Here is a 115,343-nt window from a genome sequence, read left to right as displayed (position 1 = left end):
CTGGCTGAAATCGGCGACCTTGATGCCGCCTTCGAACAGGCCGAACGAGCTCAGCCAGTCGAGCCCACGCTGCAATTGGGCTTCGACCACGGTGCGAAAGGTTTCGGCCTGTGCGGCAATCTGCATGCCCGCCATGGCGAAGGTGCCGAACAGGAAGGCCAATGAAGCGACGACGACGATCAAGAGCCGCCAGCCGCGGCCGATCGGCAACACCCGGCCGAGCAGGCGGGCGCCGCCGTCCAGCATCGATGCGAAGACAAGGCCCGCGACGATCAGCAGCAAAGGCTGGGCGAGGAAGATGACGAGCGCGATGGCGAGCGCGAGGGTGAACCACACGCCCGCTTTCTTGAGCTCGTCGCGGATCAGGGGATCGCGCAGCTCGGCGGGGCCGGGCTTCTCGACATGCAGGCCCTGCGCTTCGCTCATCTTAATTCCCTTCTGGCCGCTCCGGATGCAGGCTATCGCCGGCACGGCCGCCCCGCAAGGCGGTGAACCAGCTGATCGGGTTCAGGATCTGCGACGTGCCGTCCAGCGAGAAAGTGATGAACTCGGCGCGCCCGCCGATATTTTCCCACGGCACCGGCCCGCCGAGCCCGCCCATGCTGGTTGGAAAGCGGCTGTCGGAACTGTTGTCGCGATTGTCGCCCATCAGGAACAGATGGTTGGCCGGCACGGTCAGCGCCGCGAAATCGTCGGCCTCGGTATAGCCGCGGTCGATCGTGTCGTAGGTCGCGCCGCCCGGCAAAGTCTCGCGCACCACGGGCATGCGGCAGTAAAGCTGCCCGTCCGGTCCCGGCGCGCGCGCGTCGGCGAAGCGGTCGGGGAGGCAGGGGACATTGGCGTCGACCGGAATCAGCGTGTCGGGGCGCCGCTCCCGCTTCACCGGCTCGCCGTTGATGAAGAGCTGGCCCTGGATCATTTCCAGCGTGTCGCCGGGCAGACCGATAACGCGCTTGATATAATCCACCTTGGCGCCGGGCGGAGTCACGATCACCACGTCGCCGCGCTGGGGCAGCGACCCGAAGATGCGCCCCTGCGTCGGCGGAAAAACGTGGAAGGACGGCGACACCCAGGACCAGCCGTAAGGATATTTGCTGACCACCAGACGGTCGCCCTTCAGCAGCCCCGGCATCATCGATTCGGACGGAATGTAGAAAGGCTTGGCGACGAAGCTGTGGAAGCCGAGCACGGCGAGGACGAGCCAGAAGATGCCCTTCGCCTCGTCACGCCAATTGGTCTTCTTCTTCGCTTCGGTTTCGCCGTCCGTCGTTTCGGCGGGCTGGCTCGTTTCGCTCACCCTTCGCTCCTCGCTAATGGGACCGCTTCGATGATCACGAACGCCTGGGCGAACGGATGGTCGTCGGTCATCGTCAAATGCACTTCCGCCGCGTGGCCGTCCGGGATCATGGCGTCAAGTCTTGCCTTCGCCCCCCCGGTCAACGCCAGCGTCGGCGCGCCGGAGGCTTTATTGACGACGCCTATATCCTTCATGAACACGCCGCGCTTGAAGCCGGTGCCGACGGCCTTCGAAAAGGCCTCCTTGGCCGCGAAGCGCTTCGCATATGTTCCGGCGCGCGTGAACGACCGGCTTTCGGCCTTGGCCCGCTCGACATCGGTGAAGACCCGATTGGCGAACCTGTCGCCGAACCGTTCGAGAGACCTTTCGATCCGCTCGATATTGCAGAGGTCCGAACCGATGCCGATGATCATAAGATCCTCCCCGGTACGGGGAGGGGGACCGCCGGAACGGCGGTGGAGGGGTTGGCGAGGTCTGAACAACCCCTCCACCAGCCTGCGGCTGGTCCCCCTCCCCGTACCGGGGAGGATTTAGAAGGACCGCTCAACCCCGCGCCTCGTCCATCAAGGCGCGCATGCGGCGGATGCTGGGATCGATGCCCGTGAAGATCGCCTCGCCGATCAGGAAGTGGCCGATATTGAGTTCCGCAACCTGCGGGATGGCGGCGACCGGCACGACATTGTCGTAGGTAAGGCCGTGCCCGGCATGCGGTTCGATGCCGTTCTTCCAGGCGAGTGCCGCGGCATCGGCGAGGCGGCGCAATTCCGTGGCGCGCGCTTCGCCCGAAAGATGGGCGTAGCGGCCGGTATGGAATTCGATCACAGGCGCCTTGAGGCGGATCGCGGCGTCGATCTGCTTTGCCTCGGGCTCGATGAACAGGCTGACGCGGATGCCCGCTTCGGCGAGTTTCGCGACGAAGGGCGCCAGATGATCGAACTGTCCGGCGGCGTCGAGGCCGCCCTCGGTCGTCCGCTCTTCGCGCTTCTCGGGCACGATGCAGGCGGCGTGCGGGCGATGGCGCAGCGCGATGCCCAGCATCTCCTCCGTGGCCGCCATTTCCAGATTGAGCGGAATTTCAAGCCGGTCCTTCAGCCGGGCGATATCCTCGTCGGTGATATGCCGCCGATCCTCGCGCAGGTGCGCGGTGATGCCGTCCGCTCCTGCCGCCGCCGCTGCGAAGGCGGCGCGCACCGGATCGGGATGCGGCCCGCCCCGCGCATTTCGAATCGTCGCGACATGATCGATGTTGACGCCGAGGCGGAGCGGAGCGGTCACGCCTTGCGGCTGCCCGGCTTTTCGGCGGGAAGCGCGGCCAGTTCCGGCGGCAGCGCGTCCGCCTCGTAGGTCGGGACGGTGAGACGGATGAGCGGATAAAAGGGCACGCCGAGGTCCGCCGTGCCGTTGGACCTGTCGACGAGAGAGGCAGCCGCGATGACGTCGCCGCCCGCGTCCTCGATCGCCTTGATCGCCTCGCGCGAGGAAAGGCCGGTCGTCACCACGTCCTCGACCATCAGCACCTTTTGGCCCGGGGACAGGCGGAAACCGCGGCGCAGCTCGAACGTGCCGGCCGGGCGCTCGACGAACAGCGCCTCGACCCCAAGCGCGCGCGCGACTTCGTGCCCCGCGATGATTCCGCCCATGGCCGGCGACACGACGATTTCGATCGCGCTGCGCAGGTCGCGCGGCATGGTCGCGACGAGGGCGGAGGCGAGGCGGGCGCCGCGCATGGGGTCCATCAGCACGCGCGCGCATTGCAGGTAGCGCGGGCTGTGGAGGCCGGAGGACAGGATGAAATGGCCTTCGAGAAGAGCGTCGGCGGCGCGGAATTCTGCCAATATGTCGTCTTCGGTCATGCGGTCGGCCAGGCCTTTTGAAAGGTTCGATGCTCGCTCGCAGATAGGCCGTGGGACGAAAGCCATCAAGCCGGTGCGGCCCCGGAACGGGCGTTTCGCGGCATATGATCGAAGCCGCTTGAGACGCGCGCGGTCGCTGCTATAAGGCGCCGCAACGCCAGAAGGCCGAAGTCGCCCCCGCTCCGCCTGGGAGGGGTTGCCAAGGGAAACAGATGAACGCTCTTTTCAAGATCGTCGCCATTGCCGCCGCATTCGGACTCGCGCCGACGGCCGCCATGGCGCAGGACAATGCGACCGCACCCGCCGCCACGGCCCCCGACGCCAATGCGGCGCTCCCGGCTCAGCCCCAGGAGGCTTCGACGCCCCCGCTCGCCAGCGGCGGCGCGGCCCCGTCGGATGCGACGGTCGCCAAGACCGCCGGCGCCTACAAGCCGGGCGCCCCGGCGCCGGGCGTCGGCCAGCCGGACGGCCGCATGGGCCTACAGGATCAGTTCACGCCGATCGGCGAGGAAGCGGCCTGGTTCCACAACCAGCTGCTGCTGCCCGTCATCACCGCGATCTCGATCTTCGTCCTGGCGCTGCTCCTTTACGTGATCGTCCGCTTCCGCCGCACCGCCAATCCGGTGCCGTCGCGCACGACGCACAATACGGCGATCGAAGTGATCTGGACGCTCGTCCCGGTCCTTATTCTCGTCGTCCTCGCCGTGCCGTCGATCAAGCTGCTGGCCCGCCAATATTCGCCGCCCGCCGCCGACCTCACCGTCAAGGTGACCGGCAATCAATGGTATTGGACCTATTCCTACCCCGACAATGGCGATTTCGAGCTGGTGTCGAACATGCTGCCCGACGAAGAAGCCGCCAAACGCGGCGAACCGCGCCTGCTCGCGGTCGACGAGCGCATGGTGGTGCCCGCTGGCGCTACGGTGAAGCTGATCGTCACCTCCGCCGACGTCATCCACGCCTTCGCGATGCCCGCCTTCTGGACGAAGATGGACGCCGTCCCCGGCCGCCTCAACGAAACCTGGTTCAAGGTCGACAAGCCCGGCGTCTATTACGGCCAATGTTCCGAACTGTGCGGCGCGCGTCACGCTTATATGCCGATCGTGGTCGAGGTCGTCCCGCCGGCGCAATTCGCCGCCTGGGTCGCGTCGAAGGGCGGCACCATGCCGGGCGCCGCGAAGCCGGCTTCGCCCGATGCGACCGCGAACAGCCCGATCGCCAATCCGGCCCCGGCCGCGCCGACCGTCGGCGCGGGTGAAGCCGATGCCACGACTCCGGCGCCGACCAATGTCGTCGAAGCCACCACCACCCCGCCGGTTTCCCGGCAGGGTGAAGCCGAATCCAAGCGCGGAAACTAAGACATGACCGACACCACCGCCAACGCCAGCATGTTTCAGGCCGATCACGGCCATGACGCGCATCACGACGCGGACCACAAGCCGGGCTTCTTCGCCCGCTGGTTCATGTCGACCAACCACAAGGATATCGGGACGCTCTACCTGATCTTCGCGATCGTCGCAGGAATCATCGGCGGCGCGATTTCCGGTCTGATGCGCGCCGAATTGGCCGAGCCCGGCATCCAGTATCTCCAGGGCTGGGCGTCGATGGTCGCGGGCAAGGAAGCGACCTTCGACGAAGGCCTCCATATGTGGAACGTGCTCATCACCGCCCACGGCCTCATCATGGTCTTCTTCATGGTGATGCCCGCGATGATCGGCGGCTTCGGCAACTGGTTCGTGCCGATCATGATCGGCGCGCCGGACATGGCCTTCCCGCGCATGAACAACGTGTCCTTCTGGCTGATCATCCCGGCCTTCCTGCTGCTGCTGGGCTCGGCCTTCGTGCCGGGCGGCACCGGCCTTGGCGCGGGCACCGGCTGGACCGTCTATGCGCCGCTGTCGACGGCCGGTTCGCCGGGCCCGTCGGTGGACATGGCGATCTTCGCGCTTCACGTCGCGGGCGCCTCGTCGATCCTCGGCGCGATCAATTTCATCACGACCATCTTCAACATGCGCGCGCCGGGCATGACCCTGCACAAGATGCCGCTGTTCGTGTGGTCGGTTCTGGTCACGGCCTTCCTGCTCCTGCTCGCGCTTCCGGTCCTCGCCGGCGCGATCACGATGCTGCTCACCGACCGCAATTTCGGCACGCATTTCTTCGATGCGTCGGGCGGCGGCGACCCGGTCCTCTATCAGCACCTCTTCTGGTTCTTCGGCCACCCCGAAGTCTACATCATGATCCTGCCGGGTTTCGGCATCGTCAGCCAGATCGTCGCGACGTTCAGCCGCAAGCCGGTTTTCGGCTATCTCGGCATGGCTTATGCGATGGTCGCGATCGGCGCGGTCGGCTTCATCGTGTGGGCGCACCACATGTTCACCGTCGGCATGGACGTGAACACGAAGATGTACTTCACCGCCGCGACGATGGTGATCGCGGTGCCGACCGGCATCAAGATCTTTTCGTGGATCGCCACCATGTGGGGCGGATCGATCAGTTTTAAGACCCCGATGGTCTGGGCGCTGGGCTTCATCTTCATGTTCACCGTGGGCGGCGTGACGGGCGTGGTGCTCGCCAACGGCGGCGTCGACAATTACATGCACGACACTTATTATGTCGTCGCGCACTTCCATTATGTGCTGTCCTTGGGCGCCGTGTTCGGCCTGTTCGCGGGCTTCTATTACTGGTTCCCGAAAATGTCGGGGCGTATGTATAACGAAGTCCTCGGCCAGCTCCATTTCTGGGTCTTCTTCGCGGGCGTCAACATCCTGTTCTTCCCGATGCACTTCCTGGGGCTGGACGGCATGCCGCGCCGCTACCCGGATTATCCGGATGCCTTCGCCAAGTGGAACGAGGTGGCGAGCCACGGCTATGAGATCATGGCGATCGGCATGGCGATCTTCTTCGTGAACGTCATCTGGTCGCTGCTTGCGGGCAAGAAGGCACCCGGCAATCCGTGGGGCGAAGGCGCCACGACGCTGGAATGGACCCTGTCCAGCCCGCCGCCCTTCCACCAGTTCGAAACCCTGCCGAAGGTCGATTAAGGCAGCGTGAAATTGAACAGCCGTCATTCCCGCGAAGACGGGAATCCAGAGGATGCTGGTATCACCAAGATCGTCTGGACCCCCGCCTTCGCGGGGGTGACCTATGGTGTTAGATGATGACATCTATGGCACTGACGACTCCGGCAACCCTTCCCGCCGATTGGCGCGACTTCGTGGCGCTCACCAAACCGCGCGTGATGACGCTGGTGGTGTTCACGGGGCTCTGCGGCCTGCTCGCGGCGCCCGTGCCTCTCCACCCGGTGCTCGGCTTTACCGCCATTCTCTGCATCGCATTGGGCGCGGGCGCGGCGGCGGCGCTCAATCAATGGTATGAGGCCGATCTCGACGCCTTGATGAAGCGCACCGCGGCGCGGCCCCTTCCCGCCGGACGGATGGACAAGCAGTCGGCGCTTCATTTCGGCGTCGGCCTCGGCGCCTTTTCGGTGTTGCTGATGGGCCTGGCCGTCAACTGGCTGGCCGCCGCGATCCTCGCGGTTTCGATCCTCTATTACGTCATCATCTACACCGTCTGGCTGAAGCGCCGCACGCCCCAGAATATCGTGATCGGCGGCGGCGCGGGCTCCTTCCCGCCCCTGATCGGATGGGCGGCGGCGACGGGAGACGTCAGCCTGCTGCCCGCTCTCCTCTTCCTCCTCATCTTTCTTTGGACGCCCCCGCATTTCTGGGCGCTGTCCCTCTTCGTCCGTACCGATTATGCCGCCGCGGGCGTGCCGATGCTGCCCGTCGTCGCCGGACCGAAGGCCACGCGGGATCAGATCCTCCTTTACACCCTGCCGATGGGCATCGCCGCCGTCGCGCCCTGGCCGCTCGGCCTTGCCGGGCCGCTTTACGGCATCGCCGCCGCCGCGCTCAGCCTGGCCTTCCTGATCCTCGCGCTCCGCGTCCATCGCAACCGGGCGACGGAGGCGGCCGGCATGGCGCCCGAAAAGGCCCTGTTCGGTTTCTCCATCCTCTACCTTTTCGCCATTTTCGGCGTTCTCGTTCTCGACAGGTGGATCGCATGACCAATCCAGACGACAAGGAAATCCGCAAAAGGCAGAAGGGCCGGGCCATTGTGATGGCGCTCGCGCTGGGCGCCTTCGTCATCCTCCTTTATGCGATCAGCATCGCGAAGATGGCGGTGGCGCCATGACCGTCCTAGCGCAAAGGAACAACCGCACGGCCGGGATGGCGGCCCTCCTCGTCCTTGCGATGATCGGCCTCGCCTTCGCCAGCGTCCCGCTTTACCGCATGTTCTGCCAGGTGACCGGCTTTGGCGGTACGACGATGAAGGTGTCGGAAAGCGACGTGCCGAAACAGGCGACCGGCAAGATTCTGTCGATCCGGTTCGACACCAACACCTCGTCCGCTCTGCCCTGGTCCTTCCAGCCGGAAAAGACGACGGACAAGGCGGCGATCGGCGCGCGCAAGATGGCGTTCTTCGTCGCGAAGAATCTCTCGGACAAGCCGGTGACCGGCACCGCGACCTTCAACGTCACGCCCGCCCAGGCAGGGCAATATTTCAGCAAGGTGCAGTGTTTCTGCTTCACCGAACAGACGCTGCAGCCCGGCCAGGAAATCCGCATGCCGGTCGTCTATTTCGTCGATCCGAAGATATTGGACGATGCCGATGCGTCCAAAATCAGCGAGATCACCTTGAGCTACACATTTTACCCCGTGGACGAGGGCAAAACGCAAAGCTAGAGACGGTGCCGAATTTCCCGGTCAGCAACCGGGGCGATACGGGATTTTTGAAGGAACGCCACATGGCCGGAGCCAAGAACCACGATTTCCACATCCTGCCGCCGAGCGTCTGGCCGCTGCTGAGCTCGCTTTCGTCGCTCGCTTTGTTCGGAGGGGCGGTGATGTGGATGCATGAACATCCCTATGGCTCCTACACTTTCTTCGCCGGCCTGATCGCCGTCCTCTTCTGCATGGCGAGCTGGTGGGTCGATGTGATCCGCGAATCGCACGAAGGGCACCACACGCCGGTCGTGCAGCTTCACCTGCGCTACGGCATGATCCTGTTCATCGCGTCGGAAGTCATGTTCTTCGTCGCTTGGTTCTGGGCCTATTTCAACGCGGCGCTTTTCCCGTCCGCGGCGGAATCGATCGGCGGCGTCTGGCCGCCCGAGGGCATGGAGCTGATCGATCCGTTCGGCTTCCCGCTGCTCAATACCCTTATCCTGCTCTGCTCGGGCACCACGGTCACCTGGGCGCATCATGCGCTCATCCATGGCGACCGCGACGGCCTGAAGAAGGGCCTGTGGCTGACCATCGGCCTCGGCACTGTGTTCAGCGCTATCCAGGCTTATGAATATGCCCATGCGCCGTTCGGCTTCACCGACAATATCTACACCTCGGCCTTCTTCATGGCGACCGGCTTCCACGGTTTCCACGTGCTGGTCGGCACGATCTTCCTGATCGTCTGCCTGCTGCGCGCCTATAAGGGCGACTTCACGCCGAAGCAGCATTTCGGCTTCGAGGCGGCGGCCTGGTACTGGCACTTCGTCGACGTGGTCTGGCTGTTCCTCTTCATTGCCATCTACGTCTGGGGCGGCTGGGGCGCCGAATATCACGGCTGACGGTAAAAGGAGCGAAGGGATGTCTGATGCTCCCGCCGCTCCCGCCAGCGCCGCGGCAAAGGGGCTCTGCCCACGTTGCGGCGCGAAAACGTTGTTTCAGGGCCTCGCCGCCTTCGCGCCGCGTTGCCGCGCCTGTGGGCTGGATTTTGCCGGCTTCAATGTCGGCGACGGCCCGGCCGCCTTCCTGACCCTGCTCGTCGGCGCGCTGATCACCGCGCTCGCGCTCGGGCTGGAGCTCGCCGTCGGCCTGCCGCTCTGGCTGCACGCAATATTGTGGTTTCCGGTCACCATCGTCGCGGTCATCTTCTGCCTGCGCTTCGCCAAAGGCCTGCTCCTCGCGCTCGAATATCGGAACCAGGCGCGGGAAGGGCGCATTTCCGACGCATGAAGCGCCTGCCGCTCATTCCGACGGTCCTCGTCGCCGCCGCCGTGGCGACGATGATCGGCCTTGGCGTCTGGCAGCTTCAGCGCAGGGCATGGAAGGAAGACCTGATTGCCCGCTACCAGGCCGCTGCTGTCCTGCCGCCCGTCGCTTGGCCGAACCTTCCGCCCGCCGACGATAGCCTCCTCTATCGCCAGGCGCAGGGTTTCTGCACGGCGGTGACCGGTTGGCGCGCGGTCGCCGGCCGCAATGCGCGGGGCGAAAGCGGCTGGAGCCACATTGCCGCCTGCGGCTCCGGCGCCGAAGGGCCGGGAATGCAGGCCGACATGGGCTGGTCGAAGGATGCCGATCCCCCTTCCTGGACGGGCGGAACCGTCACCGGCGTCATCGCGCCCGACAGCCGCCACCGCATCCGCCTCGTCGCGACGCAGCCCGCACCCGGCCTCCAGCCGAGCGCGCGGCCCGATCCGTCCGCGACTCCGAACAACCACCTCTTCTACGCGATCCAATGGTTCTTCTTCGCCGCCGCTGCGGCGATCATCTACATGCTGGCACTGCGGCGGCGGCAGACGCCACCCCCTCCACCCTCGCAATCGTCACCCCGGATTTGATCCGGAGTCTATGAACGCGCCCCTATCCGGGAGTCGTGCAAACTTGCCCCTTTCGCCCGCTCCCCCTAAATCCGCGCCTCACATGATGCAGCTCACTCTCCTTCCCAACGGCCTCCGCGTTGCCACCCGCTCCATGCCCGGCGTCGAGACGGCGGCGGTCGGCCTCTATGCCGATACCGGATCGCGGCATGAAGAATCGCGGGTGAACGGCCTCGCCCACCTGTTCGAACATATGGTGTTCAAGGGCGCGGGAGGCCGATCCGCACGGGAGATCAGCGAGGCGATCGAGGATGTCGGCGGCGATCTCAACGCGATGACCGACCGCGATTCGACCATCTTCACCGCGACGGTGATGGCCGAACATATCCCGCTCGGCCTCGAACTGATCGCCGACATGATCCTCCGCCCGCACTTCACGCCCGAGGAGCTGGCGCGCGAAAAGGATGTCGTCCTCCAGGAATTGGGCGAGGCGCGGGATACGCCGAACGACATCATCTTCGACGACCTCCAGTCCGCCGCCTTCGCCGATCAGCCGCTCGGCCGCTCCGTGCTGGGCGAGGAGGAGAGCATCGCCGCCATCACGGTCGACGATCTCCACCATTGGCGCAGCGAACATTATCGCGCGGGCAGCCTCTCGCTCGTCGCGGCAGGCAAGGTCGATCACGACCGCTTCGTCAGCCTGGCCGAACATTATTTCGGCGCCCTCCCGCCCGGAACGCTCCTTCAGCCGCAGGGCGGCAGCTTCACCGGCGGCAGCCGGGTCGGCCGCACCGCATCCGATCAGGCGCACCTCGCGCTCGGCTTCGGCGGCCCGGCGCAGCTTGCGGATGATTATTACGCCGCCCGCTTCTTTTCCGACGTGGTCGGCGGCGGCATGTCCTCGCGCCTGTTCCAGCAGCTGCGCGAGGAAAGGGGCCTTGCCTACAGCGTCTACACGATGCTGCAATCCTGGCGCGACACGGGCCTCTTCTCCGTCTACGCCGCGACCGCCCGCGCCCAGTCCGCCGCGTCGGCACAATTGATCGAGGATGTGCTGGCGCAAGCGGCGGGAACGATCACCGAGCGCGAGGTGAACCGCGTCCGCACCCAGGCCAGAGCCGGTCTCCTCATGTCGCTCGAATCGAGCTGGGGCCAGGCGAGCTATGTCGCCCGCATGCTCGCCCTTCACGGCCGCCTCGTCGATCCGTCCGAAGTGCTGGCCGACCTCGAAGCCGTGAGCGTCGATCACGTCCGCGCGGCGGGCGCGAAGATGCTGGCCGGCCCCCGCGCCCGCGCCACGATCGGCTTCCCGTCGCTGAGGGCGGCGTGAAGCTCGACACGTTGATCGGCGAACCCTGGGGCGATTACGGCCTGATGGACTCCGGCGGTGGCCGGAAGCTCGAGCGTTACGGTCCCTACAGCTTCATTCGGCCCGAGCCGCAAGCCATGTGGGCGCCCGCTCTCGACGCTTGGGATGCGGACGGCGAGTTCGTGCCCGGCTCCGACGAGGAAGGCGGCGGCCGCTGGCAATTCAACCGCCCCGTCCCGCGCGAAGGCTGGGACATGAGGTGGGAAGAGGTGCGCTTCAAAAGCCACTGCACCCCCTTCCGCCACCTCGCCTTTTTCCCCGACATGGCTCCGCAATGGGCGTGGATGCGGGAACGGCTTGGGGAAGGGAGCGAAGCCCTCAACCTATTCGGCTATACCGGCGTCGGTACGCTCGCCATGTCGGCGGCGGGCGCGCGCCTGACGCATGTCGACGCATCCAAGAAATCGGTGGAGGCCGGGAAGGACAATGCCCGCCTGTCCGGAATGGAGGGCCGCCCGATCCGCTGGCTCGTCGACGACGCCGTCAAATTCACCGCCCGCGAAGTCCGCCGCGGCCGCCGCTATGACGGCATCATCCTCGATCCGCCCAAATATGGCCGAGGGCCCGAGGGCGAAGTGTGGCGGCTGGAAGACAATCTCCCCGCCCTCATCGCCGATTGCCGCAAGCTGCTCGACGACAAAAGCCGCTTCCTCGTCCTCACCGTCTACGCCGTCCGCATGTCCGCCCTGGCGATCGGCGAGCTCCTGAACCAGGCGCTGGGCGACCTTGGCGGCCGGATCGAGTGCGGCGACATGGCCGTGCGCGAAGAAGCGCGCGGTCTCCTCCTCCCCACCGCCATCTTCGCCCGCTGGTCGCGGGATTAATCCCGGGCCGCCCGGATCGCGGCGCCCGCGGCGAACGGCGCCGCCGCGACATAGAGCAGGCTGACGGCGCCGAGCAATTTCAGCGCTCCGCCGGTTTCGCCGGCAATCAGCCCCGCGCCGAAGATCAGCAACGGGATGGCAAGCGGCAGCAGCAGCAGGCCCGCCAGCGCGCCCGTCCCGCGCAGGCCGAGCGTCAAGGCGCCGACCGCAAGCGTCAGCGCGGCGAGGGCGGGCGTGCCGATCAGCAGGCCCAGCTCCAGTCGCCACAACACCGCGCCCGGCAATTTCATCAGCGCGGCGGCGGGCAGGGCGGCGATCATCAGCGGCGGGCCGAAGCTCAGCCAGTGACCGGCGAGCTTGGCAAGCGCGACATGTTCCTCGCTCATGCCGCGGAGCGCCAATTGGTCGAGGACGCCCGCCGCGCGGTCGGGTTCCAGCAGCCGTTCGACCGGCAGCAACGCGGCAAGGAGGGCGGCCATCCACAAGGCACCGCCGCCCGTCCGCGCGAGCAGCGGACCGTCGGGCCCGACCGCGAACGGAAAGAGCGTCGCGACCAGCAGGAAGAAAATCGGCGGCAGCCAGGCGCTCCCGCCGGTAAAGGCAAGGCGCAGCTCACGGACGACCAGCGCAGTCATCATGCCCCCAAATCCAAAAGGGACGCGCCGGTGAGCGGCAGCGGTTGGTGGGACGCGGCGAGAATCGTCCCGCCGTTCGCGGCATGCGCGACGATCGCCGCAGCGAGCCGCGCGGCACCGTCCTGATCCAGGCCATTCAACGGCTCGTCGAGCAGCCACACCGGCGCGCCGCTGGCGATCACCCGCGCCACACTTGCGCGCTTGCGCTGCCCGGTCGACAGCCAGGCCACCGGCACGCTGGCAAGATGGCCGATCCCCATCGCTGCCATCGCCGCGTCGGCATCGCCGCCATCCAGCCCCGCCCAGAAACCGAGCGCGCGGCCGAGCGGCTGGCGCATGTCCAGCGCGACGGCATCGTCCGCGAGCGCGACGGCGGCCCGCCGCTCGACGAGGCCGGCATAAGCGGGAAGCAGGCCCGCGACGATCCGCAACAGGCTCGATTTGCCGATGCCGTTCGGCCCCCGCAACTCGGTCACCGCGCCCTCGTAAAGGCGCAGGTTCAGCCCTTCGAACAGCAGCCGTCCGCCGCGCCGGCAGGCGACGTCCCAAAGGGTGATGAGCGGCAGGACGGTCACTCTCCGGCCTGCTCGATGGCGTGCATGTCCGCGTCGCTGAAGCCGAAATGATGGCCGACTTCATGGACGATGACATGGGTGATGAGGTCTTCGAGCCCGACGCCGGTTTCCACCCATTCGTCGAGCAGGGGGCGGCGATACAGGTGGATCATCGCGGGCGGCGTGCCGGAATCGAAGACCGATTGCTGACCGATCGGGCGGCCGCTGTAGAGGCCGGACAGCTCGAACGGATCTTCGATGCCCATTTCGGCGAGCACGTCGTCGTCGGCAAACTCCTCGATCCGCAGCACCACGTCGCGCAAATGGAGGCGAAACCTCTCGGGCAGGCGTGCGATGGCCGCGTCGGCCAGCCGCTCGATCGCCGCCGCGTCGGGGGCAAGGGTTTGACGCCGGGTCATCGCGCCCGACATAAAGGGGAAGGGAGGAGAGACGCAATGGCGGTGCTGACGGACGCGGAAAGGGAAGCGGCGCTCGAGGGACTGACCGGCTGACCTATGACGCTGAACGGCGCGGCCTCGCGCGCACTTTCCGCTTCCGCGATTTCGCCGCCGCCTTTGCCTTCATGAGCCGGGTCGCGCGGCATGCCGAACAGGCCGACCACCATCCCGATTGGGCGCAAAGCTGGAACCGCGTCGACATCCTTCTCACCACCCATGTCGCCGGCGGGGTGACGGCCCGCGACGTGGCGCTCGCCAAGGCAATCGATGCTCTGGCCTGCTGACCCTTCTGGTGCCCGCCCCGCCCAAAGCATGAAGCGCCACCCGCAACGGCTTGCCCTTCGCCGCGCACGCCTCTAGATGGCTTCACTTCCAGAGCATGCGGAGCGGTGGCCGAGTGGTCGAAGGCGCTCGCCTGGAAAGTGAGTATACGGCAAAACCGTATCGAGGGTTCGAATCCCTCCCGCTCCGCCACTTTCCTATTCGCTGAAATCCGCCGACATTCAGATTTTCCGGGCTTTCCCTCGTAGACGAGGCTGCTCCACGCTCGCCGGCCTACGTTGACGTTCGCCCAAATTCGCTTCATGCTGTGGGAACGAATGAGGGAACGATTATGGGCAAGCTTACAGCGCTCCAGGTCAAGAACGCCAAGCCGGGCCGGCATGCCGATGGAAAGGGCCTTTACCTTCTGGTGAAGCCGAGCGGCGCTAAATCGTGGGTACTGCGAGTCCAGCACGGCGGGAGGCGTCGGGATTTCGGCCTCGGCTCCTTAGATGTCGTCGGCCTGCAGGAAGCGCGAGAGAAAGCGCTTGAGACGAGGAAGCAGGCGAAGTCGGGGCTCGATCCCTCTCTTGAGCGGAAGAAGGCTCAACGCTCCATTCCCACCTTTGAGGAGGCTGCCGGCAAATATCACGAAGCTGTGAAGGGGAGCTGGCGCAACGAGAAGCATGCCGATCAGTGGCTGACCACGTTGGAGACTTATGCTTTCCCCATCATTGGCAACACTCGCGTCGATCATATCGACGCGCCCACCATCCAATCCGTGCTGTTGCCGATCTGGCTAACCCTGCCGGAGACCGCCCGGCGCGTCCGGCAGCGGGTCGGCTCGGTTCTGGACTATGCGCATGGCCAAGGTTGGCGTGAGACTGAGACGCCGCGCAATGCGATCAACACGCTGATGAAGCGGATCAAGCAGCCACGGCGCGGGCCTGGCTTTGCAGCCATACCTTATGCCGACCTCCCGAGCCTGATGAAGAAATTGAATGAAGGACAGGCGAGTGTCGGAAGGCTGGCGCTTCAGTTCCTTATCCTCACGGCAGGACGCTCCGGCGAAGTTCGGGGCGCTAAGTGGGAGGAGATCGATTTCGAGAAGGAGCGGTGGGATATCTCTGCCGAGCGGATGAAGGCCGGCGAGGCGCATAGCGTGCCGTTACCGAAGAAGGCTGTTGAGATCCTTCGCCGGACGAAAGAGCTGACTGGCGCTAAGAAGGATCAACCGATCTTTCCGGGCCTAAAAGGGCAGCCGCTCAGCGATGCCACGCTTGCGAAGGTTCTGCGCGTGGCCGGTGGAGGAGATTATACCGTCCACGGAATGCGGTCGGCCTTTCGGGATTGGGTGGCCGAGCAGACATCCTTTCCCGGCGATTGGGCCGAGGCAGCCCTTGCGCATACGCTGCCGAACAAGGTGGAAGCTGCTTATAAACGCACCAAATTCCTCGACCAGCGCAGGCAGATGATGACGGCTTGGGCGGACTATCTTCACGGCGCATCCAACGTTCTGAAGCTCGTAGGATAGATGCAAGAGTCTTTCAGGACTGCTGTGTGAGTGACGAAGGAAAGATGGCCAAGAGTGACTGAAGACTCTTCCAAGTATCATCGCACATAGCAGCAAGAGACTTGATATAAGTCTCTAATATTAAATACGAATCCGTGAAATTCGTCCTTGGCTATCCGGGGATGTTCTCGCATAGCTTCGGCATTCGGTGATTCGCCTGCCTCTTAATTGAGGCTCCAGTCATCGATTTGACGCGGAGAACTGTAATGGAACCGATCGCGGTCTCTATCGAAGAGACAGGCAAGGCCCTCAGCCTTGGCAGGACCAAGATCTACGAGCTGATCAATGAAGGGCGGCTTGCCACGTTCAAGGTGGGGCGCAGGACTTTGGTCAGGGTGGAGAGCATTCGCGCGCTCGGCGAGCGCTGCTCCGACACGAGCTAAGTACCACCCCAAGTGGTTCCGACCGGGCGGCTAAAAACACTGGCGGCGGATACCGAGAGCACGCCAGGGGGGTCCCGACGACGTAGCACATACCCTGAGTCCGAAGGCATAGCGGGGTAGTCGGGGAGGCGGAGGACAGCCTCGCATCAGATGCCTGTGACTGGAGACCTCTCGTCCAGTCACGCCCGTACTGCCCGTCCCGGCTCCGGAGCCATGATGAGGTGGAAAAGGCCGGACTGCCCTTGGCATCGAGCATTTCGCTCAGAGCCAGGGGTAGTTGTCCTTTGCCCTGCAACCACATCCACCCACCAAGATCATGATGTTGGTTCAGTGAGATATCTGAAAGATTCTAGATATAGGAAAGAATGTTAGAAGGTTCTTTCCTATATGGGGCTCAACTCCGCGAGCGTTTCAGCGTAGGCCATTTAGGGTTAATCGGGCTTCCCCTTTTGGATGATCTTGAGGTTCCGCAGCATCCTTTCAGCGCGACCCCGCAATTCCACCGGGAGCCTCGGGTCGTTCGATGCGACCTCAAGAGGGTAGATCAACCTCTCCCGAGCAACCCTGGGCAAAATCTCGCCATTCTGCTCACCAGCTGCGGTAAGCCTGGGATACCTCATTTGCGGTGGTTTTCCTGATGGTACTTCCAGAGCCAACCAACCGTAATCATCAAGCCGCCAAAGCCCATGAAAACCAGCGCAGCAGCCATCAGGTAAGGCTCTCGAACTTCTCCGCTCGTGGCCTGCCATACGCCATGTGCAGCCGCGCCGAGGTAAACGGTGAAGCTGAGTAGGATGACCCACAATCCCGCGGAGATGAGCTTTGCACCCATTATTGGCCGGTTACTGATGAGGGACAGGACTTCCACCCCACGTTCAGGACAGTGCCATCGGCGTAGCGGCACATCTTGTTGCCGTTCGCATACCATTCCGATTGCAACAGCTGAGGCGTAGACCACAAAGGACTCCCTGACGCAGGGCGTGGAACACCCTGCGCCATCACAGCGCCGACGGCTGCGGCGCCGGTGAGGTCATTCAATGCGCCGGCTCTCCGGGCTGCTTTGACGCTTTGCATACAAGCGCTGTGAGCTTCGGTTCCAGCCGCATGGCCAGCTTGGCTGCAAATATTGCTTGGTTTCCATGAGGCGCATCCGCTGAGGCTGATCCCAGCAACGGTCAGAAACCCGGTCAGAATTCTTGTCATTGGCTCTCTCCCCCAAGCTGAATAGCTCAGAAGAAATGGGTCGTAAATACCGTGGTCGAATAGACGCCCATTCTTGACTTAGAGGGCGTGGCACGGGTTTCAGGAAAAGCTGACTACGAGCGGCAGCTACTTAAGCTGGGCCAAGCCATTCGTGCCGAGCGGAAGGCTCAAGGCCTCTCTCAAGAAGCTCTCGCCGATGAGGCTGGTATCGATCGTTCCCATATGGGGAAGATTGAGAGAGGCGAGCGCAACGTTAGCCTTCTTAATGTAATCCGGATTGCTGAAGCCCTCCAAAGTAGGGCTTCACATCTCCTGGCTGCCGCTGACCTCTAATTAGTGAGAATGAGCTTCATGCCCCGCCTGATCTACGCCCCGCCGATCTAAAGCGCGCTCAAAAATCCTGACCAACTCTGCTCTGCGTTCTTCCGGGGTCAGATTGTACGGATAATAAAGCTCATGCGTATCCTTCCGAGAGTCGCTCGACGGGATCCGCTTAGTTTCCATTGCCGCCTGCCAAAGGATCTTGTTGGCTAGCACGAGGTTACCTGAATCTCTGGCCCGAAAGTAATTCCTTTGAAGCTCGTTCAGGCGAAATGCCGGTTGAGCGATCGGGATATCCTCAATGGCTTTAAGATAGGCGGAGCGGGCCTGTTCGAAGATAGGGCGCCACTTAGCTCCACCTTCATAGCGGCTGTTCGTCGGATCATAGGCGCGCACCTGAAAGCGATCAATCTCGATGCCGTAGTTGGCGCGCATATGAACCACCACATCAGCTGGCGAGCAAAACTGCGCCAATAGCGTTACAATTTCTTGCTTTTCTGCGTCTGTTAGCTTCGCCATATACCCGAATCCGTGGGGGTTATGTGGGGGGTAAACAGCGCATAGCACGTCCTGGAATGATGCCAACTATCTCCTTCCGTGGGGGTAGCTCATTGAGCCGCCGCTCTATGCGTGGAGGGAGGAGAGAACTGAGGGGAGGCGTGCCTTTAGGCATTCCTAGCTATCATCGTCTCACATTCATGGCACAGTCCGCTCAATGGAAGTCCCGTGTTCTCTGGCGGAGGACAGTTTCTGGGTCAGCGCCAGTGCGGAATGGCTTGTGAAATTGATCATTCGCTTTTGGCCAACCGCGCTCTCCCCTGTCCGGAGACCCGGGGTGGGTGGCGCCATCTCCTCGACCGGGCCGATAGACCAGCGGCATTTCCCCCACTGAACGGAGGAGCGGGGTATAATCCTCGATCGTGTCCGCAATAACGTGGATAACGCCCCCTTCGCGCTGCACCGTTCCCTTGATGGCGATCATCGAAGAAGAAAGGACGATGCGGCGGTGTGTTTCGAACTTATGCGGCCAGATGATAATATTGGCGATGCCGGTCTCATCCTCGATAGTGAGGAACAGCACGCCCTTGGCGCTGCCCGGCTTCTGACGGATGAGAATAATCCCAGAGATCGTGACCTTCCGCCCATCTTTCACGTGATCTAGAGCGCTACACGGCGTGAGACCCCGGCAGTCTAGCTCCGGACGCAGGAACTGCACCGGATGCGCCCGAAGCGAGAGCTGCACGGCGCGATAGTCCTCCACCACTTCCCGCCCTTCGGTCATTGGTGTCAGCTTGACGGCAGGCTCGATGATCTCCGCCTCCCTTTGATCTGCGGCTGCGAACAGCGGCAGGGGAGCTTCGCCAAGTCCCTTCACCTGCCACAGCGCCTGACGCCGATCGACGCCGAGGCATGCAAAGCCATCCGCTTCGGCAATGCGCTCCAAAGCCGTGATGGGCACGCCGGAGCGGCGCCACACGTCCTCGATCGAGCCAAAGGGCAGGTTTCCCCGTGCGCCGATGATCCGGGCGGCATGATCGTTGGCGAGACCGCGCACCATCCGCAGTCCCAAGCGAAGGGTCAGATACTCACCTGCCTGTTCTTCCAACGTACAGTCCCAGCGACTGGCGTTGACGCAGACGGGGCGAACCTCGACACCATGCTCCTGCGCATCCCGTACAATCTGGGCTGGCGCGTAGAAGCCCATAGGCTGGGAGTTAAGCAAGGCGGCGCAGAAGACGTCCGGATGGTGGCACTTCATCCAGCTTGAAGCGTAGGCGACCTTGGCGAAGCTCGCGGCGTGGCTTTCCGGGAAGCCGTAGCTGCCAAACCCCTCGATCTGCTTGAAGGTGCGCGTGGCGAAGTCTTCCGTATAGCCGTTGGCGATCATGCCCCCGATCAATTTGTCGCGATACTCGCCAACGCCGCCGGTGAACTTGAAGGTTGCCATGGAGCGGCGCAGGCCGTCGGCTTCAGCCGGGGTGAAGCCCGCGCCGACAATCGCCACCTTCATCGCCTGTTCCTGAAACAGCGGCACGCCCAGCGTCTTCTTGAGCACGGCCTCTAGCTCGGGCTTGGGATATTCCGGCTTCTCCTTGCCCTCACGGCGACGAAGGTAAGGATGGACCATGTCGCCCTGAATCGGTCCGGGCCGAACGATCGCGACCTCGATGACGAGATCATAAAATTTCTCGGGCTTCATGCGCGGAAGCATGCTCATCTGCGCGCGGCTCTCGATCTGGAATACGCCCAGCGTATCCGCGCGCTGGATCATCTCGAAAACCTTAGGATCATCATCCTGCAAGTCCTGAAGGCCGACCTTCAGACCCTTATATTCTTCCAGAAGATCGAAGGACCGGCGCATGCAGCCGAGCATGCCGACCCCAAGCACGTCAACCTTCATGAAGCCTAGTTCCTCAATGTCCTCCTTTTCCCACTCGATGACCCGGCGATCCGCCATGGCGGCCGGTTCAATGGGGACGAGATCGTCAAGCCGGTCGCGGACCAGGACGAACCCGCCCGGATGTTGGCTGAGATGCCGCGGTGTACCAATCAGCTGGCGGGCGAGCTCAAGAGTGAGGGCGAGACGCGGATTGGAAGCATCGAGATTGAGCTGCTCCACATGCGTCTGACCAACGCCCTCATTCGACCAGCCCCAAATCTGTCCGGCAAGTGCGCCCGTCATATCTTCCGGCAGGCCCAGCGCCTTGCCAACCTCGCGCACCGCGCCGCGCGCACGGTAGCGGCTGACGACTGCGGTCAGCGCGGCATGCTCATGGCCATAGGTTTCGTAAATCCACTGGATGACCTGCTCGCGGCGGTCATGCTCGAAATCGACATCGATATCCGGCGGCTCCTTGCGGGCATCGGAGATGAAGCGCTCAAACAGCAATTGGTGCTTCACCGGATCGATCGAGGTGATGCCAAGGATATAGCAGATCATCGAATTCGCCGCCGATCCGCGTCCTTGGCATAATATGCCCTGGCTCCGCGCATAGGCGACAATGGAATTTACAGTAAGGAAGTATGGGGCATATTCCATCTTGCCGACGAGCCGCAGTTCGTGCGCCAGGAGCTTGTCATATTCATCCGGAACACCGTCCGGAAACTTCGCGTGCATGGCTTTCCACGTCAGCCGCTCCAGCGCCTCCTGCGGGGTGCGGGCGGACATGACGATCTCGTCGGGATATTGGTAGCTCAGTTCCCGCAGCGAGAAGGTGCAGCGTTCGGCAATATCGGCGCTGGCCTGGATAGCGTCCGGATAGTCGGCGAAGCGCCGCTCCATTTCCGCCACGCTCTTCAAATGCCGGTCCGCGAAGCGCTCACGCCGGAAGCCGAGATCGTCGGTCGTGCATTTGTTGCGGATCGCCGTCACCACGTCCTGGAGCAGGCGCTTGTCGGGGGAGTCATAGAGCACGTCGCCGGTTGCGAGGCTACGGACGCCAAAGGTGCGAGCCATCTCATGCAGTTCGTGAAGCCGCAGCTTGTCTTTTGGTCGCCTACGATACGTCAGGGCACAATGGGCGCGGTCGCCGAAGATATCGGTCATGATGGCAAGGGCCGCTTCGGTCGAACCGTCAGCCTCGTCCGGCAGCAGTGCGGCGATCAGGCCGTCCGACCAGGCGGCGACATCCTCCCAATGGAGGAAGCATTGTCCTTTCTCACCCTCTTTCGGATCGGCGCGCTTTTTGCCCGTCGTCAGGAGGCGCGTCAGCCTGGACCAAGCGGCGCGGTCTTCGGGCCAAACCAGCAGCGAAGGGCCGTCCACCAGATCGAGGCGGCAACCAGCGACGAGGCGAACGACGGTCTTATCCGCCGCAACAAGGGCGCGAACCAGCCCGCCGACGCTGTTGCGATCGGTGACACCCAATGCCCGATAGCCGAGAAGCGCGGCGGCCGAGAACAGCTCCTCCGGGCTCGATACGCCGCGCAGGAAGCTGAAATGCGTGGTCGCCTGAAGCTCGACATAGGTCATCCGAATGCCCCGTGTAGCCACCAGCTATGGTCGCCGGTACGCGGATCAACACCATCGCCCCGGCGGAACAGCCAAAAGCGTGCGCCGTCTTCGTCCTCGATCTGAAAATAATCCCGAACGGCCTCGGCCTCGCCACGGCGCTTCCACCATTCGCCATGGATGCGCTCCGGACCATCGGCCTTGCGCACGACGTGCATCCTGCCGCGCCAGGAGAAACGGACGGGCGGCTGGTCGGGAAGCTCGGCCAACACCTTGTCGATCCGCTCCGGTGGCGAGAGCAGGCGCACGGGGCGGGGCCAGTTGCGCGGCCAATCCCGGCCTTCTTCCAGCGGGGCGATCCTCCGCACGCTGCGTTCCGGCACGTCGCTTTCGACAAAGCTCGACCGGAACAGCGCCCGAGAACCTAACCGCGTGGTAAGACGGTCGATCAAATGGCTGAGATCGGGAGAAGCCTCGCCGCCACTGAGGTCATGCGCTACCGGCTGCGGCTCCAGCTGCTCGCAACGCTCGGCGACAAGCCGCATCGCCTCGATGCCAAAGCCCGGCTCAATCTGTTCGATCTTCATGGCGAGAAGGCGATGGAGATGAGCGGCGTCGCGGGATGGCCGTGCGGTGCCGATGGCGATCCTTTGCTCCCCGCCATCGACGCGGGTGCACAAGAGGGCCAAGGTCCGGGCGGCGAGGCCTTTCTCCTCCAGGCTCGCCACGAGCATGGCAAGGAGATCGCGTAATACCTGATCAATGACTTCCGGCGTGGAAATCGGCTCCAGCAGGCGGAGCAGGGCTTCCGGAGGCTCTTCAGGAAGGATCGGGTCGATTGGCTCGCTCGCCCGCCCGAGTGCCTGATCAAGCCGGGTCAGCAGGGATTGGCCGAAACGCCGGGCGAGTGGCCCACGCGGCATGGCGACGAGTTCGCCGATCGTCTCGATCCCCATACGCCGTGCGGTGGCGAGCGCTCGTTCATCGATGCGCAGCGCCGCGATGGGCAAGGCGGCTATCGCCTGCGCCTCCTGCCCTGAGGCGCAAAGCGCGATCGGCTTGCCGCTGTAGCGGGCGAGCGCATGCGCGGCGCCAGTGGTCCCGGCTACGGCAATGCGGGCGGTAAAACCGAGGCGCTTGCAGAAACGGAGGATACGCTCGCACATCCGCAGCTCGCTGCCGAAAAGGTGCGAAACGCCGGTAAGGTCCAGCCAAAGCCCCGATGGATCGGAAATGGCCGCGCGCGGCGTCCAACGTTGTGCCGCGAAGACGCCAAGCCGCGCGAGAAAGGCGGCATCGGCTTCAGGGTCTGCTGGCTGGGTTTGCAGCCCAGCGACCAGTGCCTGCGCCTGGGTCAGCGCCATTCCGACGTGCAGGCCGAGGGCGCGAGCTTGTGGGCAGACGGCAGTGAGAACCATCCGTTGGCCGCTTCGCTCGATTGTCACGAGCGGTAGCTCTCCACCGGATGGCGGCAATGAAGCGGCTATGGATCGCTCTATCTTTTGGACGGAAGGTCCACGGCGGAACGGCACTTCCGCAGCTTCGCTACGACGTCCAAGCTCGCGGATCGGCGGACGCTGATGTGTCGGTAAGGCATCGATCTGCACCGCCACCTCTTCGCGCCGTGCCCAACGCGCGCCTGGGCGCCAGCCGCCACCACGCGGGCAGGAGCAATTTTCTATGCGCGTGCCGATCTCCGGAGGAGCTGCCGGATCGAACCGGGGGGCTAAGCCGGAAGGAACGGCATCATGCCGCCTGCCGACCCGCGCCCCGATCCGCCGCAGCCGATCGGTGGGAAGGTTCGGCAGGTAGAGCGAGGCGACCCTGCGCATCACATCCCTCCATGATCCATTGATGGGGCTCGCCGCCGCGCTGGCGGACAAGCTCGACGCTCCAGCGCGGTCGGCCAACGCCCTGCACAGGCAAGGGCGCTGACGGCACGCAGCCAATCTTCCAGCGCGTCACTGCCGCTGAAGGTTGCCCGAGCGGATCGACGCCGCTCTTCCGCCACTTTCGCAGCAGCAAGGCCATCGTGCCGCTTTCCTCAGCCGCGAGTTGCAGGCGCCGCGTAGCCGTCATGGAAACTGCGCTGACTTCCCCGACCACAGCTGCAAGCCCACCATACCGCAGTCCTTCCTCCATGGTGGCAAGCACATCTTCGTCCCGGCGGCATTCTGCATAGATGAGCCGCTGCGGGGGCAGTCCAGCCTGTGCGAGGCCAGGCGCGAACAGATCGGGCCAACGCACTGCCCAAAGCACTTGACCCTCCAGAGGCGTAATCCGAGCCGCAATGCCCGCCACAAACAAAACAGCAGCGGCATCGTCGCTCAATCTTGGAGCGCTTCCCGAGATTTCATGAAGCGCTCCATCCAAGAGTCCTCCCACTGCAAGGCGGTTGTCCATCGCGGCCACTTCAAATGGAAGGCCAAGCTTTCCCGTGATTTGCGATTGCTCCTCAATTGCGCGAATTTCCTCTAGGAGAGAATGAAGCGTAGCCAAGCGCTCTGACGGAATTGGAGACATAATAGAGACTCGAATGTTCTCTATATGTTCCCAGTGAAGGAGGTGAGAGTCAAGTAGCTCACCGTATCCTATAGCAAGGCTAACCGTCCCATGCTCACGTAATCCAACTTTCCCGTGCCCAACACAGGCAGGCTCTCCAGAACCCTTATGTCGCGCGGAAGCATCAGCTCGGTGACGCCGTTCGCCCGGCCCCATGCTTGTAGGGTCTGTGCCAAGGCGTCCTGGCGGGTGGTGAACAGGACCAGCTGTTCTCCCTTACGAAGATCGGGTCGGGTTACCACGGCATGCTCGGCATCGGGCCAGAGGGCAGCGGCATAGCCTTCGACCGCTGGGAGGGAGACCATCTCGCCTCCGATCTTCGCGAACCTCTTGGCCCGGCCTCGTATCGTGACGAAGCCTTCGTTATCAATGGTGACGATGTCGCCGGTATCGTGCCAGCCAAGGGCGGGCGGCTGCAACTGGCCCGGCGCATCGGCCTTCAGATAACCCGCCATGATATTGGGTCCGCGGATCGACATCCGTCCCCCTTCAGGAATGCCGGGTACCTCCTCCAGCTTTGCCTCAATGCCGGGGAGCAGTCGGCCCACAGATCCGGCGCGGAAATGCATCGGGGTGTTCACCGCGATAACCGGCCCGGCCTCGGTTGCTCCGTATCCTTCGAGGATTCGGAGCCCGAACTTATCGGCATAGATCTTCCGGGTTTCGTCCCGCACCCGCTCGGCTCCGGCGAAAATATAGCGGAGCGAATAGAAGTCGTACCCGTGCGCCATGCGCGCATAGCCGGACAGGAAGGTATCGGTTCCAAACAGGATAGTGGCATTGGCGTCATAGGCGAGCGCCGGGACGATCCGGTAATGGAGCGGGCTGGGGTAGAGCAAGGTTCTCACCCCATTCAGCAGCGGCAGCAGGGTGCCGCCCGTAAGTCCGAAGCTGTGGAAGACGGGCAAGGCGTTAAGGACCACATCCGACGCATTGAAGTCGATCCGCGCAGCCAATTGCTGGCAATTGGAGAGGAGGTTGCGGTGGGTCAGCACTACTCCCTTAGGAAGGCCTTCCGACCCGCTAGTGAACAGGATTACGGCTGGGGCTTCGGCTGATATGCCGTGAAATGCGTGGATGCGCCGCGCAAATCGAGCGCCAATCAGCGCCCGGAGCTTTGCAAGGGGCGAGATGGCGGCGCCAATGTCCTCAAGATAGCGGACGGTGATCCCCGCTGCTTCCAGGGTCGTCACGACGTCGTGGAGCTTCGCCTGATCGACAAAGGCGCGGGCTGTGATGATGGTCCTGATCTCCGCAGCCATGCAGGCCGCTTTGAGATTGGTGAGGCCCGCTGTGTAGTTCAGCATCGCCGGAACGCGCCCGATCAGTTGCAGCGCGAAGAAGGTCACCACGACGCCCGCCACATTGGGGAGCAGCACGCCAACGGCTTCGCCCTTCCCTGTGTCGCGGCTGAGCGGACGACCTAGCGCAAGGCTGCCGACAACAAGGCGGCTATAGGTCATTGGCTCGCGCTTGATGTCCTCGACGACCACCGCCTTGCCGCCATGAATGTGCCGTGCGTCCAGCAGCGCCTCGAACAAGGTCCGATCCGTCTCCGACGTCGCGAAGATCATATCGCTCATTTCATCGTAGAGGCGGCGGCCGGCTATGGCGCGGCGCTGGCGCGCGCTCATCTCGCCCTCAATCACGAAGCGACGAGGCGGAAGGACGGTGAGCCGGATCTTCGGGAAGGTCCTGAGCCGTACCTTGCCGCGCAGGCGCGAGAAAGGAGAGAATTGCGCACCATCGATCCGCACGGGCACGATCTGCGCATCAGCCTTATCGGCGACCATCCCAGGACCATCGAACACCTTCATCAGTGCACCGGTGACGGTAATGCGCCCTTCCGGAAAGATCACGAGCGTGCGGCCTTCGCGGACCGCGCGGACCATCGCTTTAGCCGACAGCGGGTTGGTGGGATCGACCGGAAAGGCGTCGAACAGCTGGAGGAACGGCCTCACCCACCAAGCCTTGGCGATGCGGGTATGCACGGCGAAGGTCGGCTTGCCCGGCAGGAATGCCGCAAGCAACAAGCCATCGAGAAAGGAAACGTGGTTCACGACCACCACGGCGCGTTCGCCCGGCTTCGGCATATTTTCCGCGCCCGAGACTTCGACGCGGTAGAAGAGCCTCAAAAGCCCCTTGGTGACGGACTTGATGACGGTCTCCGGTAAGAGCCAGCATGAGATCAGCGCCACGACCAAGGTAGCGAAGCCGAGTGTCCCAATGACAGCGGGAACGGTAACGCCCCTGCTCAGCAGCAGCGTCAGAATAGCGACCATGAGGACCGTCACTGCCGCGTTCACGATATTGTTGGCTGCGATCGTGCGGGAGCGCTCTTCAGGCGGACTATGAGTTTGCAGGATGGCGTAGAGCGGCACGATGAACATGCCGCCTGCCAGAGCGATGCCGGCAAGGTCGATCAGGATGTGCCAACTCCCGGCACTTTCAAGGAACTGCGTGATCGTCGCGGCGGCAGCGGGCGCGGAATATCCACGGGTTGCCAGCCAAAGGTCGATCATGAAGACCGACATGGCGAGCGCCGAAACGGGAACATAACGGGCGGACACCTCGCCGGCGAGCAGCTTGTTCACCAGCACCGATCCGATCGCGACGCTGACCGAGAAGATGAGCAGGAACAGGGTGGCGACTTCCTGCTGCGCACCCAGTACACCGTTCACCAGGGGCGCGAATTCGGACAGCAGCACCGCGCCGACCGAGAAGAACCAGCTGATCCCAAGGACAGACAGCCAGACGCCGCGGCCATGATGCGCGGCCTTCAGAATATGCCATGTGCCTCGGAACACATTGGCTTCGATCCGGAGGCCCGGTGCCGTCGGTGGGGCGGAAGGGACAGCAAGGCTCGCAAGGAAGCCGAGCACTGCCAAGCCCGTGGCGACGAGCCCCGCTTCCCACGGCGGAATTACACCGCCAAGCAACTGTCCGCCGAGGATGGCGAGGAATGTCCCGGCCTCGATCAGGCCAGTGCCGCCCATGATCTCGTTCTCGTGAAGATGCTGCGGCAGGATCGAATATTTGACCGGACCGAACAGGGTGGAATGCAGGCCCATCAGGAACAGGGAGGTAAGGAGCAGCGGAATTGACTCTGTCCAGAAGCCAGCGAGCCCAATCGTCATGATTATGATCTCCGCCGCCTTCACGATCCGCACGAGCTTCGCCTTGTCCCACGCGTCGGCGAGCTGCCCGGCCAGTGCAGAGAAGAGGAAATAGGGCAGGATGAAGAGGCCCGTCGCGACCGTCGCCAGCATCTCCGCCTTGTCGGGCTCGGCTGCGTAGAGGCCGAAATTGGCGAGGAAGAGGAGCGCGAACTTTAGCAGGTTGTCGTTGAAGGCCCCCAGGAACTGAACAACGAACAATGGCGCGAAGCGGCGCCTCGCAAGAAGAGACAGGTTTGGCGCAGACATATATTCCCCCTGCTTGCCGCTTTATGCGTGATTGGTTGCCAGCACGTTAGCGTCGCTCTTCCGGAAGGTAGCGACTGTAGAGCCAGCCGATCCCTATGAGGTTGAGGCCAAGCGCAACGAACGAGGCGATGCGGAGCAATCCATCAAGACCGGCGGCATCGAACAGGAATACCTTGCCAGCCGCGCCCAGCATCAGGGCCAAGGACGCCAGACGCCATTCCTTCTTCGATTGCCTGATGCCCCAGATGAGGAACCCGATCGCTAGCCCCACTGCCAGCAGGGAACGGGCGATATCCTCACCGGCGGAAAGGCCGGGCACCGACAAGATCGATCCCACGGCCACCTGCCGCAGGAGCGAAAAGCCAAGCAGGGTTATGAGCAGCATCTGCACGACCGATCGTGAGCGCCAGGCCGCGTCCGGCCATTCCGGCATCCAGCCCTTGGTCAGCCACAACCAGAGCAGCGGAAGACCATAAGCCGGAAGCAGGAGGTTGAGGATCGGCAGGTCTCCCACCGATTGGTCGGCCCACAGAGGATTGTGCAGGATCAGGGTGAACCATCCGAAATGCGCTAGCCCAGCAACGGACAGGGCAAGTCCGAACGGGGCCGCACCTCGCTTCCAGAACAGCAGACCGCCGCCAAGCAGCGCAGCCTCCCAAAGCGTGCGTTCGGCTAGACCATGTGCGGCAAAAGCCTCGTAGGAGCTGATCGCAAAAAGCTGCTTGAAGAGAATGTGGAGCCCGATGGCTGCAACACAGGCGGCAACCCCCAGGAGGACTTTCTCGCCCCTTTCTTGCCGGTTGGGCCACAGAGCTACGGCCATCACGGCTGCTGGCACGAGGAGCAGGGAAAGAGCGTCATGAACGTTCGGCAGATCTGTCACGAACAGCGGGATGCCGCCGGCCGACATCATTCCAGCCTGGGTCCAGGCTGAAAGCGGGAGGACAGCCCAAAGACCGATGATCACGAGCAGCGAAATGCTTTCCGGCGCCGTCCGGAGCGGCTCTCTGGGATAGAGACGCGCCAGCCCCACCAGCGCCGCAGCGGCTAGTACCGGCAGGTAAGTGGGTGAGAGAAACTGGGCGGCTGCGCCGTAAGCTAACAGCGGGGTGACAGCGCGCACGACCGTTCGCATCGAAGTTTTGCGCGCCCAACGAAGGGATAAGCCCGCAATCACTGCCGTTAGAGACCAGCGGACAAAAGCCGCGAGTCTGTCCATCGGTTCGGTGTCGCCGACCAATCGCCCAAATTCGGCTGTCGCTTGATCGGTGATGGGAAGCATCACTAAGGCCGCAGCGGCCAAGCCCCACCCGCTTATCTCCACACGGCGGTCGTCAGCCCGAGCGCTGAGGATGATAAGGAGTAACGCCAAGCCTGCAAAAGCGGGCGCCAATGCCCAATCAGGGAAGAGCAATGCGAACGCTGCGGATGTGCAGATGGCGGTGGCTGATGCCAGAATGACGAACCGCGCATCGTCTCGCCGCGCCTGATTGGTCCAGCCGAGTTTCGCAATGCCAGCGGTGGCGAAAGCCGAAACCAGGAACAGCAGGGCGAAGACAGTCTCGTCACCCTCGCCATCATAAAAGTGGATGAGGGCAAGCAACGGTCCTGCTAGTGCGAGAGCCGCAATCTGTCCGGCTTCAAGGGACGATCCTTCTCCGCTCCACAGCTTGAGCAGCGCAGGGATTCCGTAGATCGCAATGGCCGAAAGCATGACGATCGCAAAGTCGAGGCTAGCCGGGTCAGGCCATGCGGTCAGCAACAGTAGAACGACGAGCAGCCCTGCGGCGGGGAGGCGTTTCAGGTTTGCTTCACGGCGCGACAGCCAGAGCATGGCGACTGAGATCAGTCCATACAGGCCCCAGTTGAGTAGGGTGAACCCGCCGGTCGCGACGAGTACAGCCACTTGTGCTGCGGCAATCAGGCTTCCCGCCATCTTCACGCCGCCCGCATTGCCTTGTGGCAGAACGAAGGCTGGCAGAAAAATGCCGATCAGCGCGAGGTAGAGGGCGATCGAGATTGAACCGGCTGCATCGAAAGCGCCGCCGATCAACAGCATTGCCCCCCAGCCAAGGCCTCCGGCAAGCGCGCTGACGCCAAGCCACATCCATCTTTGCGTTTTCGAGAGGATCGAAAGACCGCCAACCGCCAGCGCAAGATAAGTGGCAAGCAGCGGAATGCTCGGTGGGCCTGATCCAACTAGGGCTGGCGCCGCAAGGCCTCCGACAAGGCCGAGCACGGCGCAGGGCGCGCCGAAGCGCAGTGACAATCCGATCGCCAGTGCTGTCACCCCGGCCATGCCGATAAAAGCGGTGAGCGGTGCAATCAGGTCGTAGAGGTTGGCGGCGGCCAATATGCTCCCATACAGGCTCGCGATACCTGCACCGGCGAGCGCTTGGCGGACACGCTCGTCCTGCACTCTCTCCTCATTGCGCAGCGCCAATTCGGCGGCGGCGAGAAGACTTGAGCCGAACAATAGGCCAAACAAGGTGCGGATTACCGGAGAGAGGAGGCCCGCCTCGATCGAATAGCGGACGATCAGGAAGCCGGCGACAGCGAGGGTTATCCCCCCGGCCCAAATCGGCAGCCGCCGCCCGAAAATCTCCTCGAAGCTGAAGCTGGGCCGCTCGTGTAAGTAAGGGGCGCTGTCCCATTCTTCAGACGTCTGGAACGTGACGGACTCAGCGGGGAGCGGCGGTGGCGCAGGCCGTTCTTCCACGATCTCAGCAATCGGGGTGGATGGAGGAAAGATCTTGCTAAGCTCGATTGGGGGCGCAGCTTCGTGCGGCGCCGTCTCTACGCTCCAATAACGATCCTCAAGCACATCGATACGGTGCTGAAGAAGCTTCACGCGCTGCCAGAGGACAACGACGGCTGCGATCAGCCCAATGAGCACCAGCGTATCGATCATGCGATCCTCCAACGTACCATGCGCTTGGTATCACAAAATGAACGCTGTTCAATAAAATAATTAGACACTGTTCATTTGTTGTCCTAAGTTGCTGAATATGGGTAGGAGATCGGACCATAGCCGAGCCGAACTAGAAAGGCTCATCGTGCTGGAGGGTCATAAGCATATGGCCGAAGTCGGCTTCGCGCGCTTTTCCGCACGAGAGGTGGCAAAGCGGATCGGCTATTCCGTAGGTACGCTTTACAACGTGTTCGGGACCTACGACCGTCTGATCTTGGCCATCAACACGCGCACGTTTGAACTTTGGACAGAACACCTTCGCCAGCGCCTCGAAAACGCCGGAGAAGATCGCATCCGCGCCCTAGTGGAAGGCTATTTCAGCTTTGCTAGGGACAACACTAATCTCTGGATGGCGATATACGATCATCATTTGCCTTCTGATGCAGTGATGCCAGACGACTTTGGCGCGATCCGCGGCAAGCTCACCGAATTGGTCGAGCAGGAGGTGGCCGCCGCTTTGCCGGAAGGGAAGAGGGAAATGGCACCTCGCTTAGCTCGTTCCCTCATTGCGAGCGTCCACGGCCATTGTGCTTTCGCGTTGAACGGTACCTTTTCTCTGATGGGTGTCGAGGAGCCGATGAAGCTGGCTGTGGCGCGAGCACGGGAAGCGATTGCCGCCTCTCATTGAACGCCGTGGTTTGACCGCAAGGAGACTGTCCGGTCTAAAACCTGATCTCTGTTCATCCCCCGACGAGGGAGCAACCGATCGGTTCACGGTCAGTACCCCCGGCCTCTGGTGACATGACTAGCGCGCTGCATGAATTGCGCTGTCCGACTTGCACTTCCTGTATCCAGCACCAATGATGCCGGCCATGAGCGAAACGATCGAAGTCAAAAAGAGCAGATCCCTGTGCCCCTAGTAACGTGCTTTTACTGCGGATTTGACCTACCGCGATCGGAATTTTCAGACGAACATATATGGCCAGATGCGCTTGGGGGCGATTATCTGCCTCGGCTTTGGCGCACTGACGACGTGTGCGCTCGCTGTAACTCAATGTCCGGAGTCTATGTCGACGGTGCATTCATTCGTGGATGGGCCGGTTCACGGGAGCGCGGTCACGATGCCCGCATGTACCTCTCGCTAACCGAGCCTCTGAAGACCGTCCTCCCGCTCGACTATCTCGGCAAACTCACCGACTCTGCAATCCCATCGGGCGATGTCGCGGATTGGTGGGCTGGACCCTGTGGCGCAACGATCGTGCACTTTCGCCCGGAGGAAACGAGTGACCTTTGGAAGAGATATCTTGGTGGCGACCCGCGGGCGAAAAAGGCGGCCGCTGGGCGTGCCTATATGGCACTAGCGTCGAACAACGAGTACTGGCTCCTCGGAGCCCTTGGGTCCTTCAAGAAGCATTTCAAACGGGCCAAGCGGTACATTATCACGCCTGGCCTGCCGTCGAACTGGACTGCATTTGAGCAGATCAACCGAGAGGATCCGGTGCAAGCTGCAGACCTCGCTGTAATCGATGCCATGCTCGCGCGGGCAAAGGCTAACCAACCGACCCATGCGCGTCTCGAAATAGACCTCACGAACGTTGGGCAGCGTTGGCTTTGCAAGCTCGGGCTGGCGATTGGCTGCCAGATTTTCGGCGCAGGCTTTGGGAAGCATGCCGATGGTGAACTGCTACGCTGCGCTTTTCGGGAGGCGAGCCCGGAAAAGCGCAAGCAGTATAAGGTCAGGGGTTCAGCCTATTTCAGCGGTGGCAGCGGACTCGAATTCCTCGCTTGGCCAGCCGGATGGGTGCTACAACTCCAGGTGCTGAATGGAATCTTGAGCCTGACGATTGTGACGCCCTCGGGCCAAGCCATGGCAGTACAGGTCACCGACGATCAAAATCTGATTTCTCAAGTCCCGGCCGACATTAATGCGGGCCAGGCATGGATTGTCGTTCCATCTGCCGCCCGAGCGGTGGGACCGATTGGGATTGCCGACTATGTGGCGCACATCACGAAATCTGTGCCTCAAGCCGATCTCAGCGCGCTTGAGGCACATTGCATTGATCCGTCGTCGCTTCCTGCCTGTTGAGTAAGGGTTTCGTCCGCGAATGCTCCGAAGCCATCCGATCACGGCCAACCCGATGGGCAACTATGCCACGCGAAACTATGTTCTCTACCATGTGCCCGCCAGTTCGAGTAGATGACCGACTTTAATCGGGAGCAGGAGTTTGTCGTCCCCAGAAGTTAGGTCGGAGCGGCTCAAAAGTAGCCTCTCGATCGGCGTGCCGGGAGTTTGCAACCCATCCTCCATTCTCTGATGAACGAGCAGCAGGTCAAGGGCTCAACGCTGAGTACAATTAATAGACAAGAAGAGAATCTATTTTGTATGCCTAGCAACAAAATAGGGACGTTTAAGGGGGTGTAATGGGTACCTTTAATGCGGGCGTGCAGTACAATGATTTCAAAGGGACTGTTGCTGCAGATATCTCAGACAATGTCGCACTTACCGATTATCTTGTAACGCTAGGCAAAGCTGAACAAGACGAGTACGTCGTAGGGCTCAGGATCGCTTCCGGGGAGAACCGGGGCACTCCTGTAACAGATGTGTCGCTCGTAGCATATCTCCTCCGTTCCGCTGAGCTTGCGTCTGCTCCGGCAGCTGTGCGTGCCGTTGAGATCCGCATAACGCCCGGTGAGGCCCTAGCGTTTTTCAAGCGCTTCGACCTCGTAGCAACACGGCGCGGCGTAGACTTCAGCAATACTCACGTAGACGGCCCGCACTACGATTGAGCAGAGCAAGGACGCTTAGTGATCAGAACGCAGGGGAGTGAGTCTTGCCTCAGCACCCTGGGACTGGCGGATTATCGACCAGAAGATGGGTCCTACGTTAATCGGGAGAAAAATGGAGTAAGCGCGCAGTGGCGGGTAAACGACAACATTATGTGCCGCGGCTGCTGCAGCGCGGCTTTCTTGCTACCGAGGATGGCGAACGCACTTGGCTGCACCGGGCCGGCGGGCCAGCGCGCCTGGTCGGCATCAAGGATGTGGGCACCGAGGACTGGTTCTATTCGCGAAAGGGCGCGCCGGGCGAACTGACCCTCGACGACGCGATCACCGCATTCGAGCAGGATCTGGGCAAGGATGTCGCAATCCTGCGCACGACCCCGCCGGGCGCGGCGATCGACGCCAACCTCGCCGCGCGGATCACCGTCCATTTAGTCATGCGCACTGCACATCTGCGGCAGACGATCGAAAAGGGGATCGACGGCATCACCGGCGAAATCGAGTCGCTGTTCACCGATCCGTCACGACTCGGCGCGATGATGGGGATCGACAGCCCGATGCTGGCATCGGCGGTCATGGATGCCATTCGCAGTACCGCGCAGGATCTGGTCCCGGCGGGATTTCCGGCAGCGCTCAGCGAGCGTCTGCTCGCATTTTTCATGCGTGAGCGCGGCGACGAACTTGCGGCACAGGCGGTGGCGACGCTGACGCCTATGTTCCCGACCCTGTTCAAAGGGCTCGCCAGCCGGGTGCGCGACAGCCATAATGCGATCGTCGCCAAACCGCTCGACGATCATGGCTGGGTCAATGCACTCACTGGGTTCCAGTGGACGATCGAAGCCGGCACCGACCTGATCCTGCCCGACGCGGTGGCGCTGGCGCGCGAGGTCGGCGAATCGTTTGCACCGCTCCTGTTCACGACGGCTGCGGATGCCGAGCTGACCCTGTTGCCGGTCGCCCATGACCGCATCCTGGTCGGTCGGCGCGATGCCGCGACGCCCGTCGATCTGACGACATATAATATGCAGGCGGCCGCAAGCTGTCAGGGCTTCTTCATCGCCGCGCGTGCCTTCAATACTGAGGGGTTGAGCGCGAAGATCGGCAGCGGCCCAGCGAAGGCGCTGGCGGATTCCATTGCCGAAGCCGTCAGCGAGGCGGAGACCGCGCGGCTCGGGCTGGGGTCCGGTGATCTCCCCCTCGCGCAACCGCGGATGTTCGCGCAGGAGACATTTTGCTACCGCGTCACCCTGCACGATTTCGGAGATGATGTGCTGGCGAAGGAATATGGGGCCATCCTCCAGACTGTCGTCGGCGCGCTGGCCCGCGATATTCCGCTTCACGAACTCGATGGTGTCACGATCGCGGCCGATTATCATGACGCACTCGAGAGGCTCGACCGCGGCGACCCCGATCTATCGCCCGTCACCAGCGGTGCACTCGGCTACGGAATCGGCGTTGCCAAGCCGGTGACCGTGATGCGGGACGGTCAGCGCAAATCACACCTCGTGCTTGCCGCCGGCATTGCTGACGCCTGGACGTCCGAAGATGCCAGCCTGCGCGCATCGAGCCTGCATCTGCTGATCAAGATGCTTGCCGGGATTGCGCATGGCACGCGCTATTCCGATGTCCCGGCATTCACCCCCGATGCCATGGGGCGCGAGCTGCACCTTGCCGTCGCGCACGCTCCCAATGGCTATTGGAGTGCGAGACAGGCGGCCTTTGCCGACCCCGGCCAGGGCGAAAGCTATGCCCAACTGGTCCTCGACAGCCTCGCTTATGCGCGTAGCGAAGTCGCCGACGCCCGAGCACGCATGACCGACGGTAGCGATGTCAGCGAGGCCTCGCAGATCGCGCTCGAATGTGTTTCGGCGGTGCTCGTACACGCCGCCGACTGGCTTGGCCATCGTGACGGTCTTGCGCCAGACCAGTCTTTTGCCGGCGACGATCTGGCTGAACGGCTCGCACCGTCCGGACTCGACCATTGGCTCGCGCTGTTCGGGCGCGACCTGGCAGCTTGCTACAGTGAGGATGGCGCCATTGATCTCGCGGTGGTGACCGCGCTCAGCCGCCATGTCGAGCGCCTGTTCTGGAGCCTCGGCATCTATTGCTGGCCGGAGGAAGAGAATGTCCGGTGCGTGGTATCCGACAGGCCACTGGCGCCGATCGTGCTGCCGGGCATCGATATGCCGGCGCTCTCGTCGATGGACGCGGATGCTGCTCTTTCCCAAGCAGACGGGACCGCACCTTCATGAGCGACGTGGACCTTAGAGAGGCGTTCGATCCGGGCAAGCCGGTAAGCCTTCCCAATCGCAAATGCGCCTACTGTGGCGAGTCGCTCGAGCGCCGGACCACGACGCAGGATCATGTCGTTGGGCGCCGATTCGTGCCGGAGGGCACCCTCGCCACGGGTTTCTTTCTCCAAGTCAAAACCTGCCGGCCGTGCAATGACCGCAAGGCCGTGCTCGAGGATGATATCTCGATCATCACCATGCTACCCGACACGCGCGGCAACTATGTGCGTGACGATGAGCGGCTGCGACGCACCGTCGCCAGGAAATCAAAGGGTGCCATCAGTCCGGCGACGCGCCGACTTGCTGCGCAAAGCTACAACAAGATCGACACGAGCATTCCGATCGGGGGCGGCGTGTCGCTGACCTATAGCTGTGTCGCAATGCCGACGCTCGAGGATCAGCGGGTCGCGCGTCTCGCTTATTATCATGTCCAGGGCTTCACCCATTTTCGCTCGTTCGACATCGAGCGCGGCCATGGCGGATGGCTGCAACCGGGCGAGTTTCTAACGCTTGGACATCTGACTAGGGAAGATTGGGGAAACCCGCGGCTCATGGCTTTCACCGCGGCGACGCGCCCTTGGGAGCCGGTCTGCACCGCGATTCTGGCGGACGGCTATTTCCGTCATGAAATGCGCCGCAAGCCGGATAGTGAGCTCGCCAGCTGGGCGGTGGAGTGGAATGGCCGGCTTCGGGTGTTCGGTCTTTACGGCCCGGCCGAAGAGCGCGAGGCCTTCGTGGCGGCGCTGCCGCAGGAACAGGTCGATTTCGCCTGGGGCGATACAACCAACGGGTTTGCGTGGCGCACCGAAACGCCAATCACGGACGCGGACGACCGACTGTTCGACTTGCCCGAGGATTGGAATGACCGGCCTTTGGCCTCACCCCACTGGCGGCGGCCCAAAGCGTAACCAACTACGTTTCAGTGGCGATTAGCACCACTCTCGTCGCTTGGCGCGCGCGGTAATAGGCGCTCGTCGCGCTGCTCGATCGCATTGCGGATGATCGTCGGCGACCACAAACGGATCGGGGTAGCGATCGACGACCGAGGATCCTACACCTTGTTGGTCGCAGAACGAGCAGAGGACGTGGAAGGCAGTTGCAGGGACAGGGATCAGCCTCGGCCAAATGCTGTTCGGCACCTACAAGACAACAATCGAACTCTGTTGTGCGCTGATCACTGCTGGCTGTAGTCTAACCGATCCACGCTGCCTTCTGTCTCATTCACAACGCTACCTTGGGGAGCTGGCATCGCGAACACCCGACGCAAGGCAGCCCATGCTGTCAACACGTCCGGCTCTACGCATCCGTCAGGAATTCAGCGCGTTCGGCCAGCGATCGATGAGAGTACGCCGTCGGCAACCGAAACGTCGGACTTGAGAGCGCAGCTTATTTCCTTAAGGCGATCTTCGATCCAGCCACAAGCCAGCCACAGCCGAATGGTCCGGGCGAGGCGTTCGACTGGATTATTACGAGGCTTCGCGAGATTTTGCCTTCGTCGCAACCAAGCCGCGATTGGCTTGACTCAAAACCTAGCAGGTCAGCTTAGGATGCGGCGCAAGGGCTGGGGGAGACACGCGATAGCGTGGCTCCGGAGGATGCAAGTCCGTCTCACACGGAGGATGCGACTCAATCTCAGGCGTTAGGAGACGGCGGAACCCGGTCGACATAGAAGGCGCCGCCTCGCCAGTCGCGAATGACTCCGGCAGCCTCAGCTTCGTCGTAATGAGCCTTGCAAAAGCATCGTTCTTCACCGTCCACGATGATGCGGACGGCTAGGTCACGCCCGTTCTCCGGGATTAGGCCGACAACGCGACTATCGAGCGCGGTCGTGCCATCCTCCATTCGAACGGCTTCCGGACGGTGGGCGGCAAGCGGCTCCACTGCATCACCATCTCGACAGAGCGCGTCTTCAGGGTAGAAGGCGACCTCCACGTCAGCAGGCGTGCCGTGAGGTAGTTCGTGCCGCCGCTCTAGAACACGTCGTGCTTTCACTTCGCCCCACTCGCGCACCGGGCCAAGAGCCTCGAAGCCGAAGCGTCGCCAGAACGTCCATGAGGTCGCGGGCGCGCATGTAATGTTCAGCACGTTTACGTTCTCCTTGATCGCGCGGCGCAGCCCCGCCTCGAAAAGAGCTGTGCCGTGGCCCTTGCCGCGCCGGTCCTTGCGGATGCTCGTAATGTCTGGAGCGTGCTTGCCGACTTGGAAGGCGACGGCGTCGCCCTCCTCGCGGATGACGGTCAGCTCGTCATATTCGAGTGCCTGAATGATCAGCCGCCTGTTGGACCAGAACCCATACCCGTCTTCCTGGTGCTCGCGCTCAAGCCAGCCGAGGATGCAATCAAGGTCCGCCGACGTTGCCTTCACTACTTCCACTGATCACTCTTCCTTTCGGTAGGACGATATAGGAAGGCGCGACAGGATTACGACCAACTTGCGAGGGCCGGCCTAAACCGGCAGAGGTAGGGCAAAGCAGCGGGGCTGCTCGCGGTGTGACTGAAAGGACAGTTCGATGGTGAAGTTCACTGTGGTCGTTCGGGAAGCGGGGAAGGTGAAACCCGACTACTCTCTGGACTTCGAAGCCCCAATGTTGCCTCGTGTTGGCGACTATCTGTCCATTCAACGCCCGGATCACCCAAGGCCATTCGGGGAAGACATGATCGTCGCGAAGATTTGGTGGCGCCTCTTTCACCCCGAAACCGGCGGCTTTGGCAAAGATCCGCCAAAGGTCGGCACGTTCGACGAAGTCTTTGTCGAGTGCGTGCCGGCGGTCAGCCCCTACTCAAGCGATCAATGGCGGAGAAGTCTTGAGCACGCGAACGCTCCTGAGTTCGAGGTGGAGCGCTTCTCGGTTTCGGAGTCGCAGATCGCCGAGGCGACCAGAGGGTATTCGTAAGAGGCGCTTGCGGCCGCCCAACGGAAATACCCAAACACTCTGCGAGTTTCGCGTCGATCTCCGGCACCATCGCCTCGCGCTTGGGAGCGCTAGCAAGTCGGTTCCTCAGCTCTCCATCCCCTCCCGTTCGTAGATCATGCGCAGCGCAACATTCTCGACATCGTGTTCGCCGACTGCGGAGGCTGTTGTTAGGGTCAACTCCCGCTTGATGATGCTCAACTCGTTCATGAACTCGGGCTCTGGTCCATTCAGGATGCCTGGCATCAGGTAATAGGCGCCGATCTTCTGATAGGCGCTGAGAAACATCTGCAAGTTAGTATCAGTCTCGGGCTCCATCACTAGCGAGCGCGTTGCTGTGACGAATGGCTGATCGACCTTTACCTCCTCGGTGGTGGGTAACCGAGAACTGACCTGCACCGCGTAGTGGGCTGGATGTTCGGGGAAAATGTTGCGGATGATGGCCAGCCGCACCTCTTCTCGCTCATCCACGATCCCGAAGCGCTCCCGCCAACGCTCAAAGATGTTGATGGCGCCTTCACGGTTCTCGAACAGCAGGACGAGCGCGGGGGGATAATCGGGTTGAAACTGGAGGTAGCCCGCGCCCTTCCATTTGGCCTGGTTCCAGGCGTGAAGGTCGATCACCGAGCGCACGCCCATCTGACGATGGTTCCTGGGCCTTGGGCGTCCGATACCATCATCGTCGCTGGTATCCTCCTCGTCGTCTTCATCCGGAGAAACAGGAAAATCTATTCGCTCTAGCTGTGGCCGTGGCGGCCGCGGCGGATACGTCGACCGTATTCGGTTCTGCCAGTTTTCGGGCCGGGATACGTCCCGCCCTGCAATGCGATGATAGCTGGTACATGCTGCTAGAATCATCGCCATACGACCCTGGACCTCTTCGTCCACGTAGAGGGAATCCAGAAGCGACGTGACATCATTGATGATGAAAGCGCTCGCGAGCACCTTACCGGTTAGCTCCATTAGGAAATGCTGCACGCTTTCCTGCTGAGGAAAGCGTGATGGCGAAAGAGTCCGAGGCCAGCCAACAGTTCCGCGCATTTTCATAACATCTACGTCGAACGACGGGACGTCCCCGCCCACTTCAACAATGCGGATAAGGAAGCGCTCGGTGTGCGGAGCAGCACGTTGCTCAATCACCGTAGCAAAGAACGCTTCCAATGATCCCAAAACAGTCTGAGCTATCAACAGAGACAGGTTGGTTGTGGCGCTTGTGACCTCAACCGTCATACCTAAAACCGTGGTTGACGCGACCTGCACGTCCCCACTGTTTAATAGGATTCGGTCTGAAACTTGCTGAGCAATCGGTTGGCTCGCCAGCAGGGCCATCTGGCGCTCTGCGCCTTCGTCAGATTCCTCAGGAGGGATGCTTCCATCCTCACGCAGCAGGTCCTTATAGCCTGAGGTATAAAGAAGCGCGCCACGGGCCATGAATAGGCCAAGCGCCTCAAGCAGGTCAGGGAGGAATTTTAGCTTCTTGAGCTCCTCGTCAGTTGCGTTCAGCAGACGACACCCCAAGGCCAGATCGAGCGCAAAAATGTCCTTCTTGACCTTCTCCTGCGACTCCTCGTCGAGCGGTAGGGTCGCCAAAGCTCCGTTCAGTAATTGGATAGCGAGCAGGAAGTCCGGTAAGATCCCGAGTTCTAGTGACAGCCACGCCAGCAGCTTCATCGTTGGTACGAAGCTGACCGGAAGCTCGCTTTTCTCTTCTCCTTCGATGATGATTGAAGCTGCGACAAAGAGACACGTAGCTCGCGCAGCCCAAAGGAGACCCGCGCTCCGGTAAGCAAGGGTCAGTAGCTGCTGAGCTTCGATCAGCTGCTCGTTATGCTCCCTCTTCGTCAGCTTGGCCGCGGCCTTGCCAAGCCAGCGGATCATGTCGAACTTGTCAGCAAAGCCCAGCTGCTGTGCCCGTTTTAGCAGGATCAGAGCTGCTTGAGCCTCGCTCGTTCGTGTGGCGACGAAATCGGCCAGCTTCTCGATAAGATTGTTGTAATCGGGATCGTTGCCCGCAATCCCGCCGGCAATCTCGACCAATTGGATTAGACGCTTCGCTCCAAACTCGCCCATTCCTTTTGCAGCGTCGAGGATTGAGGAGAACTCGCGCCATACAGCTGGCAGGTCGGCCGCTTTGCCGTCGACCTTTGCGAGGTTCATCTGAATGATGGCAAGAGATGTCCTGGCTTCGAGCCGATTATTCGGTCGGTCTTCGTCGGCCGCCATCATCTCCAGGGCTGCCTTCAGCGTCGCGATGCGATGATCGAGCTGCGCTTGCTCACGGCTTAGATGCCTGTGAATGACAGAATTGAATTGAAGCTGCAAAAGGTTGACGAGGAACTCAAGGTTGCGTGCGTGATTGGTCTTGAGGGCGAACTTCTCGAAGTTGGAATAGTCGCGATTGAGGAGCCCAATGTCATCGAACCAAAAATAGGATGTCCAAAGATGCTCGTATCGAGCTTCGAGCTGCTGTCGGTAGGTGCCATCCTGATCTGCCAAACGGATTGCTCGGACGAAACGTCCGTCGGTGTCCACCCGCGGACGCTCGAGATTCCGAGATAGCTTTGCCGCAACCAGCGCTTCCGTCACTCGCTGGCCTTCCATCCCCGCGAAAGCAGCAGGGTCATCAATCGCGCGCTCAATGGCGGCGAGCTGCTGGATGCGCGAGTAGTCTTCTGGTCCCAGATGGAGCGGGTCGTTCGTCATTTGGCCGACGCCGAGATAATTGAAGGCTAGGTCCTTCCGATCGTTCTCGATCACCTCTTTGACGATCCAGGAGCGGTCGAGAATGGTCACCGGGGCCGCATACTTGTCGGTCAGCTCCTTCTCGATGCGAGCACGGTCTTTTGCTCGCGCCGGCCTACTGGTAACGCAGAAAATTCGATCATAACCGCGCCCGGTCGCGACGATGCCGGCAACATCCTTGCGAACCTTCTCGGACCAGGTTGCCTTGGCGCTGAAAGCGAACGCCCATTTTTCTCGTCCGGCGTTCGCTTCGCCGACATAGGTTAAGGTGGCGATTTCATCAGCGACTGGGACAGTGTCGGCATCGGCTTTGCTGTCGCCACCGCCCTCTGGCCCCGTCTGAGGCCGCAGGTTTGGGCAGATGGTGCGCTGGCATAGGTGGCGGCAGAAAACCTCAAAATCGTGCGTCTCGTTGCGTGTCGTGATTGAATTGAGCTGAAATTCCAGAAGCGAGCGATCGAGCACGTAGGTTGCCCGATCGCCGCTATCTGAATAGCACTCGGGTCGAAGCTGCCTCATGAAGGCGGACGGCATGAGACGACCCGACGTTGGCTCCTCATCTTTCCGGTTTGGCATAGAACAAGGGTAGAACGACTACGGGGCTCGGTCCAGTGGCTTATCCGCATGTTCACAGGACTGAAGCGGTTCGCTTAATGACGCGAACGGTTAGCGAGGTAAGGCAAGAGCAGAGCGCGGCACGTTGAGGTTGCGGCGACACGAGCGACATGGTCCCCTGAGACCTGTTTGAGGGATTCCGTCGGGTACCGCCCCTCTCGAATGAAGCGCACACGCAAATCACGGTCGTCTGGTGTTAAACGTCGGCTTACGGGGATCCGTGTTAGCTCTGAACGTCCGAGATGGGCCCTAAGTGAACCTCAAAGAGGCCACCCGAATCTTTCTGTGGTAACAAGTGAGGGAACGGGAAATTTGCACCTGGACAAAGATGATTTGTTTCATTGCCTTAGATTGTGAGGTTCCCAAGCCTCCCGCTCCGCCACTTTCACATCCGCTGAAATCCGCCGACATCCAGCTTTTTCCCCCTTCTCTCGTAGGGGGGCTGACTGATGCTCGTCGGCCTACGTTGATGTTCGCCCAAATTCGCTCCTCACCGTGGAAACGCAGCCGAGAACTTGCAAGGGCAGTGGCATCAACCGTCGTAGCGCGGGTTCATGATTTCGCGGCCAAGGCCAAAGTCCGCGTTCCACCCTCACCATATGGTAGCGACGATCCGCCGCTCATTTAAGCTGGAGAGTTCGCCAAATGCGTCGTTTCCCTACCACGCCGGGATGAACTGCCGGAACCGGCCTGCAACCTGTCTCGTTTCCTTGTTGGAGCGTTGCTGCGCTTCGGAGGAGAATAGGTGCGCATCGCCCAAATTTCCCCGCTCGCCGAAGCGGTGCCGCCCCGTCTGTATGGGGGGACTGAGCGAGTTGTTGGATGGTTGACGGAAGCGCTTGTCGAGCTTGGCCACGATGTGACTTTGTTTGCGAGCGGAGATTCCATCACCTCGGCTGATCTCGTGTCCTGTGCCCCGACCGGACTGCGCCTTGCCGGGATCAACGATCACAATGCCTATCACCTCGTGATGCTCGACCGGGTACGCCGGATGAAGAACCAGTTCGACATTCTTCATTTCCATGTCGATTTGCTGCCGCTCGCGCTTTTTCAGGACGAAGCGGGCAAGTGCCTGACGACCCTGCATGGGCGGCAGGATCTGCCGGATTCATGGCCTGCTTATACCACCTTCACCAACATGTCGTTGGTGTCGATTTCCGATAATCAGCGGACGCCCATGCCGCCGGCCAACTTCATCGGAACCGTTTATCACGGCCTTCCCGAAACCCTCATTCCATATTCGGCTGGGCCTGGTGATTATCTTGCCTTCCTTGGCCGCATGTCGCCCGAAAAACGCCCCGACCGAGCGATCGCTATCGCCACTGCCGCGGGAGTGAAGCTGAAGATCGCCGCAAAGGTGGACAAGGTGGATCAGGTCTATTTCCATCAGGAAATCGAGCCCTTGCTGCATAATCCTTTAATCGAATTTATCGGCGAGATTGGGGATGCGGAAAAAGCGGATTTTCTTGGCAACGCACGGGCGCTGCTGTTTACGATCGATTGGCCAGAGCCGTTCGGGCTTGTTATGATCGAGGCGATGGCGGCGGGAACGCCGGTAATTGCTTGGGACAGCGGCTCGGTGCCCGAAGTGATCGACGATGGGCTCAGCGGCCTGATCGTACATGATCTGGAGGAGGCGGTCGCTGCGGTTGGCAAAGCCGCGGCTCTGCCGCGTCGGATGGTTCGCGATCGGTTCGAGGCGCGTTTCACGGCGCGACGCATGGCGACCGATTACGTCCGCTTGTATGAGGCGCGGGCAGGCGCTCCGATGAGGGCCGGCGAAAGGCGCCCCTTTTCCCATTCGCTCCCCGATGTGGAATTGCTGTCCTATGGTTGATGAAGGCGGCGCACGCACCCATGGCATCGATGCGATCGAAGTGAAGCCGGAAGAATATTATATCGAGGCCGAACAATCGCTCGTCGACCGTCCGCTCCGTACGCTCAAGCGAGACAAATTGTTTGGAGTCTTCGATATCGATGGAGACTTCAAATCGACGGCGGGCAAGGGACCGGAAGGGATCTATTTTCTCGACACCCGCTTCCTGTCCCAAATGAGGCTGCTGATTGGCGGGTGCCCGCCCCTGCTGCTCGATTCGGTGGTGCTCGAGGACAATGCCGCCTTGCTTGTCGATCTCACCAACGCCGATCTCCATGACGAGCGCGGCCGGGTCGGCATTCCGCGCGGTACGATCTTCGTCAATCGGGCCAAATTCCTGCTTGGCCAGCATTGCTACGAAATGATCAATGTCCGTAACTATGGCGCGGATGCCCAGGACGTGCGCATCGATCTCAGCTTTGCCGCCGATTTTGCCGACCTGTTCGAGATACGCGGCGAGCGGCGCAAGCGCCGCGGCGTGACCGGGATTGAACGCGTTTCGGATGCCGACGTCGCCATTCGCTATCATGGCCTCGACGGCGTGATGCGTCGGACGTCGATCTCCTTCCATCCTACGCCCGATGGATTGAACGGCCATGAGGCATATTGGACGATTCCGGTTCAAGCGGGCGGCAAGGCGACGATAACGATCACGGTCACGTGCAGCCTGGGCGAAAAGGAACCGGATAAGCCGCCCATCATGGCTGCTTATCGCCAGCTGCGCCGGACGATCCCCCAATCGTCTCTCGTTGGCAGCCTGTCGAGTTCCAACCCGCTGTTCAATGAAGTGATTCAGCGCGCCGGCTTCGATCTCGACATGTTGCTGACCGACACCGGCCATGGGCTTTATCCTTATGCCGGGGTTCCATGGTACAGCACCGTCTTTGGCCGCGATGGCATCATTTCGGCGATGCTGGTACTGCCTCAAGCACCGGAAGTGGCTCGCGGCGTGCTCCTTACCTTGGCCGCGCTGCAGGCGACCGAAACGGACGGAGCCGCCGATTCCCAGCCGGGCAAGATTCTTCACGAGATGCGGGCCGGCGAGATGGCGCAGCTCGGCGAAGTGCCGTTCCGGCGCTATTATGGAACGGTCGATGCAACGCCGCTCTTCGTCATGCTGGCCGGCGATTATCACCGGCGCACCGGCGATCTTTCTACAATTCGGGCGCTTTGGCCGCATATCGAAGCAGCGATCCGCTGGATCGACAACCATGGCGATGCCGATGGCGATGGTTTCGTCGAATATTGCCGGATGACCGAACAGGGGCTGTCCAACCAAGGCTGGAAAGATAGCCATGACGCCATCTTCCATGCCGACGGGCAGCTTGCAGAAGGCGCAATAGCCCTTTGCGAGGTTCAGGGATATGTGTTTGCCGCCAAGCGCGCGGCCGCCGATCTCGCCCGCTCCCTCGGGCGTGACGGACAGGCGCTGCGGTGGGACCAGCAAGCCGAGGCACTGCGTGCCTTGTTCGAAGAGAAATTCTGGCTGGACGATCTCCAGACCTATGCCTTGGCGCTGGACGGCCGGAAGCAACCGTGCCGGGTGCGAGCCTCCAATGCCGGCCATGCGCTGTTTACCGGAATCGCATCGCCACAGCGGGCCAATTTCGTCGTTCAACAGCTCACCGACCGCAGTTTCTTCAGCGGCTGGGGTGTACGGACAGTGGCTGCCGGCGAGGCGCGCTATAATCCAATGTCCTATCACAATGGATCGGTCTGGCCGCACGACAATGCCATCATTGCCCTGGGTTTCGCCCGCTATGGACATCGGCGGGAGGCAGCGCGGATTTTCGAGGGGCTGTTTGCGGCCGCCACCTTCGATGAATTGCGTCGTCTACCCGAATTATTCTGCGGCTTTCGCCGCCGCTTGCGGCGCGGGCCGACTGCTTACCCGGTCGCCTGTTCCCCACAGGCTTGGGCGGCGGCGACGCCGTTCGCACTCGCGTCCGCCTGCATTGGGCTCGAAATCGACGAAGCGCGAGACTGCGTTCGCCTCGACGCGCCAACCTTGCCAGGCTTCCTAAACATTCTGTCCCTGCCGCGCATAAAAGTCGGCAAGTCCGAACTCAGCCTGCGCCTTGAGCGACATGGCGAAGACGTCACGGTTGCAGTTTCCGGCCGCTCCGGCCCCGTGCAAGTCATGATCGTGAAGTGACGCCTGTCAGCGTTCGCCTTCCATCTGAGCTAACAGCTTCTTAGAGACAGAGGTTTGCGGCCTCCCGCTCCGCCACTTCCTTGTTCAGCGACGCTTGATATCGATGACAACCCTGCAGCTGTTATAGGCAATGGAAAACGACAGTAGATGGAGGGCATGATGGGGCGGCGGAAAATCTCGATCCTGGTAAGCGCGGCGCTGGGTGTCGCCGCATGTCAGACAGGTAGAGAAGCTCCGCCTTCCATCCGCAATTCGGCGACCCCGCGTTCGCTCATTTTCTCGGATGAATTTTCAGGCGACGCGCTCGACCGCACAAAATGGAATGTCGTCGGGCCGGAATTCTGGGTGAATAACGAGCAGCAAGCTTATATCGATTCCAATGAGACGATACACCTCAAGCAGGTCGTGGGAACGGATGGGGTTCTCATTCTCCAGCCTCGTTTCAGGCGGGGTTTCGTAACCCCAACGGATCGGTCGGCCGACTTCGTTTCGGGCCGCATCGACACGCGCGAGAAGTTCGACTTCACCTATGGCCGCGCCGTCGCGCGCATCCGGATGCCGGACGCCGTGGGTGTCTGGCCCGCTTTCTGGTTACTCGGGCATGGCGATTGGCCGCATTCAGGGGAGATCGACATCATGGAATATGTCGGCGAGCCCGACTGGATTGGTGTGGCCCTCCACGGTCCAGGCTATTCGGGCGAAACCCCGCTGGTGAACAAATATTTCTTCGAGCCGGGCACGGACGTTACCGACTGGCACGAATATGCCGTCGAGTGGACCGAACACGACATCCATTTTGAAGTCGACGGCCGCCTCATCTATCGGGTCACGCGGCCGATGGTGGAACATTATGGGAAATGGGCATTCGATACCCCAAAATATCTCATCCTTAATTTCGCGCTTGGTGGCGCCTACCCGTTTAAGACCAACGGCATTAAGACGCCGCATAACGGCCTGCCCGACCCAACGGTGAACCGGATAAAGGCCGGCCAGATCGCGATGGAGGTCGACTGGGTCCGAATTTATGCCCCATGATCCGATCAAGCCGGAATTGACAAGCTGTTACTCACATGCGGTCGATGCGACAGTCCTTCACGGCCGCATCGACCGCATCCCCGGGCGTCCCGCACATGACCTTGCGTAGGACTTGACAAGACATCAAGCAAAGGTGAAGTGAACGTTCTCAACAGAGTGCGTGGAACGCGCCAAGGGGGAGGACATATGCGTAGTTCAGGGGCAAAATCGTTTTCGCATCTCGTCGTGGGGGTTTCCGCGATCGCGATTGCAGCCGTTCCGCACGCGGCCGTAGCGCAGGACGCGGCCGCCACCGTCGGTCAGCCTGGCGATTCCGAAGTCCAGCAGCAAGCTCCAGAAAGCGGCGAGGAAATCGTCGTTACGGGCATCCGCGCCTCGCTCCGTGAAGCCGTCGATATCAAGCGCAACGCGCAGGGCGTCGTTGATGCCATCTCCGCCGAAGACATCGGCAAGTTCCCCGACACGAACCTCGCGGAATCGCTCCAGCGCATCACCGGCGTCTCGATCGACCGCCAGAATGGCGAAGGCTCTTTAGTCACGGTTCGCGGCTTCGGCCCCGAATATAATCTCGTACTGCTGAACGGCCGTCAGATGCCGACGTCGACGCTCGGCGACGGTGCCAGCGCGCCGAACACACGCTCGTTCGACTTCGCCAACCTCGCGTCGGAAGGCATTTCCGCGGTGGAGGTCTATAAGACTGGCCGCGCAGCCGTTCCGTCGGGCGGCATTGGCTCAAGCATCAACATCCGCACGCCGCGTCCTCTCGACCGGCCGGGCATGCGCGGATCGGTCGCGGCGCGCGGTGTCTACGACACGTCGCAAAATGGCGGCACGGATATCACCCCGGAAATTTCCGGCATCTTCAGCTCCACGTTCGGACCGGAAGACCGCTTCGGCATTTTGATCTCGGGTGTTTATCAAAAGCGCAACGCCAGCGTGAATTCGGCCAATATCGATTTCAACCCGCAGACGGGTAGCTGGCTCGGGTCCGACAACAATTGGGGTACCCTGCCCCGCGATGGACGCGTCACCAATCGCCCCGAGGGCGACGATGTCTATGAAGTTGCGCAAGGGGCGTCCTACAGCCTGACCGACATTCGCCGCGAGCGGATCAATGGACAGCTGGTCCTTCAATACCAGCCGACGGATTCCGTGACCGCGACCGTCGACTACACCTATTCGCGTCACGATGTTGAAGCACGCAACAACAGCGTCGGCATCTGGTTCAACTTCGGCGATACGTCCAGCGCATGGACGGACGGCCCCACGCCGGGTCCGCTTTTCTACACCGAACGCTTCGGCGACCGGACCAAGGATCTCTCCTACAGCGGCTCGCTGACGGCGAACCGCTCGGAGAACAAATCGCTTGGCGGCAACCTGACCTGGGAAGCGCCGGGTGGCGTCACTGTCTCTCTCGACGCGCACCATTCTTCTGCGGAATCCAAGCCTACGAACGATTTCGGCAGCAGCATGTCGGTTGGTAACGCCGTTTATGGCGTCCAGAGCCAGACCGTGAATTACGAGAATGATCTGCCGATCATCTCGGTGCAGATGTATTCCGGCATCGATCCGCTCAATGCCGCACTCGTCACGCCGACCGGCAACTCCTTCCGCAATGCCTATTTCAAGGATCGGATCGACCAGGTTCAACTGACCGGTCGCTACGATCATGAAGGGTCGTTCCTCGATAGCCTGGACTTTGGCGTATCCTATACCGACAACAAGGTTCGCTCGGCTTACGGCTTCATTCAGAACGACACTTGGGGCGGTATTGGTCCGGCGTCGGATATCCCCGATGATATCTTCGACCTCGTCAGCCTTCCCGATAAGTTCAAAGGCGTGGACGGTGATCGCGATGGCATGATCCCGGCCTTCTACAGCTTCGACGTGGGCCGCATGGTCGGCCTGCTGCAAGACCTGTACGATATCTGCGGCGATCCGCAGTCCGGTAGCGCGCAGGAGGGTTCCTGCCTCGCCAACTTCACTACGGACCGCCGGATTCAGGAGAAGACGCTGTCCGCCTTCGGGCAGATGAATGCGGAGTTCGACCTGCTGTCGGGCCCGGCACACGTCATTGCGGGTCTGCGCTATGATCAGACGGTTGTGGACTCCGCCGCTCTTGTTCCGGTTCCCGTCGGCGTCCGCTGGGTATCGGCCGGTGAATTCGCGATCATCTATTCCAATGAAACCACCTTCACCCGGTTCAAGGGCGATTATGCCAATTGGCTGCCCGCGATCGATTTCGACTTCGAGCCGGTCCGGGACGTGAAGCTTCGCGCGTCCTATAGCCACACGATTACGCGTGCCGATTACGGCAGCCTTCAAGGCGGATTAACGGTGGCGTCCAACCCCCGCATCAGCGGTGGTGACGGCAATCAGGGCAATCCGGGACTGGTTCCCTATAAGTCCAAGAATATCGATCTGTCCGCGGAGTGGTATTACACACCGGAAAGCTATGCTTCCGTCGGTTACTTCCACAAGAAAGTGGAAAACTACATCGGATCGGAATTCGTGGAAACCAATGCGTTCGGCCTCCGTAATCCGGCCGACGGTCCCCGCTATCGCGCGGCAGTCGCTGCGCTTGGCGCATCGGCGACCGCCAATCAAATTCGTAACTACATATTCGAAAACTTCCCGACGAGCACCGTGCCGCAACGAAATCCCGACGGAACGTTCGTGCGCGACGCGAATGGCAACATCCTGGGTGACATTCTGTCCACAGCGGACGATGATCCCTTGAACTTCGCGATCAATACACCGTCCAACAGCGATCAGACGGCGACGATCGACGGCTGGGAGTTCGCGGTTCAGCATCGCTTCTGGGATACCGGTTTCGGTGCGATCCTGAACTACACCATCGTCAATGGCAGCGCCAAATTCGACAACACGCTGGATCCGAGCGAGGGTCAGTTTGCGATCACTGGATTGAGCGACAGCGCCAATGCCGTGCTCTATTACGACAAGGGCGGACTGCAGGCGCGTGTCGCTTACAACTGGCGCGATGAATTCTATGCCGGCGGCAACCCCGATCCCTATTATGTGGAGGCCTATGGCCAGGTGGACGCCAGCGCGAGCTACGAGTTCATGCCGGGCCTCACCGCCTTCGTCGAAGCGATCAATTTGACGGGCGAAGGCCGGCGCGGCCACCGCCGTTCGCAGAACTTCGCCACCTTCGCGCAGCCGGGCTATGCCCGCTACACGGGCGGCGTTCGCTTCACCTTCTGATCCGGTTTTGCCGGATCCGCGACAAAGGAAAGCCACCCCTCCAAAGGGGGTGGCTTTTCGCTCTTCTGGCGGGCAAGATTTTGAATAATCAGAGATCGGGAATGTAAGCGTGGAAGGGGCTGTCACGAACGTCGTGATCGTCGGGGGCGGGACGGCCGGATGGCTGTCCGCTTGCCTCATCGCCGCGCAGGCCGCGTCCGATGCGGAGCGGCCGATTGCCGTGACCTTGATTGAATCTCCGGACGTCCCGACCATCGGCGTTGGCGAAGGGACGTGGCCGACGATGCGCGGCACGCTGGACCGTATCGGGATCGACGAAGCCGACTTCCTTGTCGCTTGCGATGCGTCGTTCAAGCAGGGGTCTCGGTTCGACGGATGGGCAACCGGCGGGCCAGATGACATCTATTATCACCCCTTCACGGCTCCGGTCGAAGGCGATGCGCGCGCGCTCGTCAAGGCTTGGCGCGTCGAATATCCGCACCTGCCCTTCGCCGATGCCGTCGGCGCGCAGAGCGAGATCTGCCGGCAGCATCTGGCGCCGCGCCAGCGCGCGATGCCGCCTTATGCGGGCGCGCTCAACTATGCTTATCATCTCGATGCCGCGAAGCTCGCCGCCTTGCTCGCGCGGCACGGGCGCGAGAAACTCGGCATCCGCTACATCAGTGATCACGTTACTGGCGTCGAAGCCGCTGAGGATGGCGACATCACCGCTGTCCGGACGCGCGAGAATGGCAGCATTTCGGGCGATCTGTTCATCGACTGTACCGGCCATGCGGCGCTGCTGATCGGCGCGCATTGTGGCGTGCCGTTTATCGATCGCAGCGACGTCCTGTTCAACGACCGTGCGCTCGCCGCGCAGGTGGCGGTGGCGCCAGGCAGTCCCATCGCATCCCAGACCAATGCAACCGCGCATGAAGCGGGCTGGCTCTGGGACATCGGGCTTCCGACGCGTCGCGGGATCGGCTGCGTCTATTCCTCCTCCCATATGACGGACGACGAGGCGGCCGAGACGCTGCGCACGTATGTGCGCGATAAGGGGCCGGAAGGCGGTTTGGACGGCCTGACCTTCCGCCAGCTCCGTTTCCGCTCCGGCCATCGCGAACGCTTCTGGGACCGCAATTGTCTTGCCATCGGATTGTCTGCGGGCTTCCTCGAGCCGCTCGAGGCTTCGGCGATCGTGATGATCGAATTGTCCTTGAACGCGCTCCTCGCCAACTTCCCGGCGGACCGGAGCGTGATGGACATCCATGCCAAGCGCTTCAACGATCTGTTCCGCTATCGCTGGGACCGGATCGTCGAGTTCCTGAAGCTCCATTATGTGCCGAGCCGCCGCGACGGCGCCTATTGGCGGGATCATCGCGCGGCATCGTCCATCCCGGATCGCCTCGCCGACCTTCTTGCCATCTGGAAGCACCAACCGCCGTCGATCGCCGACCTCCCCGCCGTGGACGAAATCTTTCCGGCCGCGAGCTATCAATATGTGCTTTACGGCATCGGCTTCCCGCCGCCCGCACCGGGCGCGGTCCGCACCGGCGGCACCGAGCGGATGATGGCCGCAATGGCGCAGACGAATGCGCGCACACGCGCCTTGTCGGCGAGCCTTCCCACGAACCGCGCCTATCTCGACGCCCTGCGCGCGGCGCATGCGCAGGGCGAGACCCTATTGGAGACGATGTAATGACCGATCACGCCATCCTTAGCGCCGATACGCACCGCACGCTCCGCATTCGGGCCGAGCGCGGCGCGGCCTATGGCGACGGCGTGATGGCTGCGCTCCTCGTGCCGGACGAATTCCGTCAGGTTCAGGCCCATTATCCGATCCTGTTCCGCGCCACGCCGGAACGCGACGCCTTCACGCCGCTCGCTCTGTTCGGATTTGAAAATGGCGAAAATCTGTTTCTGGAAGGCGGCCGTTGGGAGGCGCGCTATATTCCGCTGTCGATCGACATCCAGCCCTTCCTGATCGGGCGCAGCTCCAACGATCCGGACGCGCGGCAGGTGCATATCGATCAGGCGAGCGCCCGCATTGCGGATGGCGAAGGGGTGCGCGTGTTCGACGATAATGGCCAGCCGACGCCCTATTTCGAAGCGATCGTGCAGCGCCTGCGCGCGCTCGATACCGGCTATCAGGCGTCGTCCGCATTTCTCGACGCGCTGCGCCGCTACGACCTGCTCGAGCCCTTGAATCTCGACATCACGCTGAAGGACGGATCGACGCATCGCTTGGTGGGCTTCCACGCGATCAATGAAGAGAAGCTGCGGGCGCTCGACGGCGCGATCGTTGCCGAACTCCATGCCGAAGGGCATCTGATGCCGATCTTCATGGCCCTGGCCTCGCTCGCCAATATCGGGGAGCTGGTCGATCGCAAGCAGAAGAGGATGGGCCTTGGCTGAAGCGGCGTCTAGCATCTTCGGCACGCTGGCGCGGGTGCCTGAAAAGGCGGTTTCGAGGACGGAGGATCTGCACGCCGCGCTGCATGTATCCGACCGGCCTTTCATCGTGCGTGGGCTGGCGGCGGATTGGCCGCTGGTGAAGGCGGGAAAGCAGTCGGCCAAGGCGGCGCGGGACTACCTTGTCGCCAAAAGTCGCGAGCGGCCATTCGTGGTTTCAGTGGGGCAACCGGGCGGCGACGGCCGGCTGTTCTACGACGAGAGCATGGACATGAACTTTCGCATGATGAATGCGAAATTGCCGGAGGTCTTCGCGCAAATCGATCGCGAAGAGGGTCAGCAGAACGCCCACACGATCTACCTCGCGTCCATCGACATGCACGATTTCTTCGTGGGGCTTCACGAGGACAATCAGGTGGATATGGGCGAACGCCAATGCCTCGCCAGCATCTGGATGGGGACGCCGACGCGGATCGCGGCGCATAACGATTTTCCCGACAATCTTGCGTTTTGCGCGGTGGGGAAGCGCCGTTTCACGCTGTTTCCGCGCGAACAGTTCAGAAATCTCTATCTCGGGCCCATCGACCATACGCCTGCGGGCCGCGCGGTGAGCATGGTCGATTTCCACGCGCCGGATTTCGACCGCTTCCCCCGCTTCAAGGAGGCGCTGGATCATGCGCTGGTCGCGGAGCTGGAACCGGGCGACGCGCTCTACATTCCATCCATGTGGTGGCACCATGTCGAGGGGCTTTCGCCCTTCAACGTGCTCGTCAATTATTGGTGGCGGGAAACGCCGCGCTGGATGGGGCAACCGGAAAGCGCGCTCCAGCTCGCCATGCTGGCGATCCGCGATCTGCCGGAAGATGAGAAACGGCACTGGCGCGACATGTTCGATCATTATGTTTTCCAGAATAGCGACGAAGCCGTCGCCCACATACCGGAGCAGGCCCGCACGGTGCTCGGGCCGCTGACGCCCGAACTTGCGAGCAAGCTCAGAACCTTCCTGCTCCGCGCCTTAAGCCAATGAAGGATGAAGCCATGACGCCACTTCGCATCGTGATCGCCGGGGGCGGCACCGCCGGCTGGATGGCGGCGGCCGCCATCGCCCGGTCGATGGGCCGCACGGTCGACCTGACTTTGGTGGAATCCGAACAGATCGGCACGATCGGGGTGGGCGAATCCACCATCCCCCCGCTCGTCGGATACAATCGGCTGCTCGGCATCAACGAGGCCGAGTTCATGCGGGAGACGAGCGCCACCTTCAAACTCGGCATCATGTTCGACAATTGGAAGGATGTCGGGGAAAGCTATTTCCACTCTTTCGGGATGACCGGCAAGGATCACTGGTCGGCGGGCTTCCAGCATTTCTGGCTGCACGGCCTCACCAAGGGTCACGCCCAATCCTATGACGATTATTGCCTGGAACTGATCGCCGCGCGCGAGGGCAAGTTCGCCCACCTGCCCGGCGATCAGGCCAATTACGCCTATCATCTCGATTCCGGCCTCTATGCGAAATTCCTGCGCAGGATGGCGGAGGCGGACGGCGCGAAGCGCGTGGAAGGCAAGATCGGTAGCGTGAACCTGAACCCGGAAAGCGGCGACATCGCCTCTCTGACGCTGGACGCCGGGCAGAAGATCGAGGGCGACCTGTTCGTCGACTGCACCGGCTTCCGCGCCCTGCTGATCGAGGGCGCGCTGCATGTCGGCTATGACGATTGGACCCACTATCTCCCCTGCGATTCCGCCATCGCGATCCAGACGGAGAGCGTGGGGCTGCCCGTCCCCTTCACCCGCGCCATGGCGCATGATGCCGGCTGGCAGTGGCGCATTCCGCTGCAGCACCGCGTCGGCAACGGCATCGTCTATTGCAGCCGCTATCTCGACAAGGACGCGGCGCTCGAACGGCTGCTCGGCAATATCGAGGGCAAGACGCTGGTCCAGCCCAACTTCCTGCGCTTCGCGGCGGGCGCGCGGCGCAAGCAATGGCACAAGAATTGCGTCGCGGTCGGCCTGTCCGGCGGGTTCATGGAGCCGCTGGAATCGACCAGCATTCACCTCATCCAGCGCGCCGTCATCCGCCTCATCCGCATGATGCCGGGCGGAAAGGTGAGCGCGCGCGACATCGCCGAGTTCAACGACCAGCAATTCCAGGACATGGAGCAGATCCGCGACTTCCTGATCCTCCACTATAAGGCGACAAACCGCCGCGACAGCCCGTTCTGGCGCCAATGCGCATCGATGGAGATACCGGACAGCCTCGCCCAGAAGATCGAGCTGTTCCGCGAAACCGGCCGCGTCTTCCGCCGCAACGAGGAATTGTTCGCGGAAAATAGCTGGGTGCAGGTGATGATGGGCCAGGGCATCATGCCGCAAAGCTACCACCCCGTCGCGGCGAAGCTGACGGACGATGAACTGATAAAGCTCCTTGCCCTCCTCCGCGACAATGTCGCGAAGAGCGTCGCCTCGATGCCACGTCACGGGGATTATGTGGCGCAATATTGTGGGGTTAAGAGGGATCAGGCGGCTTAGGCACCTTTCTTCGTAGGCCTTCATAAAACGGCCAATAGTTCATCGCTTGCAGAATAGAGGCAGAATATCCACGCTCTGGATGCTCAGGAATTTAATAAGAGCCACATGCAATCTGCGGCAGCTGGGCGACGCGATACGTAACTGGTAATCAAGCGGCATGTCGCTCGATGCAAATTTCGTACTAAATTCGATCGCGAGCTTGCTCACGGCAGACCGCCAGGCGGCGGCATTCGCGCATTACCCGACGTTGCGCATCCACACGCGCAACCTCCACAACGCGCTCAGCATCGCGATCAATGACGTTAATCAGGTCATCACAATGTGGCGCGCTGAACTCTTGGCAGAGCCGTCGATAGCTGTTCATGTCGAGCCGACACCGGCGAATGCATATCGGGTTATCGCGCCGATCCTCATCCAGAACGTTCATCAGACCGCGGCTTTTCTCCTTGAGGAAACACGGCCCGCGCCAGCCGTCGGACTTGAGGACGCAGAAAAGACCAAGCCGTCGTACAGTGACTTCATTAAGCTAGGGTCGGCGGTCCGCTGTTTTCTCGATGCCCTGGTGCAAGCCGCTTATCAGCTTGCGACCTTCAATGGCCTCCAGCTCAACTATAAGTTCCTGCAATCGCTGCTGAGCTTTGCAAGCGTCGCGCCGCCTGCGCTACACGCCAACATCGTCTCGCCCGACATCCAGGCGGCCCTCGATGCTTATTTAGCGCTCTCGTCCAAGGACCGCAGAAACTCGAGCTTCACCAAGGACGCGCACGGCCAATTCCCACAACGACTCGATGTCGCCGCCGAGCGGGCGAACCTTCCGGAGCAACTGCGCAACAATCTCAAACTAGTGTTCAGCTTCTGCTCCGACTTCGTTCATTCGGGCTATATTTCGGTACTCGCGCTCGATGATCCGACGGACAGCGTTATCATGGGCGGCTCAGGTGACGCGTTCGTCTCGCGTGCGGAAAATTTTGCGGAGGTGAAGCTTCGGCTGCTCGAAACTTGCACCGGCGCATATACCCATCTGCTGATTCCCATTCTTGAGCAAGCGATCGGTGAAACGCTCCGAACGGCGATCATGCCGTCCTGGACGATTACTCTAGAGTCCGCACGCACTTCACTTCAAATGGTGACGCGCGACGTTCATCGTCGCTTGGTCGAGCCAGTCCGCCGAAGTCTGATTACTAACGGTGAAAATGCTTGTATCGAATGCAGATGCGGTGGGCATGTCGATTTGGCGCCCCCACACCATGCATGGGATCGCTATTGCGGCAGATGCGGCGCACAGTTCACACTGCTCGAGCTACCGGATGAGGTTGACTACATTATCTCGGACCTTGGTGCCGGCGACGTACTCGGAAGTGACGCCCCGAAGATTGCCGTGTTGCCGTCCGATCTCCGGGCTAAACTTGAGCGCCTCGTCGAACGCCATCGGCCCACGCGTGATAGCGAGGAGTTCAAATACGTCGTGATCAGTGACCTTGCACGTTGCGATGAAAAAAGCCTGGCGGTACCATCGATGTGCACCACTGCGCCGGCCGGCGATGTTTCGACGCCACTTCGCTGCTTCGTGCCTGCAAAGTCGCTCGAGCGGTGCGCGGTGGTGCAGGTGCGCTGCAATTGCGGCGCCAGTGTTGATTATCAGGTGACTGACGCGACGCTGGTCGCCGACTGCGACGGCTGCGGCACGCGGATCGGATTGATCGGAGTGAGCGGCGACGGCGTCGAGATCATTACGGGATTGGGCGCTAACCAGCAGGCCGTGTCGATTCAAGCACGGGATCGTTTCACGGTGCCAGGCATTGCCATCAATGGATACCATAATCGGACGATGGTAGGAGCGGCCGCTCAATCCGGATAAAAACGCCGCCTCCGCCGCAGCCTGCGAAGCAGACTGCCTTCGGCCGCGACACGCTAGACTATCCGACGAAGATGCGTGTTCGGGATTGCCACAAAGCCAAGTACTGCGACGGCCCTTAGCAACGACGCTCTAAAGTGCCCCGGCTCCATCCTTGACATTCACCATCTGTCATTTATAAATGACACGTGATCGAAGCGCGGCAAACGGAAGAGTTCAGGGACTGGCTCGACGGGCTGCGGGATCGGATGGCGCGGAAGCGTATCGGTCAGCGGATTGCCCGGCTCCAGATCGGGCTGTTTGGCGATAGCAAGCCGGTTGGCGACAAGGTTTTCGAGCTGCGCATCGATCATGGCCCGGGATACCGGGTCTATTTCGCCAGGGAGGGAAACAGGATCGTGATCCTGCTCTGCGGCGGCGACAAGTCGACGCAGAGGCGGGACATCGAACGGGCGAAGGAGATGGCCGCCAATCTTTAGTGAGGCGGCGTTGTAATGCGTGATTGTCCGAGGAGGGACACGGAAGATGGGAGTCCAGACGATACCATTCGACGCCGCCGAGTTTCTCGACGACGAAGCATCGCAGACCGAGCTGCTCGCCGACGCCTTTGCCAGCGGAGATAGCGATGTAATTGTCGCCGCTGTCGGCATGGTCGCCCGCGCCCGTGGGATGGGAGAGCTGGCGAAGAAAACCGGCCTTAGCCGTGGCGGTCTTTATGCGGCTTTGAAGGAGGGTGGAAACCCCACGCTCGAAACCATCCTGAAAGTGCTGAACGAATTCGGCATCGGTTTAACCGTGAAAAAGAAAGACAAGCCGGAGCTGGCACACGCGTAAACGACTAAAGCTGGATTCCTGCCTTCGCGGGAATGACGGGTAAGAGACTGTGCTCCTGCGAAAGCAGGAGTCTAGCCGCACGGGCGGCGCCGCTGGGCTCCTGCTTTCGCAGGAGCACAATGGCGGGTTAATCCGGGAAGAACGCCGCCTTTACCGCCGCCTGTGAGGCAGGCTGCAACGGTGGGCCGCCCTCCGCCGCGATGCGCTGGACCATGCCGACGAAGACGATGTCATGCTCCGGATCGACCCAGAACCAAGTGGTCGCGAGGCCGTCCCAGAGGTAGGAGCCCCGCCCAAGCGCCACCTTCGCGGCCTGGGGATCGGTGACGACGACGCCGTTATAGCCATATTCGTAGCCCGGCCGCATCTGCTGGAGGCCGATGCCGTAGCCGCCGTTCAGGATTTCGGGCGGGAGCTTGGGCGACATGATCGTGGACGCGGCCTCCTCGCTGATGATGCGCTTGCCGTCGAGCGTGCCCTTGCCGAGGAGCATGCGGGCGAAGCGGGCATAATCGGGTGCGGTGCTGAAGAGGCCGCCGCCGCCCGAGGCGAAGCCGGGCATGGCCGTGGGATCGTTGCCGAGGGGGTGGCTGGTCACTTCGATGGGCTTCCCGTCCTTCCACTCATAGACGGTGGCGAGGCGGGGGAGCTTTTCTTGCGGCACGCGGAAATCGGTGTCGGTCATGCCGAGGGGATCGAAGATGTGCCGCTTCATGAAGTCGCGTAAGGGCATGCCCGACAGGCGCTCGATAATCGCGCCCTGAAGGTCCATCGCGATGCTATATTCCCACCCTGTGCCGGGATCGTAGCGGAGCGGCAGGCGGGCGACGCGGGCGAGAAAATCGCGATTGTCCTTCGCGCCCCAGAGGTCGGCCCGGCGATAGAGGTCGTCGATGCCGCCCCGGCCCATGTCGTATTGGAAACCGGCCATGTGGCTCATGAGCTGGGCCATATTGGGCTGGCTCGCGGGCGGAACGAGGATCGGCTTCCCGGCGGCGTCGAGGCTCTTCCAGACTTTGAGGTCCGCAAGTTCGGGAAGATATTTGGCGACGGGGTCTTCCGGCCGCCATTTTCCCTGGTCGTGGAGGATCATCATCGCGACGGCGGTGACGGGCTTGGTCATCGAATAAGCGCGGACGATGGTGTCGGTTTGCATCGGCGCGCCGGTTGCGAGGTCGCGCTTGCCGTAAGCGGAGCGGCCGACGAGCGCGCCGTCCTTCCAGATTTCCACGGCGTAGCCGGTGAGCGCGCCTTGATCGACGAAGCTCTGCAAGGCGGTATCCACCGGCGCGACATCAGGTTCGGTGCTGGCGGGCACAGCCCCGGCCAGCGCTGCAATAAGGGCGAGAAGCCGCGCGGCCCTCACCGCGGCCTTATTCCCGCCCGCATTGCGTCATCGGCACCTGCGCATAAGCCAGCCGCACGTCGGAGACGGCCAGCGAAAGTCGGCCTGCCGTGGCGATCGTGAACGGCACCGCGATGCGCTGCATGTCGGCCCCGGCGGCATGGAAGCATTGGAGCGGGACGGCGATGCTGGTCCATTGACCCACGGATGCAGCGCGGAGCGCTCCGCCGATCGGCACCGACGCGCCGCTCATGCCGAGCGAAACCGGCCCGGTGGGGGCAACGTCCACGCGATAGTCCATGACGAGGCTGAGTTCGCCGCCGGTTTCCCGCGAAATGTCGAGCGGCCGGAGAGCCGAAATGGACGCCGTCGCAGGGCCGCTGCCGTCCCACACGAAAAAGCGTGCATCCTCCTGCGCGCGGCGGTCGACGCCGGAAACGCGAAGGCGCCCGCTGGCGGTCGCGCCGGCGTTCCCGGGAATGCTGGCGGTGGGACCGCCCTCGTCGGCGAGATTGAGCATCCAGCCGGACGGAACCCGGCCCCGCCCGAAGATCACGCCGTCGCCATTGGCGGTGCCGACCGGCCGTTCCTCGGACAGACGCGGCAGCGTCCCCTCGTCCGCATAGGTCAGCCCGAAACCATAAGGGAATAGGGGGTCGTAATCGGCATCGCCCCGGTTGAGCGGCGTCTGATCGGCGCGCTTCGGCCAGGAGAAGGAGAGCTTGCCCTTGAAGTCATGGCGGGCATTGCCCTCGGCGCTTCTGAACAACATGTCGGCCACGCCGCCGCCTTCGCTGCCCGGCAGGAACGCGGCGACGAAGGCATCGGAGGCATTGAGTTCCGCATTCACCCAGAGCGGCCGGCCGGAGAGGAACACCGAAACCACCGGGATACCGGCGGCCTTGAGCTTGCGCAGCAGCGCCAGATCCTTCTTGTCGTCGGCGCTATATTCAAGCGTCTGCCGGTCGCCGACGAACTCGGCATAGGGGTCTTCGCCGAAGACGACGATCGCGACGTCCGGCTTCTCGCCGTAGCTGCCGTCGATGCTCAGCGTCGCGGTGCCGCCCGCCGCGTTCACCGCCTCCCGGATACCGCCGAAAATGGATGTGGCGCCCGGAAAGTCCTTGTTGGTGACGCCGGTGCCCTGCCAGGTGAGGGTCCAGCCGCCCGATTGCTTGGCGATATTGTCCGCACCGTCGCCCGCAACGAGCACCTTGGCGTTCGCCGCGAGCGGGAGGATCTTGCCCTGGTTCTTCAGCAGCACAAGGGATTCACGCACCGCCTGGCGCGCTACCGCTCGGTGCTCTGCCGACCCGAGCAGCTCGTAACGACCGGCCAGAGGGCGTGTGGACGGCTTGCCTTTCGAGAACACGCCGGAGCGAAGCTTGACCCGGAGAATGCGGCGCACCGCATCGTCCAACCGCGCCATCGGGATTTCGCCTGAGCGCACCTGGGCCAGCGTATTTTCGTAAAGGCCTTTCCAGCTGTCCGGCGCCATGAACATGTCGAGCCCGGCCTTGACCGACGCCGCGCAGGATTCATTGGTGCAGCCCGGCACCTGGCCATGCCCGTTCCAGTCGCCGACCACGAGGCCGTCGAAATTCATCTGTTCCTTGAGGGCGCCGGTGAGGAGGTCGCGGCTGCCGTGCACCTTCTCGCCGCGCACGCTGGAGAAAGACGACATGATCGCCTGAACGCCCGCCTCGATCGCCGGCGCGTAACCGGCGCCGTGAATGTCGCGCAACCGATCGGCCGAAGAGGGATTGTCGCCCTGGTCCTTGCCGCCTTCGGTCCCGCCATCGCCGATGAAATGTTTCGCGGTCGCGATCACCTTGCCGGGGCCTAGGAACTCCTTCGTGCCCGCGCGGCCCTGCAAGCCTTCGACAATCGCCGACGCATAAGAGCGGACGATTTCCGGGTCTTCCGAATAGCCTTCGTAGCTGCGGCCCCAGCGATCGTCGCGCACCACCGCCAATGTGGGCGCGAAAGTCCAGTCGAGGCCGGTTACGACCATTTCGCGCGCCGTAACCTCGCCGACGCGGCGAATGAGGTCCGGATTGCGCGTGTTGCCGAGGCCGATATTGTGGGGAAAGAGCGTCGCGCCGACCACATTGCTGTGGCCGTGGACCGCGTCCGATCCCCAGATGACCGGGATCTTCTCGCCGGCCCAGTCGGCGCCCATCGCAGCATCCCAAAATTCGTCCGCCAGCTTCACCCAATCGGAAGCGGGCCCGGTTTCATTGCCATAGGGCGAGGAATTCCCGCCGTTGAGCACGGAGCCGAACTTGTACTTGCGCACATCCGCCGGCGTGATGCTGCCGATATCGGGCTGGATGACCTGTCCGACCTTCTCCTCGATTGACATGCGTGCGAGGATGGCATCGATCCGGGCTTCCGTGTCGGCGTTTCGGGACACGCTGCTTTTCACGTTGGGCCAGATGCCTTCCGGGCGGGCGATCGCCGAACCCTGCGCGGCGGCCGCCCCGGTGCTGGTCGTCGCGAGCAGGAAAGCGCAGGTAAGTGCCCTGTGAAGCATCGTGAATCTCCTCCCACCGGCCCGCGCTGGCCCTATTCATGCGCGCCATTTGACTTTTGTTAGGGGGGGAGGGGCTGCGGTTGCAACTATTTTGTGAACGTTCTCACCATCTCCTTTGGGTCAGTTGACCCTGCAGGGTGTGCCTCTATGGTGACCGCTATGAACAATAGGGCCGCACTCGAGGAACGGCACACCGGAGCGCCGCGCACGCGGCAAACGGTGACCATCAAGCATGTCGCGGCCGAGGCGGGCGTGTCGCTGCAGACCGTCTCGCGGGTGATCAATAATGGCCCCAACGTGACGCCCGTAGTGCGCGAACGCGTGCAGGCTGCGGTTGCGAAGCTCGGCTATTTCCCGAACCTCGCCGCGCGGCGGCTGGGCGGATCGCGATCCTATCTCCTGATGGCCCTTAACGACCGCGAACCCACCGTTGCGGGATGGCGAGAGGGGCGGGGCAATGACTGGATCGACCAGATGCTGCTCGGCGGCATGCTGACCTGCGCCGAGCATGGCTATCGCATGATCTTTGAACTGGTGGACAGTCATTCCGACAAGATGGTCGATCAGATCCAGGCGGCACTCTCTGCGCTTCGGCCGGATGGCGTCATCCTGACGCCCCCGCATACCGAGAATGCCGCGATCGCGGATATTCTCTTGCGCAACGGAGTGCCCTTCGCGCGGCTTGGATCGCGAACCGAGGGCGAAGGCCTCAGCATCGCGATGAACGATGCTCTGGCAGCCGCGACAGCCGTGGACCATCTTGCGGAGCTTGGCCATAAAAGGATCGGTTTCATCACTGGAAGCCGCGACTATCTTGCAAGCATTGACCGCCTGGCGGGATATCGGGGAGCGATGGATCGGCATGGCCTGTTCGATCCGGCCTTGGTTGCAGAAGGCGACTTCGGTTACGCTTCGGCGGTACAGGCATTCGAAACCCTAAGTGCGATTCAAAGCCCGCCGACCGCGATCATCGCGAGCAGCGGGGAGATGGCGCTGGCCGTGTTGGCGATGGCGCGCAAGCTGGACATACCGGTGCCAGAGGCGCTCTCGATCGTCAGCTTCGACGATACACCCACTGTCCGGATGAGCGCGCCGCCGCTTACCGCGATCCACCAGCCTATTGCCGGCATGACCTCGCTGGCGGCGGAGATGCTTATCCAGATCAAGGACGGACGGTCCGACCTAAGCAGTGGCCAGATCCTCCCATTCGAATTCGTCGTGCGCGGGTCGACAGGGCCTTGCAGGAGCTGACCATCGCCTCCGCTGATGGCCGGAATGCCGCACAATCCTTGCGCGACGTTCAAGGGGGATTTCTGCTCTATCTTGCCGCTTATGTGGGCGCATTCGTCAGCTTCATTCCGTTCTTCAGCATCCTCCTGCCGTTGAAGGTCCAGGCGATCGCACCGGAGACGACGCTGCGCCTGCTAAGCCTGGTCACCATAGCCGGCGTTTTCGCCGCAAGTGTTTCGAACATTCTTTTCGGAATGCTCAGCGACCGAACATATCGGTCAACGGGCAGTCGGCGCAGCTGGATCGCAGGAGGCTGCATTGGCGTTGCGCTTGCCTATGGAGGAATGCGGCTGGCGAGCACGCCCGCAGCGCTCGTCGCAGCCGTGATTTTCTTGCAATGCATGATCAACATGATGTTCGCACCGCTGGTCGCCGTCATTGCGGACGAAGTGCCCGATCGATGGAAAGGCCGGACTGCAGCTGCGCTCAGCATCGCGCATCCCCTCGCTTCCTTGTCGGGCGCCATACTCCTGCTTGCGCCGCGGGCAGGAGAATCTGCGCAACTGATGATCCTCTCGGCCGTCACACTCGCGGCGATCTTGCCATTCTGTCTTCGATATCGCGAAGGCGGGCGCGGAAGCGAGGCGCCCCCCGGAGATGCCGCCCGAACGCTGGGTATGCCCCTGGCGTGGGCATCGCGCTTGTTGGTTCAGGCTGCGGCGGCCAGCGTGGCGACATACGTGTTCATTCACTTCAGCACAGCCACGCTTGCCGGCCACAGCGCTGCCGGGATGGTGCATCAGAAGATTGCCGCGATCATGGCCATGGGAACGATAGTCGCAGTGCCGGCCGCCTTTTTGGCCGGCTCGGCATCCGATCGACTGGGGCAAAGAAAGCCGTTCCTCGTCCTTGCTGGCTTGGGGATGTCGGCCGGTCTGTTCGGCGTCGCTTTTCCGATTTCCTGGTGGTGGGCGGGCGGCGCCTACACCCTTTTCATGACAAGTTACTGCATCTTTGTCGGCGTGCACTCGGCGTACACGCTGTCAATCCTGTCCCGATTTCACCGCGGTCGCGATCTCGGGGTGCTGAACCTCACCAATACATTGCCCTCCCTGGTTGCACCGGGTGTGATTCTGACGATGCAATCGACGAGCCTGAGCGCGATTTTCATGTTCGTTGCAGGCGCGACCAGCGTCGCTGCACTACTCGTCTCATTTCTGCCTGAAAATCGCGCCGGTGGCGCTCTTGGATAATTCTGCAGCTTTGCCAGACGACGCTGTCAGGTTAAGTTCTGCAAGACGCGTTCGCGCCTTGGCCGGCTCCCCTCACGCACGGGCCGCCTTCGCCCATGCAACCTGAGCTTGGCCGCGGAGCGTCCGCGGAAAAGCGGTGCCATTGATAAAAAAATCCACTTTGTGAACTTGACCTTACACTCAAAATCAGGGGCAAGTTAGCACCTGCCTTGCACTGACTGCTCCGAAACCGGACATTCCTGGTGCGACCGGTCTTCGGACAGATCAGATGATGCATTTTTTCAGAATATAATTAAGAGCGCTGATCGCGCCTCGCCGGCTAAAGACGAGGGCGCTTCAGGGGGCATGAATGGACGAGTTTGGTGGCGTTGCAGGGCGTTTTTGTGCGGGCCGGGATATTTCCAAGATTTGTCAACCGGTCATCGGCGCGCCACGGCGGCTCGCCAAGGCGCCGTTGTGGGCAGCGGCGATGCTGGCCATGGCGCTTCCGGCCGCCGCGGCTGCCCAGAACGCACTGCCAAGCCGGGAGGAGCTGAGTCCGGCCGAACGCACCGCCATCTCGCCGGGGCGGCAGGCCTCGGGGATTGAAGGGCAGCTTTCGGCGGGCCCTTGCCCGTTCGCGGCGTCGGACTTGCGCTTCACGCTTCAGGGCATCGATTTCGGCGGCCTGACCGCTCTTCCCCAGGAGCGGCTGGCATCATCCTGGTCGGACCTGAAGGGCCGCGAGGTTCCCGTTTCGGAAATTTGCCGCATTCGCGACAAGGCGGCCGATCTCCTGCTGGCCGAGGGCTTCCTGGCGCGCGTTGAAATCCCTCCGCAGGAAATTCGCGACGGCCGCGTGCGGCTGGAGGTGATCGAGGCGCGCATCGCCGCCGTCCGGGTCCACGGCTCGGCCGGGGCGGCGCAGCGCCAGGTCGAACGCTATATGGCGTCCCTTCAGGGGCTGGCGCCCTTCGACCTCAATGTGGTGCAGCGGCAAATCCTGCTCGCGTCCGACATTCCCGGCATCCGCCTGTCCACCAACGTACGGCCTGCGGAGGGCGAAGCGGGCGCTGTCGAACTCGACGTGCAGGTGGAGCGCGATGCGATCAGCGCGCTGGCGGGGGCGCAGAATTTCAGCTCCGACGCGGCGGGCCCCTGGACCTTGCTCGGCCGCGTGGATTTCAACAGCTTCACGTCCCTTGGCGAGCGGACCTCGCTTGTCGTTTCCTCGACCAGCGACTTCGATGAGCAGCGCGTCATCCAGTTGCTGGAGGAAATCAGGCTGGGGGGGAGCGGCCTCCTCGCCCGCGGCTCCATCTCCTATGCGCGCAGCCGCCCGAGCGGCGCGATCAGCGTGCTGGACCTGGAAGGCGAATCCCTGGTGGGGACGGCCGAGCTTGCCTATCCGGCCATCCGGCACCGCAGGCACAATCTCTGGGTCGCGGCGGGCATCGAAGCCGTGGACCAGACGTCCGATGCCTTTGACGGCCTGGCGCGGCTGATCGACGACAAGCTCCGCATTCTCTATCTCCGTCTGGACGGCAATCAGCGCACGAACATCCTGTCCATGCCCGCTTTCGCGTCGCTCGGCCTTGAGTTGCGCAAGGGCCTGAGCGCGCTTGGCGCGAGCAAGGGCGGAGAAGCGGACTTGTCGCGCGCGAAGGCCGATCCCCAAGCCACGCTCCTCCGGGTCAACGGCCGCGCGGAAATGGCGCTGGCGCCGGGGGTCAGCCTCGCGACCTCGCTGCTCTTCCAATGGGCCGATGATCCGCTGCTGGCCTATGAAGAGCTTGCCATCGGCAATTATACGATCGGCCGGGGCTATGATCCGGGGGCGGTCGCGGGGGATCGCGTCGCCGCGAGCGCGCTGGAGCTGCGTTACGGTCCGTTCGGATTGGGGCCGGTAAGCGGCAGCGCGTTCGGCTTCATCGATTCCGCATGGGTGGAAAATCTCGATCCCGGCTTTGGATCGGGTGAGCGCAAGGTGCAGTCGGGCGGAGGCGGCGTTCGTTTCGGCCTGACCGACCGGTTGAGCCTCGACCTCACCTACGCCCATCCGTTCGACCGGCCCGTGGCAGGCGGGCCCAAGGCGTCCGACCGCCTTCTCGTCAATCTCATTACCCGTTTCTGACGTATCCAGGAGTTGTTTCGATGACCCGCACGCTTCGCACCGGCCGCAAGGCGCTCCTCCTCCAGGCCGCACTGGGTACGGTTTTTGTTGCCTTGATCCCGGCGGACGCGGTTGCCCAAAGCGTCAGCACCGTCGGCGGCATCGTCACCTCCACCAACGCCAATGGCAGCGGCTCCACCGACATTACGACGAGCGGCATTACGACGAGCATCACGCTCGGCAACAGCCGGACGATCGTGAACTGGGCTACGCTGAATCTTCCAAGCGGCCGCAACCTCAACTTCATATTCAACAACCGCGGCGACATCGTATTGAACCGGCTGGCATCGGGCACCGCCACGATCAATGGCAGCGTGGTGGGCACTATGGGAAGCGGCGCGGGGCCGGTCGGCGGCAATGTCTGGTTCACCGCTCCGGGCGGCGTCGTCTTCAACAACGGCGCGATCGTCAACGTCGGCGGTCTGCTCGCCACGACGGCGCCGATCGCTGATGGCAACTTCCTGTTCGGCGGAAACAGCTTCAGCTTTGCGGGTGCGGCGCCGACCAGCAGCGTGACCGTGCGGAGCGGCGCGCAGCTCATCGTCAATGGCGGCACCCTCGCCCTCATCGCGCCGGTGGTGATTACCGAGGGAAGCTCGTTCATCAACGATTCGTCGACAGGGGCCAATTCCGACGTGCTGTTCGGCGCGGCCCAGGATTACACCATCACTTTCGCTCCGGACGCCAATGGCGATCTCGACCTGATGAGCTGGACCGTGCCGTCGAGCGCGGTGGGATCGAGCAGCGCCACGCCGATCGATCTGTCGGGCAGCGTCGATGCGGGGAACGTTTATCTTGGCGCCGTCAGCAGCCGGGCCCTCGCGGATGCGATCATCACCGTCACCGGGAATGTCAGGGCATCCGGCGCGGTGGCGAATAGCGACGGCAACATTGTCCTGGTCGCGGGCGGCGGGATTTCCAGCGGCGCGCCCACCATACCGATGGGCGCCGGCATCAATTTGAACACGTTCAGCCTGTTTTCCAACCGGGATATGACGTTAGTGGCGGGCCAGCTGCTGAACACCAACAGCGCTTCCCGTACCGTCGGCCGAAATTACGCCATAACCGCAGGCGACTTTACCGGCGGGGCATTCCAGCCCAGCTTCAGCACTACCACCGGCGATCTCACCATCACCGATACCGCGGGAGGTTTGGTCTTAAACGGCTTGACGGCGCCCGGAACCTTGACGGTCAACACCCTCAATGGATCGATCACTATCCTGGGCAGCGGCATATCCTCGACCAATGAGAATATCGTCCTGTCCGCCGGCGGATCGGGTATCATCCAACTGGATGGAGATGTGACGGCGACCGCCCTTGGCCGTTCCGTCAGCCTGAGCGCGTTCAACGCCATCATACAGAATAGCGGGACGATCGCCACCAACACGCTCACCGCCAACTCGGTCGGGGCCTCGGTCGATCTCGACAATGTCGCCAACGCGGTCACCACGCTGGGCGCTTCGAGCGCCGCGGGCGGCTTCCATTATCGCGATGCGAACGGCCTGGTCGTCTCGGGCGCCATAAATGGCGGCGGCGGCGTGACCCTCACGGCAGGCGCGGGCGCGACTCTCAATATTTCCAACGCGTCGGTCCAGGCGGCGGGCGGATCGATCAACCTTGCGGGCGACACAGTCGCGCTGGCGAACTCCACCGTGTCGAACAGCGGCGGACAGGTGGCGATCGCTGGAGCCGCTTCCCTGACCGGCAATGTCCAGGTGAGCGCGAATGGCAATGCGTCTTTCTCCGGAACGGTCGATGGCGCGGGCAGCCTGGTTGTCAATTCGCCGGGCATGACGACGTTCGGGGGCGCAGTCGGCGGAAACACCGCGCTCACCTCGCTTGTCACCGATGCGCCGGGTGCGACCGCTCTCAACGGAACAGTGCGCACGACCGGGGCGCAGACCTTCAACGATGCGGTGACCCTTGGCGGGGCTACGACGCTGACCAGCACCGGCGGGGGCGCCATTACGCTCAACACGGTCGACGGAGCGCAATCGCTGACGGTCAACACCAGCGGCGCTACGACCTTTAATGGACATGTGGGCGGCAACACGGTCCTGACGTCGCTGACGACCGATGTTGGCGGAACCGTGGCGATCAACGGCAACGTCACGACCAGCGGCGCCCAAGTCTATAATGAAACGGCGAGCCTTTCCGGCGAAATTTCCGCATCCAGTGTCGATTTCAACAGCGCCCTGACCCTGAAAGGCGCTGGAATTCGGTCGATCGGAGCCGGCAACATCTTCCTCTCCGCCGTCGATTCCGAAGTTGCGGGGCAGACCGGGCTCAACCTCTCCGGAACCTCGATTTTTCTTGAAAACCAGATCGGCTCGACCGCCGCTCTTGCCAGCCTGGCCGCGACAGGCGCGACGAACTTCCAGTTCGGGCTCTCGCAGATCACGACGACCGGCGCGCAAACGTATAACGGCAACAGCGTTCTGGGCGGGACTGGCACCAAGACCTTTGTCAGCACCGGCAACGGCGACATTGCCTTCAACGGCACGATCAATGGCGCTCTGAACCTCGTCGTGAACACGGCAGGATCGACGGTCTTTGGCGGCGCGATTGGCGGGAACACCGCGCTGGCCTCGCTTACCACCAACAGCGGCGGTTCGACTTCGATCTCCGGCAACATCTCCACCACTGGGGCGCAAAGCTATAACGACAATGTCGTTCTCGCCGCCAACGCCGCGCTGACGACCGGCGGCATAGCGAACGTGACGTTCGCCGGAGCCGTGGACGGCGCCTTCGGTCTGACCGTCAACAGTGGCGGAACGACCAGCTTTTCCGGCGGGGTCGGTCAAACGACCGCTCTTACGTCCCTCAGCACGGATGCGGGTGGAACCACGCAGTTAAGGGGCGCGATCACCACGACGGGCACTCAAACTTACGCCGACAATGTGGTTCTTGCCGGGGCAACGACGCTGACGGGAAGCACCAGCACCTTTGGGTCCGTGAGCGGCTCCGGCAACGATCTTGCGCTGAACTACAGCGGCAACACCACGATCACCGGCGCAACCTTCCTTGGCATTCGCAACCTTTCCACCGGCAATGGCGGCACGACGACCCTGGCAGGCGCCATCAACACCACTGGCACGCAGACGTATAACGACGCGGTGACGCTCAGCGGCGCGACGACCCTGAACAGCAGCGGCGCTGGCGCCGCAGGCAACATCACCATTGCCAATATCCTAGATTCGCAGACCGGTGCACAGGCCCTCACCATCAATACCGGGGGGACAACCACGCTGAGCGGCACGATCGGCGGCACTAGGGCCCTTGCATCGCTGACAACGGACGCTGCCGGATCCACGACGCTGAATTCAGGAGCCGTCACCACCACGGGCGCGCAGACCTATGCCGACACGGTTAATCTTGGCGCCGGCAGTCACAGCCTGACGGCCAGCAGCGTGAATTTCCAGCGCGTGAACGCCGTGTTCACGGGCACGAGCCTTCTGGTGGATGTGACCGGCGCCGCGACCTTCAATCAGGCCGTGGGCCAATTCACGCCCTTGGAAAGCCTGGGGTTAAGCGCCGGCACGGCTTCGTTCGCCGCCACCAATTCCGTGAACACGCTGGCGGCGAACATCCGTGCGGGCGGGCTGGGCTTCACCAATTCGGGCACGTTCACCGTTGGAACCGCAGGTGCTATCAGCGGCATCACCGCGACCGGGGACGTTTCCCTGGCAAGCGCGGGCGGCGGGATAACGCTCAATTCGAACGTCATTGCCTTGGGCCGGGTGGTCGATTTTTACACTTTCCGGGACATTTCGCAGTCGTCCACGGCGGGCATCTCCGCTGATATCCTGCGCATCGTCGCGGGGCGTTTTGAAGAAACCCAGGCTCATGTCAGCCTGCTTGGCGCCAACCAGGTCAATACGCTGGACAACATCTTCGCTTATGGCAGCTTCGGCTTCAGCAACGGACGCGCATTAACCCTTACCGGCAGCAATCGCGCGGCCAACAATTTCTCGGTCACGACCACGTCCGGCGACATGACGGTAGCCGTCGGCGGCAGTGTCGCCAGCACCCATAACGGCGACGTGACGCTCAACGCTGCGGGCAACCTGACGGTGCGCGACGTGTCCTCGGTCGGACGATATGTGGCAGGCGGCGACGTCAACCTGATCGCGGGCAGCACGCTCGACTTGGTGAATGGCGCGGCTGTCGGAGACGACATGTCGATGACGGCCGCCGATTTCGCGGGGGTCGCGCTGACCGGGCCTTATAGTGGCGCCACCCGCGACGATCTCACCATCACCGACACCTTGGGCGGATTGATTCTGGGCTCGTCCCTGAACGTGCCCGGCATGTTGACCGTGAACGTCCAGAATGGCGGCGGCCTCAACGTCGAAGGTGCGCTTTCGTCAACCAACAAGGGGGTCAGCCTCTCGGCGGGCGGGATTGTCCTGGCTGAAGATGTGACGACCGGCACATCCCAAAGTGTAACGCTCGTTTCCACGGCAGGCATCAGCCAGACCGCCGGATCGATCGTCACCGGCACGCTTTCCGGTTCCTCGACCGGCACCACCAGCCTGTCCAACTCTGCTTCGAACAACAATGTCGTGTCGCTGGGCGCGTTCACCGCGGGTGCTGGCTTCAGCTATGTCGACATTAACGGCTTCACCGTCACCGGCGCGCTGGGGAGCGGCGCGGGCGGACTGACCCTTGACGCCGAAACCGGAAACCTGGGGCTTGCCGCCGACGTCAATGCCGCGGGGCAAAATCTTCAAATCAACGCATTGGCGGGTTCCGTCACTCAGACGGCCGGCATTCTTAGGGCCGCCACGCTGAGCGGCTTTGTCAGCGTGGATACAATGCTGACGCAAGCGAACGAGATCACGAACCTTGGCGCTTTCACCACGAACAGCCTCAATCTCGCCGATGTCGGCGGACTTGCGATCACCGGCAATGTGCAGGCGAACGTCGCGGGCGGCGATGTGACCATCCGCACGACCGGTGGAAATCTGACCATCGGCGCAGCGGGCAGGCTGACCGGCCGGAACGTGGCCCTGTCCACGGACGCGGCTTTCGTCAACAATGCCTCCATCAACCCGATCACCACGAATGGGACCGGCCATTGGGTCGTCTACGCCGCGGCGCCTACAGGCAACACGTTCGGCGCTCTCAACAGCAACAACACCGCGATCTGGAACGGCAATATCGGCTCCGTCGCGCCGGGAAGCGTCAGCGGCAACCGCTACGTCTTCGCTTTCCAGCCGACCGTCACCTTCACTGCCGCCGACGTCACGAAAGTCTATGGCACCGACCTGACGGGGGCAGCCACCCTCTATACGGTTTCCGGACTTCAACCCGGAGTCGCGGGCGCGTTCCTGGGCGATACGGCGGCCATGGCCTTTTCCGGAGCGCCAGTCGTCACGTCGGGGGGACTTGCGGAGCGCGCCTCCGTGGCGGGTGGCCCTTATGCGACCGCCATTTCCACGGGCAGCCTCGCCGGGCTCAACGGCTATGCCGTCGCGGTCGCGGGCAACGGGCAGATCACCGTCACGCCCAAGGCGCTCACCGCGACCGCCTCGGCCAACAACAAGACCTATGACGGCAATGCCGATGCCACGGGCAGCATCGCCCTTGGCGGCATCGTCACCGGCGATGCCGTTTCGGCCAATGGCGCTTTCACCTTCGCCGACAAGCATGCGGCCGACAACAAGATCGTGACCGCGAGCGGCATCACGCTGAGCGGTGCGGACGCGGGCAATTATACCGTGGCAAGCGCCGCCACGGCACAGGCCAATATCGCCAGGAGAGCCATCACCGTCACGGGATCGGTGAGCGACAAGACCTATGACGGCACGACGGGTGCGAGCGGCAGCCTTGCGCTGAACGGCGCCGTCGTCACCGATGCGGTCAGCGCCGTCGGCTCCCTGGCCTTCGCCGACAAGACGGCCGGTATTGGCAAGGCCGTGAACGTCAGTGGCTTGGGCCTGACCGGCGCGGATGCGGCCAACTATACCGTCACTTTGCAAGCGCCGGTGACCGGGAACATCGCCCAAAGAGCGATTACGGCAACCGCCAGCGTCAGCAACAAGACCTATGACGGCACGACCGCCGCCACGGGCGGGCTTTCGCTCAACGGGGCGGTCGTCACCGACAGCGTCAGCGCGACCGGCGCGTTCGCCTTTGCCGACAAGAATGCCGGCACCGGCAAGGCCGTGAACGTCACCGGCCTGGGCCTGACCGGCGCGGATGCAGCCAACTATATCGTAACCTTGCAGGCGCCGGCGACGGCCGACATCGCCAGAAAAGCGATCACGGCAATCGCCACGGCGGTCGGCAAGACCTATGACGGCACGACCGATGCGACCGGCTCGCTAGCCTTGAACGGCGTGGCGGCGGGCGACGCCAACACCGTGGGCGCCACCGGCACCTTCGCCTTCGCCGACAAGAATGCAGGCGTCGGCAAGACGGTGAATGTCACCGGTTTAGGCCTGACCGGCGCGGATGCGGCAAACTATACCGTGACCCTCCAGGCACCGGCCACGGCCGACATTGCAAGGAAAGCGGTCACGGTCTCTGCCACGGCGAACGGCAAGACTTATGACGGCACGACCGGCGCGACCGGCAGCCTTGCGCTGAACGGCGTGATGGCCGGCGACGCCAACACCGTGGGCGCCACCGGCACTTTTGCTTTCGCCGACAAGAATGCCGGCACGGGCAAGGTGGTGAACGTCGGCAATATTGCGCTGAACGGCGCTGATGCGGGCAATTACATCCTGACCTCCGCCGACCAGACGGCAGTCGCCGACATTCTCCGGAAGGACATCCTCGCGGTCGCCGCCGCGAACAGCAAGACCTATGACGGCACGATCGCCGCCACCGGCAGCCTTGCGCTGAACGGCGTCGTGGCGGGCGATTCCGTGGCGGCAAGCGGCACCTTCGCCTTTGCCGACAGGAATGCCGGCGCAGCGAAGACCGTGGCTGTCAGCAATGTCACGATCAGCGGGGCCGACGCGGGCAACTATACGGTGACGATCCCGACATCCGCTTTGGCCGACATTCTCCGGAAGACGATCACGGCTACGGCCACGGCCAACAGCAAGACCTATGACGGCACAACCGCCGCCACAGGCACGATCGCCCTCGACGGCGTGGTGGCCGGCGACACGGTAACCGCCGGCGGCACCTTTGCCTTCGCCGACAAGAATGCCGGAACGGGTAAGACGGTCACCATAACCAATGCCGCCTTGAGCGGAACGGATGCTGGCAATTACACCCTGACGCTTCCGGCGCCCGCTTTGGCCGATATCCTGCGGAGAAGGATTTCCGGCACGGCGGTCGTGCAAGACAAGGTCTATGACGGCACGACCGCCGCGAACGGCAGCGTCGCGATCGATGGCGTCGTTGCCGGCGACCACGTCTCCGCTTCCGCAAGTTTCGCCTTCGCCGATCGCAATGCCGGAACAGGCAAGACGGTTTCCGTCAACGGGGCGGCGCTCGCCGGGTCTGACGCGGGCAATTATGTGCTGGCGCTTCCGGCCACCGCGATAGCGGCCATCTTGCGGCGCGCCATCACCGTGACCGCCGATCCGCAAAGCCGCCTGCAAGGACAACCGGATCCGGTGCTGACTTATCAGATAAGCGCCGGATCCCTGGCCGCCGGGGATGGCCTGACGGGTGCGTTGAGCCGCGCTGCCGGAGAGATTCCGGGCTCTTATGCCATCGGCCAGGGAAGCCTCGCGGCCTCGGCCAATTACGAACTTTCGTTCGTGGGCAATTCCTTGGTGATACAGCCGCGCCTGTCGGCTGAATCCTTCTCCGAATTCCTTTCAGCCGTCGGACAATGGGGCGAGGCGCGAAAGGAAGATCCCACCCTGGTCATCGATGAGAAAGAGACTTGCGGCCCGGCAAGTGGAGACGATGGAGAGGGCTGCCTTAATCAAGCGGGCGCGGACCACAGCCCTGGAACCGGCCTGCCGGCATCCTTTGCGGTCTTGAAATGAGGGTGACGGCAGGCTTCCTGATGCGTCAGGAAGCCTGCCGTCAGGCCGGACGGAAATTCAGCGCGAGGCCGTTCATGCAATAGCGCAGCCCGGTCGGCTTGGGCCCATCGTTGAAAACATGCCCCAAATGTCCGCCGCAACGGCGGCAGAGCACTTCGGTGCGCGGGGCCAGCATCGATCGGTCGCTTTTCGTCACGACGGCATTGGTCAGGGCGCGATAGAAACTCGGCCAGCCCGTGCCGCTGTCGAACTTGGCCGCCGATGAAAAAAGCGGCAGTCCGCAGCCTGCGCACGCGAAGGTGCCCCGGCGTTTTTCCCGGTTGAGCGGGCTGGAGCCGGGCCGTTCGGTGCCCGCCTGCCTCAGCACGGCGAAGCGTTGCGGGCCCAGGCGGCGGCGCCACTCCTGCTCGGTCCTGACGACTTCGAAGCGGGCGGCGGCTTTTGCGGGCGCCCGGGCGAACAAGGCGAGAGCCGAAATCGCGCAGCCCATGAACCGGCGCCTGTCGAAACTGGAGATCGTCATCATGCCAATCCTTTGCTGCCCCAAGATACGCCCCGCCGCCGGATTGGATGCAACCGGTTTCAACGCAGGGATTTTCAGAAGCGGGCAACGCAGGGCGCGAAGGGGATGCGGATGTCCGGCAGAGGCGTTCTTCGTAATGCTTGCCGGATGATGCGAAGCATGCGAATCTCACCGGATGCAAGGGGCGGATCAGTCGAGGAAGAGTGCGGATCGCGCGCGGCTGGCACAAACGCTTGTGAAGGTCCGCAACGGCGATCGCGCCGCCTTCGCGGAAGTCTATGCCAAAACGTCCGCGAAGCTGTTTGGCATCTGCCTGCGTATCTTGGCGGACAGGAGCGAGGCCGAGGACGTGTTGCAGGACGTATATGTGAGTGTCTGGCAAAAAGCGGGCGGGTTTGATCCCGGGCGCTCGAGCCCGATCACCTGGCTTGCATCGCTTGCGCGCAACCGGGCGATCGACCGGGTCCGGGCCCGCGGCAGAAAGCCGGCGGAGGCCTTGGACCGCGAGGCCCTGGATGTCGCGGATCCCGGCGCCTCGGCATTGGCCATATTGGAAGCCGGCGAGGATCGCCGGCGGCTGACGCATTGCCTCGGCACCCTGCAGGACCAGCAGCGCGGGGCGATCCGCGAAGCCTTTTACATGGGCTTCAGCTATGCCGAACTGGCCGCGCGCAAGGGCATTCCGCTCGGCACCGTGAAAAGCTGGATCAGGCGCGGGCTCATCAGCCTGAAGGAGTGCCTTCAACAATGAGCCTTGCGCCGGATCAGGATCGGAATCTGCTCGCCGCCGAATATGCTCTCGGCGTGCTCGACGGCGCGGATCGCGCGCGTGCGGAAATGCTGATCGCGTCCGACGCCGCCTTCGCCGCGCTCGTGGCGGAGTGGCAGGAGACCCTGTCGCCGCTGATCGACGATATCGACGCGGTGGAGCCCCCTGCAGGGCTTTTGCCCAGGATCGAGGCTTCGCTCCCTCCTCTTCGGACCGAAAGCGCCGTCATCCATCGCTTCGAACGGCGCATCAACCGCTGGAAGGCCTATTCCGCCGCGGTTTCGGCGGTGGCCGCTTCCTTGCTGATCGTTCTCGGCACCGGTCTTTTCCAGCGCGATACGGCGGTTCAGCCCCCGCCAAACCAGCCCGCCTTGGTTGCGAACGTCGCCGCGCAGGATCGAAGCGCCGCCTTCATCGTCTCTTATGATCCGGACGACGGCACGCTTCTGGTCAGCCCGGCCGTCGCGACGCCCGCCCCCGGCCACGATCATCAACTCTGGCTGATTCCGGCTTCCGGAACGCCCCGATCGCTTGGCCTTATCGCTTCCACGTCGCCGCATCGCATCCGGGTGCCGGTGCCGGTCAAGGCGGGATTCAGGCCCGACGCGACGATCGCGATTTCGGTGGAGCCCGTGGGCGGCTCCCCGACCGGGCAGCCGACCGGGCCGGTCGTGGCTTCCGGCAAGCTCGTGCGCGTTTAGGCACCAGGCTGCATCCGTTTTACGGTTCGGTCCGTATCTTCATCGCAACCTCGACGATGGTTGCCATGAACAAGGGACCAAAAATGAAAAACTTCCTCCGTTCCACAGCGGTCATCGCCGCGCTCGGCCTTTCGCTCTCCGCCTGCATGACCACCGGCGGCGGCGCCTATGCCGCAGGCGATATGGACGGCGTGGTCACCGTCGGCGGCGCGCCGATGTATGCCAATCGCACGATCGTGCAGAATGCCGTCAATTCGCAGGATCACACCACCCTCGTCGCCGCGGTCAAGGCGGCGGGCCTCGTCGATACCTTGTCGGGCGCGGGGCCGTTCACGGTCTTCGCCCCCACCAACGATGCCTTCGCCAAATTGCCGGCGGGAACGGTGGATACTCTCCTGCAGCCGCAGAACCAGGCGATGCTGCAGTCCGTGCTGACCTATCATGTCGTTGCCGGGCGGCTGACCGCCGCCGACCTCATGTCCCGCATCCGGGCAGGCGGCGGCCAGGCCAGCCTCACGACCGTCCAGGGCGGCACGTTGACCGCGCGCATGATGGGCGACCGGATCATGCTGGTCGATGCGAAGGGCGGCATGGCCCATGTCACCCAGGCGGACGTGCTGCAGTTGAACGGCGTCATCCACGTCACCGATGCGGTTTCACTTCCGGGCTGATCCCTGTTTCGGCCCGGCGGGCGCCGCGATCGTCCTCGCGGCGCCCGAACGCCCTGCCTGACGGCAGCGCTCACTCACCGCTTGCCCGCTTCCCAATCTTTTTGTCATGGAAGACAGAGCCTTGAAGCATATCGGCGAATTTCGCCGGGCGATCGAGGCTAAGGCGTGAGGAAAAGGGCGGATGGCTGATCACCAAAACGGCGCGACGCCCATTTGCGTTTCGGACTGCCGCTCCCTGCTTGGCGAGGGCCCGGTCTGGGTAGAGCGGGAGGATGCGCTTTACTGGGTGGATATCAAAGGGGGTCTGCTGCTCCGGCTCGACATCGGCAGCGGCGCGACGACGCAATGGACGCCGCCTGTACCCATTTGCTCGCTCGCGCCGCGGCAAGGCGGCGGCTTCGTCGCGGCCACTTATCGCGGCTTCGCCTTCTTCGACCCGGAAAAAGGGTCTTTCGAATTTCTGGGCGAGGTGGAGCCGGACCTTCCCGGCAACCGCTTCAACGACGGCAAGGCCGACCGGAGGGGCCGCTTCTGGGCGGGCACGATGGACGATTCCGAAACCCAGGCTTCGGGCGCGCTATACCGGCTCGATCCCGATCTCCGCGTCCACCGCCATGACGAGGGGTATCGCGTCACCAACGGCCCGGCCTTCAGCGGGGATGGACGCATCCTCTACCATACCGATTCCGCGCGGCAGATCGTCTATGCGTTCGATCTCGACGATCGCGGCGAGCCGGGGGAGCGGCGCGTCCTGGCCCGCTTCGGGGAGGGCGACGGCTATCCCGATGGCATGACCGTCGATGCGCAAGGTTGTTTGTGGATCGCCTTTTGGGATGGCTGGTGCGTCCGCCGCCTGTCGCCGGGGGGAGACGTGATGGCGACGATCGCGCTTCCGGTGCAGCGGCCGACCAGTTGCGCCTTTGGCGGCGAGGGCCTGGACCGCCTGTTCGTCACGTCGGCGCGCATCGGATTATCGGCGGAAGACCTGGCCGGGCAACCGCAAGCGGGCGGGCTCTTTTCATGGAAGCCCGGCGCAACCGGACTGGCCGACATGCCGTTCCAGGGCTGAAAGGCGAAAAACTGCGCCCCATGGCCCATCGGTTTGGAAGGAAGGATCCGGAATGAAAGCTGCGGATGTGAGGCGCGCCGCATTCGGAAAGCTGCCGGACGGGCGGGTCGTGGAAGCGGTCACGCTCACCAACGGCAATGGCGTCGAGGTCCGCATCATCACCTTTGGCGCGGCCATTCAGTCCGTCATCGTGCCGGACCGCGACGGCGGCAAAGCGGACGTCGCCCTGGGCTATCCGACCCTCGACGGCTATCTCGCCGGCTCCGAATATTTCGGCGCGACCGTCGGCCGCGTCGCCAATCGCATCGCCCAGGGCCGCTTCACGCTCGACGGGAAGCCCTTCCTCCTGCCCGTCAACAACGGCCCCAATTCGCTGCACGGCGGCACCACGGGTTTCGACAAGGCGCTCTGGACGATAATCTCCGTGACGCGGGGCGCGCGGCAAAGCGTGACCCTGCGCCATGTCAGCCCGGACGGCGATCAGGGCTATCCCGGTACGCTCACTGTCACGGCGACTTATTCGCTGGACGAAAACAATGTTCTCGCCGTCGACTATGGCGCGACCACCGACAGGACGACGATCGTCAACCTGTCCAACCATGCTTATTGGAATCTCGCGGGCGAAGGATCGGCGGATGGCGCGATGGGGCATCTGCTCACCATTCCCGCCGATCATTATCTGCCGACCGACGCCACCGCCATTCCCACCGGCGAATTCCGCCTGGTCGGCGGAACGGCGTTCGATTTCCGCAAGCCCATCGCCGTCGGCGCGCGCGTCCGCGATGCATCGGACGAACAAATCCGCTTTGGGCGCGGCTACGACCATAATTGGGTGGTCGATCGCCATATCGCCGCGGCGCCGCGGCTCCTTGCCCGGGTCGAGGAACCGAAATCGGGACGTGTTCTGGAAGTGCTCTCGACCCAGCCCGGCCTGCAATTCTATTCCGGCAATTTCCTGGACGGGACAATTGTCGGCAAGGGCGGCAAGCTCTACCGCCAGGGCGACGCGATCGCGCTGGAACCGCAAATGTTTCCCGATACGCCGAACCGTCCGGAATTCGGCTCGGTGCGGCTCGAGCCCGGCCAGACTTACCGGAACCTGATCCTGTTCCGCTTTTCGGCGATCGGCGTTCCTTAAGGTTCAGGCGAAAGGCTCGACGAGCTCCCGCCGGCCCGCCAGATAGGCGTCGGCGACGATCCGCAAGGGATCGCTGTCGACATCGCTTTGGCCCGTTCGAATGAGCGCCGCGAACCGTTCATAGATGGACCGGTATTCGCCCGCTCCGCCGAACGCCCGCCGCTCCCCATTCACCAGCAGGGTCGCGCCGCCGTCATGCAGCTCGATCACGCCGCCGTCCGCCGTTTCGGCGCGGATCGTCCATCTCTCGCCCTCCGTGTAGCGCCAGTCGAGTTCCGCCCCGAACGCGCCCCTCTCGCTCGCGAAGGTCAGGCTGGCGGCGATCGGCGTCTGGCGGTTGGACGGAAAGCGCAACGTCGCCGCCCGCACGAACAGCGGAACGGGCAGGATGCGCGTCGCGATCGAAAGGGCGTTGATGCCCGGATCGAAGACGCCGAACCCGCCCGGCTCCCAGATCCACTCCTGGCCGGGATGCCATTTGCGCACATCCTCGAACCAGTGGATGTGAAAGGCGGTCACGACCTTGCCCGCCAGCAGCGCGCGGGCCGCGTCCACCGCGGGATTGTGCTGCGCGTGCCAGGCGGTGAACAGGGTGCGGCGGCTCTGCCCGGCCAGCGCCTCGAGGTGCTGGATTTCGCCAAGCGTCGCGGCTGGCGGCTTTTCGAGAAGGACGTGGAGCCCCGCATCAAGGGCATCGCGCGCGATCGCGTAGCGGGCCGCAGGGGGCGTGCAGATCGCGACCGCATCGAGCCGCCCGGCCATCCCCGCGATCAACGCCCCGTGCGTGCCGAACGCCTGCCCCGGCGCTTCCGGGTGGGGATGAGGACTGGCTGTCGCGACGATTTCGAAATCCGGGTTGGCAAGGATCGCGGGCATGTGCTGATCCTGCGCGATCTTGCCGTAACCGATGATGGCGATGCGGATGGACATCAGCTTAGGGCCGCGACGAAGGCCGCCGCCTGCCGCCCGGCATCGCCGGCGGTCTGGCCGGGGCTGTACAGGGCCGAACCCAGGCCGAAGCCGTCGGCGCCCGCATTGCGATAGGGGGCCATATTATCCGGCTTCACGCCGCCGACGACAACCAGCGGCACGTCCTTCGGCAGCACGGCGCGCTGCGCCTTGACCATCGCGGGAGAGGCGGCCTCGGCCGGGAACAGCTTCAGCACATGCGCGCCCGCGCCGAGCGCGGCGAAGGCCTCGCTCGGCGTGAAATAGCCCGGGGCCGAGACCAGCCCCGCTTCGACGCTGGCCCGGATGACGGACGGGTCGGTGGACGGCGACACGATGATCCGCCCGCCCGCCGCCGCCACCTCGGCGACCTGCCCCGGCCGCAGCACCGTTCCGGCGCCGATCAAGGCGGTCTCGCCGAACGCGGCGGACAGGCGCCTGATGCTCTCCAGGGGATCGGGCGAATTGAGCGGCACTTCGATGATGCGGATCCCCGCGTCGATGAGCGCGCCGCCGATCGCTTCTGCCTCGTCTGGCCGGACGCCGCGAATGATCGCGATCAAGGGGCAGGCCGAAAAAAGGGCGCGGAATTGGTCCAGGGCGTCCATCACAACATCTCCCTCAAGGCATGAATACCGGCGCGGAACGCGGCCGCGCCATCCACTTCAATGGCTTCGCGTCCGGCCCGTTCCAGCACCCGGGCGTAAAGCGCGCACAGGTCCGGCCGGCCGACCAGGGCGACCGGCCCCGGCCCGTCGAACGCGAGCCCGCCCCGCACGTCGCTTCCGATCAGCAGGCCGCTCGCAAAGGATGCGGCCCCCTCATCCGGCCGGCCAAGAACATAGCGCGCGCGGATGGAAAAGAGGCCGGAGAGAAGGTCGCCGCCTTGGAGTCCCTCCGTCGCGCCCGCGATAAAAGACGGGTTCGCCGCGATCGTGCCGCCCAGCTGCGGCGACAGAATGCTGCCGTTTTTGAGGAGGCTGAACATCTCTCCGGTCATCATCGTGCGGAAGCGCGCGATCCGCCCGTCTTCCAGAACCATCCATTTGCAATGGGTGCCGGGGTGGCAGAGCAGGGCGTCGCGCGGCACCAGGCCCGCCGCGACCGCGCCCAGCGCCTGGACTTCCTCGCCCCGCATGACATCCGCCGGGGCGCCCTCGCCGGAGGACAGGCCGGGCACGATGCCGATCTCGCCGGGGACGACCCAGCGGATCGCGGGCGCCAGATCGGCGATTCCGGCCGGGCAGGCGACATAGGCCGTTTCGATCCAGCCGCGATTGGAGCCGATCATTCCCGCGAGCAGCACCGGATGGGGGCCGAAGCGGCTTTGTATGTCGGCCACCGCCGCTGGAAAACCGCCGCATGGAACGCTCAGGACGCCCAGATCGTCTTCCATTTTCCCGATCAACTGGCCGGCGCCGTCGAGAAGATAGGCGCGGCGGTTGGTCGTTCCCCAATCCACCGCGATGCAGTTTCCTCGCCACCCCATATAGTTCTCTACCTCTCTTCCTTCGATCCTGTTTAGGCCGATTCCCGTGGCGAAATTCAGGGCCAGCGGGTTTCCGGATCGGCGTGGCGACGTCCATCGATGGACATCGGCCATCGAAACTTTTTGTTCCCTGGGCTGCCGCGCGAAACGCGGTTGGGCCCCTTTCCAAAGGTTTCGTGCCGGCCGGGTGCAACACTGCTTTTGGGGCAACCCTTCTCATGGTAGGCGCACGCGCATGCTTAGCCTGAATGGAATCACGGTGCGCCTTGGCGGGCGCGCCATCCTCGACGGGGCGACGGCGGCGCTGCCGCCCCGCAGCCGGGTCGGCCTCGTCGGCCGGAACGGCGCGGGCAAGTCCACCCTCATGCGCGTCGTCGCCGGCATGCTCGATCCCGACGAAGGCTCTGCCGACATGCCGAAGGGCGCGCGGCTCGGCTATATCGCGCAGGACGCGCCGGGCGGAACCGCCACGCCGTTCGAAACGGTACTGGCCGCCGATACCGAGCGCGCGGCGCTGCTCGCGGAATCGGCGGGCTGCGACGACCCGGACCGTCTGGGCGAAATTCACGAGCGGCTGAACGCGATCGACGCTTATGCCGCGCCCTCCCGCGCCGCCCGCATCCTCGTCGGCCTCGGTTTCGACGAGGACATGCAGCACCGGCCGCTCGACAGCTTTTCCGGCGGCTGGCGAATGCGGGTCGCGCTCGCCGCCCTCCTCTTCTCCGCCCCCGATCTTTTGCTCCTCGACGAGCCGTCCAACCACCTCGACCTGGAAGCGGTGCTGTGGTTGGAGGATTTCCTCAAAAGCTATCGCGCGACCATCCTGGTCGTGAGCCACGAGCGCGATTTCCTCAACAATGTCGTCGATCACATCCTCCACCTCGATCGCGGCACGCTGACGCTCTATCCGGGCGGCTATGACGCGTTCGAGTGTCAGCGCGCCGAGCGCCAGGCGCAGCAGGCGGCGGCGCGCGAAAAGCAGAGCGCCCAGCGCGAGAAATTGCAGGCTTTCGTCGATCGCTGGCGGGCGAAGGCGAGCAAGGCAAAGCAGGCGCAGAGCCGCCTCAAGGCGCTCGCCAGGATGACTCCGATCGCCGAGCTGGTGGACGATCCCAGCCTGTCCTTCGGTTTTCCCAATCCCGACGACTTGAAACCGCCCTTGGTCACGCTCGACATGGCGGCGGCGGGTTATGGCGAGACGCCGATCCTGACGCGCCTCAACTTCCGTCTCGACCCCGACGACCGCGTGGCCTTGCTCGGCCGCAACGGCAACGGCAAGACGACGCTCGCGCGGCTGCTCGCCGCGCAGCTTCCGCCGATGGAGGGCGACGTCAGCCGCAGCGGCAAGCTCAAGGTCGGTTATTTCACCCAATATCAGGTGGAGGAACTGGACGGGGCGGACACGCCGTTCCAGCATATGGCGCGGCTGATGACCGGGGCGACGCCCGCCGCCGTCCGCGCGCAACTCGGCCGGTTCGGCTTTTCCGGCGACAAGGCGATGACGGAGGTGCGCAAATTGTCCGGCGGCGAACGCGCGCGGCTCGCTTTGGCGCTCATCACCCGGGATGCGCCGCACCTGCTGATCCTCGACGAGCCGACCAACCATCTGGACGTCGATGCGCGCGAGGCGCTCGTGCAAGCGCTGAACGATTATTCCGGCGCCGTGGTGGTGGTCTCGCACGACCGGCATATGCTGGAGCTGATCGCGGATCGGCTGGTGCTGGTGGACGGCGGCACCGCGCGCGAGTTCGACGGCAGCCTGGACGATTATACCGCCCTGGTGCTGGCCCGGGATACGGGCGCGCCGAAGGGCCCGGCGAAGGGGAATCGCAAGGACGAGCGGCGCCTGGCCGCCGCCGCGCGCGAGCAGGGCCAGGCGCTGCGGTCGAAGACGAAGGCGGCCGAGGCCGAAATGGCGAAGCTCGGCGAACTGCGCAGCGCCATCGACCGCGCGATGTTCGATCCGGACGGCGCTGACGCCGCTCTCGCCAAGCTCACGATGACCGAATTGATGAAGAAGCGCGCGGAGGTGGAGCGGCAGCTGGAAGCCGCCGAGGCGCAATGGCTGGAGGCGAGCGAAGCGCTGGAGGGACTGGCGGCCTGAAGCTCAGATCGCGCCAATCTCCACGATCTCGATCGCCTCGGCCTTGCCGGCAAAGTCGACATATTCCCCGGCGAACGCGCCCATCACCGCGCGGGCGAGCGGGGCGGAAAAGGAGATGAGGCCCGCCGACGGATCGGCCTCGTCGTCCCCCACGATCGCGATGTCGCGCACCGCGCCATCGTGACGAAGGCGGACCCGCGAACCGAAGCCGACTTCGCCCTCGGGCGGCGGCGGCGCGACTTGCGCGGTGGCGAGGCGGGTCCGCCAATAACGCAGGTCGCGCTTCGTCTCCTCCAGCCCCGCCGCATCCTGATCGCTGGCGATCCTGGCCTCGAGCTCGGCCACGCGCGTTTCGATCTGCGCCAGGCCGTTCGGGGTGACGAGATTGGGCCCCACCGGAATCGGGATTTCGAACCGCGGTTCCTTATGCTCCTCATCGCTTTCGCGGCGAAATGCGACACTCATCGTCCGGTTCCTTTCGCGGGCGCGTCAAAAGCTATCACATTTGGACAACGCCTGGCTGCGCCGGGTTTTCCATGACGCATGCGGCAAGGCTGCGACAATAGCCGAAGAATCTAGCGCGCCGTCATGGTCCGCGCGAATGCGGCGGCGGCGGCGCCGGGATCGTCCGGCGATTCAGCGATACGGGCGATGAGCGCCGAACCGCATATCACCCCCGCCGCGCCTTCCGACCGCGCGGCCGTGACATGATCGGGCCGCGACAGGCCGAAGCCGAGCACCGGCGGCGGCGCGCCCAGCGCCTCCAGGCGATCGAAGAGGGCGCGGTGGTTGAGTGCGATCGACTGCCCCGCTCCGGTCACGCCCGACCGCGCGACGCAATAGGTATAGCCGTCGCTGAGCCGCGCGATCTTTTCCAGCGTCCCGTCCGGCGTGTTCGGCGCGGCGATCAGGATGGGCGCGATGCCCTCCGCCCGCGCGGCGTCCGAGAAGGGCTCGGCTTCCGCCGCGGGAATGTCGGCGACGAGAACGCTGTCGACCCCCGCTTTGGCGGCGCGGCGATAGAAGTCCTCCTTGCCCCGGGCGAACAGGATGTTGGCGTAAGTCAGGATGCCGACCGGCACGTCGGGGTGGCGGGCCCTGAACCCCTTCAGCAGGTCGAGGCAGTCGCCGGGCCGGACGCCGCGCCGCAGCGCGCGGTCCGCCGCCGCCTGGATGACGGGCCCGTCGGCCACCGGATCGGAAAAGGGAATGCCGACCTCCAACATGTCGGCGCCGGATCGGGCGAGCGCGTCGAGGATCGCGGCGCTCGCGTCGAGATCGGGATCGCCGAGCATGACGAAGGCGCCGAAGGCGCAGCGCTCTTCGGCTGCCGCGCGGGCGAACATCGTGGCGTAACGGCTCATTGCGGCAGCTCCAAAAGGCGTTGCGCCTGTTCCATGTCCTTGTCGCCGCGCCCCGAAAGATTGACGACCAGGATCTGACCGCTCTTCTCCTCCGCCATCTTCAGGGCATGCGCCAAAGCATGGGCGGATTCGAAGGCGCAGATGATGCCTTCGCGCCGCGCGAGAAGGGAGAAGGCGTCGAGGGCCTCGGTATCGGTCGCGCCGACATAATCGGCCCTGCCGCTGGCCTTGAGATGGGCGTGCTCCGGGCCGACGGCGGGATAATCTAGGCCCGCCGACACCGACCAGCTGTCCGATATCTGCCCGTCCTCGTCCTGCAGGACATAGGTTTCCGCCCCGTGGAGGACGCCGACGCGCCCGCGCTGCAGGGTGGCGCCATGCTCCCCGCCGTGGAGGCCCTTGCCCGCCGCCTCGACGCCGATCAGGCGCACACCGGGATCGTCGACGAAATCGGTGAAAATGCCGATCGCGTTGGATCCGCCCCCGACGCTGGCGATCACCGCGTCGGGAAGGCGCCCTTCCTCCTTCAGGATCTGCGCCCGCGCTTCCGCCCCGATGATCCTCTGAAATTCGCGAACCATGAAGGGGAAGGGGTGCGGGCCCGCGACGGTTCCGAGCAGATAGTGGGTGTCGCCGAAACTCGCCGTCCAGTCGCGCAGCGCCTCGTTCACCGCATCCTTCAAGGTTTGCCCGCCCGCGGTGACCGGCACGACTTCCGCGCCCATCAATCGCATGCGGAAGACGTTCAGTTTCTGCCGTTCGACATCGTGCGCGCCCATGTAGATTCGGGTTTCCAGGCCGAACAGCGCGCCCGCCAGCGCCGTCGCCACGCCGTGCTGTCCGGCGCCGGTTTCCGCGATGATGCGGCTTTTGCCCATCCGCTTGGCGAGCAGCCCTTGCGCCAGCACCTGATTGGTCTTGTGCGCGCCGCCGTGGAGCAGGTCTTCGCGCTTCAGGTAGATGCGCGTTCCCTCTCCGCCCAAATTGCGGCACAGGGTGAGCGGCGTCGGCCGCCCGGCATAGGTGCAGAGCAGTCGCGACAATTCGGCCTGGAAGCCGGCATCCTCCCGCGCCGCGAGGAAGGCGGCTTCGAGCTCCTCCAGAGCGGGCATCAGGATTTCGGGCACATACATGCCACCGAACGCGCCGAAGCGGCCGGACATCAACATTGGTCTTCTCCTCGGGACGGAATGCGCAGCGCAGCGAACAAGGCGGTGAGCTTCGCGGGATCCTTGCGGCCCGGCGCCGCCTCGACGCCGGAACCGATATCGATCGCATAGGCGCCATAGCGCGCGGCCCGCCGGACATTGGCGGGCCGGATACCCCCGGCCAGCACGTCCCGCCCCAGGTCGCGGCCCTCCAGGTGCCGCCAATCGAACGGCATGCCGGTGCCGCCGGTGCGGACGCCGATCTGGGTATCGTAGAGCGTGCGGTCGAAACCCGGCCGGGGCCTCGGAAGGCTTCCCGCGACACCCGCCGCGCCCCACAATTCGACATGGCCGGGCAGCCGCTTTCGCAAGGCCTGCACATAGGCCTCGTCCTCGCCGCCATGAAGCTGCACGGCGGCGGCCTGCATGGCGTGCGCGGTTTCGGAAACGAAGCCGATATCGTGGTTCTGGAAGACGGCGACCGCCTCCGCGCCGCCTTCGCGCACCCGCCGCGCGATCCTTTCGCCGACGTTGCGGGATACCACGCGCGGGCTTCCCGTGGCGAGGATGATGCCGCCATAGGCCGCGCCCGCGATCGCCGCGGCGGTGGCATCGCGGGTGTTGGTGAGGCCGCAAATCTTGACCCGCCCAAATGCCAGTTCGCGTGCCGCCAAGCCGGGGTTCGGCGCCGCCATGAGGGACGATCCGACCAGGAAGGCGTCGCACAGGCCGCCAAGCCGCAGTGCGTCCGCGCGGTCTTCGATCCCGGATTCGGACACCACCAGCCGGTCGGCGGGAATGAGGGGGGCAAGCCGCTCGGTGACGGCAAGGTCGGTCGTCATCGATGTGAGATCGCGATTGTTGATCCCGATGATCCTCGCGCCGAGCGCGACCGCGCGCGCGACTTCCGCCTCGTCATGCGTTTCGACGAGAACGGACATGTTCAGCCGCGCCGCTTCGGCCATGATGGCCGCGGCTTCATCGTCGTCCAGCACCGACAGCATGGCGAGCACGGCATCGGCGCCGTTCAGCCGCGCCTCGACCACCTGGCGCGGGTCGATCACGAAATCCTTGGCGAGGATCGGGCCGGAAAAGACCGCGCGCACCGCCCGCAAGTCGTCGAGCGAGCCGCCGAAAAAAGGCGTGTCGGTGAGGACGCTGATCGCATCCGCCGCACCGGAATAAGCGCGCGCCATCGCGGCGGGATCGACCGCGTGCCGCAGGACGCCGCGCGAGGGGGAATGGCGCTTCACCTCCATGATGAAACGCGCGCCGGGCCGCGCCAGGGCCGCACCCAGATTCTTGGTTGTCGGCACCGCGCGGGCGCGCAGCGCCCCGATATCCGCCCCGCCGAGGCGCGCCGCCACGTCGATTGCCTTGCGCGCGACGATCTTGCCGAGCACCCCGCCGGGATCACGCATGCGTCGCCTCCGCAAAGGCCAGCAGGGTTTGGTAGGGCGCGCCGGAGGCGAGGGCGTCGGCGGCCAGGGCATAGCCCGAACGAAGGTCGAAGGCGACGCCCGCCGCCGCCAGCAACGCGCCGCAATTGAGGGCGACGATCCTTTTTTCGGCCTCGCCGCCGCCGCCCGACAGCAGGGCCTTCAGCCGGGCGGCATTCTCCTCCGGGCTTCCGCCCTCGACGGCGGCAAGCGGCGTTGGCTCCAGGCCGAGTTCCGCCGGATCGATGGTGAAGCATTCCGTCTTGCCGTCCGTCAGCCGGATCGCGTCGGACGGCCGGTGCAGCGCGACTTCGTCCATGCCCGCGCCGTGGACGACGAGCGCGGACCGCACGCCGAGCGCGGCGAGGGTCGCCGCCACCGGCTGCATCAGGCCGGGTTCGGACACGCCGAGCAATTGGACCGGCGGCCGGGCGGGATTGAGGCAGGGGCCGAGCGCGTTCATGATCGTCCGGCATTTGAGCCGGCGGCGAACCGGCGCGGCGTGGGCGAGGCCGGGATGGTAGAGCGGCGCCAGCAGGAAGCAGATGCCGGTTTCGTCGAGCGCGCGGCGGGAAACGGCGGGGCTGGGGTCGAGGCGGACGCCGAGCTGTTCCAGCACATCGGCCGATCCGCAGCGGGACGTGACGGAGCGGTTGCCATGCTTGACGATGGGAAGCCCAGCGCTGGCGGCAACGAAGGCGACCGCCGTCGACACGTTGATCGTGCCCGTGCCGTCCCCGCCCGTGCCACATGTATCGGCGAACAGGTAATCGGGCCGCTCGAACGGCAGGGCGGCATCGCGAAGCGCGCGGGCGGCGCCGATCAATTCCTCCGCCGTCTCGCCCTTGCGGCGCAGCGACACGAGCAGGGTTTCGATGTCGGCCTCGTCAAGCCGGCCCCCCGCGAGCGCCGCGAACAGCGTTTCGGCATCGTCCGCGGTGAGCGCCCGGCCGTCGCGAAGCCGGGCGAGGAGAGCGGAAACGGGCGCGGTCGGCAACGGCGCGGTGAGAGTTTGCATAGGAACCTCGGATGATGGCGATCAAAAACAAAAAGCCCGCCGGAAGGGCGGGCCTGGTCTTAGGAAAAGGACGCTTGGAAAGTCGTCTTCACCATCGATGCAGGGCGGCCGCCGCGGGGGATGCATCCCACCACCAGAGCCAAGCCTGCGATGCCGCGCGCGCGCAAAGCCCCGCAGCCGGAAGATCGGCCGGGACGGTGCCGGAAAGGGATTGCGCAAAAGGCATGGCCGCGTACCTCACAGTTTCGCGCCGCGCCGTCAAGCGCCTTGTTCGTGTCTTTTTCCTTCGATCGAAAACCGGCTTGACGCGCGGGCGATGCCCTGACAGCCTTAAGGGCATGACAGCAATGGGCGCCTTTCTGAGCTTCGCCGCGGCCTCCGCCGCCGGGCTCCGCGCGCCCGTCATCTGGTGGCGCTGGCGGTCCGCATCCGCCCCCGGCGCGCCGTTGTGACGCGGTCTTCCCGCTAAAGGGAGACCCTTCTTTTTCACAGCATGGCCCGCCCCTCCGGCGGGCTTTTTTTCGTTCTCACCACCTTATCGAAAGCCTCGACAATGATCATCGTCCTGAAGCCCGGCGCGTCGCCCGAAGCCGCGCAAAACATCCTCGCCCGCATCGCGGATGCGGGCCTCAAGCCCTTGCACATGCCGGGCAGCGAGCGCGTCGTTCTCGGCGCGCTCGGCGACGAGCGGGTGCTTGCCGGGCTCAGCCTGGAAGGCGACCCGTCGGTGGAATCGGTGAAGCCGGTGCTCGCGCCCTACAAGCTCGCGAGCCGGGAGCTTCATCCCTACGACACCATCGTGCGGATCGGCGGCGTCGCGTTCGGGGGCGCCGCCTTCCGCGTGATCGCCGGCCCCTGCGCCGTCGAAAGCCGCGAGCAGCTCCGCAACAGCGCCGCCGCCGTCCAGCGTTCCGGCGCCTGCGCCTTGCGCGCCGGGGCCTACAAGCCGCGCACCAGCCCTTACGGCTTTAGCGGCCACGGCCCCGAGGGGCTTCAGATTCTGCGCGACATCGGCGACGAAACGGGGCTGCCCGTCGTCACCGAAATCATGGACACCGCCGATCTCGATCTTGTCGCCGAAAAGGCCGACGCGCTCCAGATCGGGGCGCGCAACATGCAGAATTTCGCCTTGCTGCGGGCGGTCGGCAAATCGGGCAAGCCGGTGGTGCTGAAACGCGGCATGTCCGCGCGGATCGAGGAGCTTCTGCTCGCCGCCGAATATCTGCTCGCGGCCGGCAACGATCAGGTGATCCTGTGCGAACGCGGCATCCGCACCTTCGAAACCGCGACCCGCAACACGCTGGACCTGAACGCCATTCCCTATCTCAAGCAGCGCAGCCACCTGCCGGTGCTGGTCGATCCGTCGCATGGGACCGGCATCCGCGACCTCGTCACCCCGATGGCGCTCGCCGCCGCCGCGTGCGGCGCGGACGGCATCCTGGTCGAGGTCCATGAAAATCCCGCCGCCGCGCTCTCGGACGGGGCGCAATCGCTCTACCCGGATCAATTTCAGGCGCTGATGGACAGCCTGGCCCCCATCGTGCGCGCCGTCGGCAGGCAATTGTGACGGGATTGGAGGCGCGCCTCTTTCAGCGCACGCTGGCGGCCAGCCCCGACCGGCTGGCGCTCTACGCCGCGCTCACCGATGGCGGGCGCCGCCGCGATACGATGCTGTTCGAGCGCACCGAGGGGCCAAGCCTGCTGATGGACAAGGCGGCGCTCAGGATCGAATGCCGGGGCGAGTCCGCCGCGCTGACGGCGCTGTCGCCGGGCGGCATGGCGGTGCTCGACGCGCTCCGCGAAACCGCCGGCGCGGTCCGGAATGGCGACCGGCTGACGATCCATTTTCCCCGGACCGCCGCCGTCGATGCGGAGGAGCGCCTCCTCGCCCCCAATCCGTTCGATGCCCTGCGCCGCCTCCTCGCGATTCGGACCGGGCTGGAGGAGGAGGCGTTCGCGCCCGCTCTCCTCGGCGTCGTCGCCTTCGATCATGCCGATTTCCTGGAAGACCTCCCCCGCGGGCAGGACGATCCGCTGGATTTCCCCGACTACATCTTCTGGCTCGCCGAAAGCCTGATCGTCTTCCGGCCCGGCGCGAAGCCATTGCTGCTCTGCGCCGCGTTCGGCGCGGACGAGCGGCTCCACAACGACGCGGCGGAGCGGCTGTCGGCCCTCGTCGAACGATGCGCGCATGTTCCCGCCTTGCCAGCCCTTCCGGAGAATAGGGTCGCGACGCCGGTCGAGGTCGATCTCGACGACCGGGATTATGGCGCGGTGGTGGAGCGGATGCAGGCGCATATCGCGCGGGGCGACATCTACCAGGTCGTGCCCTCGCGCACATTCCGCGCCGCCTGCGCCGACCCGCTTCTCGCCTATGCCGCGCTCCGCGATTTGGACCCCAGCCCCTATCGCTTCTTCGTGGCGGCGCCCGATCACATCCTGTTCGGCGCGTCGCCCGAAACCTCCGTCCGCGTCCATCGCGGGGCCGCTGGCGCCACGGTCGAGGTGAAGCCGATCGCGGGAACGCGGCCGCGCGGCGCGACGCCCGACGCGGACGACCGCCTGGAGGCCGCCATGCGGCTCGACGCGAAGGAGCTTGCCGAACATATGATGCTCGTCGATCTCGCCCGCAACGACGTGGCCCGGGTCAGCGCGCCGGGCACCCGCCGCGTTGCGCGGCTGATGACGGTCGAACGTTATGCCCGGGTCATGCATCTCGTGTCCTCGGTGACCGGAACGTTGCGCCCCGGTCTCGACGCCCTCCACGCGCTTCAGGCCTGCCTCAACGTCGGCACGCTGACCGGGGCGCCCAAGATCAGGGCGACCCAGCTTCTGCGGCAGGCCGAGCGCACGAAGCGCGGCCCTTATGGCGGCGCGGTCGGCTGGATCGACGGGCGGGGCGGGATGGACACCGGCGTCGTGATCCGCTCCGCCGTCGTGAAGGACGGCATCGCCTTCGTCCGGGCGGGCGCAGGGGTAGTCCAGGAGTCCGATCCCGCGCGCGAAGCGGACGAGACGCGCCGGAAGGCCTCCGCCTTGCTCTCCGTGCTGGAAGGGGCGGGGTCATGAAAAGCATCCTCCTCATCGACAATCTCGACAGCTTCACCTTCAACCTGGTCGAGGCCTTTCACCGCCTCGGCGCCACGGTTCGCGTGCTGCGGAACAATGTCGCGCCGGGCGAGGCCTTCGCCCTTGCCGGGCAACGCGAGGCCCTGATCGTCCTGTCCCCCGGCCCCGGAGCTCCGGAGGATGCGGGTTGCTGCCTCGACCTCATCCGGATGGCGAAGGAGCGCATTCCGCTTCTCGGCATCTGCCTTGGCCATCAGGCCATCGTCCTGGAAGCGGGGGGCACGGTGGCGCGCGCGCCGCTGGCCGTTCACGGCAAGGCTTCGCTGCTCCATCATGACGGCGCCGGGCCGTTCGCGGGCATCGGCGGCCCGGTGGCGGCGGGGCGCTATCACTCGCTCTGCACGCGGGACATTCCGCCGCGCTTCCGCGTCCATGCGGAAATCGACGGCATGGCGATGGCGATCACGGACCGGAACGCGCTTCAGACCGGCCTCCAATTTCATCCGGAATCGATTCTGACCGAAGCGGGCGATACAATGCTTGCCAACATCCTCGCCGATGCCGCACCAGCGGGGTCATGAGCCTTGCCCCGGACCTGATCGACTTCGCCCACACATTGGCGGACGCCGCCCGCGCCGAAACCCTCGGCCGCTTCCGCCAGGCGGTGGAGACCGCCAACAAGGATGAAGGCGGCGGCTTCGATCCGGTGACGGAAGCCGACCGTGCCGCCGAACGGGCGATGCGGGCCCTGATCGAACGGCATCATCCCGGCCACGGCGTGAAGGGGGAAGAGTTTCCGGAGCGCCCCTCGGCCGGGCGGTATGCCTGGGGCCTCGACCCGATCGACGGCACCCGCGCCTTCATCTGCGGCCTGCCGAGCTGGGTGACATTGATCGCCCTTCTCGAGGATGACCGGCCGGTGGCCGGGATCATCGACGCTCCCGCGCTTGGCGAGCGTTATTCCGGCCTGTCGGACGAAGCGCATCTCGACGCGCCCGGCCGCCGCCCCATTCGCACCAGCGGGTGCCGGTCGCTGGGCGACGCGCGCCTGTCGACGACCGATCCCTTCCTGTTCGTCGGGGACGAAGAGGCGCGTTTCGCCAGGCTTCGCGGCGCGGCGCGCACGGTCCGCTATGGCCTCGACGGCTACGCCTATGCGCGCCTGGCGGCCGGCAGCATCGATCTCGTCGCCGAATCGGGGCTCAAGCCCTATGATTATGAAGCGCTGATTCCGGTCGTCCGCGCCGCCGGGGGCGTGATCGGCGACTGGCAGGGCGGGGACGATTTCGGCGCCGGCCGCGTCCTTGCCGCCGCGACTCCGTGGCTTTTCGAAGAGGCGGTGGACATCCTCAACCGCTAGCCCCCGTGCCGCTAGCCCCCGTGCCGCTAGCCCCCGTGCCGCTAGCCCCCGTGCCGCTAGCCCTCGTGCCGCTCGCGCAGGGCTGCCACGACATCGGGCCAGCCAAATCCCCGCGCCTCCAACAGCACCGTCAGGTGATAGATAAGGTCCGCCGTCTCCTCGACGCAGCCCTCCGCGTCCCGCGTCACCGCCGCCAGCGCGACCTCCACGCCTTCCTCGCCGACCTTCTGCGCGATCCTGGCAATGCCCTCGCTCAAGAGCCGCGCGGTATAGCTCTCCCCCGCATCCGCGGCTGCGCGCTCTCGCACGATGCCGCTTAAGCGGTCGAGCCAGGCGATCCCGCCCGCCTCGGTCGCAAAGCAGCTGCCGGTGCCGAGATGACAGGTCGGCCCTTCCGGCCGCGCCGCGATGAGGAGGGCGTCGCCGTCGCAATCGGCCTGAACGGAAACCAGCGAAAGACGGTTGCCGCTCGTCTCCCCTTTCCGCCAGATCCGCTCTTTGGACCGGCTGTAGAAAGTCACGAAGCCCGATTCCAGCGTCGCGTCCAGCGCCTCGGCGTTCATATAGCCGACCATCAGCACCTGCCCGGTCCAGGCATGCTGCACCACGGCCGGGATCAGGCCCCCCATCTTGTCCCAGGCGAGGCTGGATGCGTCCCGGGGCGTCATCGCCGCACTTCCATCCCGCATGCGCCGAGATACTCCTTCAAATCCTGAATGCCGATCAGCCGGTCGTGGAACACGGTCGCGGCGAGGGCCCCGCTCGCGCCCGCTTCGAACGCGTCGCGAAAATGGTCGGGCGCGCCCGCGCCGCCCGATGCGATCACCGGCACGGTCGTCGCCGCGATCACCGCCTTCGTATGCGCGATGTCATAGCCGGTCCGAACGCCGTCCTCGGCGATGCAGTTGAGCACGATCTCGCCCGCGCCCCGCTCCGTCGCCTCGCGCACCCAGTCGAGGGTGCCGCGCCCGGCGTCCCGGGTGGTCGCCACGTCGCCGGTATATTGCTTCACGACATAATCCCCCTCGCGGCGCAGGCTGTCGATCCCCAGCACGACGCACTGGCTGCCGAAATCGCGGGCGAGGGTGGAAATCAGCGCCGGGCGTTCGAGCGCGGGGGAGTTGATCGACACCTTGTCGGCGCCCGCGTCGAGGCAACGGGCGGCGTCGTCCCGCGACCGGATGCCTCCGGCGACGGCGAACGGAATGTCGATCACCCGCGCAATCCTGCGCACCCAGGACGGATCGAGGCTGCGTCCCTCGGCGCTCGCGGTGATGTCGTAAAAAACCAGCTCGTCGGCGCCCTCGGCCGCATAACGCTCCGCATGCTCGACGATGTCGCCGACGTCGCGATGGTCGCGGAAGCGGATGCCCTTCACCACCCGCCCGTCGCGGACGTCGAGGCAGGGGATGATCCTACGCGCCGGCAACGGACACCGCCTCCGCTAAATCGATCCGCCCTTCCCACAACGCCTTGCCGACGATCGCGCCGGCGGCGCCGGTTCTCGCCAGCGTCCGCACATCCTCGATCCCCGACACGCCGCCCGACGCTTGAACCGAGAGGCCCGGGAAACGCGCGACGATTTCGGCGATCAGCAAGGCGTTCGGCCCGCTCATCATGCCGTCGCGCCCGATGTCGGTGACGAGCAGGTGGCGCGCGGCGGGATAGAGGGCGCACACGTCCCACAGGCTCACCCCCGACGCCTCGGTCCAGCCCGCCACCGCCGCGACCGGCACGCCGTCGACGATATTGACGTCGACCGCCAGCGTGATCCGGTCCGGGCCGAACCGGTCGATCAGGTCGCGGACCGTGTCGGGCTGCTTCACCGCCAGGCTGCCGATGACGACGCGCGCGGCGCCCGCGTCGATCGCCCGCCGCACCTGATCGGCCGTCCGGAACCCGCCCGCTACCTGCAGGCGCAGCGGGGCGGTCGCGGCGAGCTGGAGAAGAAGCGCGTGCTGGCTGGGGCCGCCGTCGCGCGCGCCGTCCAGGTCGACGACATGCGCCCATCCCGCGCCGCCGTCCGCGAAGCGGCGAAGCGCCTCCCCGGGATCGCCGGAATAAGTGGTGGCATCGTCGAACCGGCCTTGGGCGAGGCGGACGCAGCGGCCGCCCATCAGGTCCATTGCGGGATAGAGGATCATGGGTCGAGAAATGCCTTCAGGAAACGGGCGCCCGCGTCGCCGCTGCGCTCCGGATGGAATTGCGCGCCCACGAAATTGTCCTTGCGCACCGCCGCCGGGATGGCCCGCCCGTGGACGGCGGTCGCGACGCTGTGGGGTCCGTCGGTGCAGGCATAACTGTGTGCGAAATAAACATAATCGCCGGTTTTGAGGCCGGTGCCGGGATCCGACACGTCGAGGCGGCTCCACCCCATGTGCGGGACGGGGCGGCCGGGCGCGGGCTCCAGCTTCGTCACCCGCCCGGGGATGATGCCCAGGCAATGGACCCCCGCTTCCTCGGACGCTTCGAACATGAGCTGCATGCCAAGGCAGATGCCGAGCACCGGCTGCTTCAACCCGCGCAGCACGAAGAACAGGCCGCGCCAGCGTATCTGCTCCATCGCATGGCCCGCCGCGCCGACGCCGGGCAGGATCACCCGGTCCGCCGACTGGATGGTCGCGGCGTCGCTGCTGACGATGGGATCGAGGCCCAGCCGTTCGAAGGCGATGCTGATGGCGCCGATATTGCCGCAGCCGATGTCGACGATGGCGAGCTTCACAGCATCCCCTTCGTGCTGGGCAGGGCGTCTCCCTGCCGGGCGATCGCCTGGCGAAGCGCGCGGCCGAATGCCTTGAAACAGGCTTCGGTCTTGTGATGATCGTTGTCGCCCGCGACGCGGACATGGATCGCCGCCCCCAGACCGTCGGCCAGCGACCGGAAGACGTGCCGGGTCATTTCGGTCGGATAATCGCCGATCTGGCTGGCCTCGAAACGGCCCTCGAACAGGGCATAGGGGCGGCCCGACAGGTCGATCAGAACATGGGCTTCGGCTTCGTCCATCGGCAGCGAAAAGCCGAAGCGGCCGATGCCGCGCCGGTCGCCCAATGCCTGCGACAAAGCGGTGCCGAGCGCGATGGCGCAATCCTCCACGCTGTGATGCGCGTCGATCTCCAGGTCGCCCTGGCAGGAAAGGACGAGAGAGAAGCCGCCATGGGCCGCGACTTGGTCGAGCATGTGATCGTAAAACGGAATCCCGGTGGCGATCCGGCGCGGACCCTCCTTGTCGAGATCGACGGCGACGGCGATCCGCGTTTCCTTGGTGTCGCGCACCACGTCCGCCCGGCGTGCCGCGCCGTTCGCGCGCGAAACGCCGAAGGCCGCGAGCGCGGCTTCGTTCTCCGCGTCCGTGCCGATCGTCAGCCGCACGCCGCCGGGCGCCGCATTGGGACGGAAGCGGACGCGGATGCCCAATCCGCGCAGCTTGGCCGCCAGTCCGTCCGGATCCTCCACTTCGAGGAACAGGAAATTGCCGCCGCCGGTGCGGACGTTCGTCACGATCGGCGACGATGGGAGCAGCCCCGCAAGCCGCTCCCGGTCCGCCTTCAGCCGCGCGATCCGCTCGTCCTGCACCGGGCGGCGCGAGGGGGAGAGGGCGGCGAGCGCCGCGTCGATTGACGGCACCGGCAGCGGATAGGGCGGAAGCGCGCGGCTGACGAGGCCGATCAATTCCGGGGTGCCGATCGCGCAGCCGACACGCGCGCCGGCAAGGCCGTATGCCTTGGAAAGCGTGCGCAGGACGACGAGATTGTCGCGCCCGGCGGCTTCCCCGGCGAGGCTCGCGGCCTCGGAAAATTCGATATAGGCCTCGTCCACGACCAGGATGGTGCCGGGCAGGGCGTCGGCGGCGCGGAGAATGTCCCGCGCGGGCACAAGGTTGCCGGTCGGATTGTTCGGCGTGCAGAGGAAGGCGAGCTTCAGATTCTCCTCGCCCGACACGGCGGCGATGAACGCCCCCGCATCGAAATCGAAATTTTCGTCCAGCTTTATTTCCAGGACGCGAGCGCCCTGCAGCCGCGCGAATTGCGCGTAGGCGGAAAAGGTCGGCGTGCAGATCGACACCGCGTCGCCCGCCCCGCAGAAGGTGCGGATCAGGATGTCGATCGCGTCGTCCGCGCCCCGCGTCACGACCAGATTGTCCGGGGCCACGCCGTAGAGCGCCGCCATCGTCCCGCGCAGCGCGGCGGGCTGCGGCTCGGGATAGCGGTTGAGACCGGCGGCGAGCGCCCCCGGCACAAGGGGCGCAAAGGGGCTTTCATTGGCGTCGAGCTTGATCGCGTCCGCCGCGAACAGCGCATTCGCACCCGCCGCGATGTCGGCGGGCGGCAAGCGGAGGATTTCGGGGCGGGCGAGCCGCGTGGGAAGGCCGGTCATGCCGCCATCTCCCCGCGCAAGTCGGCGGCGCGGGCATGGGCCTCCAGCCCCTCGAGCCGCGCCAAAGCAGCGGCGGGCGCGGCGAGGGCGCGGGCCGCCTCCGGCGCGACGTCCTGGACCGTCATCGCCTTCAGGAAGGAATGAACCGACACGCCGCTCCACGCCCGCGCCGCGCCGTCGGTCGGAAGCACATGGCTCGACCCCGCCAGATAGTCGCCGAACGTCTCGGCCGCGCCATGCCCGGCAAAGATCGCCCCGGCATTGACAATCCCGGGGATCAGCGCGCCCGGGTCGTCGACGGCGAGCGAGAGATGCTCGGGCGCATAGAGGTTGGCGACCGCCACCGCGGTGTCGAGGTCCGGCGTCACGATGATGCGCGCATTCGCGAGGGACGCCGCCGTGATGGCGGCGCGCGGAAGGGAAGCGGCCGCCGCGCCGATGTCGCGCTCGACCGCGCGCGCCAGCGGCTCCGACGGCGTCACCAGGATCACCTGGGCGGATGGATCGTGCTCGGCCTGGCTCAACAGGTCGGCGATGACCAGCCTAGGATCGGCGCTGTCGTCGGCGATGACGAGAAGCTCGCTCGGCCCCGCGGGCATGTCAATGGCCGGGCCGCCCGGCAAGGAGGCGGCATAGGTCTTGGCTTCGGCGACCCAGCCATTGCCCGGTCCGCAAATCTTCGCAACGCGCGGAATGCCCCCCGCGCCGAACGCCAGCGCGGCGATCGCCTGCGCACCGCCGACCGTCCAGATCGACTCGATCCCGGCATATTCGGCGGCGAGGGCGATGAGCGGATCGAGGCTGCCGTCGGGGCGCGGCGGCGTGACTGCGACGATCTCCCGCACGCCGGCCGCGCGCGCCGGGATCGCCAGCATCAAGAGCGTGGAAAAGAGCGGCGTCCGCCCGCCGGGCACGTAGAGGCCGACGCGCTCGATCGGCCGCCAGACTTTGCGCACCGTCAGCCCGGGCATCGTTTCCACGGCATGTTCGGCGGGAAGGCTGCCCGCGTGAAATGCTTCGATATTGCGCGCGGCAAGGGCGATGGCGTCGCGCTGCCCGGGGTCGAGCCTGCGCCGCGCTTCCCCGGCGGCAGCCGCGACCGCAACCGGCCGGGGTTCGGCGCCGTCGATCCGCAACGCCTGTTCGGCCAAACCCTGCCAGCCCCGCGCGCGCACGTCGTCGACGATGGCGCGAACCGCCGCCTGCAACGCGGGATCGCTCCGTTGCGCGGGCCGGGACAGCGCATCGCGCCGCGCCTCGGCGCTAAGGTCGGTCCAAACCAGCCTCTTCACAGCATCATCTTTTCGATCGGCATGACGAGGATCGCCGACGCGCCTGCGCCCTTCAGATTCTGCAGCGTCTCCCAGAACACCGATTCCTGGCAGACCGCCTGGACGGCGAAATGGCCGGGGCGGCCGTGCAGCGGGATAATCGTCGGGCTGTCCGCGCCCGGCAGGATTTCCGCGATCCGCGCCAGCGCCTCTTCCGGCGCGTTGAGGACGATATATTTGGATTCCTGCGTGGCGAGCACGCCTCCGATCCGGCGCAGCAATTTCTCCGACGCGTCCGCTTTGTCCGGCGCGCCGGGTTTCAGGCTCCGGATCAGCACCGCTTCGCTGTCCAGCACGGTTTCGACGGCGCGCAGGCCGTTCGCTTCCAGCGTCGCGCCGGTCGACACCAGGTCGCAGATGAAGGCGGCGATCTGGAGCCGGGGCGCAAGCTCGACCGCGCCGTTCATCTTGACGATGGTTGCGTCGATCCCATGCCTGTCGAGAAAGGCGCGGAGGAGGCGGGGATAGGAGGTGGCGATCCTTTGCCCGGCCAGCGCGCGCGGCCCTTCGTAGGTCGCGCGTTCCGGCGCCGCGATCTTCAGGCTGCAGCGGCCGAAACCGAGCGGGGCGACGATCTCGAACCGCGCCGCCGCCTCGCCGAGCGCGAATTCCTCCAGCACGTTGCGGCCGACGATGCCGAACTCGCACACGCCGTCGCTGACGAAGGTCGGAATGTCGTCGTCGCGCATGAACATGAGGTCGATCGGGAAATTCTCGGCCCGCGCGGTGAGGTCGTTCTTGCCGTGCAGGATGCGGAGGCCCGCGTCGCGCAGGAGATCCCGGCTGTAATCGGACAAGCGCCCGGATTTCTGGAGCGCCATGTGGAGGCGCGCTGGCTCGCTCATCCTATTTCGCCAGCCGGTCGAGCGCGGTGCGATAGCCGAGATGCGGCTCCTGCCGCAGGAAGCGCGCGACCCGGACGATCGTCGTGGTGCTGACGCCCGTGATGTCGTGAATGTCGCGATAGGAAATGTCCGTCCCGTCGAGCAGCCGCGCCACCTGCCACCGCTCCGCCAGGGCCTTGACCTCCGCCGGCGTGCAGAGATCGGCGAGCAGGGCCGCCATTTCCTTCGTGTCGCGCGGCGTCAAAAGCGCCCGGTAAAGATCCTCCATCCGGTCCCCGGATATGGCCGCATCGGCCGGGGGCTGGGCTTCGGGCGTGTTACATCGTTCTATCATGATGTAACAAATAACGGCACTGAGGCCCGTTGTAAAGAGGGCGATCGGGCTTGCGCCCGCCCCGAAAAATGCGTCAAGGTCGGCGTCCATGATGGACCGTCCGATCATCGATATCTCGCAGCCGCTGCGCCCCTCGCTGCCGGTCTGGCCGGGCGACACGCCGTTCACGGAGGAGCGGACTTGGGCCTATGGTCCAGATTGCCCGGTCAACGTCTCCGCCCTCCGCCTCTCGACGCACAGCGGCACCCATGCCGACGCGCCGCTGCACTACGACCCGGCGGGTGCGCCGATCGGAGCGGTCGATCTCGACACCTATGTCGGCCCGGCGCGGGTAATCGATCTGCGCGGCAAGGGCCCGCTCGCCACTCCGGACATGATCGCGCCCCATCTCGACGCTTCCGTGCGCCGCGTGCTGATCCGCAGCTGGGACCTGTTCCCGCATGACAGGTGGGAAGAAGCGTTCATGGCGATCGCGCCCGATGCGATCGACCTGCTTGCCGGACGTGGTGTCGTGTTGATCGGCACTGACGCCCCGTCCATTGACCCGCAGGATTCGAAGACGATGGGCGCCCATCTCCGGGTCAAAGCGGCGGGCATGCACATCTTGGAAGGGCTGGTCCTCGACGATGTCGAGGCGGGCGATTACGAGCTCATCGCCTTGCCGCTTAAACTGGCGAACCTCGATTCCTCGCCGGTGCGCGCGGTGCTGCGGAGATTGCCGGAATGACGATCACGCTCGACGACGCCCGCGCTCTGGACGCGCGCGATCCGCTCCGCGCGCACCGCGACCGCTTCCTCATCGATCCGGATACGATCTATCTCGACGGCAATTCGCTGGGCGCCCTGCCGCGCGCGTCCCGTGCCCGGATCGCGGAAGCGGTGGACGAACAATGGGGCCGCGATCTCATCCGCAGCTGGAACAAGCATGGCTGGCTCGCCGCGCCGGAACGGATCGGCGCCAAGATCGCGCCGCTCATCGGCGCGCGTCCCGCCGAAGTGATCGTCGCCGATTCCACCTCGGTCAATCTCTTCAAGCTGCTCGGCGCGGCGCTGGCGGCGCGGCCGGGCCGGAAGATCATCCTGTCGGAACCCGGCAATTTCCCGACCGATCTCTATATCGCGCAGGGCGTGGCGGATGCCCTGCCGGGCGTCGAACTCCGCACCCTCGCGGCCGGCGCCATCGCCGACGCGATCGACGAAGAAGTCGCCGTCGTCCTGCTCACCCATGTCCATTACAAGACCGGCCGCATGCTCGACATGGCCGGTATTACGCGCGCCGCGCATGCCAAGGGCGCTTTGGTTCTTTGGGACTTGAGCCATAGCGCCGGCGCCGTGCCGGTCGATTTGAACGGCTGCGACGCGGATCTCGCCGTCGGTTGCGGCTACAAATATCTGAACGGCGGGCCGGGCGCCCCCGCCTTTCTGTTCGTCGCGGAGCGGTTGCAGGCCGAACTGAATTCCCCGCTCAGCGGCTGGATGGGCCATGCCGCCCCCTTCGCGTTCGGCGATGATTATGCCGCGGCGCCCGGCATCCGCCGCTTCCTTTGCGGAACGCCGCCGATCCTCGCCATGACGGCGCTCGAGGCCGGGGTCGAGGAATTCGCCGGCGTCGACCGCGACGCCCTGTTCGCCAAATCGCGCGCGCTGACCGGCCTGTTCATCGATCTCGTCGAGGCGCGCTGCGCGGGCCACGGCTTCGATCTCGTCACCCCCCGCGATCCGGCGCTGCGCGGCAGCCACGTCTCCTTCCGCCACGGGGAGGCCTATCCCATCTGCCAGGCCATGATCGCGCGCGGCGTGATCGGCGATTTCCGCGCCCCCGACATCTTCCGCTGCGGCTTCACCCCGCTCTACACGGGCTATGGAGACGTCTGGCGGGCCGTCGACATTCTGGCCGACATCATGGACACCCGCGCCTGGGACAAAGACACCTATCGCATCGTCCTGCCGGTCACCTGAACGATGCGATTGCGCGTTAAAGCCCTTCCACCAGCATTACGGTGATCATCGCGCTCATGATCCACAAAGCGAGCAGGAAGAGCGGGCCGTAGACCCATTTGGTCCGCCAGCGCCGCGTGCGGTCGCGCAATGTCGTGCGCGGGATGGTTTCGACGAACTGCATGAACCGCACCTGGTCGGCATCCGCTTCGGACGGGATCGGCTGGAGGACGGGCAGGCGGCGCTTGTACCGGGGAACATGGTCGTCCGCCTCCTCGATCGAACCGTCGCCGTGGAGGATCAGGTCGGGCGTCAGGCCGATATGGGTCAGGCAGATGACGCCTTCGCCCCGATCCGGGCCCAATTCCGCGACATAGCCTTTGCGGACGAGGGTATGGAGGCGCTGGAAGGCGCGATTGCCGGGCTTCGCCGCGGGCATAGTGCGGGTCAATTCGGTCATCGCGCCATAGTGTATCAGGCCCACAATACAGTCAATCGATTCGGATCGCCATTCCGGTTTGGAACGCTGCGCGGACGGAACCGGCGAGGAAGGATGGGCGTTTTCCGGCCCGACCCAAGGAGATTGCGTATGCGTAACATGCTGATCGCGGCGAGCGCGCTCGCCCTCATCGGGGCGGGCCCGGCTTTGGCTCAGGGACACGGCAAAGGCGGCGGCCATTCCCAGAGCAAGGACCAGTCCGGCAAGCCCGGCAAGGGGCAGGGGAATGGCAAGGGCCATGGCAACGGCCACGCCGCGCGCGGCAATGGCGGTGGCGCCGCGCGGGATCGCGGCCCCGTCATCGTCCAGGCCCGGCATGACGGCCGCAACGACAATCGCGGCGCGGCAAAGCGCGAAGACCGCAGGGCGCGCGCGGAAATCAAGCAGGCGCGCGCCATGGAAGCCCGCGCTGAACGCGGCGATCGCGTGAAGCGCGTCGTGCGCGCCGAGCGGCGGCCGGTCGAGGTCGCGGTCTTGCGCGATACCGATCGCATCCGCACGGTCCGCACCGGCTTGATCGACGGCTGCCCGCCGGGCCTCGCCAAGAAGAATAATGGCTGTCTTCCCCCCGGCCAGGCGAAGCAGCTTGCCGAACGCCGCGCTTATTATAGCGACTGGTGGCGCTACGGCCGCGACGGAAACGACGATCTCTACCGCTACGATGACGGCTATCTCTACCGGATCGATCCGCGCAGCTACGCGGTGTCGGGCTTCCTGCCGGTGCTTGGCGGCGCGCTTGGCGTCGGCAATGTCTGGCCGGCCGGATATACGGCCTATCCAGCGCCCGATTATTATGTCGATTATTACGGTTATGGCGATAGCCCCTATGACTATCGCTATGCCGATGGCGCGCTTTACGGCGTCGATCCTTCGACCAACGCCATCACCCAGATCGCGGCCTTGCTGACCGGCAACGATTGGACGGTGGGCCAGGCGATGCCGGCGGGCTATTCGGTCTATAACGTGCCCTATGCTTACCGGTCGCAATATTACGACACGCCTGAAGCCATGTACCGCTATGATGACGGCTATATCTACCGTGTCGATCCGACGACGCAGCTGATCCAGGCCGCCATTCAGCTCATCACCTGATCTGGCTTTCAACAACAGGGAGAGGTCCATGACCAGAAACGCTGCCAGCGTGATGCTGGCCCTACTCGCCCTGCCGCTCGCCGCTTGCGGGGACGGCGCGGGGGGCGGCGGAAACGATATGGCCGCCGCCAACACCGCCGCTCCCGCCACGGAGCCGGGCGACAAGTCTCTGACGGCCGCCCTCGACGGCGATGCCAGCACCATCGGCGATCTTGCCAAGGCTGCGGGCCTCGGCACGGCGCTGGGCGGCGTTGGACCCTATACGATCTTCGCGCCGCGCAACGCCGCCTTCGACGCGCTCGGCAAGGACCGGGTGGAAGAATTGAAGGGGGAAGGGATGCGCGCCCAGGCCGCATCGCTCGTCACCGCCCATATCGTCCCCGGCCTCGTCACCGCCGCCGACCTGCAAAAGGCGGTCGCGTCGGGCAAGGCGGAAATGACGACGATGGCGGGCGGCACGCTCAGCTTCGCGCGCGACGGCGACGCCATCGTCGTGAAGACGGCGGACGGCCGCAGTGCCCGTCTCGTCGGCGGCGAAACGCTCGCCTCGAACGGCGCGATTCATCCGATCGACGGCTTGCTGGTGCCTATGGACGGGGCGGGACAGTAGGGCGCCCGTCACAGCCCGCTTTCCTCGCGGCGGCCAGGCATTCTATAGGCGGGGCATGACCGATCCCGCCACCGCCTCCCTCGTTGCCCGCGCCCGCACGGCCGCGCTCCGCGCTTACGCGCCTTATTCGGGCTTCAGCGTCGGTTGCGCGATCGAATCGGTGGATGGGGAAGTCGTCACCGGCGCCAATATGGAAAATGCCTGCTACCGGCTCGGCGTCTGCGGAGAGATTGCGGCGCTCACCGCCGCCCAGGCCGCGTTCGGGCTCGACAGGATCGCGCGCATCGCCGTCTCCGGCGGCCATGTCGCGGACGGCGCTTTGAGCGGCGCGTCGATCGTCACCTGCTGCGGGGGTTGCCGCCAGTCGATCCTGGAGGCCGCGCAACTCGGCGGCCGCGACATCGCCGTCATCTCATCGAACGGTGACGGCACGGAGACGATGGTGACGCCGATCTCGGAGCTGATCCCGCACGGTTTCGGGCCCGCGAACCTCAAGGATGCGGGCTGATCTTCAGACCAGCTTGATCTCGCGCAGCCGCTGCATCAGGAAATCATGCGCGGTGATCGGCTCGGGATAGAGGTTCGGCCGCTCGTCCGACACGCAGCCCGGCAGCGTCTCGATCAGGTAATCGGGACGGAAGTGCAGGAAGAAAGGCATCGAATAGCGCGAATGGCCGCGCCGTTCGGGCGGCGGGTTGACGACGCGGTGCGAGGTCGACTTCAGGACATTGTTGGTGAGGCGCTGCAGCATGTCGCCGATATTGACGACGAGCTCGCCTTCCTTCGGCGACACCGGCAGCCATTCGCCGTCGCGGTCGAGCAGTTGAAGCCCCGCTTCCTCGGCGCCGAGCAGCAATGTGATCGTGTTGATATCCTCATGCGCGCCCGCGCGGACGCCCGAGGCTTCCGGCGAAACCGGCGGATAGTGAAGCAGGCGCATCACGCTGTTGCCGTCCCGCACCGTATCCTCGAAGAAATCGGGCGCGAGGCCGAGGTGGCGGGCGATGGCGGACAGGAGGCGCCCGCCCGCTTTGTCGAACGCCGCGAAGAGCTCAAGGAAGGTTGTCTTGAACGACTCCACTTCGGACGGCCAGATATTGTCCGCCATCGCCGCCTTGAACGGATGCCCCTCGGCAAGCGCCCGGCCGATATGCCAGAATTCCTTCAAATCATGCTCGGTCGCGCCCTTGGCGGTCTCGATCCCGAATGGCGTGTAGCCGCGCGCGCCGCCCCCGCCTGGGATATGATAGGCGCGCTTCGCCGCGTCCGGCAGCGCGAAGAAGGCCTTCGCCTTCTCCTCCGCGCGGGCGATGAGATCGGCCGGAATCCCGTGATCGGCGATGATCGCGAAGCCGTAGCGTTCGAACGATTGCCCAAGCTCGCGCGCAAAACCCTCGGGATCGGTTTCGGACGCGGCGAGCGAGACGGAGGCGATGGAGGATGCTTTGGTCATGGCCTGTGCCTTTGATCCGCTTTTCCTAAAAATTCCAGCGTCTTGATGTCAGGCCGCGCCGATCATCATTCCGGCGAGCGCCGCGCTCATCAAATTGGCGAGGCTGCCCGCGATCAACGCCTTCACACCCAGCCGGGCGATCACCGGCCGCTGGTTCGGGGCAAGGCTGCCCGTCACCGCCATCTGGATCGCGATCGAGCTGAAATTGGCGAAGCCGCACAGCGCGAAGGTGACGATGGCGACGGTCGCGGGGGACAAGGTGCCCTGCTGCGCGCCGAGGCTGATGAAGGCGACGAATTCGTTGAGCACGACCTTTTCGCCGAACAGCCCGCCCGCGCGCCCGGCTTCCTCCCACGGCACGCCGATCAGATACATGACCGGCTGGAAGACGTATCCGACGATGCGCTGGAAGGTCAGGCCCTCGATGCCAAACCAGCCGCCGACGCCCGACAGCAGGCCGTTGGCGAGCGCGACGAGCGCCACGAAGGCGAGCACCATCGCGCCCACCGCGACGGCGAGCTTGACGCCCGTCTGCGCGCCCTGGCTCGCGGCCATGATGATGTTGGCGGGCTTTTCCTCGTCATGCGTCGCTTCGGCGAGCGCGATCGTCTCCGCTTCCGGATCGTCGCCCAGCGGCAATTCGTCCCCACGCTCCGGCGCGTCCGGCATCATGATCTTGGCCATCAGAATGCCGCCCGGCGCCGCCATGAAGGAAGCGGCGAGCAGATAGTCGATGCGGATGCCCATCGCGGCGTAGGCGGCAAGGATCGTGCCCGCCACGCCCGCCATGCCGACCGTCATCACGGTGAAGAGCTGCGACGGGGTGAGGGTCGAAAGATAGGGCCGGATGACGAGCGGCGATTCGCTCTGCCCGACGAAGATGTTGGCCGCCGCGCAGAGCGATTCCACCTTCGACACGCCGGTCACTTTCTCGAGGCCTCCGCCGATCCAGCGGATCACGAACTGCATGACGCCGAGATAATAGAGGATCGAGATGAGCGCGGCGAAGAAGATGATGACCGGCAGCGCCTGGATCGCGAAATTCTGCCCCAGCGGATCGCTCGCGAGGCCCCCGAACAGAAAGGCCGTCCCCGCATTGGCATAGCCGAGGAGGTTGGACACGCCGCCCGACGCGAAGGCCAGGGCCTGCCGCCCCCACGGCGCGTAGAGCACCAGCACCGCGATCCCCGCTTGCAGCGCAAAGGCCGCGCCCACCACGCGCAGGCGGATTCCCCGGCGGTTGGAGGAGAGCGCGAACGCGATCAAAAGAATGAGCGCCATGCCGGCAAGGCCGGTCAAAATCCTGGTCATGTTCAGAAAAACCTCCCCCACGGGCTCTAACCGGCCCTCACCACACCATTTTCGCTTCGGCCGCGTCAATGGCCGCGTCCAGTTTCGATATCGCGTCGCCGATCGTCTCGGCGACCAGCAGCTGCCCCCGCCGCGCCGGCGACATGAAGCCTTGTGCCGTCACACCATCGAGAAAGCCGATCATGCCGTCCCAGAAGCCCACGACGTTCAGGAGCGCGAACGGCTTGGCATGATAGCCCAAGGCATTCCACGTCCAGGCCTCGAACAATTCGTCGAACGTGCCGATGCCGCCGGGCAGCGCCACGAAGGCGTCGGTGAGTTCCGTCATCTTCGCCTTGCGCTCGTGCATCGACCCGACGACGTGCAATTCGGTAAGGCCTTTATGCGCGACCTCCAGGTCGATCAGCGCCTGCGGAATGACGCCATGCGCCTCGCCGCCCGCCGCGACCACCGCGTCCGCCACCACGCCCATCAGACCCAGCCGCCCGCCGCCATAGACGAGGCCGATGCCGCGCCGCGCCATCTCGGTGCCGAGCTCCCGCGCGAGATCGGCGAAGCGCGGGTCCGCGCCCATGCTCGACCCGCAATAGACGGCGAGGCGCTTCATCTTCATATGCTGGCGATCAATTCTTGAAGGTCCGCTTCGGGACGCGCGCCATAATGGGAAATGACTTCCGACGCGGCGAGCGCGCCGATCTTCAGGCTGTCTTCCAGCGACCGCCCGCGCGCCTGGCCGATCAGGAACCCGGCGGCGAACAGGTCGCCCGCGCCGGTCGTGTCGACCACTTTGTCGATCCACACGGCAGGAACCGAAACACTCTCGCCGCCCGCCACCGCCCGCGCGCCCTTCGCGCCGCAGGTGACGACGAGGCAGGCGACCTTCGGCGCGATGGCGGCGATGGCGGCGTCGAGACCGGGAAGGGCGGCCAAAGCCTTCAATTCCTCCTCATTCGCGAACAGCATGTCGATCATGCCGCCGTCGATAATCTCCCGAAACTCTGCGCGGTGGAGAGCGATGAGTGCGATGTCGGACAAAGTGAAGGCGACTTTCCGGCCCGCGTCTCTCGCCACCTGCATCGCCCGCTTCATCGCCGCGCGCGGCCCCTCGGCGCGCCACAAATAGGCTTCGAGATAGAGGATCGCCGCCGACCGGATCTGGTCGTGATCCAGCACGTCGTGGGTCAGGCAGTGGGCGGCGCCAGGGAAGGTGTTCATCGTCCGCTGCGCATCGGGCGTGACGAGGATCAGGCAGCGCCCGGTCGGCACGCCGTCGGCGCACGCCGGAGTCGCGAATTCCACGCCCTGGGCGCGAATGTCGTGCCTAAAGACGTCGCCCAATTGATCCTTCGCCACCAGCCCGACGAACCCGGCGCGTCCGCCCATGGCGGCGATCCCCGCCATCGTGTTCGCCGCCGATCCGCCGCTCGTCTCGCGCGCCGGGCCCATATGGGCATAGAGCCGCTCGGCTTCCTCGGGCGTCAGGACGCACATCGATCCCTTGACCAGGCCTTCCCGCTCAAGAAAATCATCCTCGGCATTGGCGATGACGTCCACCACGGCGTCGCCGATCGCCAGCACGTCCAGTTTGGTTTCAAACACTTGTGGCAGCAGCTTTCGGGTGAAGGTCGGCAATTGGGACGAAGGTTCTCCCATGGCGCGAACACGCACGAATGGAAAGACTTTTTACGCTATAAACCCCTCCCCCTTGATGGGGGAGGTTGGGTGGGGGTGATCTACGACGTAGAACTCGTTCCTTCCGGACGCATCACCCCCACCCCATCCCTACCCCATCAAGGGGGAGGGGCTCGCCACGCCATTGCCACATCCGGCCCATCCTGTTTAGGAAGTGCAATGACCACTGCCACCACGTCCGGCCAATCCGGCATCTCCCGCTCCCTCTTCATCCTCTCCATCTTTTACGGGGGCATGACCTGCATCGCGGGCGTTCTCGGCAACAAGCTGGTCGCCCTGGGGCCGCTCGCGGTGGAAGCGGGCATCTTCGCCTTCCTGCTCCTCGTCGTAACGTCGAGCGCGATCGCCGAGACCAAGGGGCGGGAGACGGCGAACAAGCTCGTCCTCTACGGCTTCATTCCGCTCATCACGTCGATGATCCTCATTCGCCTCGTCCTCGCGCTGCCGCCCGCCGCTTTCTGGGAGGAAGAGCGCCGGGTCGCCTTCGACCTCATCCTCAACCAGTCGGCGCGGCTGATGCTCGGCGGCATGATCGCCTACGGCACCTCGCAGATCCTGAACGTCTTCATCTTTACCAAGATGAAGCGCGCCGAAGGCGGCCTCCTCTGGCTGCGCGGCCTCGTCGCGGGCGTGCTGAGCCAGGCGGTCGACACCGTGATCTTCATCTTCATCGCCTTTTACGGCGTCGCGCCGGTCGAACTGATCCTGCCGGGCCAATTGCTCGCCAAGGTCGTCCTCTCGGCGATCCTCGTGCCCCCGCTCATCTACGCCTTCGTCGCGCTCGTGAAGCGGTTGGACAAATAGCCTCTCTCCCCTTGCGGGAGAGAGGTTGGAGAGAGGGGTGTGAGCGAAGCGAGCCTGAAGATACCTTCAGCCGCATCGAGCGGCTTCAGCCATACCCCTCTCCCTAATCCTCTCCCGCAAGGGGAGAGAGGCTTTAGCGAAACGGCGGCTCGTCGAAGCTCCTGAGCTTGCGGCTGTGCAGCGTGTCGCCTTCCTCGCGCAGGATCGACAGGGTCTCGATCCCGATCCGCAGATGCTGGCTGATCGCGCGTTCGTAAAAACTGTTCGCCTGTCCGGGCAGCTTGATCTCGCCGTGCAGCGGCTTGTCTGACACGCAGAGGAGCGTCCCATAAGGCACGCGGAAGCGATAGCCCTGCGCCGCGACCGTCGCCGATTCCATGTCGATCGCGACCGCGCGGCTCTGGTTGAAGCGCAGCGAGGATTGGGCGAAGCGCAATTCCCAATTGCGGTCGTCGGTCGTCACCACCGTCCCGGTGCGCAGGCGGCGCTTCAAATCCGCCGCATCCTCCCCCGTCACGCGCAAGGCGGCGTTGAACATCGCCTGCTGCACTTCGGCGATAGCCGGGATCGGCACTTCGACCGGCAGCACGTCGTCCAGCACATGATCGTCGCGCAGATAGGCGTGGGCGAGGACATAGTCGCCGATCGTCTGGCTGGGGCGGAGGCCGCCGCAATGGCCGATCATCAGCCACGCTTCAGGCCGCAGCACGGCGAGGTGATCGCAGATCGTCTTCGCGTTGGACGGTCCGACGCCGATATTGACGAGCGTGACGCCCAGCCCCTCCTTCGCGATCAAATGATAGGCCGGCATCTGGTGCTTGCGCCAATTGCCGTTCGCGACCAGCGCCTCGGCATCCGGCGTATCCTTCGTCACATAGACGCCGCCCGGCGCCGACAAGGCGCTATAGGGGCTCCCTTCGCGGCCCAATTCCTCCACCGCCCAGCGGACGAATTCGTCGACGTAGCGGACATAGTTGGTGAACAGGATGTAGCGCTGCGTATGCTCGGCGGGCGTGCCGGTATAGTGGCGCAGCCGCGCCAGGCTGAAGTCGACGCGCGGGCCGTCGAACAGCGACAAGGGGCGCGGCGCGTCCGGCGCCTGGATCCAGATGCCGTCCGCGATCTCGTCGCCGATATGCGAAAGCTCGGTGGTCGGGAACCAGCGGCCGAGCTCGGCCGTGTGCACGCTGTCGAGGCGCAGATCGTCCGACCCGTCCAGCACGTAAGGATAGGGAATTTCGCTCGGGGACGGCCCCACCGAAATCTCGACCTGATAATCGGCGACGAGATAGCCGAGCTGTTCTTCCAGATAGGCGCGGTAAAGGTGCGGCCGCGCGACGCTGATCGCGTAGCGGCCGGGCTGGTTCAACCGCCCGAAGGCGCGGGGCGGGAAGGGCGCGGCGCGTTCCTGCCGGTGATCGATGCGCAGTTCGGGATAAGCGAACAAGCCCTTGGCACGTTCCGCCGGATCGGGTTTCTCGCCGGTCTTAAGATAGCGGGCAAGCGCGGTGCGGAGGCAGGCGGTGGACCGGTCCGCGATGGTGCAAAGGTCGTCGATTAATCCGGGAATGTCGTCGATGCGCGTCACGTCTCACCTCTTGTCGTGGCGCGGTCAGTGACAGAAATTGCGGGCGGAAGCCACCCTGCCGGACGTCTATCCGCCGGTTTTCAGGCGAGAATGATCTCGTGCCCGAAGCGCAGGCCGATTTGCCCGTCCTTTATCCAGCGGACGAAGGCATGGATCGGCGTGCAGCGGTCGAACTGGACGATCACGGTCTCGCCCAGGCGCGGAATGATCGGGCAGGTGATCATCGTGCCGCGCGAAGAGATGTTGTGCACCTCCGCCGGTATCTTCTGGCCGCGAAACAGCAATGTGGCGCGGCTGACGATATCGCAGCGCCGCTCCACGGCGCGGGCATCGTCCAGGCATGCGCCGCTGACGATGGCGGCACGATAGGCGCGGTCTTCGGCATTGCGCAGGGTCAACACGGCAATCCCCCCTTGTCGTTCGCGTGCCTTCATGAACCTGAAGGGTTACCGAACCGTTAGCAAGCGCGCCGCTAAGCCCCTCCCCCTTGATGGGAGGGGCTCATCGCCTCACTTCTCCCAATAATAAGGCTGGCGCTTCCGCTCGCCCGTCACTTCCTCGTTCAGCGTCATCGCGTCGTACAGGCGGCCGTTCAGCATCACCTTAGCGATCTTGTCGGTGTTGCGGATGTCCGCCGTCGGATCGGCGTCGAGGACCACGAGATCGGCGAGCTTGCCGGGCTCCAGCGATCCGATATCCTTGAAGCCGAGCGCCCGCGCCGGGTTGATCGTCGCGGTCTTCAGCGCGTCGATCGGCGCCCATCCGCCGCGGCCGAACGACCACATGTCCCAATGGAGGGCGAGGCCCTGCTGCTGGCCGTGCCCTCCGGCGCTCACCGTCACGCCATGTTCGGCAAGCAGCTTCGCGGTCGCCGCGCTCACCTTGTCGGCATAATCCTCTTCCGGCGCCTTCGTCACCCGGACGAGCTCGGGCTGGAGCTGGCTGGCGGGCGCGTGGGCGGTGAGCAGGGGATGCTTCCACACCTCGTCACGCGCGATCCAATAAGGCTCCGCGCCGGGCCCGCCATAGGTGACGCCGAGCGTCGGCGTGTAGGCGACCTTGGTCGCGCCGTAAAATTCCAGCACGTCCTTGTAGAGCATCGATTGCGGAATGTTGTGCTCCAGCGTCGTGTTGCCGTCCGCGATCAGCGCCATGTCCATGTTGAACAGCGAGCCGCCCTCCGGCACCACGGCGATGCCTTCTTTCTGCGCGGCGGCGACGACCTGCTGGCGCTGGTCGCGGCGCGGCTGGTTGTAATTCTTGATGCTGTGCGCGCCTTCGGCTTTCAGGCGGCGGACGTGGGCGAGCGCATCGTCGTAGCTGTCGATGACGGCGTAGCGCCCCGGCAGCTTCGCGCCGTAGACGATCTCGCCGGACGAAAAGATGCGCGGCGCGAGGATCAGCCCCGCCCGTTGCATCTCGCCCGCCGGGAAAATCTCGCTCGCCGTGCTCGACGGATCGTGGATGGTGGTGACGCCGAAGGCGAGGTGCGCCATCTCCTCCCAATTCTGCTGCGGGATCAAATCGTCCTCGCCCTGCGGCCCGTGGGCATGGGCGTCGATCAGGCCGGGGATGATCGTCTTGCCCGCGACGTCCACAACTTTGGCGCCGTCCGGAATAGCGACCGATCCGCGCGGCCCGACCGCCTTGATCCTGTTGCCGTCGATCAGGATCACGCCGTCCTCGACGATGCCGCCGGCCGCATCCGCCATGGTGACGATCTTCGCGCCGGTCAGCGCGACCAGCCCCTGCGGCTTGTCCGCCCGCGCCGGCAGGGCGAGCGACACGCCCGTCTTGGGCGCCGCATATTTGGGCGCGTCGCCGCCGGTGCCGATCAGCGCGCCCGCATCCGCTGTGTAGAGCGTCGGCCCCAGGCTCCAGGTGAGGGAGCGGCCGTTCGCCCAGCGCAGATACTGGCCGCCGTCGCCGCTCGCCTTGGTGACGGGCAATTGCGTGCCCTTGGCGCCGACGTCGATCGTCTTCGCGCCGCCCCAGAACGGCGTCACGAACACGCTGTAATTCTCGCGGAAGGCGATGGCGTCGCCGGTCGGCGCGACTTCATAGCCGGTCGCCATGGCGCCCTGCGCGTGGACCCGCTCGTCCTTGCCGTTCATGTCGACGCTGACGAGCCGCAGTTTCTGGTCGCCGCGCCGTTCGAGGAACAGGCGGTCGCTTGATGCGCCGAAATGCGGATTGCCGCCGTCGCGGGTCACCAGCACCGGCGCGCCGCCCGATGCCGCGACCTTGAAGATGCCGTTGTCTTCGGACCAGCTTTCGGCGGTCAGCCCGCCCGAGCCGGTACGCTCGAACACGATGGTCCGGCCGTCGGGCGAGAAAGCCGGGCGGCGGTAATGGCCCGGCGTGTCGGTCACCGTCCGCATGTCCGATCCGTCCGCCGCCACCGTGCGGATTTCGCCGAGCCTCCCGTCGTTCCAGCTGACGAAGGCGATGCGCCCGCCGTCGCGCGACCAGGCCGGGAACAGCTGGAAGTCGCCGTCCGCGCCAGTCAGCAGGCGCGGCGCGCCACCCGCCATATCCTTGACGTAAAGGCGCCCCAGGCTTTCGAAGACCACCTTCGATCCGTCCGGCGACACCGACGCGAAGCGCGGCATCTTCGTCGTGAAGCTGTCCGGCGCCACGTCCACCACCGGCCGCACCGGATCGACCACGTCGCGCGTGTCGCTCACCTGGAACGGGATTTCGGCGGCGTTCGATCCGTCGGCGTCGACGCGGCGGATCTTGCCGCCCGCCCAAAAGACGATGGAGCGGCTGTCCGGCGTCCAGTCCATGTTGGGATACAGGCCCATGACGCCCCAGGTTTCCTGCATGTCCTGGTCGAGCGCGTCGTAGATCTTGCGCTCCTCGCCCGATTTCAGATCCTTGACGTACAGCTTCGATTTGGCGCGCTCCCGCCGCACGAAGGCGAGGTAGCGGCCGTCGGGCGACGGGGCGGGGCGCACCGATCCGCCGAAGCCGGAAGCCGCCGTCGACCGCTCGCCCGTCTTGAGCTCGTAACGCTCGATGTTGAACAGGTCGCCGTTCGAATTTTGCGCATATTCGAAAACGTTCCCCGGCGTCACGTTGCGGGTGAAATAGATGACGTCGCCCTTCGGCGCGAAGGTCGGCTCGCCCAATTCCTTCTGGAATTGCGGGTTGGGCCGCTCGACCAGCGCGACGCCTTCGCCGCCGCCGACATGATAGAGCCAGACCTCGCCGGTGCCGGCCGAACGCTGCGTCGTGAAGTGCTTCCTCGCGGCGATATATTTGCCGTCCGGGCTCCAGCTCGGATTGTTGAGCAGGGTGAATTTCTCGGACGTCAGCGCCCGCTTGCCCGATCCGTCCGCGTTCATGATCCAGATATTGTCGCCGCCGCCCCGGTCGGAGGTGAAGGCGATCTGCTTGCCGTCGGGCGAAAAGCGCGGCTGCACCTCGAACGCGATGCCTTCCGCGATCCGCGTCGCCTTCCCGCCCGTCACCGGCATGGTGTAGATGTCGCCCAGCAAGTCGAAGGCGATGGTCCTGCCGTCGGGGCTGACGTCGACGTTCATCCACGTGCCTTCGGTCGTGTCGACCTTCACGGCCCGCGTCTTGAGCGGCGGCTTCATCACGTCCCATTTCGGCTTGTCGTCGGCCGCCATCGCGGTTGTGGACAGGAGAAAGAGCGACAAAGCCGCGGCGCGCTTCAGCATTTTGAGAGACCCCCCATGGAACCGTCCGCGCCCGGCGCGGAATCAAGATAGGGTGGGAGAGGTGCAACAACCGGGCGGACGGCGCAAGCCGCATCCGGAACGCGCCCGTCCCGGCGAGCGTTTGGGCACCGGAATGATTCGCGTATCGGCCCTTGTCGCTTTCCTCCTGCTCGCCGGCTGCGATTCCCTGCCGCGCGATCCGGACGGAACGCTGGACCGGGTGCGGGAAGCCCATCTGTTGCGCGCCGGGATCGTCGCCGGGCTCGCCGATCCGTCCGGCGCCCGCCATTATATCCGGCGCGTGGCGGGCCGCACGGGCGCGCGGGCGCAGGTCGAAGGCGGCAGCGCCGAACATCTCCTCGCCCGCCTCGACGCCGGTGATCTCGACCTCGTCGTCGGCGAATTCGGCGCGGGCTCGCCCTGGGGCCTCCACGTCAGCTTCCTTCCTGCGCTTGCCGAACGGGGGACGCCCTATGGCAACGTCCTGCTGGTGCCCGCCGCCCGCAATGGCGAAAATGCCTGGATCGCTCTCCTCCACCACGAGGCGAAGGCGATGCGCGGGGCCGCTTCATGAGCCTGCGCATTCCGCCGGAAATCGAGCCCGACCTGCGCCGCGCCATCCGCCTCGAATGGTGGACGCTCGCCTGGCTCGCCTCGATCGTCGCCGTCATGGGCCTCACCGCCGGGGCGAGCCAGGCGATGCGCACCGCCTGGATCGAGGACATGCTGAGCATGGTCCCCGCCATCGTCTTCCTGGTCGCGGTCCGGATCGAACATCGCCCGCCGACCCGGCTCTTCCCCTTCGGTTTTCAGCGCGCCAACAGCATCGCCTTCCTCATTTCCGCCGTCGCCCTCGCCGCGGTCGGCGCCATGCTCCTCTTCGAATCGGGGATGACCCTGCTCAAGGCGGAACATGCGACCATCCCGCCGGTCACGCTGTTCGGCGCGACCTTCTGGTCGGGCTGGCTGATGGTCGCGGCGCTCCTCTATTCGGTCGTGCCGCCGGTCATCCTCGGCCACATGAAGCTGCCCGTCGCCCGGCGCTTGCAGGACAAGGTGCTGCATACCGATTCGCTGATG

97 protein-coding genes, 1 tRNA gene and 1 pseudogene (2 of these 99 running past the window's edge) are annotated in these 115,343 nt (G+C 64.4%); 54 read left to right on the top strand and 45 right to left on the bottom strand.

All coding sequences use genetic code 11. The features are described 5' to 3' along the window. The 5 genes from IC614_RS08575 to pyrE all read right to left on the bottom strand — a co-directional run. Positions 1-426 carry the 5' portion of an AI-2E family transporter gene (locus tag IC614_RS08575; RefSeq protein WP_200970929.1) on the bottom strand. 648 nt of this gene lie to the left of the window's left edge, so 426 of the gene's 1,074 nt are visible here — the first part of the coding sequence; the start codon lies at positions 424-426; its stop codon lies beyond the left edge, outside the window. Between the two features lies 1 nt (position 427). Further along, positions 428-1,297 carry a signal peptidase I gene (lepB, locus tag IC614_RS08570; protein WP_200970928.1) on the bottom strand — a complete coding sequence of 290 codons (870 nt, stop codon included), beginning with the start codon at positions 1,295-1,297 and terminating at the stop codon, positions 428-430. Beyond that, positions 1,294-1,710 (bottom strand): holo-ACP synthase, encoded by a 417-nt coding sequence (acpS, locus tag IC614_RS08565; protein WP_200970927.1) that lies wholly within the window; start codon positions 1,708-1,710, stop codon positions 1,294-1,296. Before acpS ends, lepB begins: the two co-directional genes overlap by 4 nt. 130 nt (positions 1,711-1,840) lie before the next feature. Continuing rightward, positions 1,841-2,572 (bottom strand): pyridoxine 5'-phosphate synthase, encoded by a 732-nt coding sequence (locus tag IC614_RS08560; RefSeq protein WP_200970926.1) that lies wholly within the window; start codon positions 2,570-2,572, stop codon positions 1,841-1,843. Further along, complete coding sequence (gene pyrE / locus IC614_RS08555; RefSeq protein WP_200970925.1) at positions 2,569-3,150, bottom strand: orotate phosphoribosyltransferase; 582 nt, start codon at positions 3,148-3,150, stop codon at positions 2,569-2,571. Before pyrE ends, IC614_RS08560 begins: the two co-directional genes overlap by 4 nt. 212 nt (positions 3,151-3,362) lie before the next feature. Here pyrE and coxB point away from each other — a divergent pair, with 212 nt between their 5' ends. The 10 genes from coxB (at position 3,363) to IC614_RS08510 (ending at position 11,941) form a co-directional block, all read left to right on the top strand. Next, on the top strand, positions 3,363-4,508 hold the full coding sequence (coxB, locus tag IC614_RS08550) for a cytochrome c oxidase subunit II (RefSeq protein WP_200970924.1): 1,146 nt from the start codon (positions 3,363-3,365) through the stop codon (positions 4,506-4,508). 3 nt (positions 4,509-4,511) lie between these two features. Continuing rightward, positions 4,512-6,191: a cytochrome c oxidase subunit I gene (gene ctaD / locus IC614_RS08545; protein ID WP_200970923.1), complete on the top strand. Its 1,680-nt coding sequence runs from the start codon at positions 4,512-4,514 to the stop codon at positions 6,189-6,191. Between the two features lie 116 nt (positions 6,192-6,307). Continuing rightward, positions 6,308-7,216: a heme o synthase gene (locus IC614_RS08540; RefSeq protein ID WP_226372772.1), complete on the top strand. Its 909-nt coding sequence runs from the start codon at positions 6,308-6,310 to the stop codon at positions 7,214-7,216. Then, positions 7,213-7,344 carry a hypothetical protein gene (locus IC614_RS12400; RefSeq protein WP_264175495.1) on the top strand — a complete coding sequence of 44 codons (132 nt, stop codon included), beginning with the start codon at positions 7,213-7,215 and terminating at the stop codon, positions 7,342-7,344. Before IC614_RS08540 ends, IC614_RS12400 begins: the two co-directional genes overlap by 4 nt. After that, the gene (locus IC614_RS08535) at positions 7,341-7,895 is read left to right on the top strand and encodes a cytochrome c oxidase assembly protein (RefSeq protein ID WP_200970921.1); all 555 of its coding nucleotides are present in this window, start codon (positions 7,341-7,343) and stop codon (positions 7,893-7,895) included. The genes IC614_RS12400 and IC614_RS08535 overlap by 4 nt, the downstream gene beginning before the upstream one ends. Positions 7,896-7,957: 62 nt before the next feature. After that, positions 7,958-8,776: a cytochrome c oxidase subunit 3 gene (locus IC614_RS08530; RefSeq protein ID WP_200970920.1), complete on the top strand. Its 819-nt coding sequence runs from the start codon at positions 7,958-7,960 to the stop codon at positions 8,774-8,776. 19 nt (positions 8,777-8,795) lie between these two features. After that, positions 8,796-9,164, top strand: a complete 369-nt coding sequence (locus IC614_RS08525; protein ID WP_200970919.1) for a DUF983 domain-containing protein — start codon at positions 8,796-8,798, stop codon at positions 9,162-9,164. Continuing rightward, complete coding sequence (locus IC614_RS08520) at positions 9,161-9,769, top strand: SURF1 family cytochrome oxidase biogenesis protein (protein ID WP_200970918.1); 609 nt, start codon at positions 9,161-9,163, stop codon at positions 9,767-9,769. Before IC614_RS08525 ends, IC614_RS08520 begins: the two co-directional genes overlap by 4 nt. Before the next feature lie 82 nt (positions 9,770-9,851). Further along, positions 9,852-11,078, top strand: a complete 1,227-nt coding sequence (locus tag IC614_RS08515) for a M16 family metallopeptidase (protein WP_226372612.1) — start codon at positions 9,852-9,854, stop codon at positions 11,076-11,078. After that, positions 11,075-11,941 carry a class I SAM-dependent methyltransferase gene (locus tag IC614_RS08510; RefSeq protein ID WP_200970917.1) on the top strand — a complete coding sequence of 289 codons (867 nt, stop codon included), beginning with the start codon at positions 11,075-11,077 and terminating at the stop codon, positions 11,939-11,941. Before IC614_RS08515 ends, IC614_RS08510 begins: the two co-directional genes overlap by 4 nt. Here the strand turns inward: IC614_RS08510 and IC614_RS08505 are convergent. Genes IC614_RS08505 through IC614_RS08495 form a run of 3 tightly spaced genes read right to left on the bottom strand, consistent with a single transcriptional unit; the run spans position 11,938 to position 13,549 of the window. Then, positions 11,938-12,579 carry a heme exporter protein CcmB gene (locus tag IC614_RS08505; protein WP_404829123.1) on the bottom strand — a complete coding sequence of 214 codons (642 nt, stop codon included), beginning with the start codon at positions 12,577-12,579 and terminating at the stop codon, positions 11,938-11,940. The two genes, IC614_RS08510 and IC614_RS08505, sit on opposite strands and share 4 nt — an antisense overlap. Beyond that, a complete protein-coding gene (ccmA, locus tag IC614_RS08500) occupies positions 12,576-13,151 on the bottom strand; it encodes a heme ABC exporter ATP-binding protein CcmA (RefSeq protein WP_226372611.1) in 576 nt (191 codons plus the stop codon). Before ccmA ends, IC614_RS08505 begins: the two co-directional genes overlap by 4 nt. After that, the gene (locus IC614_RS08495; RefSeq protein ID WP_200970916.1) at positions 13,148-13,549 is read right to left on the bottom strand and encodes a metallopeptidase family protein; all 402 of its coding nucleotides are present in this window, start codon (positions 13,547-13,549) and stop codon (positions 13,148-13,150) included. Before IC614_RS08495 ends, ccmA begins: the two co-directional genes overlap by 4 nt. Before the next feature lie 36 nt (positions 13,550-13,585). On the opposite strand from IC614_RS08495, the pseudogene IC614_RS08490 reads away from it, so the two are divergent. The 4 genes and pseudogenes from IC614_RS08490 (at position 13,586) to IC614_RS08475 (ending at position 15,805) form a co-directional block, all read left to right on the top strand. Further along, a pseudogene (locus IC614_RS08490) lies at positions 13,586-13,872 on the top strand (4a-hydroxytetrahydrobiopterin dehydratase). 99 nt (positions 13,873-13,971) lie between these two features. Beyond that, positions 13,972-14,062 (top strand) — tRNA-Ser (locus IC614_RS08485). A gap of 139 nt (positions 14,063-14,201) precedes the next feature. Beyond that, on the top strand, positions 14,202-15,383 hold the full coding sequence (locus IC614_RS08480; protein WP_200970915.1) for a tyrosine-type recombinase/integrase: 1,182 nt from the start codon (positions 14,202-14,204) through the stop codon (positions 15,381-15,383). A gap of 245 nt (positions 15,384-15,628) precedes the next feature. Then, a complete protein-coding gene (locus tag IC614_RS08475; RefSeq protein WP_200970914.1) occupies positions 15,629-15,805 on the top strand; it encodes a helix-turn-helix domain-containing protein in 177 nt (58 codons plus the stop codon). 616 nt (positions 15,806-16,421) lie between these two features. Here the strand turns inward: IC614_RS08475 and IC614_RS08470 are convergent. Then, on the bottom strand, positions 16,422-16,637 hold the full coding sequence (locus tag IC614_RS08470) for a hypothetical protein (RefSeq protein ID WP_200970913.1): 216 nt from the start codon (positions 16,635-16,637) through the stop codon (positions 16,422-16,424). A 458-nt stretch (positions 16,638-17,095) separates the two neighbouring features. On the opposite strand from IC614_RS08470, the gene IC614_RS08465 reads away from it, so the two are divergent. Further along, positions 17,096-17,341: a helix-turn-helix domain-containing protein gene (locus IC614_RS08465; RefSeq protein ID WP_200970912.1), complete on the top strand. Its 246-nt coding sequence runs from the start codon at positions 17,096-17,098 to the stop codon at positions 17,339-17,341. On the opposite strand, the gene IC614_RS08460 is transcribed toward IC614_RS08465, so the two are convergent. The 6 genes from IC614_RS08460 to IC614_RS08435 all read right to left on the bottom strand — a co-directional run bounded on the left by IC614_RS08460 (position 17,342) and on the right by IC614_RS08435 (position 30,179). Further along, positions 17,342-17,848, bottom strand: a complete 507-nt coding sequence (locus IC614_RS08460) for a DUF2280 domain-containing protein (protein ID WP_200970911.1) — start codon at positions 17,846-17,848, stop codon at positions 17,342-17,344. It abuts the gene before it with no gap. Positions 17,849-18,041: 193 nt separating this feature from the next. Then, a complete protein-coding gene (locus IC614_RS08455) occupies positions 18,042-21,302 on the bottom strand; it encodes an error-prone DNA polymerase (protein ID WP_200970910.1) in 3,261 nt (1,086 codons plus the stop codon). Then, on the bottom strand, positions 21,299-22,726 hold the full coding sequence (locus IC614_RS08450; protein WP_226372610.1) for a Y-family DNA polymerase: 1,428 nt from the start codon (positions 22,724-22,726) through the stop codon (positions 21,299-21,301). The genes IC614_RS08455 and IC614_RS08450 overlap by 4 nt, the downstream gene beginning before the upstream one ends. A 301-nt stretch (positions 22,727-23,027) precedes the next feature. Beyond that, the gene (locus IC614_RS12440; protein ID WP_318962304.1) at positions 23,028-23,360 is read right to left on the bottom strand and encodes a hypothetical protein; all 333 of its coding nucleotides are present in this window, start codon (positions 23,358-23,360) and stop codon (positions 23,028-23,030) included. Between the two features lie 512 nt (positions 23,361-23,872). Then, positions 23,873-27,268, bottom strand: coding sequence for an acyl-[ACP]--phospholipid O-acyltransferase (locus tag IC614_RS08440; RefSeq protein WP_200970907.1), 3,396 nt, complete (start codon positions 27,266-27,268; stop codon positions 23,873-23,875). Positions 27,269-27,314: 46 nt separating this feature from the next. Beyond that, a complete protein-coding gene (locus IC614_RS08435) occupies positions 27,315-30,179 on the bottom strand; it encodes a DUF2339 domain-containing protein (RefSeq protein WP_200970906.1) in 2,865 nt (954 codons plus the stop codon). 166 nt (positions 30,180-30,345) lie between these two features. Here IC614_RS08435 and IC614_RS08430 point away from each other — a divergent pair, with 166 nt between their 5' ends. The 5 genes from IC614_RS08430 to IC614_RS08410 all read left to right on the top strand — a co-directional run bounded on the left by IC614_RS08430 (position 30,346) and on the right by IC614_RS08410 (position 36,159). Continuing rightward, a complete protein-coding gene (locus tag IC614_RS08430) occupies positions 30,346-30,867 on the top strand; it encodes a TetR/AcrR family transcriptional regulator (RefSeq protein WP_264175494.1) in 522 nt (173 codons plus the stop codon). 129 nt (positions 30,868-30,996) lie between these two features. After that, positions 30,997-32,265 (top strand): HNH endonuclease, encoded by a 1,269-nt coding sequence (locus tag IC614_RS08425; protein WP_200970904.1) that lies wholly within the window; start codon positions 30,997-30,999, stop codon positions 32,263-32,265. Positions 32,266-32,600: 335 nt separating this feature from the next. Further along, on the top strand, positions 32,601-32,966 hold the full coding sequence (locus IC614_RS08420; protein WP_200970903.1) for a hypothetical protein: 366 nt from the start codon (positions 32,601-32,603) through the stop codon (positions 32,964-32,966). Positions 32,967-33,094: 128 nt separating this feature from the next. Next, a complete protein-coding gene (locus tag IC614_RS08415; RefSeq protein WP_200970902.1) occupies positions 33,095-35,212 on the top strand; it encodes a hypothetical protein in 2,118 nt (705 codons plus the stop codon). Next, positions 35,209-36,159, top strand: coding sequence for an HNH endonuclease (locus IC614_RS08410; RefSeq protein ID WP_200970901.1), 951 nt, complete (start codon positions 35,209-35,211; stop codon positions 36,157-36,159). Before IC614_RS08415 ends, IC614_RS08410 begins: the two co-directional genes overlap by 4 nt. 724 nt (positions 36,160-36,883) lie before the next feature. Here the strand turns inward: IC614_RS08410 and IC614_RS08405 are convergent. Then, the gene (locus IC614_RS08405; RefSeq protein ID WP_200970900.1) at positions 36,884-37,624 is read right to left on the bottom strand and encodes a GNAT family protein; all 741 of its coding nucleotides are present in this window, start codon (positions 37,622-37,624) and stop codon (positions 36,884-36,886) included. A gap of 136 nt (positions 37,625-37,760) precedes the next feature. Between IC614_RS08405 and IC614_RS08400 the strand changes: the two genes are divergently transcribed. After that, complete coding sequence (locus tag IC614_RS08400) at positions 37,761-38,144, top strand: hypothetical protein (RefSeq protein WP_200970899.1); 384 nt, start codon at positions 37,761-37,763, stop codon at positions 38,142-38,144. A 105-nt stretch (positions 38,145-38,249) separates the two neighbouring features. Here IC614_RS08400 and IC614_RS08395 read toward each other — a convergent pair whose 3' ends face one another. Beyond that, complete coding sequence (locus IC614_RS08395; RefSeq protein WP_207791104.1) at positions 38,250-41,369, bottom strand: hypothetical protein; 3,120 nt, start codon at positions 41,367-41,369, stop codon at positions 38,250-38,252. An 895-nt stretch (positions 41,370-42,264) separates the two neighbouring features. Between IC614_RS08395 and IC614_RS08390 the strand changes: the two genes are divergently transcribed. The 11 genes from IC614_RS08390 to IC614_RS08340 all read left to right on the top strand — a co-directional run bounded on the left by IC614_RS08390 (position 42,265) and on the right by IC614_RS08340 (position 57,419). Then, on the top strand, positions 42,265-43,356 hold the full coding sequence (locus IC614_RS08390; RefSeq protein WP_200970897.1) for a glycosyltransferase family 4 protein: 1,092 nt from the start codon (positions 42,265-42,267) through the stop codon (positions 43,354-43,356). Then, on the top strand, positions 43,349-45,550 hold the full coding sequence (locus IC614_RS08385; protein WP_200970896.1) for an amylo-alpha-1,6-glucosidase: 2,202 nt from the start codon (positions 43,349-43,351) through the stop codon (positions 45,548-45,550). Before IC614_RS08390 ends, IC614_RS08385 begins: the two co-directional genes overlap by 8 nt. Positions 45,551-45,706: 156 nt before the next feature. Then, positions 45,707-46,585, top strand: a complete 879-nt coding sequence (locus IC614_RS08380; RefSeq protein WP_226372609.1) for a glycoside hydrolase family 16 protein — start codon at positions 45,707-45,709, stop codon at positions 46,583-46,585. A gap of 186 nt (positions 46,586-46,771) precedes the next feature. Beyond that, positions 46,772-49,810, top strand: coding sequence for a TonB-dependent receptor (locus tag IC614_RS08375; RefSeq protein ID WP_200970895.1), 3,039 nt, complete (start codon positions 46,772-46,774; stop codon positions 49,808-49,810). Between the two features lie 109 nt (positions 49,811-49,919). Further along, positions 49,920-51,488: a tryptophan halogenase family protein gene (locus tag IC614_RS08370; RefSeq protein ID WP_200970894.1), complete on the top strand. Its 1,569-nt coding sequence runs from the start codon at positions 49,920-49,922 to the stop codon at positions 51,486-51,488. Continuing rightward, positions 51,488-52,204, top strand: coding sequence for a SapC family protein (locus IC614_RS08365; protein WP_200970893.1), 717 nt, complete (start codon positions 51,488-51,490; stop codon positions 52,202-52,204). Before IC614_RS08370 ends, IC614_RS08365 begins: the two co-directional genes overlap by 1 nt. Further along, positions 52,197-53,228: a cupin-like domain-containing protein gene (locus IC614_RS08360; protein WP_200970892.1), complete on the top strand. Its 1,032-nt coding sequence runs from the start codon at positions 52,197-52,199 to the stop codon at positions 53,226-53,228. The genes IC614_RS08365 and IC614_RS08360 overlap by 8 nt, the downstream gene beginning before the upstream one ends. Before the next feature lie 11 nt (positions 53,229-53,239). Next, a complete protein-coding gene (locus IC614_RS08355) occupies positions 53,240-54,730 on the top strand; it encodes a tryptophan halogenase family protein (RefSeq protein WP_226372608.1) in 1,491 nt (496 codons plus the stop codon). 157 nt (positions 54,731-54,887) lie between these two features. Next, the gene (locus tag IC614_RS08350; protein ID WP_200970890.1) at positions 54,888-56,588 is read left to right on the top strand and encodes a hypothetical protein; all 1,701 of its coding nucleotides are present in this window, start codon (positions 54,888-54,890) and stop codon (positions 56,586-56,588) included. A gap of 185 nt (positions 56,589-56,773) precedes the next feature. Beyond that, positions 56,774-57,064, top strand: a complete 291-nt coding sequence (locus IC614_RS08345) for a type II toxin-antitoxin system RelE/ParE family toxin (RefSeq protein ID WP_200970889.1) — start codon at positions 56,774-56,776, stop codon at positions 57,062-57,064. 46 nt (positions 57,065-57,110) lie between these two features. After that, positions 57,111-57,419, top strand: a complete 309-nt coding sequence (locus tag IC614_RS08340; RefSeq protein ID WP_200970888.1) for an addiction module antidote protein — start codon at positions 57,111-57,113, stop codon at positions 57,417-57,419. Between the two features lie 127 nt (positions 57,420-57,546). Here IC614_RS08340 and IC614_RS08335 read toward each other — a convergent pair whose 3' ends face one another. After that, positions 57,547-58,785, bottom strand: a complete 1,239-nt coding sequence (locus tag IC614_RS08335) for a serine hydrolase domain-containing protein (RefSeq protein ID WP_200970887.1) — start codon at positions 58,783-58,785, stop codon at positions 57,547-57,549. Between the two features lie 7 nt (positions 58,786-58,792). Then, the gene (locus IC614_RS08330) at positions 58,793-61,300 is read right to left on the bottom strand and encodes a glycoside hydrolase family 3 protein (RefSeq protein ID WP_200970886.1); all 2,508 of its coding nucleotides are present in this window, start codon (positions 61,298-61,300) and stop codon (positions 58,793-58,795) included. Between the two features lie 159 nt (positions 61,301-61,459). Here IC614_RS08330 and IC614_RS08325 point away from each other — a divergent pair, with 159 nt between their 5' ends. The 4 genes from IC614_RS08325 (at position 61,460) to IC614_RS08310 (ending at position 73,893) form a co-directional block, all read left to right on the top strand. Continuing rightward, the gene (locus IC614_RS08325) at positions 61,460-62,551 is read left to right on the top strand and encodes a LacI family DNA-binding transcriptional regulator (protein WP_200970885.1); all 1,092 of its coding nucleotides are present in this window, start codon (positions 61,460-61,462) and stop codon (positions 62,549-62,551) included. Then, the gene (locus tag IC614_RS08320) at positions 62,539-63,783 is read left to right on the top strand and encodes an MFS transporter (RefSeq protein WP_200970884.1); all 1,245 of its coding nucleotides are present in this window, start codon (positions 62,539-62,541) and stop codon (positions 63,781-63,783) included. Before IC614_RS08325 ends, IC614_RS08320 begins: the two co-directional genes overlap by 13 nt. Before the next feature lie 349 nt (positions 63,784-64,132). Further along, positions 64,133-65,896 carry a ShlB/FhaC/HecB family hemolysin secretion/activation protein gene (locus IC614_RS08315; protein WP_200970883.1) on the top strand — a complete coding sequence of 588 codons (1,764 nt, stop codon included), beginning with the start codon at positions 64,133-64,135 and terminating at the stop codon, positions 65,894-65,896. 20 nt (positions 65,897-65,916) lie between these two features. Further along, positions 65,917-73,893 carry a YDG domain-containing protein gene (locus IC614_RS08310; protein WP_200970882.1) on the top strand — a complete coding sequence of 2,659 codons (7,977 nt, stop codon included), beginning with the start codon at positions 65,917-65,919 and terminating at the stop codon, positions 73,891-73,893. A gap of 40 nt (positions 73,894-73,933) precedes the next feature. On the opposite strand, the gene msrB is transcribed toward IC614_RS08310, so the two are convergent. Continuing rightward, positions 73,934-74,419, bottom strand: a complete 486-nt coding sequence (gene msrB / locus IC614_RS08305; RefSeq protein ID WP_200970881.1) for a peptide-methionine (R)-S-oxide reductase MsrB — start codon at positions 74,417-74,419, stop codon at positions 73,934-73,936. 172 nt (positions 74,420-74,591) lie between these two features. Between msrB and IC614_RS08300 the strand changes: the two genes are divergently transcribed. The 5 genes from IC614_RS08300 (at position 74,592) to IC614_RS08280 (ending at position 78,764) form a co-directional block, all read left to right on the top strand. Then, positions 74,592-75,167 (top strand): sigma-70 family RNA polymerase sigma factor, encoded by a 576-nt coding sequence (locus tag IC614_RS08300; RefSeq protein WP_200970880.1) that lies wholly within the window; start codon positions 74,592-74,594, stop codon positions 75,165-75,167. Further along, on the top strand, positions 75,164-75,886 hold the full coding sequence (locus tag IC614_RS08295) for an anti-sigma factor (RefSeq protein WP_200970879.1): 723 nt from the start codon (positions 75,164-75,166) through the stop codon (positions 75,884-75,886). Before IC614_RS08300 ends, IC614_RS08295 begins: the two co-directional genes overlap by 4 nt. An 83-nt stretch (positions 75,887-75,969) precedes the next feature. After that, positions 75,970-76,557: a fasciclin domain-containing protein gene (locus IC614_RS08290; RefSeq protein WP_200970878.1), complete on the top strand. Its 588-nt coding sequence runs from the start codon at positions 75,970-75,972 to the stop codon at positions 76,555-76,557. A 181-nt stretch (positions 76,558-76,738) separates the two neighbouring features. Then, positions 76,739-77,626 carry an SMP-30/gluconolactonase/LRE family protein gene (locus tag IC614_RS08285; protein WP_200970877.1) on the top strand — a complete coding sequence of 296 codons (888 nt, stop codon included), beginning with the start codon at positions 76,739-76,741 and terminating at the stop codon, positions 77,624-77,626. Between the two features lie 52 nt (positions 77,627-77,678). Beyond that, complete coding sequence (locus IC614_RS08280) at positions 77,679-78,764, top strand: aldose epimerase family protein (RefSeq protein WP_200970876.1); 1,086 nt, start codon at positions 77,679-77,681, stop codon at positions 78,762-78,764. Positions 78,765-78,767: 3 nt separating this feature from the next. On the opposite strand, the gene IC614_RS08275 is transcribed toward IC614_RS08280, so the two are convergent. The 3 genes from IC614_RS08275 to IC614_RS08265 are packed head-to-tail and all read right to left on the bottom strand — an operon-like array spanning position 78,768 to position 81,201. Continuing rightward, on the bottom strand, positions 78,768-79,697 hold the full coding sequence (locus IC614_RS08275; protein WP_200973161.1) for a Gfo/Idh/MocA family protein: 930 nt from the start codon (positions 79,695-79,697) through the stop codon (positions 78,768-78,770). After that, a complete protein-coding gene (locus IC614_RS08270; RefSeq protein WP_200970875.1) occupies positions 79,694-80,320 on the bottom strand; it encodes a 2-dehydro-3-deoxy-6-phosphogalactonate aldolase in 627 nt (208 codons plus the stop codon). The genes IC614_RS08275 and IC614_RS08270 overlap by 4 nt, the downstream gene beginning before the upstream one ends. Next, positions 80,320-81,201, bottom strand: coding sequence for a 2-dehydro-3-deoxygalactonokinase (locus IC614_RS08265; protein ID WP_200970874.1), 882 nt, complete (start codon positions 81,199-81,201; stop codon positions 80,320-80,322). Before IC614_RS08265 ends, IC614_RS08270 begins: the two co-directional genes overlap by 1 nt. 235 nt (positions 81,202-81,436) lie before the next feature. Here IC614_RS08265 and IC614_RS08260 point away from each other — a divergent pair, with 235 nt between their 5' ends. Next, a complete protein-coding gene (locus IC614_RS08260; protein WP_200970873.1) occupies positions 81,437-83,305 on the top strand; it encodes an ABC-F family ATP-binding cassette domain-containing protein in 1,869 nt (622 codons plus the stop codon). A 3-nt stretch (positions 83,306-83,308) separates the two neighbouring features. Here IC614_RS08260 and IC614_RS08255 read toward each other — a convergent pair whose 3' ends face one another. From IC614_RS08255 to IC614_RS08230, 6 genes are all read right to left on the bottom strand, one after another. Further along, complete coding sequence (locus IC614_RS08255) at positions 83,309-83,770, bottom strand: GreA/GreB family elongation factor (RefSeq protein ID WP_200970872.1); 462 nt, start codon at positions 83,768-83,770, stop codon at positions 83,309-83,311. Positions 83,771-83,880: 110 nt separating this feature from the next. Then, on the bottom strand, positions 83,881-84,669 hold the full coding sequence (gene trpA / locus IC614_RS08250; RefSeq protein WP_200970871.1) for a tryptophan synthase subunit alpha: 789 nt from the start codon (positions 84,667-84,669) through the stop codon (positions 83,881-83,883). Continuing rightward, on the bottom strand, positions 84,666-85,838 hold the full coding sequence (gene trpB, locus IC614_RS08245) for a tryptophan synthase subunit beta (RefSeq protein ID WP_200970870.1): 1,173 nt from the start codon (positions 85,836-85,838) through the stop codon (positions 84,666-84,668). Before trpB ends, trpA begins: the two co-directional genes overlap by 4 nt. Next, positions 85,832-87,238 (bottom strand): bifunctional indole-3-glycerol-phosphate synthase TrpC/phosphoribosylanthranilate isomerase TrpF, encoded by a 1,407-nt coding sequence (gene trpCF / locus IC614_RS08240; RefSeq protein WP_200970869.1) that lies wholly within the window; start codon positions 87,236-87,238, stop codon positions 85,832-85,834. The genes trpB and trpCF overlap by 7 nt, the downstream gene beginning before the upstream one ends. After that, positions 87,231-88,274 carry an anthranilate phosphoribosyltransferase gene (trpD, locus tag IC614_RS08235; protein WP_200970868.1) on the bottom strand — a complete coding sequence of 348 codons (1,044 nt, stop codon included), beginning with the start codon at positions 88,272-88,274 and terminating at the stop codon, positions 87,231-87,233. Before trpD ends, trpCF begins: the two co-directional genes overlap by 8 nt. Positions 88,275-88,362: 88 nt before the next feature. Beyond that, a complete protein-coding gene (locus IC614_RS08230; RefSeq protein ID WP_200970867.1) occupies positions 88,363-88,500 on the bottom strand; it encodes a hypothetical protein in 138 nt (45 codons plus the stop codon). Between the two features lie 327 nt (positions 88,501-88,827). Between IC614_RS08230 and aroF the strand changes: the two genes are divergently transcribed. The 4 genes from aroF to IC614_RS08210 are packed head-to-tail and all read left to right on the top strand — an operon-like array spanning position 88,828 to position 92,703. Continuing rightward, positions 88,828-89,841, top strand: coding sequence for a 3-deoxy-7-phosphoheptulonate synthase (gene aroF, locus IC614_RS08225; RefSeq protein WP_200970866.1), 1,014 nt, complete (start codon positions 88,828-88,830; stop codon positions 89,839-89,841). Beyond that, the gene (locus IC614_RS08220) at positions 89,838-91,343 is read left to right on the top strand and encodes an anthranilate synthase component 1 (protein ID WP_200970865.1); all 1,506 of its coding nucleotides are present in this window, start codon (positions 89,838-89,840) and stop codon (positions 91,341-91,343) included. Before aroF ends, IC614_RS08220 begins: the two co-directional genes overlap by 4 nt. Continuing rightward, positions 91,340-91,924 (top strand): anthranilate synthase component II, encoded by a 585-nt coding sequence (locus IC614_RS08215; protein WP_200970864.1) that lies wholly within the window; start codon positions 91,340-91,342, stop codon positions 91,922-91,924. The genes IC614_RS08220 and IC614_RS08215 overlap by 4 nt, the downstream gene beginning before the upstream one ends. Continuing rightward, positions 91,921-92,703, top strand: a complete 783-nt coding sequence (locus IC614_RS08210; RefSeq protein WP_200970863.1) for an inositol monophosphatase family protein — start codon at positions 91,921-91,923, stop codon at positions 92,701-92,703. Before IC614_RS08215 ends, IC614_RS08210 begins: the two co-directional genes overlap by 4 nt. A gap of 56 nt (positions 92,704-92,759) precedes the next feature. Here the strand turns inward: IC614_RS08210 and hisIE are convergent, their stop codons facing one another. Genes hisIE through IC614_RS08170 form a run of 8 tightly spaced genes read right to left on the bottom strand, consistent with a single transcriptional unit; the run spans position 92,760 to position 99,587 of the window. Next, positions 92,760-93,392 carry a bifunctional phosphoribosyl-AMP cyclohydrolase/phosphoribosyl-ATP diphosphatase HisIE gene (gene hisIE, locus IC614_RS08205; RefSeq protein WP_200970862.1) on the bottom strand — a complete coding sequence of 211 codons (633 nt, stop codon included), beginning with the start codon at positions 93,390-93,392 and terminating at the stop codon, positions 92,760-92,762. Beyond that, on the bottom strand, positions 93,368-94,132 hold the full coding sequence (gene hisF, locus IC614_RS08200; RefSeq protein ID WP_200970861.1) for an imidazole glycerol phosphate synthase subunit HisF: 765 nt from the start codon (positions 94,130-94,132) through the stop codon (positions 93,368-93,370). Before hisF ends, hisIE begins: the two co-directional genes overlap by 25 nt. Further along, on the bottom strand, positions 94,119-94,847 hold the full coding sequence (locus tag IC614_RS08195; RefSeq protein WP_200970860.1) for a 1-(5-phosphoribosyl)-5-[(5-phosphoribosylamino)methylideneamino]imidazole-4-carboxamide isomerase: 729 nt from the start codon (positions 94,845-94,847) through the stop codon (positions 94,119-94,121). The genes hisF and IC614_RS08195 overlap by 14 nt, the downstream gene beginning before the upstream one ends. Further along, positions 94,844-95,425, bottom strand: coding sequence for an imidazole glycerol phosphate synthase subunit HisH (gene hisH, locus IC614_RS08190; protein WP_200970859.1), 582 nt, complete (start codon positions 95,423-95,425; stop codon positions 94,844-94,846). Before hisH ends, IC614_RS08195 begins: the two co-directional genes overlap by 4 nt. After that, complete coding sequence (gene hisC, locus IC614_RS12340; RefSeq protein WP_226372607.1) at positions 95,422-97,077, bottom strand: histidinol-phosphate transaminase; 1,656 nt, start codon at positions 97,075-97,077, stop codon at positions 95,422-95,424. Before hisC ends, hisH begins: the two co-directional genes overlap by 4 nt. After that, positions 97,074-98,369, bottom strand: a complete 1,296-nt coding sequence (gene hisD / locus IC614_RS08180; protein ID WP_200970858.1) for a histidinol dehydrogenase — start codon at positions 98,367-98,369, stop codon at positions 97,074-97,076. The genes hisC and hisD overlap by 4 nt, the downstream gene beginning before the upstream one ends. Continuing rightward, positions 98,366-99,253, bottom strand: a complete 888-nt coding sequence (gene hisG, locus IC614_RS08175; protein ID WP_200970857.1) for an ATP phosphoribosyltransferase — start codon at positions 99,251-99,253, stop codon at positions 98,366-98,368. The genes hisD and hisG overlap by 4 nt, the downstream gene beginning before the upstream one ends. A 1-nt stretch (position 99,254) precedes the next feature. Then, complete coding sequence (locus tag IC614_RS08170) at positions 99,255-99,587, bottom strand: YerC/YecD family TrpR-related protein (RefSeq protein ID WP_200970856.1); 333 nt, start codon at positions 99,585-99,587, stop codon at positions 99,255-99,257. Positions 99,588-99,675: 88 nt separating this feature from the next. Here IC614_RS08170 and kynB point away from each other — a divergent pair, with 88 nt between their 5' ends. Further along, entirely contained in the window at positions 99,676-100,314 is a 639-nt protein-coding gene (kynB, locus tag IC614_RS08165; protein WP_404829122.1) for an arylformamidase, read from the top strand. Next, positions 100,311-101,546 carry a kynureninase gene (gene kynU / locus IC614_RS08160; RefSeq protein WP_200970855.1) on the top strand — a complete coding sequence of 412 codons (1,236 nt, stop codon included), beginning with the start codon at positions 100,311-100,313 and terminating at the stop codon, positions 101,544-101,546. The genes kynB and kynU overlap by 4 nt, the downstream gene beginning before the upstream one ends. Before the next feature lie 16 nt (positions 101,547-101,562). Here kynU and IC614_RS08155 read toward each other — a convergent pair whose 3' ends face one another. Continuing rightward, positions 101,563-101,985, bottom strand: a complete 423-nt coding sequence (locus tag IC614_RS08155) for a hypothetical protein (RefSeq protein WP_200970854.1) — start codon at positions 101,983-101,985, stop codon at positions 101,563-101,565. Positions 101,986-102,114: 129 nt separating this feature from the next. Between IC614_RS08155 and IC614_RS08150 the strand changes: the two genes are divergently transcribed. From IC614_RS08150 to IC614_RS08140, 3 genes are read left to right on the top strand one after another with little or no spacing between them, the layout of a single operon-like run. Beyond that, the gene (locus tag IC614_RS08150; RefSeq protein ID WP_200970853.1) at positions 102,115-103,116 is read left to right on the top strand and encodes a hypothetical protein; all 1,002 of its coding nucleotides are present in this window, start codon (positions 102,115-102,117) and stop codon (positions 103,114-103,116) included. Positions 103,117-103,144: 28 nt separating this feature from the next. Continuing rightward, positions 103,145-103,726 (top strand): fasciclin domain-containing protein, encoded by a 582-nt coding sequence (locus tag IC614_RS08145; protein WP_200970852.1) that lies wholly within the window; start codon positions 103,145-103,147, stop codon positions 103,724-103,726. 55 nt (positions 103,727-103,781) lie between these two features. Continuing rightward, positions 103,782-104,234, top strand: a complete 453-nt coding sequence (locus IC614_RS08140; RefSeq protein ID WP_200970851.1) for a cytidine deaminase — start codon at positions 103,782-103,784, stop codon at positions 104,232-104,234. A gap of 3 nt (positions 104,235-104,237) precedes the next feature. Here IC614_RS08140 and IC614_RS08135 read toward each other — a convergent pair whose 3' ends face one another. The 4 genes from IC614_RS08135 to IC614_RS08120 are packed head-to-tail and all read right to left on the bottom strand — an operon-like array spanning position 104,238 to position 108,089. Continuing rightward, positions 104,238-105,179 carry an isopenicillin N synthase family dioxygenase gene (locus tag IC614_RS08135; RefSeq protein WP_200970850.1) on the bottom strand — a complete coding sequence of 314 codons (942 nt, stop codon included), beginning with the start codon at positions 105,177-105,179 and terminating at the stop codon, positions 104,238-104,240. Positions 105,180-105,227: 48 nt separating this feature from the next. Further along, positions 105,228-106,490 (bottom strand): NupC/NupG family nucleoside CNT transporter, encoded by a 1,263-nt coding sequence (locus IC614_RS08130; RefSeq protein WP_200970849.1) that lies wholly within the window; start codon positions 106,488-106,490, stop codon positions 105,228-105,230. 37 nt (positions 106,491-106,527) lie between these two features. Next, positions 106,528-107,097: an LOG family protein gene (locus IC614_RS08125; RefSeq protein WP_200973158.1), complete on the bottom strand. Its 570-nt coding sequence runs from the start codon at positions 107,095-107,097 to the stop codon at positions 106,528-106,530. Positions 107,098-107,099: 2 nt separating this feature from the next. Beyond that, complete coding sequence (locus tag IC614_RS08120; protein ID WP_226372606.1) at positions 107,100-108,089, bottom strand: adenosine kinase; 990 nt, start codon at positions 108,087-108,089, stop codon at positions 107,100-107,102. A gap of 252 nt (positions 108,090-108,341) precedes the next feature. Here IC614_RS08120 and IC614_RS08115 point away from each other — a divergent pair, with 252 nt between their 5' ends. After that, entirely contained in the window at positions 108,342-108,986 is a 645-nt protein-coding gene (locus IC614_RS08115) for a queuosine precursor transporter (RefSeq protein ID WP_200970847.1), read from the top strand. A 133-nt stretch (positions 108,987-109,119) separates the two neighbouring features. Here the strand turns inward: IC614_RS08115 and IC614_RS08110 are convergent, their stop codons facing one another. The 3 genes from IC614_RS08110 to IC614_RS08100 form a co-directional block, all read right to left on the bottom strand. Further along, positions 109,120-110,574, bottom strand: coding sequence for an AMP nucleosidase (locus IC614_RS08110; protein ID WP_404829121.1), 1,455 nt, complete (start codon positions 110,572-110,574; stop codon positions 109,120-109,122). Between the two features lie 80 nt (positions 110,575-110,654). Further along, positions 110,655-111,008: a PilZ domain-containing protein gene (locus IC614_RS08105; protein ID WP_200970846.1), complete on the bottom strand. Its 354-nt coding sequence runs from the start codon at positions 111,006-111,008 to the stop codon at positions 110,655-110,657. Between the two features lie 75 nt (positions 111,009-111,083). Further along, positions 111,084-114,263 (bottom strand): amidohydrolase family protein, encoded by a 3,180-nt coding sequence (locus tag IC614_RS08100; RefSeq protein WP_200970845.1) that lies wholly within the window; start codon positions 114,261-114,263, stop codon positions 111,084-111,086. Positions 114,264-114,315: 52 nt separating this feature from the next. Between IC614_RS08100 and IC614_RS08095 the strand changes: the two genes are divergently transcribed. Both IC614_RS08095 and IC614_RS08090 read left to right on the top strand, forming a co-directional pair. Next, positions 114,316-114,837, top strand: a complete 522-nt coding sequence (locus IC614_RS08095) for a hypothetical protein (RefSeq protein ID WP_207791103.1) — start codon at positions 114,316-114,318, stop codon at positions 114,835-114,837. Continuing rightward, on the top strand, positions 114,834-115,343 hold the 5' portion of the coding sequence (locus tag IC614_RS08090) for a cation transporter (RefSeq protein WP_200970843.1). It continues 414 nt past the right edge of the window; only the first 510 of its 924 coding nucleotides appear in the window; the start codon lies at positions 114,834-114,836; the stop codon falls past the right edge of the window. The genes IC614_RS08095 and IC614_RS08090 overlap by 4 nt, the downstream gene beginning before the upstream one ends.

The organism is Sphingosinicella flava, from assembly GCF_016025255.1.
Taxonomy (GTDB): Bacteria; Pseudomonadota; Alphaproteobacteria; order Sphingomonadales; family Sphingomonadaceae; genus Allosphingosinicella; species Allosphingosinicella flava.
The sequence above is the reverse complement of the archived record's forward strand: the minus strand, read 5'-3'. Positions and strand labels throughout refer to the sequence as shown.

Coding starts and splice junctions, on each gene's coding strand:
- acpS (WP_200970927.1), bottom strand. CDS start 1,710: ATGATCATCGGCATCGGTTCGGACCTCTGCAATATCGAGCGGATCGAA.
- pyrE (WP_200970925.1), bottom strand. CDS start 3,150: ATGACCGAAGACGACATATTGGCAGAATTCCGCGCCGCCGACGCTCTT.
- coxB (WP_200970924.1), top strand. CDS start 3,363: ATGAACGCTCTTTTCAAGATCGTCGCCATTGCCGCCGCATTCGGACTC.
- ctaD (WP_200970923.1), top strand. CDS start 4,512: ATGACCGACACCACCGCCAACGCCAGCATGTTTCAGGCCGATCACGGC.
- IC614_RS08540 (WP_226372772.1), top strand. CDS start 6,308: ATGACATCTATGGCACTGACGACTCCGGCAACCCTTCCCGCCGATTGG.
- IC614_RS12400 (WP_264175495.1), top strand. CDS start 7,213: ATGACCAATCCAGACGACAAGGAAATCCGCAAAAGGCAGAAGGGCCGG.
- IC614_RS08535 (WP_200970921.1), top strand. CDS start 7,341: ATGACCGTCCTAGCGCAAAGGAACAACCGCACGGCCGGGATGGCGGCC.
- IC614_RS08530 (WP_200970920.1), top strand. CDS start 7,958: ATGGCCGGAGCCAAGAACCACGATTTCCACATCCTGCCGCCGAGCGTC.
- IC614_RS08525 (WP_200970919.1), top strand. CDS start 8,796: ATGTCTGATGCTCCCGCCGCTCCCGCCAGCGCCGCGGCAAAGGGGCTC.
- IC614_RS08520 (WP_200970918.1), top strand. CDS start 9,161: ATGAAGCGCCTGCCGCTCATTCCGACGGTCCTCGTCGCCGCCGCCGTG.
- IC614_RS08515 (WP_226372612.1), top strand. CDS start 9,852: ATGATGCAGCTCACTCTCCTTCCCAACGGCCTCCGCGTTGCCACCCGC.
- IC614_RS08505 (WP_404829123.1), bottom strand. CDS start 12,579: ATGATGACTGCGCTGGTCGTCCGTGAGCTGCGCCTTGCCTTTACCGGC.
- IC614_RS08495 (WP_200970916.1), bottom strand. CDS start 13,549: ATGACCCGGCGTCAAACCCTTGCCCCCGACGCGGCGGCGATCGAGCGG.
- IC614_RS08480 (WP_200970915.1), top strand. CDS start 14,202: ATGGGCAAGCTTACAGCGCTCCAGGTCAAGAACGCCAAGCCGGGCCGG.
- IC614_RS08475 (WP_200970914.1), top strand. CDS start 15,629: ATGGAACCGATCGCGGTCTCTATCGAAGAGACAGGCAAGGCCCTCAGC.
- IC614_RS08470 (WP_200970913.1), bottom strand. CDS start 16,637: ATGGGTGCAAAGCTCATCTCCGCGGGATTGTGGGTCATCCTACTCAGC.
- IC614_RS08460 (WP_200970911.1), bottom strand. CDS start 17,848: ATGGCGAAGCTAACAGACGCAGAAAAGCAAGAAATTGTAACGCTATTG.
- IC614_RS08455 (WP_200970910.1), bottom strand. CDS start 21,302: ATGACCTATGTCGAGCTTCAGGCGACCACGCATTTCAGCTTCCTGCGC.
- IC614_RS12440 (WP_318962304.1), bottom strand. CDS start 23,360: ATGACGGCTACGCGGCGCCTGCAACTCGCGGCTGAGGAAAGCGGCACG.
- IC614_RS08440 (WP_200970907.1), bottom strand. CDS start 27,268: ATGTCTGCGCCAAACCTGTCTCTTCTTGCGAGGCGCCGCTTCGCGCCA.
- IC614_RS08435 (WP_200970906.1), bottom strand. CDS start 30,179: ATGATCGATACGCTGGTGCTCATTGGGCTGATCGCAGCCGTCGTTGTC.
- IC614_RS08430 (WP_264175494.1), top strand. CDS start 30,346: ATGGCCGAAGTCGGCTTCGCGCGCTTTTCCGCACGAGAGGTGGCAAAG.
- IC614_RS08425 (WP_200970904.1), top strand. CDS start 30,997: ATGAATTGCGCTGTCCGACTTGCACTTCCTGTATCCAGCACCAATGAT.
- IC614_RS08420 (WP_200970903.1), top strand. CDS start 32,601: ATGGGTACCTTTAATGCGGGCGTGCAGTACAATGATTTCAAAGGGACT.
- IC614_RS08410 (WP_200970901.1), top strand. CDS start 35,209: ATGAGCGACGTGGACCTTAGAGAGGCGTTCGATCCGGGCAAGCCGGTA.
- IC614_RS08400 (WP_200970899.1), top strand. CDS start 37,761: ATGGTGAAGTTCACTGTGGTCGTTCGGGAAGCGGGGAAGGTGAAACCC.
- IC614_RS08385 (WP_200970896.1), top strand. CDS start 43,349: ATGGTTGATGAAGGCGGCGCACGCACCCATGGCATCGATGCGATCGAA.
- IC614_RS08380 (WP_226372609.1), top strand. CDS start 45,707: ATGATGGGGCGGCGGAAAATCTCGATCCTGGTAAGCGCGGCGCTGGGT.
- IC614_RS08375 (WP_200970895.1), top strand. CDS start 46,772: ATGCGTAGTTCAGGGGCAAAATCGTTTTCGCATCTCGTCGTGGGGGTT.
- IC614_RS08365 (WP_200970893.1), top strand. CDS start 51,488: ATGACCGATCACGCCATCCTTAGCGCCGATACGCACCGCACGCTCCGC.
- IC614_RS08355 (WP_226372608.1), top strand. CDS start 53,240: ATGACGCCACTTCGCATCGTGATCGCCGGGGGCGGCACCGCCGGCTGG.
- IC614_RS08350 (WP_200970890.1), top strand. CDS start 54,888: ATGTCGCTCGATGCAAATTTCGTACTAAATTCGATCGCGAGCTTGCTC.
- IC614_RS08340 (WP_200970888.1), top strand. CDS start 57,111: ATGGGAGTCCAGACGATACCATTCGACGCCGCCGAGTTTCTCGACGAC.
- IC614_RS08330 (WP_200970886.1), bottom strand. CDS start 61,300: ATGCTTCACAGGGCACTTACCTGCGCTTTCCTGCTCGCGACGACCAGC.
- IC614_RS08325 (WP_200970885.1), top strand. CDS start 61,460: ATGAACAATAGGGCCGCACTCGAGGAACGGCACACCGGAGCGCCGCGC.
- IC614_RS08315 (WP_200970883.1), top strand. CDS start 64,133: ATGGACGAGTTTGGTGGCGTTGCAGGGCGTTTTTGTGCGGGCCGGGAT.
- IC614_RS08310 (WP_200970882.1), top strand. CDS start 65,917: ATGACCCGCACGCTTCGCACCGGCCGCAAGGCGCTCCTCCTCCAGGCC.
- msrB (WP_200970881.1), bottom strand. CDS start 74,419: ATGATGACGATCTCCAGTTTCGACAGGCGCCGGTTCATGGGCTGCGCG.
- IC614_RS08300 (WP_200970880.1), top strand. CDS start 74,592: ATGCAAGGGGCGGATCAGTCGAGGAAGAGTGCGGATCGCGCGCGGCTG.
- IC614_RS08295 (WP_200970879.1), top strand. CDS start 75,164: ATGAGCCTTGCGCCGGATCAGGATCGGAATCTGCTCGCCGCCGAATAT.
- IC614_RS08290 (WP_200970878.1), top strand. CDS start 75,970: ATGAAAAACTTCCTCCGTTCCACAGCGGTCATCGCCGCGCTCGGCCTT.
- IC614_RS08285 (WP_200970877.1), top strand. CDS start 76,739: ATGGCTGATCACCAAAACGGCGCGACGCCCATTTGCGTTTCGGACTGC.
- IC614_RS08280 (WP_200970876.1), top strand. CDS start 77,679: ATGAAAGCTGCGGATGTGAGGCGCGCCGCATTCGGAAAGCTGCCGGAC.
- IC614_RS08270 (WP_200970875.1), bottom strand. CDS start 80,320: ATGGACGCCCTGGACCAATTCCGCGCCCTTTTTTCGGCCTGCCCCTTG.
- IC614_RS08265 (WP_200970874.1), bottom strand. CDS start 81,201: ATGGGGTGGCGAGGAAACTGCATCGCGGTGGATTGGGGAACGACCAAC.
- IC614_RS08260 (WP_200970873.1), top strand. CDS start 81,437: ATGCTTAGCCTGAATGGAATCACGGTGCGCCTTGGCGGGCGCGCCATC.
- IC614_RS08255 (WP_200970872.1), bottom strand. CDS start 83,770: ATGAGTGTCGCATTTCGCCGCGAAAGCGATGAGGAGCATAAGGAACCG.
- trpA (WP_200970871.1), bottom strand. CDS start 84,669: ATGAGCCGTTACGCCACGATGTTCGCCCGCGCGGCAGCCGAAGAGCGC.
- trpB (WP_200970870.1), bottom strand. CDS start 85,838: ATGTTGATGTCCGGCCGCTTCGGCGCGTTCGGTGGCATGTATGTGCCC.
- trpCF (WP_200970869.1), bottom strand. CDS start 87,238: ATGCGTGATCCCGGCGGGGTGCTCGGCAAGATCGTCGCGCGCAAGGCA.
- trpD (WP_200970868.1), bottom strand. CDS start 88,274: ATGCAAACTCTCACCGCGCCGTTGCCGACCGCGCCCGTTTCCGCTCTC.
- IC614_RS08230 (WP_200970867.1), bottom strand. CDS start 88,500: ATGCCTTTTGCGCAATCCCTTTCCGGCACCGTCCCGGCCGATCTTCCG.
- aroF (WP_200970866.1), top strand. CDS start 88,828: ATGATCATCGTCCTGAAGCCCGGCGCGTCGCCCGAAGCCGCGCAAAAC.
- IC614_RS08215 (WP_200970864.1), top strand. CDS start 91,340: ATGAAAAGCATCCTCCTCATCGACAATCTCGACAGCTTCACCTTCAAC.
- IC614_RS08210 (WP_200970863.1), top strand. CDS start 91,921: ATGAGCCTTGCCCCGGACCTGATCGACTTCGCCCACACATTGGCGGAC.
- hisIE (WP_200970862.1), bottom strand. CDS start 93,392: ATGCGGGATGGAAGTGCGGCGATGACGCCCCGGGACGCATCCAGCCTC.
- IC614_RS08195 (WP_200970860.1), bottom strand. CDS start 94,847: ATGATCCTCTATCCCGCAATGGACCTGATGGGCGGCCGCTGCGTCCGC.
- hisC (WP_226372607.1), bottom strand. CDS start 97,077: ATGACCGGCCTTCCCACGCGGCTCGCCCGCCCCGAAATCCTCCGCTTG.
- hisG (WP_200970857.1), bottom strand. CDS start 99,253: ATGAGCGAGCCAGCGCGCCTCCACATGGCGCTCCAGAAATCCGGGCGC.
- IC614_RS08170 (WP_200970856.1), bottom strand. CDS start 99,587: ATGATAGAACGATGTAACACGCCCGAAGCCCAGCCCCCGGCCGATGCG.
- kynB (WP_404829122.1), top strand. CDS start 99,676: ATGATGGACCGTCCGATCATCGATATCTCGCAGCCGCTGCGCCCCTCG.
- kynU (WP_200970855.1), top strand. CDS start 100,311: ATGACGATCACGCTCGACGACGCCCGCGCTCTGGACGCGCGCGATCCG.
- IC614_RS08155 (WP_200970854.1), bottom strand. CDS start 101,985: ATGACCGAATTGACCCGCACTATGCCCGCGGCGAAGCCCGGCAATCGC.
- IC614_RS08150 (WP_200970853.1), top strand. CDS start 102,115: ATGCGTAACATGCTGATCGCGGCGAGCGCGCTCGCCCTCATCGGGGCG.
- IC614_RS08145 (WP_200970852.1), top strand. CDS start 103,145: ATGACCAGAAACGCTGCCAGCGTGATGCTGGCCCTACTCGCCCTGCCG.
- IC614_RS08140 (WP_200970851.1), top strand. CDS start 103,782: ATGACCGATCCCGCCACCGCCTCCCTCGTTGCCCGCGCCCGCACGGCC.
- IC614_RS08135 (WP_200970850.1), bottom strand. CDS start 105,179: ATGACCAAAGCATCCTCCATCGCCTCCGTCTCGCTCGCCGCGTCCGAA.
- IC614_RS08130 (WP_200970849.1), bottom strand. CDS start 106,490: ATGACCAGGATTTTGACCGGCCTTGCCGGCATGGCGCTCATTCTTTTG.
- IC614_RS08125 (WP_200973158.1), bottom strand. CDS start 107,097: ATGAAGCGCCTCGCCGTCTATTGCGGGTCGAGCATGGGCGCGGACCCG.
- IC614_RS08115 (WP_200970847.1), top strand. CDS start 108,342: ATGACCACTGCCACCACGTCCGGCCAATCCGGCATCTCCCGCTCCCTC.
- IC614_RS08105 (WP_200970846.1), bottom strand. CDS start 111,008: ATGAAGGCACGCGAACGACAAGGGGGGATTGCCGTGTTGACCCTGCGC.
- IC614_RS08100 (WP_200970845.1), bottom strand. CDS start 114,263: ATGCTGAAGCGCGCCGCGGCTTTGTCGCTCTTTCTCCTGTCCACAACC.